The sequence below is a fragment of the Rhodococcus sp. 66b genome, assembly GCF_002076325.1.
Classification (GTDB): Bacteria; Actinomycetota; Actinomycetes; order Mycobacteriales; family Mycobacteriaceae; genus Rhodococcus_F; species Rhodococcus_F erythropolis.
The window spans coordinates 55,280-170,622 of the sequence record NZ_MUZB01000005.1; the positions used below are offsets into that span (position 1 = coordinate 55,280).

The following is a 115,343-nucleotide window of genomic DNA, read 5'->3' on the forward strand; positions in this document are numbered from 1 at the left end:
TTACCCTCCTCGCTCAACGTCCCGAACTTGTCGCAGCCCGGACCGCGCCGACTCTTCTGACGCCCCACGCCGGCGAGTTCGCACGATTCACACCACTCGGCGACGACGGAATCGCGGCCACGCGTGCTCTCGCCGAACGCCTCGGAGTCACGATTCTGCTGAAAGGCCATACGACGGTGATCTCGGATCCCGGCGGTGAGGTCCTGGTCAACGACGCCGGCGGCTCCTGGGCGTCGACCGCAGGCTCGGGTGACATCCTCTCCGGTGTGATCGGCGCGTTGCTGGCGGCGGGTCTGAGCCCTCTCGAAGCCGGGGCCGTCGGGGCGCGGGCTCACGCGTTGGCTGCGAACATCGCCGCTGCCGGCGGTCAGAGCGATGTCGCCGGAGCACCGATTTCGGCTTCGCCGCTGCTGGGAGGTCTGCGCGAGTCGGTGCGTGTGCTTCGCTCTTTTGCCCTTGATTGAGGGTGTTCAAACCCGAACACGTGTCCGATTCTGCGCGGGTGGCAGGATTGTCGCCATGACGCTTGCCCAGGGAAGAGCACCGAAGGAGCCTGCGGAGGGGAAGGCGAGCCGACTCGACGACGCAGTAGGGCCGCAGACGGAGGCAGTCGTGGATCTGGACGCGATCGCGCACAACGTGCGTGTCCTGCGTGAATTTGCCGGTGATGCAGCGTTGATGGCGGTCATCAAGGCGGACGGATACAACCACGGCGCAGTTGCGGTTGCGCGGACGGCACTGTCGGCCGGAGCCCGGGAACTCGGCGTCACCACCATCGCGGAGGCACTGGTCCTTCGCGAGGCAGGCATCACCGCTCCCGTCCTGGCCTGGCTGCACGGCCTCGACGCCGATTTCTCCTCGGCGATCCGGTCCGACGTCGAGATCGGCGTGTCCTCGCCGCGGCACCTGGCTGCTGTCGTCGACGCGGCACGGGTTCTGGGACAACAGGCGACCGTGACGCTCAAGGTGGACACCGGTCTCAATCGCAACGGCGTCTCGAGAACCGAGTGGCCGCAGATGCTCGACGACCTCGCTACTGCCCGGGACGAGGGCACGATCAGGCTGCGCGGAGTGTTTTCCCATCTTGCGCACTCGGACGAACCGCATCATGACGTCATCGACATGCAGAAGCAGCGTTTGATCGAAGCGGTTGCCGACGTCCGCGCTCGCGGATTCGAACCCGAAGTTGTTCATCTTTCCAACTCCGCCGCTACAGTCACCCGTCCTGACCTGCAATTTGACATGGTTCGACCCGGAATCGCGATATATGGATTGTCTCCGGTGCCCGAACTCGGAGATTTCGGTTTACGACCGGCGATGACGCTGCGAGCGAAGGTGATTCTGGTGAAGAAGGTGGCCGCCGGAGAGGGCGTCTCCTACGGGCATCAGTGGGTCGCACCGCACGACACCACTCTTGCGCTGCTTCCCGTCGGCTACGCCGACGGTCTGACTCGTTCACTGAGCGGCAAGTTCGAAGTGCAGTTGGGCGGCAAGCGTCGCCAGGCCGTCGGGCGGATCTGCATGGACCAGGTGTTGGTGGACCTGGGGCCGGACGGCGACGGAGTCCGCGAAGGCGACACCGCGATCTTCTTCGGCAACGGCGATCACGGCGAACCCAACGCGCAGGCCTGGGCCGACGTACTCGACACCATTCACTACGAGGTCGTGACCGGAATACGTGGACGCACTGTGCGTACGTACATCGGGGGAGAGACGTCATGAAGACTGCAGGAAAGATGAGCATTCTCGGTGGCCTGCTCAGCGCTGTGGCGCTCGGCTCGATGGCCGGCGTGAATGCGTTCAAGACCGCGACGCGTCCGGGCCGGGAAATCTACGCGGACGAGGACTTCGACCTCATGACGCGCGACCGCAAGAGCACGGTGCGCACCGAGGACGGCGTCGAGCTGGCAGTTCGCGAAGTGGGACCGGATGACGCTCCGCTGACAGTCGTTTTCGTGCACGGGTACTGCCTGAGTGCGCTGTCCTGGCATTTCCAGCGCCGCCAGCTCGAAGAGCGATGGGGCAACAAGGTTCGCATGGTGTTCTACGACCAGCGCGGACACGGAGATTCAGGTATGCCGCGTTCGAAGAGTTGCACGGTCTCGCAGCTGGGCCGCGACCTCGCGACTGTCGTCGAGGCCAAAGTGCCCAAGGGACCGATAGTTCTCGTCGGCCACTCGATGGGCGGCATGACGGTGCTCGCGCTCGCCGGTCAGCGACCCGAATGGTTCGAGGGCCGAGTCATCGGCGTCGGGCTGGTCGCGACGACGGCGGCAGGGCTGGCCGAGACCGGTCTGACCCGCAATCTGCAGAATCCGATCATCGACGGGTTCCGGTTGGCAGTGCGCACCTCGCCAGGAGTGGTTCAGCACGCCCGGGGCGCTGCGCGAGTACTGATCACGCCGATCCTGCGTGCAGCGTCGTACGGCACCGATGTCAGCCCACGACTGCATGAGCTGTCGGACGGCATGCTCGACCGGACCTCGGTCGTGACCATCGTCAATTTCTTGCGGACGTTGGAACTGCACGACGAGTCCGCGTCCCTCGAGGTGCTCGCGCACACACCGGCAGTCGTGATCTGCGGCGATCAAGACATGATGATTCCGTTCATCAGCTCCAAGCGTCTCGCTGCCGATCTCCCCGAGTCTGAACTCGTGAGAGTTCACGGGGCCGGCCATCTGGTGCAGCTCGAGTTCCCGGCGATCGTGACGGACGCAATCGACAAGCTGGTGCAGCGTGCACAGGTAGAAGAGCGGTCCGATGTCGGCTGAGAACGCCACGGGACTTCCCGAATCCGGACAGATCAGGTTGGAAACGGCCGAGGACACCGAGGCTTTCGGCCGACGCTTGGCGGCGGGACTTGTTGCCGGCGACCTGGTGGTGCTGGACGGGCCACTCGGGGCGGGCAAGACCGCGTTGACGCGCGGAATCGGCGCCGGGCTCGGAGTGCAGGGCCGGGTGACGTCCCCGACGTTTGTCATCGCTCGTGAGCATCGTCCGGGCACCCGCCCCGGCGGCGGAGTTCCCGTCGGCATGATCCACGTCGACGCATACCGGCTGGGAGACAGCGGACCGCATGCGCTCGACGAACTCGATGCCCTCGACCTCGACACCGACCTCACCGATGCAGTGGTGGTGGTCGAATGGGGTGGTGACGTCGTGGAAAGGCTCGTCGAACGACACTTGCGCGTGCAGCTTCATCGGGAACCTGAATCGGATGTGCGGACTGCGAGTTGGTCCTGGACGTCGTGAAACGGCGTTTTGTGTCGCAGACGTCGTGAAACGGCGTTTCGTGTCGCAGACGTCGTGAAACGGCGTTTTGTGTCGCAGACGTCGTGAAACGGCGTTTGGTGTTATGGACGTAGTGACCCTCCCAGGCCGGAAGTAGTTCTTCACGTGCGGGTACCCTGAGAAATCGTGCTTGTTCTCGCAATTGACACCTCCACTCCGGCAGTCACTGCCGGAGTCGTCTCCCTGTCTGCTCCGTCACCGGACGCAGAGTCACCGGGCACCGAGTCGCCTGGCACCGAGTCACCGGGCACAGTGGAGACGCTTGCCGTGCGTGTCACGGTCAATCCTCGTGCGCACGCCGAGGTCTTGACCCCTCACGTCCTCGAATGCCTCGCCGAGGCCGGGCTCACGCCGGCAGAGTTGAACGCCGTCGTCGTGGGTGTCGGGCCGGGGCCGTACACCGGACTGCGTGTCGGCATGGCGACAGGCGCTGCCTTCGGTGATGCACTCGGTGTTCCCGTGTACGGCGTGTGCAGCCTCGACGCCATCGCGGCTGCGGTACCGACAACACAGAGCCTGCTCGTCGTGACTGACGCGAGGCGTCGCGAGATCTACTGGGCGCGCTACGACGGCGGAGTGCGCGTCGAAGGACCGGCTGTGAATTCCGCCGGCGACGTCGATCCTTCGCCTTCGACGCTGATTGCCGGATCTGCTTCGCACGTGGACTTCTTCGATCTGCCCGTCGACCCGGCGGAGACACCCTCACCGGCCGGCTTGGTCACAGTCGCTGCTCGCGAGATTGTGGCCGGATCGGTTCCGGCCCCGCTCGAGCCGCTGTACCTCCGACGCCCGGATGCGAAGACCCTCGCAGAACGTGGCAAGTGAGACCGAGCAGATGAAGTACAGCATCGAGCCGATGAACGTCGATGACGCCGAACGGTGCGGGGAGTTGGAGCGCGCGTTGTTCGCGGGCGACGGACCCTGGAGCGCGCAAGCGTTTGTCTCGGAACTTGCGGGCGCACATAATCATTACTTCGTTGCCAGGGAACCCGACGGTCACATCCTCGGCTACGCCGGAGTCGCGTTGTTGGGCGCGTCGCCGAACATGGAGGCCGAGGTTCACACCATCGGTACCGATCCCTCGGCTCAGCGACTGGGAATCGGCGGCGCGTTGCTCGATGCGCTTCTGACCCTGGCGGATTCACGGCAGTGTCCGGTGTTCCTGGAAGTGCGCACCGACAACGACCCTGCCATCGCGCTGTACCGGCGCGAAGGATTCGAGATCGTCGGAACACGAAAGAAGTACTACCAGCCCAGTGGGGCAGATGCGTACACGATGAGACGGCCCGCCGTGCTCGGTGTCCGCGAAATTGAGGAGCAGCAAGCATGATCGTCATGGGTGTCGAAAGCTCTTGCGACGAAACAGGTGTCGGTATCGTTCGCTGGAACGGTGACGGAACCTGCGACCTGTTGGCCGACGAGGTGGCATCGAGCGTGGATCAGCACGCCAGGTACGGGGGAGTGGTTCCCGAAGTAGCCTCGCGGGCTCACCTCGAGGCGATAGTGCCGACGATGCGCCGTGCCCTTGCTGCCGCCGGTATCGAGAAGCCCGACGCACTTGCCGTCACCATCGGACCCGGCCTGGCCGGTGCGCTACTGGTCGGTGTCGCCGCCGCGAAAGCCTATGCCGCAGCCTGGAACATACCGTTCTATGCGGTCAATCATCTCGGCGGTCACGTCTCGGTTGACACTCTCGAGCACGGTCCGTTGCCCTCGTGCGTCGCATTGCTGGTCTCCGGTGGTCACACGCACCTGCTTCACGTCGAAGATCTGGGCAAGCCCATTGTCGAACTGGGCACGACTGTCGACGACGCCGCCGGTGAGGCCTTCGACAAGGTGGCCAGACTGCTCGGGCTCGGCTTTCCCGGCGGACCGGCACTCGATGCTGCTGCGCAAGAGGGAGATCGGAACGCAATCGCCTTCCCCCGCGGCATGACCGGCCCGCGCGATTCGCGGCACGACTTCTCGTTCTCGGGACTCAAGACGTCCGTCGCCCGCTATGTCGAATCGAAAGAGCGCGCAGGCGAGGCCTTTTCGATCCCGGACATCGCTGCCTCGTTCCAGGAAGCGGTTGCCGACGTCCTGACGATGAAGGCAGTGCGTGCAGCCAAGGACGTCGGGGTCGACACGTTGGTTCTCGGCGGCGGCGCCACGGCCAATTCACGTATCCGTTCACTCGCCGAGCAGCGCTGCGCCGAAGCCGGCATCACGTTGCGCATTCCGAAACCTCGACTGTGCACGGACAACGGCGTGATGATCGCTTCGTTGGCTGCCCACCTGATCGGAAATGGTGCAGGCCCTTCGGAATTGAGTGTTGCCACGGACCCGGGGCTGTCGGTCTCGGTCAGCCAGTTGATGCACTGAGAATCAACCGGCTGGGACCGGTTCCCGATCCGGTGTGGTCGCGGGGCCGGTTTCGGGCGTCGAGGTATTCGGTTCACCGGGTTTTGTCGTCGGATCACCACCGGGGGTGGTGAGTTCGGTTTCGGTGGAACCGGATCCAGGATTTTCCGGCGTCGTCGGGTTTTCGCCGCCGCTCTCACCCGGGCCGAGACCGCCGCCGGGGTTTGCCTCGGTCGGATCGACAGGGGGAGTCGCCTCGGTGTCCGGAAGCGTCGGCCACCACGCCGGTGGATCGGGCAGCGTGATTCCGGGGATGGTCGGCCAATTCGGGGTGGTCGTTGTCGTCGTCGGCGGTGTGGTTGTCGTCGACGTGTCCGGTATCGGCGCCGGCGGAAGCGTGTACTGATGCGTTGTGTACGAGTGAGTGTCGAACGGCTGTGAGTCGAACGGCGTTGTGGGATAGCCGTACTGCGGGAACGTGCTGCCCACTACCGAAGGCAGAGGATCATGCGAGGGGATGATCGTCGATCCGGTGCTCGGCGTCGCTTCGGGGCTCACCGTCGTCGTGGTCGAACCGGTTCCGACAGGAGAGACCGCGGTGTCGTCGGTCGGCACCAATTCCTTTGCGCCGTAGCCGAGTACCAGTCCGCCGACCACGAGCGCACCGATCAAAGCTCCCGAGACCTTGGCGGTGGATCCCGAGCGCTGGTCACTTCCGGAGCCCAGCAAGGGGAAACGAATTGCGGTGATCGAATCTGCCAGGAGTGCAGCACCTTTGGTTGCCGCAGTCTCGGGCTCGACGATCTCGACCAAGGGGAGGTCGACGGCAGCGGCGACGGCGGACCGCACGGCCGGAATGTGTGCGCCACCGCCGATGAGCACAACGGCACCGACCGGCCGCGGTGAGCCGTTCACGACTTCACGGATGAAGGTGACGGCGCGCTCGATATCCGGGGCGATGATGGCTTCGAACTCGTCGCGCGTGATCGCCATTGCGTCGACGGGAAGGTCGATGGTCACCTTGGCGGCGGTGGACAGTTGCTCTTTCGCGACGTGGCACCGGGCAGCAAGAAGCTCCGCGTCGGTGTACCGGCGCAGGTGCCCTGGCGCCTTCTCCGTCACGAAGTCGACCAATGCCCGGTCGATTCCGGCCCCTGCGAGGGCGTCGATACGGTCGGAATGCAGAACCTCACCGGTGTGGTCGACGACGGACACCGTCAGACCCTGATCGCCGACGTCCACCTGAGCTGTCGTGTCGTACCGCTCGGTTTTCCCGGTCTCGGCGAGATACGCGTGTACTGCGGCAGGTTCGGGGATGGCACGGACCTGCTTCGGCGAGCGCGAGAGAGATGACCTGATGCTCGCGAGCTGGTCGTCCGTGCGATAGCTGACACCGATCGAGCGCGGCGCTTCAGATCCGTCCGTTACCTGCGTCGTCATCAGCTTGATGGACGCCCGGACGAGGTCACCGACGTTGGAATTGGCCTGATCCGCCGAGACGAAGCGAGTCTCGGCAGGTACCGCTCCTGGCGCGTTTGTGCTGGTATCGGTGTCGACGAGTGCTGAATAGACACCGGAAGATCCAGTGGAAATTCCCAGTGAACAACTCATCGCGCACCTCCTCACAGTCAATACCGGTCAATGTTCAATCGACCGCCGTTATATGAACGTTACAGAAGGTTCGTGAGGATTGCTCAGTGCTTTTTGTCTCCATGACACCCTTTTCGGACCGAAAGGGTGGTTTTACCTGCGAAATTGTCGATCATTGATTCATGCGGAAAAAAGGCGATTCTCCCCACATCGACCGGGATCGACGACGCGCGCTGATCCGGGGTGCGGTGCTTCGACCCACTCTGACGATGATCGCCTTCGGATGTGCGTACTTCTTCCTGCCGTGGATCGATGTCCACACAGTGGGTGCGATTTTCCTCTTGATCGGTGGAGGGGCAGCGGTGCTTGCCGTGACGACCTGGCAGGTGCGTCGAATTCTGCGTTCCGATGTGCCTTCTCTGCAGGCGGTCGAAGCAGTGGCGGTCGTGATGCCGACCTACTTGCTGTTGGTGTCCATCACTTATTTTTCGGTCGAGCATGCGAGTGCCGGCAGTTTCACCGAACCGCTGTCGCGTATGGCGGCCCTGTACTTTTCGCTGTCGGTGTTCTCGACCGTCGGCTTCGGCGACATCGCTGCACAGACGGACCTTGCCAGGGGACTCGTGAGCCTTCAGATCGTCTGCAATCTGGTGTTGATCGGATTCGGCGTTCGATTTGTGGTTGCCGCAGTGTCGTGGGCGAAAGCGCACCGCTCGCCTTCGAGCGGACCTGAAATCACCTAGGACCCTGCGGCAATCGGAGTCATCGTCCGGTGTGGACCAACAATTCGACGTTCTGGTCGACGCCGGTACCCGTCAACTTCGGGTCGCGGTGGATGTCGTTGAACGACAGTTCGCGGTACAGCGAGGCGAGCCCGGCCGCCGACTTGTCGCTGTACTCGACTGAATTGGGACTTTCCGCTTCGAAGAGCGTCGCAAGCAACGACACCGTTCCGTCGTGATTGTCCGCGATCTCGATGATGCGCCCGAGCTGTGGGTAGTCGATGTGAGAGGCGGTGTTGATCTCCCAGAAGCCCTGCTCGGGGGTCGCGCCGGGCCACGGGGTGATCTTGTTCTCGTGGGTGTGTCCGTTCACCCAGGCAAGTACGTTCGGGAAACGATGCAGCAAGTCCAGAAGCTGTGAACCGCGCAGGCGCGGCTCGAGGACGTTCTCGGGGTCGGGAATGAGATTGTCCATCGTGTCGCTCGTGTGGTGACTGAACAGCACGAAATAGGTGTCACTGCGCGACTCGGTGACGCGAGAGCCCGCGGCGTCGTAGTAGGTGCTGCTGCCGGCGCGCAGGGTGTTCTCGATCCACTGGAACTGAGCGGCGCCCAGCGAACCGTCGACAAGGCCTGCGCGGTTGGTGGAGTCCATGCTGATGCCGACGACGCCCGGTGCGATCTGGAACGAGTAGTAGCCGATACCGGTTTCGCCGGCGTCGGGGGCGAAACCGTGCCCGACAGGGCCGGGGCCGGTGTGCGCGGGATCAAGGTGTGCGGCGATGAACTGCCGGGGTGTGAACGGTGCGCGCGACGGGTCGGGGGTGACCTGGCGCGGCGGCGTCGTGAAGGCGGACAGGATTCCGGGAATCGCACTGGGATCGAACTTGGTGGCGATGTCGATCTGCTTGGCCTGCTCCGGTGAACCGGGCACCTCGAATTTGAGAGATCCCGTGTACATCGCTTCGAGCGGTGGGATGCCGCTGGGCACCGTGCCGGACACCGAATCGTCGTGGTTGCCGAACACGCAGTACCAAGGGGTGTTCAGGCCGGGGCTCGACACGGGAGTGAACGCGGCCCCGAAGAAGTCCGGAATCTCCGGGAAGCCGGCCTTCTTGTACATGTCGAGCATCGGCGATTCAGGGTTCCAGTACAGATCGGCACCCGAGTTCTGCACACCCTCGTAGCGGTCCTTGGCGCCGGTGTTGGCGACGACGGTTCCGCCGTTGAGTGAGGTGAGGAACCAGTCGAGTTCGGCGAATTCCTTGTTGTCCGTGTTGTCGCCGGTGGTGACCACGGCATCGAAGGGGCGCGAGGTGTGCGGGCCGCTCCCGATCGAATTGACGCGTCGGACAAGCGAAATCAACCCGTGCGCCGTCAAGGTCTCCTGGGGGCGGAACGCCGAGCCGGTGATCTGATGGACGTATTCGAAGCGCATGGGGGACTGGGCGTCGACGATGTGGACGTCGGTCAACTGCACGAGTGAGGCGAGCGCGGTGCGTCGGTCCTCGCGTCCTGACTTCGGCTCGGCCAACTCGCTGCGCACGATGTTCGCCCAACCGGGACCGGCAGTGAGCCTGGTGTAGCCGCTGCTGCTGACGGGCGTGGACACGGACTCGAGAGTGGTGCCGGGACCTGACGTCGGAATGGTCGACGCGCCTGCGTATTGCAGGCCCCACGGCTTGCCAAGGCTGACCGCGCCGACGGCGCCGAGTCCGGCGAAGGTCAGAAAACTACGGCGATTGATGTTCGTCACGAAGTGAACAATAGGTGAACGTGGTGGACGGCTGTCCTGTTTCGCTCTGGACGAAGAGAAAAATGCGCCCAGTCCTTGAGGGTTGGCACTCTCACGTATAGAGTGCCAATTGGCGCTGATCGAGTTCCGGCACCCGCGACGACGGGACTGCAGTGACGCGCCGTAAACGGCATACCCAAACAGCTGTCCGAGGATCGCCTCGGACGCACATACCCCAAAGTGGAGGGCTCATCGTGGCGAGCGTCAACATCAAGCCGCTCGAGGACAAGATCCTCGTCCAGGCCAACGAGGCTGAAACGACGACGGCTTCCGGCCTGGTCATTCCTGACACAGCCAAGGAAAAGCCCCAGGAGGGCACCGTCGTTGCAGTCGGCGAAGGCCGCGTCAACGAGCAGGGCAACCGCATCCCGGTCGACGTCAAGGAGGGTGACACGGTCATCTACTCCAAGTACGGCGGAACCGAGATCAAGTACGCCGGCCAGGAATACCTGATCCTGTCGGCACGCGACGTGCTGGCTGTCGTCTCCAAGTAAGACACACGTGATCCGCCCCGGAGTCCACACAGGATCCCGGGGCGGAATGCGTTCACGCCCCGAAGATTCAGGAGCTGACAGAACAGATGTCCAAGCAAATTGCGTTCAACGAGACCGCACGCCGCGCTCTCGAAGCCGGAGTCGACAAGCTTGCCGACGCCGTCAAGGTGACCTTGGGCCCGCGTGGACGCCACGTCGTGCTCGCCAAGGCATTCGGCGGCCCCACCGTCACCAACGACGGTGTGAGCATCGCCCGTGAGATCGAGCTCGAAGATCCCTTCGAGAACCTCGGCGCGCAGCTCGTCAAGAGCGTCGCCACCAAGACCAACGATGTTGCCGGCGACGGCACCACGACCGCGACCGTTCTGGCCCAGGCCATCGTCCGCGGCGGACTCAAGAACATCGCAGCGGGCGCGAACCCGATGGCGCTCGGCGTCGGCATCAACGCCGCAGCCGACAAGGTCGTCGAGGAACTGCTCGCCGCGGCCACCCCGGTCGAGGGCGAGAAGTCGATCGCCCAGGTCGCCACCGTCTCCTCGCGTGACGAAGAGATCGGCAAGCTCGTCGGCGAGGCACTCACCCGTGTCGGAACCGACGGCGTCGTGACGGTCGAGGAATCCTCCACCGTTGCAACCGAGCTCGTTGTCACCGAAGGCGTTCAGTTCGACAAGGGCTACCTCTCGCCCTACTTCGTCACCGACATCGATGCGCAGAAGGCCGTCTACGAAGACGCGTTTATCCTGCTCTTCCGCGAGAAGATCAGCTCACTTCCCGACTTCCTGCCGCTGCTCGAGAAGGTTGCCGAATCCGGCAAGCCGCTCTTGATCATCGCCGAGGACGTCGAGGGTGAAGTTCTCTCCACCCTGGTGGTCAACTCCATCCGCAAGACCATCAAGGCCGTCGCCGTCAAGGCGCCGTTCTTCGGTGATCGTCGCAAGGCATTCCTCGACGACCTCGCAGTCGTCACGGCAGGCACCGTCATCAACACCGACGTCGGCCTCTCCCTGAAGGAAGCCGGCCTCGACCTGCTCGGCAGCGCTCGCCGCGTTGTCGTCACCAAGGACGAGACGGTCATCGTCGACGGTGCCGGCACCGCTGACGACATCGCGACCCGCGTCGCGCAGTTGCGTCGCGAGATCGAGAACACCGATTCGGATTGGGACCGCGAGAAGCTCGAAGAGCGTCTGGCGAAGCTGTCCGGCGGCGTGGCCGTCATCAAGGTCGGCGCAGCCACCGAAACCGATCTCAAGGAACGCAAGTTCCGCGTCGAGGATGCGGTCAACGCAGCCAAGGCAGCAGTTGCCGAGGGCATCGTCCCCGGTGGCGGATCGGCTCTCGTTCAGGCCGGTACGGCTCTGATCGGGAACCTCGGCCTGTCGGGTGACGAGGCCACCGGCGTTGCCGTGGTCCGTGAAGCCCTCAACGCTCCGTTGTTCTGGATCTCCAGCAACGCAGGCATCGACGGATCCGTCGTTGTCAGCAAGGTCGCCGAGATGACCAAGGGCGAAGGCTTCAACGCTGCCACCCTCACCTACGGCAACCTGCTTGCCGACGGCGTCGTCGACCCGGTCAAGGTCACTCGCTCGGCAGTGGTCAACGCCGCTTCCGTCGCGCGCATGATCCTCACGACCGAGAGCGCTGTCGTCGAGAAGCCGACCGAGGCAGTTGCCGACACCGGACACGGTCACAGCCACTAGCTCGCTGCTCGTAGTTTCGACAAAGAAGAGATCCCCCACCGGATTCCGGTGGGGGATCTCTTCTTTCGTCTGGGGATCAGATGAGCGGGATCGTTGCGAACGGCTCGCTGGTGGGCTGCTGCGATCCGCCGGGCGGTTCGACCGTGAACGCCAACTTCGTGTTCGGGCCGATGCCGTCGAGCACCACCTGGGTAGTGGGTTTGACGTCGCTCGGAGCCATCGTCCCCATCGGGATCATCGTGGTGTCGTCGGTGTCGCCCGGCACCAGCCACATCTGGTAGACGGTATCCGGACTCGGGGGAGTCACATCGTTCATCACGAGGACTGCGGCGTCTTCGGAGGGCGAGAACAGCGTCGTGGCACTACCGCCGCCCGGAATGTCACGCGTCGTGGCATGAACGTCGGGTGCTGCCATGATTTCGGATGCGGGGTTCTGCGGCGGCGTGTTGTCGGACAGCGTGCGTCCGATTCCGATGCCGCCGACCAGGATTGCGACTGCGGCGGCCGCCGCAAGTGCCATGGTCCACGGGCGTCGACGGTTACGACGCTCGGCCAGCGAAACCGGGGCGTTGGGAGCCGCGGTCTGTTCTGCGATCGAGGCGAGGACGCTGCTGCGCAGTGACGGCGGGGGCTCGACGGCGTCGACGACGGTCATCGCGGCCATGGTTTCGGAGGTGAGTCGGACCTGGGCGTCGAATTCGGCGCGGGTCGCGGAGTCCGAAGCGGCAAGTCGTCTGTCGACCTCACGGCGCTCGTCGAGGTCCAACGCATCGATCGCGTAGGCGTACGCGTAGTCGATCAGCTCTTCGTCCATCTCACATCACCCCCAAACATCCACGTAGGCGCAGTAGTCCGTCGCGAATTCGCGACTTGATCGTGGGAATCGCCACGCCGAGATCTTCGGCCACCTCGCGGTACGTTCGGCCGCCGTAATAGGCGAGAGTCACCGATTGGCGCTGAGTGTCCGTCAGCGTTTCGAGACAGTCGGTGACAGCACGATGCTCGTCTCTTCGTGTCACTTCGTCGCTGACGACGTCGAACTCGGGAGTGGCATTGGTGGTGTCGTAGAGAGCCTGTCGATCCGAACTCGACTGTTCGGAGCGCACGCGATCCACCGCGCGGCGGTGGGCAAGCGTCAGAAGCCAGGAGAGTGCGGACCCCTTGGCAGGATCGAAGCTGTCGGCCGATTTCCAGGCTTGGAGGTAGACCTCTTGGACCGCTTCCTCGGAGAAGCCTGGATCACGGAGTACACGGAGAACCATGCCGTAGACACGGGAGCTGGTTCGGTCGTAGAACTCGGCAAAGGCGCTCTGGTCGCCACCGGCCACGTTCGCGAGGATCACTGCCAGCTCGCGTGATTCCACGATTCGCGCGGTGCGGGCCGCAGAATTGTCCGTCGGGCATGCGTCGGCCGCATCCGACGCATGGTCTGGCTCGCTCACGAAGAGTTGTCTCGCTTCATCGCGTACAACCGTAGCGTGCATGTCCGGTTCTTTTCTCTTGGCCCGCCGTTGGCCGCTGTGCGCCTTTATTAACCGCGGGGGGTTAATAAAGGCGCACAGCAGGTGGGGACTACTGCGGCATCAGCACCGAATCGATGAGGTAGACGGTGGCGTTTGCGGTCTTGACTCCACCGCAGACGACAGTTGCGTCGTTGACCTTGATGTTGTCACCGGATCCGGTGACGGTGACCGTTCCGCCCTCGGCGGTGGGGTGCGTTCCGTCGATCGCGTCAGGAGCGATCTGGCCGGGAACCACGTGGTAGGTGAGGATCTTGGTCAGCGTGGCGCTGTCCGTCTTGAGGCTGTCGATCGTCGCGGGGTCGATCTTGGCGAATGCCGAGTCGATCGGTGCGAAGACGGTGAACTCGCCGCCGTTGAGAGTGTCGACCAGGTTGACGTCCGGGTTGAGCTGTCCGGAGACTGCCGCGGTCAAGGTGGTGAGCAACGGATTGTTGGATGCCGCTGTGGCAACCGGATCCTGGGCCATTCCGCTGACCGATCCGGCGCCGCTCGGCACTGCGGCTGCATAGTCGGCACAACCGGCACCGACCAGATCAGAAGCAGGCTCCGCCATCGCGCTGCTGGGAGACATGCTCGATCCCATGGCAGAAGACGTCATGGCGGCGCTGGACGTGTCGGTCGACGAATCGTTGTCGTCGGAGGAGCAACCGACGACGCCGAAGACGGCGAAAGAGGCTGCTGCGGTGACTGCCAGAACTCGAGTAGAGGTGTTCATGGGTCTGCCTTCCTGAAGGGATGTGCTGAGGTGCACTGTCAGAAGGCATTCGGAGTCGGTTGTCGACAGGATGGGTCGGAGTCGGAAATTCTTTTCAGGAGCTGGTGTACACAAGCAAAAGCCCCCGAAAACTCTCGGGGGCCTTGTGCACTCGACCTACGTGTATCAGGAAGCTATGCGGGTGGTGCGACGGTGGCGCGCATGTAGTTCACGTTCGGTTTCCGACATTCCTCCCCAGATGCCGTACGGCTCGGCGACGGTCAGCGCGTGGCTGCGGCACTGCATCAGTACCGGGCACTGACGGCACATCTCTTTTGCGCGGGTTTCGCGCTGGGCACGTGCTCTACCGCGTTCGCCATCGGGATGGAAGAACATGGAGGAGTCGACTCCGCGGCACAGACCGTGCATCTGCCAGTCCCAGATGTCTGCGTTGGGGCCTGGAAGGTGATTCGGTGCAGGCATGTTGACTCCTTACTGCAAGCTCGCGTTGATCAACGAGCGGACCAAGTTGCCCGGAGGTTATCCGGGCCTTCTGAATCGTTCACGCTTGCTAACCGTAAGGGTGCTGAGTAAATCGCGTCAATAGGCTCGTTCAGTGGCGATCGGCATATATCGAAATGCGAGAGTTAACGAAGTATATATTTACATTTCGGGTCTCTCATGCGTTGTGCTGCGCCGATGTTGAAATCGGGTCGATCGAGGTGGTGGCAGGCAAGCCTGGCTGCTTGAGATGCGAAACCCACAGATCAGGGATATGTTTGCTGCTGATCGCCCGGCGAAAACACTCAGCCCGCCGGCTCGGTTTGCGTCATTTGTCCGATATTGCGCGGGCAGGGCCGTACTCCATTTCGGGACTTAGTGCCCAAGTTTCAACTAGGACATCTGTCCAATAAGTAATGCGCAGTTAACGTCACGGATATATGCCCGTTAAATATCATTACGAGTACATTCGGCAAATCTCAGTTGAATATCTGATTAACTCCGACAAACTTGCCTTTTCGTCTTCCCGTGCGGCAAACGGCATCGGTCAGGCGCTTGTCTGTTGGCGCTGCTGCGATGATCTACCTGTGTCGACACCTGAGCCCCCTGAATCGCCTTCGTTCACTGAGTCACCTGGCCGTCCCGGGACTCTCGAATCCGCCGCATTCGGTGCGGATCCGGACCTTGACCGTCTCCCGGCGCCGTGCTCTACCCGGGATTGGTGGACAACGGCAGTAATTCTGGGTGGTCAGGGGCACTACGCCAGGGCGCGGGCAGCATTGGATGTCCTCGATCGGCTCACGACGGGGTCCTCGACGCACTCGGATCGAGTTCTTGCCTCTCTCTCTGCCAGCACGAGGGCGTCGTTTCTTCGCCAGAGTGGACGTCATGCACTCGCGTCGACGTGGGACGGGCGCGCACTGGCGATCGTCGGCGGTCTGCCAGTCGATCCAGAGGCTGCCTGTGACGCTCTGACCGGTCTGGCCGCGGACGCCCTCGGCTGTGGCCGGCTCCCGCTCGGCTGGCGCCTGCTGGGGGAGTGTCGGACCCGTCTGGGCGGCGAGGGCGGGCTGTGGCGGCAGGAAATTCGGATCGAATGGGTCTCGGCGGAACTGGCGCTGGCGGGAGGTGACTTCGCGCGCGCCCGCAGACACGCAGAACGCGCCGTCGAATTGTCGGGGAAATCGGAGTCCGTCCGGCACCGCGTGAAGTCGGATCTACTGCGCAGCGCCGCGCTGACCGGAACAGACCCGAGCTCGGCGGTGGAGTCGGCAGCGGAAGTGCTGGCGCGGTGTCAGCAATACGGCCTGCTGCCCCTGGCCTGGGCGTCGTCGCTGCTGATCGAGGGCGTGAGCGGCGGGAGGACCTCGCCGAGTGCCCGTGAGATCGGCGATCTGATTGCGATGCGCGGTGGATCACTCCTACCTTTGTCGTAATCGATCCACCCGAAGTCTCTCGCGAACGATTCCCACAGGGCTGTTTCGATATCGCGACTGCTGGGCGGGCATGCGGAGACCAGCCGGTCCGGATGGTTACTCTTAGAGGGTTCCGCTGAGAGCGGGAGCACACCCGCTCGGGAGGTGCCACTGTAACGCCAGGATTTTCGCTGACGATGACAAATACGAGCGATGAGTTGGACACCGCGGTCGCCGCTGCTGCGCAGGGCGACCGTACAGCTCTAGCTTTGGTTCTGGAGAACATCCGACCGATGGTGGTGCGCTACTGCCGCGGTCGAGTGGGTGCGGCCGAGCGGGGACACCTGTCCGCTGACGACGTCGCGCAGGAAGTGTGTCTGGCCGTGATGACCGCGCTGCCGCGTTATCAAGACCAGGGACGCCCGTTCATGGCCTTTGTGTACGGAATTGCCGCGCACAAGGTTGCGGACGCACATAGAAGTTCCGCCCGTAACAAGTCGGAGCCCGTTTCCGAAGTACCGGATGTAATAGCACTGGATGATGGTCCCGAACAGCGAGCACTCGATTCGGAGTCCAGCAGACAGATGCATGAACTTCTCGGCACACTTCCGGAGAAGCATCGAGAAATCTTGATACTTCGCCTGGTGGTCGGGATGTCGGCCGAGGAAACGGCCGTCGCCGTCGGTAGTACCGCCGGAGCTGTACGAGTCGCTCAGCACAGGGCGATCGCGAAACTGAAAAAAGAAGTAACGAAAGCAGGTGAGAGCTTTGGCTAGAGACGAGGGGCGTGACGCTTCGAATCTCGGTGATCTCGCCGACGACGGTACGCCAGTGGACTTGGCTGCGGTTCGGCGTGACGATGCGCTGATCGAGTCCATTTCGAGTGGCGGGCCGGTAGCAACCGATAGCACCGAACAGTACGAACTTGCGTTGATTCTCTCGCAATGGCGTGACGATGTCGTTGCGACTCCGATGCCCGAGGGTCCGTTGTTGGACGATGTCATCGCTGCAATCACAGCGACGCCGTCCGGCTTCTCCGATCGTCAGCGTTCACGTTCCCGTTCCCGATTGCGTGTGGTCCGCCCGATCGCCGCCGCAGCAGCTGTTGCAGCAGTGGTCTTCGGTGGTGCCACAGCGATGGCGTACGACGCCCAGCCCGGCGATGCCCTCTGGGGCGTCAAGCAGGTCGTCTTCGCCGACGAGGCCAACTCGACGGTCGCGAAGATCGACACGACATCCGAGCTGGAAAAGGCCGAGCGTCTGTTGGCCGCCGGGGACATTCCCGCGGCAAAGATGGTGCTGGACAACGCAGCTCACCGTGCCGATGCGGTCAAGGACTCGCAGGACAAGACGGATCTCGTCGAGCGTTGGGGCAAGTTGATGACGCAGGTCCAGGAGACCACGTCACCCGCAGTACCGCCGTTGACGTCCGATCAGCAATCCTCGCTTGCCACCTCTCCCACGGCGATTCCGGGGACTTCAGTCAATCCGGCCAACCCTCAGTTGTCTGGCGGCGTGACCACAACGACAACGCCCGACCCTGGAATCATGCAAGCGCCTGGTCCAAGCGCGGCGTCGTCTACACCGTCATCGTCGCCCACGACGACTACCACGACCACGACGACCACCACGACAACGACGTCACTGGCCCCGGCCTCGTCGCCGTCGGGTGATTCTTCTTCACCCCCACCCTGAGGTTCCCGCTCTGATCGCATCGTTGCGGTCCAGGTTCATACGAAAGTGGCCGACAAGCAATTGCTTGTCGGCCACTTTCGTTTGAACCTGGTGGGGTTTCGCTCAGCTGTCGAAACCGTCGCCGTGCATCGCCTCGTTCATCGACGCGTCCGCGTATCCACGGCAGTAGTCCCACGTGACATATGCCTCAGGCATCGGGTCGTAGGCAGGCTCGTGGGGGCGGACGGTTCCGTCCACGAGGAGCTGCAGCAGGTTTGCGCGCAGCATGTCCCAGTCGTGGTAGTGATCTTGTTGGCAGTCTTCGCAGCACACTACGAGACCGCGGATGCCGCGGTGAGCGAGGAGCGCCTCGTAGACGGCGAGGTCAGCGAGATCCTCCTCGACCGCTTGGCGTTCGTGGGGGTCGAGTGGTTGACCCGGCTCGATGGCATCGAGAGCCGCGGAGGGGTCAGCTGGGTCGCCGGCGAAGGGATCTGGCGGCAGACCGGGGGGCAGTTGATCACGCACAGCACCACGGTACGCAGGTCAGGGGGGTCAGCGCCACTTGTTACGCGTACCCGCAGCGTGGGTGGGATGGTTCGGACCTTTGAGTGAGCCGATACCATGGTGTGCAACGCCGGGAAAAGGTGCCAGGAATTTCTTTCCGTGCAGGCGCCTTCTATCCGATATCCAGCTTTCGTAATCCGTTTCGAGGCGGCTGCTACAGCGGTCGCCCTGGGCGAATCTAGGTCCATGGAGGGTCCTGACCGCATGAGTAGTTCTGCAGGACATGTACACACCGGAGGAGACGACCCCAACAAGGTCGCAATGCTGGGACTGACTTACGACGACGTGCTGCTGTTGCCTGCTGCGTCCGACGTCATCCCGAGCCAGGTCGACACGTCCAGTCAACTGACCCGCGACATCCGTCTGCGGATTCCGTTGGTCAGTTCTGCGATGGACACCGTCACCGAGTCGCGCATGGCAATTGCGATGGCACGCGCCGGCGGCATGGGTGTTCTGCACCGCAACTCGTCCGTCGAGGTTCAGGCAGGACAGGTCGAGACCGTCAAGCGCTCCGAGGCCGGCATGGTGACCGATCCCGTCACGTGTAAGCCGACCGACACGATGGGTGAGGTCGACGCGAAGTGCGCTCGCTTCCGCATCTCGGGTCTGCCGGTCACCGACGACGCCGGCCAGCTGGTCGGCATCGTCACGAACCGTGACATGCGTTTCGAGGTCGACCAGAATCGTCCGGTCGTCGAGATCATGACCAAGATGCCGCTGATCACCGCTCAGGAAGGCGTCACCGCAGACGTGGCACTGGGCCTTCTTCGTCGGCACAAGATCGAGAAGCTGCCGATCGTCGACGGCAACGGCAAGCTCACCGGCCTGATCACGGTCAAGGACTTCGTCAAGACCGAGCAGCATCCGGACGCTACCAAGGACCGTGACGGTCGACTGCTCGTCGGCGCTGCAGTCGGTGCAGGCGACGACGCTTTCCAGCGTGCGATGGCGCTCACCGATGCCGGTGTGGACGTACTCGTGGTTGACAGTGCGCACGGTCATTCGTCCAACGTTCTCGACATGATCGCCAAGCTCAAGCGTGAACTGGGTGAGCGGGTTCAGATCATCGGTGGCAACGTCGCTACGCGCGCGGGTGCTCTGGCACTGGTCGAAGCTGGTGTCGATGCCGTCAAGGTCGGAGTCGGCCCTGGTTCCATCTGCACCACCCGCGTCATCGCCGGCGTCGGTGCCCCTCAGGTCACGGCCATCCTGGAAGCGGTTGCCGCGTGCAAGCCTCTGGGTGTGCCGGTCATCGCTGACGGTGGGCTCCAGTTCTCCGGTGACATCGCGAAGGCTCTTGCCGCGGGTGCGTCGACGGCCATGCTGGGTTCGCTCCTGGCCGGTACCGCTGAATCGCCCGGCGAACTGATCCTGGTCGGCGGCAAGCAGTTCAAGAGCTACCGCGGAATGGGTTCGCTCGGCGCGATGCAGTCGCGCGGCGAGGCCAAGTCGTACTCCAAGGACCGGTACTTCCAGGACGACGTACTTTCCGAGGACAAGTTGGTTCCGGAAGGCATCGAAGGCCGTGTTCCGTTCCGTGGCCCGCTTTCCCAGGTGACGCACCAGCTCACCGGTGGTCTGCGCGCTGCCATGGGTTACACGGGGTCGGCGACGATCGAGCACCTGCAGAACGCTCAGTTCGTCCAGATCACGGCGGCCGGTTTGAAGGAAAGCCATCCGCACGACATCACGATGACTGTCGAAGCACCCAACTACACCGCTCGTTAGCAACCAGTACACGAGAAAGGGGCGCGCGTGCGCGACCTCGTTGAGATCGGCATGGGTCGAACGGCCCGACGTACCTACGAGTTGGACGATGTGAACATCGTTCCCTCCCGGCGAACCCGTTCGTCGAAGGAGGTGTCGACTGCTTGGCAGCTCGACGCTTACAGGTTCGACATCCCAGTCCTCGCACATCCCACCGACGCGTTGGTCTCGCCGACCTTCGCGATCGAGCTGGGTAAGCGCGGCGGCCTCGGTGTCATCAACGGTGAAGGCCTGTGGGGCCGTCACCCCGATGTCGAGGAGAAGCTCCGGCGTCTCGTCGAGATCGCCGAGAAGGACGGTGGCGTCGACGCAGCCATCCGCTACTTGCAGGAGCTGCACGCGGCACCGCTGCAGGCGGGTCTTCTGGCTGCTGCGGTGGCGCAGGTTCGTGATTCGGGGGTCACCACTGCCGTTCGGGTCAGTCCGCAGAATGCGCGCGCACTGACGCCCGAGCTGATCAAGGCCGGAATCGACCTGCTGGTCGTCCACGGGACGATCATCTCGGCCGAGCACGTCGTGCACACCGAGCAGGAACCGCTGAACCTCAAGACGTTCATCTCGGAACTCGACGTTCCGGTTGTCGCTGGTGGGGTCAGTGACCACCGCACCGCGCTGCACCTGATGCGTACCGGCGCTGCCGGTGTCATCGTCGGGTACGGCTCCACCGAGGGTGCAACCACCACCGGTGAGGTCCTGGGTATCGGCGTTCCGATGGCCACGGCGATTGCCGATGCTGCAGCAGCCAGGCGCGACTACCTCGACGAGACGGGTGGACGCTACGTCCACGTCATCGCCGACGGTGACATCGCAACTTCGGGTGATCTGGCGAAGGCCATCGCCTGCGGTGCCGACGCTGCCGTTCTGGGCACGCCGCTGGCCGTGTCCGCCGAGGCGCCGGGTGGCGGCTGGTACTGGCCGTCCGCTGCGGCTCATCCTTCGGTTCCGCGTGGAGCGCTTCTTCCGGTTTCCTACGGCGAGCGTCCGAGCCTGGATCAGGTCCTGAGCGGTCCTTCGGATGATCCGTACGGTTCTCTGAACTTCGTCGGCGGTCTTCGTCGGTCGATGGCCAAGGCCGGGTACTCCGACCTCAAGGAGTTCCAGAAGGTCGGGCTGACGGTCCGCGCGTAGTTTGTACCTTTCTGTGGCCCCGGTTCTTCGTGAACCGGGGCCACAGTTCGTTGTGCAGGACTTTCTTCCGTTCCTGATACTTGCGGTTACGCTTATGGGGCCCCTTGTGGTGGTAGTCACAAGGGATAGGTGCATACTGGCGGGTAACTACGGTTCACGGTGGAGGTGTCCTGATGGGCAAGCAACGGGCAACGGACTACGACGTACTGATCGTCGGATCCGGGTTCGGCGGAAGCGTGAGCGCGCTTCGTCTCGTGGAGAAGGGCTACAAGGTCGGCGTCATCGAAGCCGGCCGACGGTATGCCGACGAAGATTTCGCGAAGACCAGCTGGGATCTCAAGAAGTTCCTCTGGGCTCCGAAGCTGGGTTGCTTCGGCATTCAGCGCGTGCATCTGCTGCGCGACTGCCTCATCCTCGCAGGCGCAGGCGTCGGCGGCGGGTCGTTGAACTACGCCAATACGCTGTACCAGCCACCGGAGCCGTTCTTCCAGGACAAGCAGTGGGCGCACATCACCGACTGGCGAAGTGAGCTCACCCCGTACTACGAGCAGGCTCAGAAGATGCTCGGCGTCGTGCAGAATCCGCACATGACGCCCGCTGACGAGATCATGAAGTCGGTCGCCGACGACATGGGCGTCGGCGACACGTTCATCCAGACGCCCGTCGGCGTCTACTTCGGTGAGCCGGGCAAGAAGGCGAAGGACCCGTACTTCGGCGGCGTCGGACCCGAGCGCACCGGTTGCATCGAGTGTGGCGAGTGCATGACGGGCTGCCGTCACGGCGCGAAGAACACTCTCCTCAAGAACTACCTGGGCCTTGCCGAGACAGCCGGCGCCGAGATCATTCCGATGACAACCGTGTCCGGACTTCGTGAGGCTCGCGACGGTTCGTGGGACGTGTTCACCGAGCGAACCGGTGCATTCGGACGCAAGAACCGCCGCACCTACACGGCTGCGAACGTAATTCTCGCGGCCGGGACGTGGGGCACTCAGCATCTGCTCTTCGACATGAAGGACACCGGAGCGCTGCCCAAGCTCTCCGACAAGCTCGGCGAGCTGACTCGAACAAACTCCGAATCCATCGTCGGCGCAGGAAAGTACAAGGTCGATCCTGCACTCGACCTGACCCGCGGAGTGGCGATCACGTCGTCGTTCCACCCGAGTAGTGACACCCACATCGAGCCGGTCCGCTACGGCAAGGGTTCCAACGCGATGGGACTGCTGCAGACCTTGATGACGGATGGCGGTGGCTCGACACCGCGGTGGATCAAGTTCCTCGGTGTGGTCGCGAAGAACCCGTACCAGATGCTGCGCATGCTGACTGTCAAGGACTGGAGCGAGCGCACGATCATCGCGTTGGTCATGCAGAACCTCGACAACTCGATCACCACGTACACGAAGAAGGGCCTGTTCGGTCGACGCAAGGTCACCAGCAAGCAGGGCCACGGTCAGCCGAACCCCACGTGGATTCCCGAGGGCAACGAGGCGACGCGTCGAGTTGCCGCGAAGATCGACGGCGTCGCAGGCGGCACGTGGGGCGAGATCTTCAACGTTCCTTTGACCGCCCACTTCCTGGGTGGTTGCGCAATCGCGTCGGATTCCGATCACGGCGTCATCGATCCGTACCACCGCGTGTACGGCTACCCGACGCTCAGCGTCGTCGACGGTGCAGCGGTGTCGGCCAATCTCGGCGTGAATCCGTCGCTGACCATCGCCGCTCAGGCCGAGCGCTCGGCCTCGCTGTGGCCGAACAAGGGGGAGACGGACCTGCGTCCCGCCCAGGGCAGCGGCTACGAGCGTTTGGCTCCGATTGCACCCAAGTCGCCCGTGGTGCCGGCGTCGGCTCCGGCAGCGCTGGTTCTGCCGATCGTGAAGATCACCGGCGGCAAGACGGCTACGGCTGTTCCGGCGGAGCCTGCTGCCGGATAGTTCACCGCGAACCGAAAAGGGGCGTGTCGTCGAGGATTCGACGGCACGCCCCTTTTGCAGTTTCAGATCGTCAGCCCACCTTGTCAGCCGCCCAGCGACCCGAAGAGGGTGCCGAGGTCGAGGCTGCCGGTTCCGCCACCGGGTCCGCCGTCGGTATCACCGGGGACGGTCAGGGTCTGCGGCGCAGAGGCCGAGGACGTGTAGCCCGAACCACCCACGAATTCGGCAGTGACACTGTAGGTCCCGGAGTTGTAGAACGTGGCCGGTACCGTTGCGACACCGTTGACCACGTCGACCGGTCCACCGATGAGGGTGTCACCGACCTTGAACTGGACCTTGCCCGTGGCACCGGCCGGATCGACCGTTGCCTTGAGTGTCACCGGGGTGTTCTTCTGAACAGTTCCGACGGCGTCGAGAACCGTGGACGTCTCGACGTCAGCGGGAGCCGGAGTCGTGACACTGACCGGGAATGCCGGGGCAGCGGACGGCGCGAATCCTGGTGAACCCGTGAACTTCGCGACAACCTTGTGCGTTCCTGTCGAGGTGAAGGTGTACGGAGCGATGGCAACTCCGTCTGTTCCGACCGTGGCAGTCAGCGTTTCGGTGCCGTCGACGATGAAGTCGACGGTGCCGCCGGTGCCCTGCGGATCGACCTTGGCGGTGAGGTTGACGTCCTGACCGACCTTCGCGGTAGACGGCGAAACCGTTGCGGTAGTGGTCACGGCGTCAGGCGGCGCATCGGTCGTGACGGTCACGATCTTGGCCGACGCCGACGTCGACGCCAGGAATCCGGGTGCACCGCTGTAGCTCGCGGTGATGGAGTGCGGTCCGTCCTCGGTGAAGGTCGGGGAGATGCTTGCCGACCCTCCGGTGACCGGTACCGCGTCCCCGAGGGGGTTGTCGCCGTCGAAGAACTGGACGGTTCCACCGTTTGCGCCGCCGCTCACGTTGGCCGACAGAGTGACAGGAGTTCCGTTCTTGGCGTTGGCCGGTCCGACGACAGTGGTGGTGGTTGCCTTGTCCGCCTCGATGATCCGTGTCGTGGCGAGGGGGCCTGCGCCGCTGTTGAGAGGACCGTTCTCAGCGTCACGAGGGGTGCACCGAGTAGGCGCCCAGGCGGTGATGACCAGGGTGGCCTTGGGGAGGAACGTGAGGAAGTTGCGATCGTTGTTCCATGCTCCTGCGCTGCCGCCGGTGCGTACCTTCATCGCGACGTCCCCTGAATCGCCGGCCTTGAGAACTGCCTTGACCTGGGGGAGTTGGAACTGGGTGTAGCCGTCGGCATTGTTGGAGCCGTCGACGTTCTTGCCGGTCGCCTTGACGACTATCCCGCCCTCGGAGTTGATGCTCGAGCTGGGGCTGTTGCCGATGACCTGGTTGTTTCCGGAGAGACGCAGAATGGTTCCGTTGGGATCGACGTTGCCGTTCTCGTTGACACGCAGGATGTTCGGCGCGACACCGCTGAGCCCTGCCGAAGTTCCGGGAACGATGGTGGCTTCCACCAGGGTGGCGTTCGCGGGAACGTCGACGTCGACCTTGATGCGGGAGACGTTCTGGACGGTCGCCCCCGAAGCCGATCCGGGGAAGGCGATGGGACCGGGTTGGATGGTGACCTCGAAGGTCTCACCCGCTCCGACGCTCTCCGGTGCGTCGACGATGACCGAACCGGACTGGGACTGCGTGGTCGGACCGGCGACGGCGGACGGGGTTGCGAGGCAACTCGTTCCGAAAGTTGTTGTCACCGGGGCCGCTGACGCGGGGATTCCCGCGAGGATGACGCCACTGGCGAGTGCCGTGGCGGCGATCGGCGCCGCGATGCGACGTCTGGAGTACACGAACATGGATTCTCCTGAGCTGGGTACGGGAGTGGTGTCCAAAGCTGATGTGGGGGACTAGCTTCCGAAGAGCGGGATGAGGCCGCTGAGCGAACCGGTGTCCACGCTTCCGGTGCCGCCGCCGTCGGTCGGTGCGGTGCCGACCTGTACGACCGTCGGGCCGGAGACGGAGTTCTTCCAGCCGGCGTCGCCGACGAAGTTGGCAGTGAGGCCGAACGTTCCCTCGTCGTCGAAGGTGTGCGTGAGCGTCGCGACGCCGTTGACGACGGCAACGGGGGCGCCGATGGGCGTCGTGCCGGACTTGAACTGGATCATTCCGTTTGCTGTTCCGGGTGCAACGGTGGCCTTGAGTTGCAATGCCTTTCCGACCTGAGCGGAGCCGCTGACAGTCAGGACGGTCGTGGTGTCCGCGCGGGCGGGCTCGGGATCGGTGACGTTCACCGTGAACGACGTGGACGTGGAGCCGATGAATCCGGTTCCGCCGGAGAACTCGGCAACCACGGCTGCGGCACCGGCTGATGCGAAGGTGTGCGGGAGGATCGCGACGCCGTCACCCGTGCCGACGGGTGCGGTACCGATCTCGGCGCCGTCGACCTTGAACGTCACGGTTCCGCTGCTCGGGATGGGGGAGACGGTGGCCGAGAGGTTGGTCGGTTCACCGACGACTGCTGTGAGCGGTTCGACAACGGTGGTGGTGGTTCCCCAGTCCGGGTCACTGACGTCGAGTTGGGTTGCGGTGGACACTGAATCGCCGTAGCCGGACTCGCCGGTGAACACTGCGGTGAAGCTGTGCGTGCCGGAAGCGTCGTAGCTGCGGGTCAGGGAAGCCGTTCCGTCGACCACGGCCACCGGTGCGCCGAGGTTGGTGTCGCCGTCCTTGAACTGCACCGTGCCCACGGCGTTCGCCGGTGTGACGACGGCGCTCACGGTGATGCTGTCACCGACCAATGCGGCGTTCGGAGCCGAGATCGTGGTGGTGGTGTCCGCGGAGACGTCGACGGTCTGGACTCCGGAGGTCGAGCTGTGGAAACCCGCACCGGCGTTGTACGCGGCGGTGATGTCGTGGGCGCCGACGCTGTCGAAGGTGTGGGAGAGGGTGGCGCTACCGCCCGAGACCGGGACGGGTGAGCCGATGTCGTTGCCGCCGTCCTTGAACTGGACGGTGCCGCTCGCGTCGGACGGCGCAACCGTCGCGGTCAGGTCGACCGGCGTGCCGACCTTCGCCGTTGCCGGTGCAACCAGAGTGGTACCGGTGGCGACAGACGGGTCGACGACCTGGACGTTGACGTTGATCGGGTTGAGGCCCTGCTGCGTGCTGAAGGCGTTGACGTCGAAGAGCATGCCGCTGTCGTACGTCCCGAACGCTGTGCCGACAGGGACCGTGTAGGTCGCTTCGAGCGTGACGGGTTGGTTCTTCTTGACGACGAATCCACCGACGAGGAAGGTGCAGCCGCTCGAGCACTTCGCTGAGACTCCGCCATCTGATTCGTTGCTGATCGTCGCCCGGTTGGTCACACCCAGGTAGGTGGCCTTGGCGCTGCCCGGCACGAGGACGAATCCTGCGGGCGGGATGTCACGGATCTTTGCGATCGACCGTTCGATGCCGCTTTCGTTGTGCTTGATCTCGGTCTTGTACGTGACGGTGTCACCCGGGTGAACTGCCGCGTTCCCGATGACACTCTTCGTGAAGATCAGATTGTCGGTCGTGCCGGTGAAGGTGGTCGGCGGGGCTTCGTCAGCGGTGGCCGGCGTGCCGAGGACTAGAAGTCCGGCGGCAGCCGTCACAGCCGCGACAGGTATGGCGAGTCGTCGTATGAATCGACGCACAGGTCCTCCTCGAGGTGAGCGCCGTTCGGCGGCGCCGGCCGTTTGCGATCGTGATCCTGATCACTTGACGGGCGAGATTACCTTTACTGGACGTTTGGTTCAGGCGAATCGGTCAAACGTCCAGAAAATTCACCCTCCGTCCATTTCGGGCTCTGGCCTGCGATGATGTCGCTAATTTGATTGCCGAAGCTAAGGTGCGGGTGATTGGGGCATCGTTGACCTGGACGGTGGTCTAGGTCGCCCCGAGGTCGCCGCGCAGTCCGGAGGGTCGGCCTTTGTAGTGACGTACCTCGCGCTCACTCGGCCGAGGAGCGGGCTGAGTCCATGCATGCGCAGAAGCGCTGGCTGCGGCGATTAGACTGCACCTGTGGCAGATATCGAGCAGCAGAGACCAGTTCTTGTCGTCGACTTCGGAGCGCAGTACGCGCAGTTGATCGCACGGCGAGTTCGCGAAGCCAAGGTCTACTCGGAGGTGATTCCGCACACCACGACCGTCGAGGAGATCGTGGCCAAGAACCCCTTGGCTGTTGTGCTCTCGGGTGGGCCCTCGAGTGTCTACGCAGACGGTGCTCCCAAGCTCGATCCCGCACTTTTTGATCACGACATCCCGGTTTTCGGAATCTGCTACGGATTCCAGGCAATGGCAGGCGCCCTCGGCGGCACCGTTGCCGAGACCGGTACCCGCGAATACGGCCGTACCGACATCGCGGTATCCGGTGGGTTGCTGCACGACGGACTTCCCGCGACGCAGCCGGTGTGGATGAGCCACGGTGACGCCGTCACCGAAGCGCCGTCCGGCTTCGAGGTGACTGCGACCAGCGATGGCGCTCCCGTCGCAGCGTTCGAAGATCGCGCCCGCAAGCTCGCCGGCGTGCAGTACCACCCCGAGGTTCTGCATTCCCCACACGGTCAGCAGGTCCTGAGCCGCTTCCTGCACGAGATCGCCGGTATTCCGGCAGCGTGGACGGCGTCCAACATCGCCGATGCGCTGATCGAGCAGGTTCGCGAGCAGGTCGGCGACGGACACGCCATCTGCGGTCTTTCCGGTGGTGTCGACTCGGCTGTCGCTGCGGCTTTGGTTCAGCGGGCAATCGGCGACCGGTTGACGTGTGTCTTCGTCGATCACGGTTTGATGCGAGCCGGTGAGCGCACGCAGGTCGAGCAGGACTTCGTCGCGGCAACCGGTGCGCGTCTGATCACCGTGGATGCTGCGGACACCTTCATCGGTGAGCTGGCTGGGGTCACCGATCCCGAGACCAAGCGCAAGATCATCGGCCGTGAGTTCATCCGCAGCTTCGAAGGCGCAGTCAGTGATGTTCTGGGCGAGAACGCATCTCACGGTGCAACCGTCGACTTCCTCGTGCAGGGCACCCTGTACCCGGATGTCGTGGAGTCCGGCGGCGGCACGGGAACTGCAAACATCAAGAGCCATCACAATGTCGGCGGGCTGCCGGAAGATCTGCAGTTCAAGTTGGTCGAACCGCTGCGTCTGCTGTTCAAGGACGAGGTCCGTGCAGTGGGCCGCGAACTCGGCCTGCCGGAAGAGATCGTCGGCCGCCAGCCGTTCCCCGGTCCCGGACTCGGTATCCGCATCATCGGTGAGGTCACCCGTGATCGCCTCGAGATCCTGCGTCATGCAGATTCCATTGCGCGCGAAGAGCTTACGTCTGCAGGTTTGGACGGAACGATTTGGCAGTGCCCGGTGGTTCTCCTTGCCGACGTCCGCAGCGTGGGCGTACAGGGTGACGGCCGGACGTACGGTCATCCGATCGTGCTGCGTCCGGTCTCGAGTGAAGACGCAATGACCGCGGACTGGACGCGTCTGCCGTACGAGACCCTCGAGCGCATCTCGACTCGAATCACCAACGAGGTTGCGGACGTGAACCGCGTAGTCCTCGACGTGACGAGCAAGCCGCCGGGAACTATTGAGTGGGAGTAAAAAACAACTGTGCGCCTTTATTAACCCCCCGCGGTTAATAAAGGCGCACAGTAGTTTTACTTGCGGTTGCGCCGATTCGGCAGAATCACCAGCAGTAGTCCCGCCACGACGGCGGCACCGACGAACAGCCAACGGAATTGAATGTTCGCTGCCGGCGCCAGGGAGAACGGCCCGACCAACGCCCACACGCTGACCAGTAGTGCGGCCAGTCCTGCGATCAGCAGAAGTGCCGAGGGGCGCTTGGATTCTCGGGTCTCGTCCTGGTCTGTCGTCTGGTCGTACTCGCTCATGATTGCGTCACCTTCAGGCTGCCGAACGTGGCTTTGGCGTTGATGGTCAGGGTGGGAGAGTCCGGTGTCGCATCGCGGCCCGGGTGTATTCCGCCGTCGAGGCAACCTGATCCGTCACCCATGACGACGGTGCAGCTGTTCTTGACGTTGACGGTTGGTGGCACCATGACGGTGAACTCGCCGAACGACGCCGCGACGTCGATGGTCTTGTCCTCGGTGAACTTGACCCCGTTGAGGTCGAGAGTGAAGCTTCCGAAGGCTCCTGAATACGACGGCTCCAACTCGGAAGCTGTTGCCGGAGTCCATCTTTGCTCACCCGAGGCGTCGAACTCGATCGGGTAGACCAACGAGGCGAGAAGCACGAAACCCACGAGTGGTCCGGTGACGACCAGCAGGCCGTACCCCTTGCGGAAGAATGCCCCGAGGATCAGGCCGAGTGCGATGACGGCGAGTCCGACAGCACCGACTCGGCCGGGAGTGAACCACTCGTTGCCGGTTGCGGCGCCCGCTGCCCCGGTGACTGCGGCGACGATGATTGCGAGTCCGAGGACCGTCAGCGTCCAACGCGAGCGACGCTTACGTGGCGGCAACGGGAGCAGCGGTGTGGCCTTGGCTGCCGGATCCGGAAGATCCCAGGCGAACGGAGCGACACCGAGCGGATCCCAGGACGGCGGCGTGATGGCGGCCTCACCGATCACCTCGGTCGGATTGGTGCTGACCGAAGCGCTCGGGTCCTTCGACAGGTTGATCGTCGGATGAGCGGCCTGAGATTGTGGTGACTGCTGCGGATGGTCGGCCGGTCGTTCCTCGGGCACATAGCTGTCGGGGAGTTTGGTGTACGGCGTGTACACGGGAGGCTGATTGGGTGCGAAGTATCCGGGGGTGAACGGCCCAGGCGTGAATCCGGTGCCTGGATACGCGGTACCTGCGCCGACATAAGGCGACGTGTTCTGCGGCAGTGCGGGCGGGATGGGCGCTCGTTGGTAGAGCAGCCACAGGCCACCGACCATCAGGATCAGCCCGATCAGTCCGGAACCACCCAGACCGACGCCGACGGGGCCGACAGTCGTAGCCGCGATGGCGAGGGCCACCAGCAAGACGATGGTCTTGGTACTGGAATCGGAACTGTGTCCGCGGCCCATCAACGACTGCGCGGGGGACGATCCGTCACCGGCACGAGCAAGTACCAACCAGCCGGCGAGGTAGAGAAGGATGCCTGAGCCACCGAAAATGGTGGACGCGACAAACGCCACGCGTACGAGAACGGGGTCGATGCCGTACCGGTATCCGATTCCGGCGCATACCCCAGCCACGTGACCTTGTGCCGGCAGACGCACGGGGCGGGTCCGCCACAGATCCTGGATCTGTTCTTGGAAAGTCGGATTGTTCATGAATCAATCCTGGCTTCCGAGGCAGCCTCCGCGCATCAGGGCCAACCCTGATCTTTGTGGTGATCGCGGGTGAGTGTGGCGGCCTGATTCAGGGTTGGACCCTGATGTGTGTCCGCGTGGTTCGTGCCAGTATCGACTATGTGCAATATCTGTCAGATCCGCCGTTCGTGAGCGGTCCCGCTCCCGGGTTTGCGGGAGGCCCGCCCGTCAACGGGGTACCGGTGCATCCCGTACCCATGAAGAAGGGCGTGCCCATTCCGGGTGCCGTGCCACTGCGAAAGCTGGAGCGGCGCTCCGGCGGTCGCATCGTCGCCGGAGTTGCGGGCGGTATCGCCGATCATCTCGGTATCGACGTCCTGAAAGTGCGCGTCGCCTTCACGATTCTTGCGGCGATGGCCGGATCCGGCATCGTCATTTACGGCGCCCTGTGGATCTTCACCTCCGCCGGCACGGACACGCAGAAGCCGTCCGCGGCCGAGCGGCAGCGGGCGTACGGCTTGATCGCACTCGGATTGGGCGGCGCAGCCGCGCTGTCCTGGTTGTTCAGCGGCACGGCGGGTTCGGTGCTCGCGCCGTTCTTCGTCGTCGCGATCGGTGCAGCCTTGGTGTGGCGCGAGTTCGACTCCGACGGTCCCCGTACTGTCATCGGCTTGCCGCAGCGGCCTACCGTTCTGACGTGGGCGCGGGTGGTCGGGGGAGCCACCTTGATCATCTTGGGTCTTGGCGTTGTCGTCCTTGCTCAGGTCGACCTCGAAGCACTGCGCTCGTCTCTCTTGGCGGTGGTCGTGACGCTGATCGGTGTCGGTTTGTTGACGGTGCCGCTGTGGCTGCGGATGTGGCGTGCTCTCGGCGCCGAGCGTGCGGCCCGAATTCGCAACGACGAACGTGAAGAGATTGCGTCGCACCTACACGACTCCGTCCTTCAGACGTTGGCTCTGATTCAGAAGCAGTCCGACAACCCACAAGAGGTGGCGCGCCTGGCCCGCGGTCAAGAACGCGAGCTGCGCAAGTGGTTGTTCAGCGGCGGCGACATCGACCACACGAGCCTGACGGAAGGCCTGAAGATCATCGCCGGTGAAGTGGAAGACCAGCACGGTGTCACGGTCCGTCCCGTCACTGTCGGCGACGTACAACTCGAAGGCGAAGGCGTCGAGAACGGCCTGCCCAAGGAAGCGTTCACCGCGCTCCTCGGTGCGACGCGTGAAGCTCTCGTGAACTCGGCAAAGCACTCGGGGGAGAAGGAAATCAATCTGTTCGCCGAGGTCGAGGGTGATCAGGTCAGTGTGTTCGTTCGTGATCGCGGCGTCGGATTCGACGTCGACGCGGTGCCGGAGGATCGCCAGGGGCTGGCCAAGTCGATTCGTGGTCGAATCGAGCGGCGCGGTGGCCGCGTCGTGGTTCGATCCGACATCGGAAAGGGCACCGAGATCCGCGTGCACATGCCGCTCGGTGACTCTGCTCTAAAGTGGGACCAGACTGCTGACCGTGTCGACAACCCCGAGGAACAGCCCCAGTGACTTCGCTTGCGCCGCCCCCGTACCGCGTATTTCTTGTCGACGATCATGCAGTGTTCCGCTCCGGGGTGAGGGCCGAGCTCTCGCGCGAGACGGATATGGATGTCGTCGGTGAGGCCGGCGGCGTCGCGGAGGCAATCGCCGGTATCAACTCGACGAAGCCGCATGTCGTTCTGCTCGATGTCCACATGCCCGACGGTGGTGGAGTGGCAGTTCTGCGCGGAATCGATTCCGGCCCGGTGTGCCTGGCGCTCAGCGTTTCCGATGCCGCCGAAGACGTGATCGCGGTGATCCGCGGCGGTGCGCGCGGGTATGTGACCAAGACGATCTCGGGATCCGAACTTGCCGAGGGCGTACGACGCGTTGCCGGTGGTGACGCGGTGTTCGGGCCGCGCCTGGCAGGTTTCGTGTTGGACTCCTTCACCGGACGCTCCAATGCACCCGAGCCACAACTCGATCCGGAACTCGATTCTCTTACTCCGCGGGAACTCGAAGTGCTCAGATTGCTGGCACGTGGGTACACCTACCGTGAAATTGCCGAGGACCTGGTGATTTCCGTGAAGACGGTCGAGACTCACGCATCGAACGTTCTGCGAAAAACTCAGCAGTCCAATCGCAATGCGCTGACTCGTTGGGCACATCGCCGACAGATCGACTGAATTTCCGCGCACCCTTTCGCGATTGCGAGTGAAGGCGCACCATGGACCGATGACGGAACCACTGGCGCTCGCGTCGAGACGTGGGCGTTGGGTTGTCGCCGCCACCGTTCTCGGCTCGAGCATGGCTCTCCTCGACGGCACCGTCGTCAACATTGCTCTGCCGCACATCGGCGAGGACTTGAATTCCGGTGTCGCCGGGCTGCAGTGGACTCTCAGCGGATACACCTTGGCATTGGCGTCGCTGATACTGCTCGGGGGAGCCCTCGGCGATCGTTGGGGTCGGCGGCGGGTATTCGTGTGGGGGACGGTCTGGTTCGCGGTCGCGTCGTTGCTGTGCGGAATTGCACCTGACATCACATTTCTGGTGATTGCGCGGATCCTGCAGGGAGTGGGAGCTGCGCTCTTGACGCCTGGCAGCCTTGCCATCATTTCCGCGTCACTTCGCGAGGAGGACCGCGGTGCGGCGATCGGCTTGTGGTCGGGCTTGGGTGGTGTCGCCGGCGCTATCGGTCCGCTGTTCGGTGGTTGGCTGGTGGAAGTGGCGGGATGGCGATCGGTGTTCTTGCTCAACATTCCGTTGGCGATCGTCGTGGTGTGGGCAGCGGTGCGCCACGTGCCCGAGAGCCGCGATCCGCATCCGCCCGAGCACCTGGACGTGGTCGGATCTGCCTGCGCAGTAGTCGGTCTCGGGGCGCTGACGTACGGGTTGATCGAAGTCAACCCGATAGTCGGGCTGGTCGGGGTGCTCGCGCTGTGCCTGTTCGTTGTGGTGGAACGTCGATCGCCGAGTGCGTTGGTGCCGCCGTCCCTGTTTCGTTCGCGGATGTTCGTCGCGGCCAATCTGGTGACTCTCGCGGTCTATGCGGCGCTTGGCGGTGTGTTCTTCCTGCTCGTGCTGCAATTGCAGTTGGTCGCGGGGTACTCGCCGGTGGCTGCCGGCGTCGCAACGGTACCGATCACCTTGGCATTGTTGCTGTTGTCTTCGCGCGCGGGCAGTTACGCGCAGACGCACGGACCGCGATTGCCGATGACGGTCGGACCCGCGGTGGCCGCGGTTGGGTTGGTGTTGATGACGCGGATCGGCCCGGATGCGTCGTACCTGACCGTCGTGCTGCCGGGAGTTCTGGTCTTCGGGCTCGGCCTGGCGGTGATGGTGGCGCCGTTGACCGCCGCCGTGCTCGGCTCGGTGCCGGTGGAGCAGTCCGGAATCGCGTCGGGTGTGAACAATGCCGTTGCTCGCACGAGCCAGCTTCTTGCGGTTGCGGCCTTGCCCGCTCTCGTGGGTATCGATGCCGAGAGCCTGGTCGATCCGTCGAGTTTCTCCGACGGTTTCCGGTACGCGATGTACATCTGTGTGGCGCTGCTGTTGATCGGTGCGGCCATCGCCGCGACGCTGATTCGTACTCCGGCAGTCGAGCCTGTTCAGGAAGCGGATTCGGTTGCCTGCAAGCCGCATTGTGATCTGACGGGACCTGCAGTGCAACCGAATCCGATGAGGGACTAGACGCTGATGTCGCGATCTCGGCTGGGCACCAAGGGGATTGCCGCGGCTGGAAATGCCGCGACTATCGCGAAAGCGAGCGGGTAGCCGACCGCGCCGATCAGCGCACCGACCACCGGGCCCACTGCTGACGCGGCAATGAACTGGCCGGTGTTCTGTGCGCCCAACGCCTTTCCTTGCCATTTCGGCCCGGCAGCTTCGGCGACGGATGTGAACGCCAAACCGTTGTCGGCGACGCTGACGGTTGTTGCCAGCAGCAGGATCAGGGCCGGAACGCCCCAAGGCGCTGCGCCGGCTGCTGCCATGGCCAACATGACCGCGGATGCGGAGACGGCAACCAACCTCAGCGGGCCTACTCTGCTTCCGGCGCGATCACTCCAGATGCCGACGACGATGCGGCCGAGCGCACCCACGAACTGGGAGATCCCGATCAGGAGTCCAGCGGGCGCCGCGTCCCAGCCTTGCTCGCTGATCAGCCAGACCAGACCGAACGTCGAGAGGGTGAACTGCGGAAACACCAGGAGTGCCGAGACGACGTGAATGCGCCAGAGGAACCAGTTCGAGCGATAAGGGTTGATCGTTTCGACCGGGATATCTGTGGGCCGTGCCGCCGGGCGCGGGGGATTGACCAATGCGACGGCACAGATCAGGGCGAGGACGCCGTTGAGCGCCACCGACAGTCCGACGGCCGAACCGATTCCTACGTTTGCAGCGAGAGTCGGGATGGTCAACGACGCAATGGTCACGCCCAGTGGCTGTGACATCTGCCTGATGCCCATCGCAAGGCCGCGCCGATCCTTGGGAAACCAGCCGACCACAACACGCCCACTGGCGGCGTTGGTGCTCGCCGCAGCCATTCCGCCCAGTAGAAATGCGATCCCGAGGAGGGCGTAGTTGTCGGTGGTGGTCGCGGCGAGCGCGGCGATCGCCGTCAGCGCGAGCCCGATGGAGATGACCCATTTCTCACCGAATCTGTCGGCCATCGCTCCCCACGCCACCAAGGTGAGAACCATGCCGAAAGTTGGTGCAGCGGCCAGGGTTCCGGCTTGCGTCAACGAGAGACCGTGCTCGGAATGCAGCAGGGGGATCAAAAAGGCGGGGGTGCTGACGAAGACGGTGCCTGCGGCCTGGGCTGCGACGCCGATTCCGAGCATCGTCCACGCCTTCGGGGAGACGGCCGTCTTTTCCAAGCGCGACGCCTGCGTCATGGTGCCCTCCGATTTTTACGCTGTTCGACGATGCCGACGCTACTCGCGTAGTTTCACATGTTGAAACCAGAATCCCACTATTTGGTCAAACTTGGGCGGCCCAGGGTGCGAAGTGCCCACCCCTTTTCGAGCGAACGGTACGACGATCGCCTTGGGTGCGCCGAAAGGTACGTTCGCTCGGGAAGGGGTCAGCGATGGGGCAGGCGAACCGTGAAGATCGTGCGCCCGTCCACCTGGTCGACGCCGATGGTGCCGCCGTGCAAGTGCACGTTTTCGACGGCGAGGGAGAGCCCGAGTCCGCTGCCTTCGCTGCGTCCGCGCGCGGTGTCGACCTTGTAGAACCGCCGAAAAATCGCCTGCCGGTCCTCGGGTGAGATGCCGGGGCCGTGGTCGACGACGGTGATGACGGAGAAACCGGGTTCTGCGCTCAACTCGACGCGAACCGGAGGCGCTCCGTGGCGCAGTGCGTTGCCGACGAGGTTGGCGACGACTATGTCGATTCGACGCGAATCCACTCTGGTGCTGACGTTTTCGGGTGCACGGAGTTCGACGGTTTCTGTCCAACCTCGGCTCTCGAGTGTGCGCTCGGTCAATTCGACGAGGTCGACGTCGTCGAGGACGAGACGCGCCTGTTGTGAGTCGTGGCGCGACATTTCGATCAGATCTTCGACAAGTCGAGTGAGCTTGCCGATCTCACTGCTCACGATGCGCGCTGCAGCGGCGGCGTCCGGCGGAAGATTAGGGATCTCTTCGCGGAGGATTTCGCTTACCGGAACCAATGCCGCCAGCGGCGTTCGAAGCTCGTGGGAGACGTCGGCGACAAATCTTCTCGACTGCTCTTCCGATTCTTCCAGACCTCGGATGACCGCTTCGTTGCGAGCGACCATGTTGTTGAAAGTTGTTGTGACCTGGGCAAGTTCGGCTACTCCGTCTTCGGGGAGCCGGACGCTCAGGTCGCCGTCGGCGGCGCGGGCGGCGGCCTCGTCCAGGCGTTTGAGCGGACGGACCAGCGTCGACGCAATCCAGAGTCCGAGCAGACCGCTCACCAGCACACCCGCCGCGAGGGTGAGACCGACTGCTCGAAGCAGGTCGTCGAACTTGTCCTGCACCCCTACCAGCGGCCGGATGGTGACGGCTTTGACCAGTGTCTCGTTGTCGTAGCCGTCGTCTGCAGTCATGTCCACGACATTGACCGACATTCCCAACATGATGCGCTGGGAGTCGAGTCGCTCGAAGCGGATCAGTTTGGGACTGTCCAAACCCTCTTCGAAGCTGGGTGGGATCGTTGCCGCATCCACTGATCCTTGACGAATGACTTCGCCGTCGACGATCAGAGTCATGTCGGACTGGAAGATCTGGTCGAGGGTGTCAGGTGTCAACCCGTCTACCGGCGGTCCGTTGCTGTACTGCAGTTCGTCGCGAAATTGTACCGTTGCCACGTCCTGAGCGTTGGAATAGATCCATGACCGCGCCATGAACGAGACGACGCCTGCGGTTGCCCCGGCGATGATCACGACGATTGCGATGAACACGAGCACGAGCCTGGTCCGAAGACCGTCGACCCGAAGCCAGGTCGGTCTCATCGGGCCGGGCTGGTGTTGAAGCGATACCCGAACCCGCGCACCGTTTCGATCACGGTCGGTGCGGCTGGGTCGTCCTCGATCTTTCCGCGCAGCCGCTGCACTGCTGCATCGACGATTCGTGAGTCGCCCAGGTATTCCTGGTCCCAGGCTGCGGACAACAACTGCCTGCGGCTGAGAACCTGTCCGGGGTTTTCGGTCAGCGCCAGTATCAGTCGGAGTTCGGTCGGAGTCAGGGTCAGCAGCGTCCCGGCTTTGCGTACCTGCAATGACGACCGATCCAATTCCAGGTCGCCGAACTTCTCTGCGCCCGGCGCCACATCTGAACGCGTCGTTGCGGGCGCCGAGCGCCGCACGACGGCTTTGATCCGAGCATCGAGGACACGCGGACTGGCCGGTTTGACGACGTAGTCGTCGGCACCGGCCTCGAGGCCCGCAACAGTGTCGATGTCGTCGGATCTGGCGGTCAAGATGATGATCGGGATCGAACTGCGCGTACGGATGCGTCGACAGATCTCGTAACCGTCGGCTCCTGGCAGTCCGAGGTCGAGTAGGACGAGGTCGGTGGAGCCGAGGACGTCGTCGAAATCGCCGTTACCGTCGGGGCGATGGCTGACGTTGTGCCCGAGTCGGTTCAGTCCCAACGTGATTGCCTCGGCTACCGCTGGATCGTCTTCTATGAAAAGAATGCTCACCATGCGCTCACCTTGGACTCGCCATGATCAGGGGCCTTCTGCGGTCGGAGGAATCTCGGTCAGCCAAGGGTACAGGGGTCACACTTTCGAGAGCCGTTCGTTGCCTGAGTCCGCCAGTACTGCGTGCCGTGCGACGCTGGTGTTCAACGGAAATGCCGACACGGCGAGGGTGTAGCAGCCGACGAGCAGTAGCGCACCGATCACGTCACTCGGCCGGTGCCATTGCAACACGACTACCGAGATCGCGGTCCCGATGGTGATCAGCGCGCCGTTGACTGCAACGACTGCCCGCCACCTCGAGGGTGTGACGAGCACGATCGCGCAGACCAGAGCAGCGATGGCCGTCAGCGTGCCGCTGGGGAAGGAATTGTGCATCACCAGGCCGTTCAGGTCCGGTCGATCCAACGATTGTTTGAGAACCCAGGCCGTCGTGATGGGACCGAGGGTCACGACGACGACGCGTAGGGCCAGCGCAATCGGGTTGTTGCGCAATGTGATCATGAGTGCCACGAGCACTCCTCCCACTATCAGTATCGGAGTGACGAGGCCGATGAACTCGGTGGAGAACACACTGAGTCCTTCGGAGGTGGCCGCGCCCACCATGAGTTGTTGGTCGACGATCTGACCACCAGTAGTGTTGACTGCCAGTTCGAATTCGACGACTCCGAGGATCAGGAGTGCCAGTGCGGCAATCAGTCTCGCGGGTTTGACTCGAGTCATGATCAGCCTTCCGCTCTCTCGTCCGAAGGGTTGCTCAGTTGGGGCGGGCATTCTCCGCCGGGAGTGGTTGCCAATTCGAAATGCCACATCTCGTTGGCATAGGTCTGACAGAGGCCGTAATCATTGCCGTGCTGGATGAGCCAGTCGTCGGCATCGGTCGGTCCGATGTCGACGGCTTGTCCGCTGACATGCTTCGACAGACTCGGGGAGTGCACCCATTTGGACGCTTCGTTCATGCTGCCGTACTTGACGACGGCTTCGTCGAACAGTCGCTGTTGGTATGCGGCGGACCGCCAACCCGAGGTGACGTGCATGTTCACTCCGGAGGCCTGTGCGTCGGCTGCTGCCGACTGCAGCGCCGCGAGAAGGGCGGAATCGAGACGGGCCAGTGCAGGTACATGGGTATCCTGCACGCTGATGCCGTCCTCGATCTCGCCGCCTGCGGGTCCTGAATCAGGCTGAGTGGCAAGGTAATTACCACTCTTGGGCTTTGCTTCTTCTGTGTACGAGCATGCGCTGAGCGTGAGCGCACCGAGTACGACTGCACCGAGTGCGGCGAGGCGGATTATTCCGCGGTGGCTGGGCATACAACAGAGACTGCTCGGTCAGTGTCACCGTCAGGTGGTCGCCGTTCGTCGACGGTGTCACGGTCTGAAACAGCTCTGTAACAGGACGGAACGGGGCTGGTGAGCGCGCTTTACACGGGGCGCGGGATCGATGCGAAAGTCGACAGTTCGAACCACGAAGGCAAGCTACGACGCAACGCCGTAGGCCCCGAAATGGTGACGTCACCTGACCGTATGGCGTCCGACCAGGTCAGGTTACCGCGCCAGATCTCGGTCATCGGTCGCAAGCCCGCAGAGACCGACACCGCAACGTCGAAACCCGGATCGATATCGCACATGTCCACCTCCCCGGAATTGATGACGAGCCACCAGTTTCGCGAATGTTCACGCACTCCGGAGAAAACGAAGTGCACCACGGTCTTTCCGTCGGGAACCACGGAGTGATCCACGCGTCGATGCATGTCCCACAGCAGCAGTTTCGGATCCAGGTCTTCATCGCCCAGCTCGCCGATCCACCTGGTACCCCAGATTCCGAGAGCTTCGACCACAGGGCGCAGTTCTCGGCCCGCGTCGGTCAATCGGTAACGGACGACGCAGTCGGTTTCTTCTCGCTCCACGATGCCGGCGATCGCGAGTTGGTGCAGCCGCGTGGAGAGCAGAGTCGGTGACATTCGCGGAAGTCCGCGTCGGAGATCGTTGAAATGGTCGCTTCCCATCATCAGTTCGCGCAGGAGAAGCAGCGTCCACCGCTCGTCGAGTAGCTCCATCGCCTTGGCGACGGGGCAGAACTGGTGGTACGAGGACCCCATCATTCGATCGTAGGCCTCTGGAGTGCTCCGGTACAGATTTCGTACTGGAGCGGAGTGAACCGTCGTCGTAGCGTCGAAGTAACGGCATGAATGTTGTCGGGCTCCGAGGTTGTTGGGCTCCGAGTACCAAAAATATTGAAGGAGAACGGTAATGAGTGAATCGACGGAAACGCTCGGGCTGGATCGTGAGCTGAAGGCCAAGCATCGGGCCATGTGGGGTCTCGGTAACTATCCGGCGGTGGCCACGCAGGTCATTGCGGAACTCGGGCCGGTACTGGTCGGCGAGTGCGGTGTGCAGAAGGGTGACCGCGTGCTGGACGTCGCGGCGGGGTCCGGCAATGCCGCCATTCCGGCGGCCGCGCTGGGTGCGCAGGTGATTGCCACTGACCTGGCTCCCGAATTGTTCGTAGCGGGTAAGGAGGCCGCTTCCCTCGCCGGAGTCGAATTGGACTGGCAGGAGGCCGATGCCGAGGCTCTTCCTTTCAGTGACAACGAGTTCGACGTGGTGCTTTCGTGCGTCGGTGTGATGTTCGCACCGCATCATCAGCGCGCCGCGGACGAACTTGTGCGAGTATGCCGACCCGGCGGAAAAATCGGAGTGCTGAGTTGGACTCCGACGGGATTCATCGGCGAGATGTTCAAAACGATGAAGCCGTACGCACCGCCGCCGCCTCCTGGTTCGCAGCCGGCGCCTTTGTGGGGCGATGAGAACCATGTTCGTGATCTGCTCGGCGATGTGGCCTCGAGGAAAGACGTACTTCGTGTGGACACATTCAGCGGGCCGGAAGAGTTCCGTGATTTCTTCAAGAAGAATTACGGGCCGACCATCGCGGTGTACCGGAACATCGCCGGCGATCCCGACCGAACGCAGGCGCTGGACCGCGCTCTGCTCGAGTTGGCGGAAAGGTACGGCAGCGGAAGCGAACCGTTCACGATGGAGTGGGAGTACCTGCTGGTCACCGCGACGCCCGATGGGGGAGGTGCGTGATGACGACGGTCGAGTTCGCGCCACTGAAATCGACGATCACAGGTTCTGTGTTCGGCCCCCGAGATCCGGAGTACGACGACGCCAGATCGATCTGGAACGGGCAGATCGATCATCGTCCGGCGGTGATCGCCAGGTGCCGGTCGGCGTCGGATGTGGCTGTGGCACTTGCATTTGCCAGAGCCCATTCGTTGGAGGTTTCGGTCAGAGGTGGCGGGCATTCCTACCGAGGCACATCGGTGTGTGAAGGCGGAGTGATGATCGATCTCAGTGCGATCAACGTAGTCAGCGTCGCCCCGTCAGCGAAGCGAGCCAGGGTCGGTGGTGGTGCGACGATCGCCGACCTCGACAAGGCGACGCAGGAACACGGGTTGGCGGTGACCGGCGGAGTGATCAGTGATACCGGCGTCGGTGGCCTGACACTCGGTGGTGGCATGGGGTGGTTGACCCGCACGCTCGGCCTGGCGATCGACAATCTGGTGTCGGCAGAGGTGGTGCTCGCCGACGGTTCGATCGTTCGAGCCTCCGAGAACGATCACAGCGACTTGTTCTGGGCACTGCGCGGTGGCGGCGGAAATTTCGGAGTGGTCACCGAGTTCGAGTACCGTCTGAGCGAGATCGGTCCGGAAGTGCATCTGGGACTGTTCTTCTGGGGGATGGAGGACGGACCCGCAGCGCTTCGTCTGTGCCGCGAGGTAGTGCCTGCCCTGCCGAGAAATGCGGGTGCGATGGTTGCCGTCAGTTTGTCCGCGCCGCCGGCGCCGTTTGTCCCGGATCAATTTCACCTACTGCCCGGATACGCGTTGCTGGTAGCCGGTTTCGGATCGGAAGAGGAACACTCGAACGCGATTGCGCCGATTCGAGAGGGCTTGCCGACGCTTTTCGAGTTCGTCACTCCGATCCCGTACGTCGGCTTGCAGTCGATGCTCGACGAATCGGAACCGTGGGGTGCGTACGCCTATGAGAAGGCTTTGGACCTGGTGGATTTCTCCGACGACGTGATCGATGTTCTGACCGAACAAGCGGGCAAGAAATCGTCGCCGATGTCCTTCATGCCGATCTTTCCGCTGCAGGGAGCTTTCACTTCCGTCGGCGAGGACGACACAGCGTTCGGTGGTTCTCGCACACCGCATTACGTGTGCAATATGACGGCGACGGCCACCGATGCCGGGACGCTGGAATTGGATCGATCGTGGGTGCGTGAGACCTGGGAAGCCTTGCGTCCGTTCTCGTCCAACCAAGGCGGGTACGTCAACTTCATGACCGACGTCGACGAGGACCGAGTGCGAGCTTCCTACGGCGCGGGGAAGTACGCGCGGTTGTCCGCAGTCAAGGCGAAGTACGACCCGGACAACGTGTTTCACCTCAATGCAAATATTCTGCCTGCGTGAAGCTTGTGCTCAGACCGTGAACACCAGTCAGGCCGTGAACACCAGGATGACGACGATCAGTGCGGCCAAGACAATGACGGCGACCATGCCGGTCATGGCGAGGGGAGCCCACGCGACTACCTTGTCGCGGGTGCTGGCATCGGTGGGTCCGGTCGGTATCCGCGGCGGCCAGGAGAACATGTCCATCGGACTGGGAACGTTTCGCAGTGGCGTGTTCTGTTGCACTGCAGGAAGTCCGGTGACCGTGGAGCCGGTCAGGCGATTGCGGCGGTGTGGGTCGGCGAGTTGTGTGGTGCGGTGAGCCCAGGCCGGCACGGCGCCCTCGGACGAGTAGACGGGAGCGTCGATCAACTGATCGATCGTGCCGCCGCCGGTCGCGGCTGCGGCGAGCGCGTCGCGTGCCTGAGCCATCGTCGGCCGACGGGTCGGGTCCGGTTCGAGGAGCTGAAGGAGAACATCGGTGAGCGGTCCCGACTTGGTGGGTCGGTAGATCTCGGCCTTGGCGACACGATGCAGTAGGGCGATGGCGTCCGAGTCGATGCCGAAGGGCGGTTGGCCCTCGATCACCGTGTAGAGCGTCGACCCGAGTGAGAAGACGTCGCTGGCCTCGGTGGGGTCGTCGCCGCGGGCAACTTCGGGTGCGAAGTACGCGGGAGTGCCGGTGATGACCTCGTCCTGGGTGTCGGACACGTCGCTCTTTGCGCGGGCGATGCCGAAGTCGCTGATCTTGACGGTGCCGAGGGACTTGCCTCGGTCGGCGATCAGGATGTTGCCGGGTTTGATGTCGCGGTGGACGATGCCGGCGGCGTGCGCTTCGGTGAGTGCCGCAGCGATCTGTGCGCCGATCTGCGCGACTTCGAGTGGTGGCAACGTGTCCGCCAGGTTCATGGCCTGGGCGAGGCTGCGGGCCGGGAAGTACTCCATGACCAGCCAGGGTTCGCCGGACTCGATCGCGACGTCGTACATGGCGATGGAGTGGGGATGGGTGAGCTTTGCGGCGTTCCTGCCCTCGCGCAATGTACGTTCGCGGACCTCTTCGGCCGTTTCGGTGTCGAGGCCTTCCGTACTTGTGACCTGTTTCACCGCGACATCGCGGCTGAGGAGGGTGTCGCGGGCCAGCCAGACGGCGCCCATCCCTCCGTCGCCGATCTTGGAGCGGAGTCGGTACCGCCCCGCCAGCAGGTATTCGGGCCCGATGCCCCTCCCGGTCTGCTCTTGAGCTGTCACATCTCAAGGTTAATGGATTGATGCCACTGTGACGCTCGAGGCTCCTGTGAACTGGGTTTTTGGCTCTGCTTGACGTGTCGGGGGTGACACGGTTTACTGAAAACAGTTCGAAAATATGTTCGAAATTGCTGTTCGTTGGATGCATGTCAGACCCGACTTCCCCGCGGTTTGCCGGCTGGTTATGGATTGCTGCCGAGTGAGTTTTTCCGGTGTTCCGGAGGATGGGGATGACCGAGGTGACCGAGTTGGTAGAGCTGTCGGCAGATGCGGCGGGGTTGTCCCGTCAGGATCGGCTGGCACAGCTCCGCCGACAGATCGCGTCCATTCCCTCGCGAGGCGATACGTCGTTTTCGGGACCGAGTGTTTCCGGGCCCGGTGTTTCTGTGGCCGGTGTTCCTGTGGCTGGTGTTTCCGGGACAAGTGCAGCGGCCTCCGAGAGTGTTGCCGACCGGGACAGGCCGGTCGTGGACCGTGCGCACAAAGCCGGTGTCCTCCCGGTGCCGGAGGGTATCGCCGCATTGTTACCGCAGGGCGGTTTGGTGCGGGGAACCGTGGTGTCCGTCGAGGGTGCAGCGTCCTTGCTTTTGGGATTGGTCGCGTCGGTGACGGCGTCCGGAGGACATGTTGCAGTCATCGGGCAGCCTCGACTGGGATTGCTGGCGGCGTACGAGATGGGTGCGCAACTGGAACGTCTGGCACTCATTCCGGCGCCTGGGCCGGATCCGGTCGAGATCGCCGCCGTGCTGCTCGACGGTATGGATCTGGTGATTCTGGGATTGGCGGGTGCGTCGGTATCCCCGTCGCGTGCTCGGGCGGTGGTCGCACGTGCTCGGAGCAAGGGCTCGACTCTTGTTGTCACCGAAGGTCACTGGGACGGAGCCGAGGTTCGGTTGGACGCTCGGGTTCATGGCTATGGTGGGTTCGGTCAGGGCCGGGAGTTGGGGCGTGGACGGCTCAGTTCCCTGAGCCTCGCGGTTCGTGCTCGGGGGCGCTCGTTCCAGCCCCGGACCACGCGTCTGGACATCTGCAGTGCAGCCGGGCGGGTCGAGTGGGTACCTTCTCGGCCGGTTGAGGATGTGTCGTCACAGGTGGTGTCGGAGCAGGTGATGCCGGAGCAGGTGGTGTCGTCGCAGGTGGTGTCACTGTGAGCAGAGTTCTGGCGTTGTGGTGCCCGGACTGGCCAGCGGTGGCAGCGGCAGCGCTTGCCGATCTTCCGGCCACACATCCCGTCGCGGTCACCTCGGGTAATCGGGTGATCGCATGTTCGGCGACGGCTCGCGCGGAGGGAGTGCGACGAGGCCTGCGCCGACGCGAGTCGCAGGCTCGCTGCCCGGAACTGTATGTGGCGATGGCAGATCCGGAACGCGATGCAAGATTGTTCGAGCCGGTGGCCGCGGCCATCGACGCGGTGGCACCGGGCGTCGAGGTACTCCGTCCTGGTTTGTTGGTGCTCAGCGCGCGTGGTGTCAGTCGGTACTTCGGTTCTGAGGAAGCTGCGGCGGAACGATTGGTGGATCAGGCATCTGCTGCGGGTGTCGAGAGTCAGGTGGGGGTGGCAGATCAGCTGTCCACGGCGGTCATTGCCGCGCGCCGGGCAGCGCTGGTGCCGCCGGGGGAGGGAGCACGGTTTCTGGCGCCGTTACCCATGCCGGAGTTGGCGGCCGAGCCCAGCCTGTCTGCACCGCATCGCGGGGAGTTGGTGGATCTGTTGCGCAGGCTCGGGATCAGAACCATCGGTGCTTTTGCGGATCTACCGGCAGTGGACGTCGCTTCGCGTTTCGGTGCCGATGCGGTGCTCGCGCATCGTGCGGCGCGCGGTGAACCCGAACGGCCACCGTCGGCGCGGACACTTCCGCCGGACCTGGAGGTGGAGCAGCATTACGATCCGTCGATCGAGCGGGTGGATGCCGCAGCGTTTGCCGGGCGCGCCTTGGCGAGTCTCCTGCACGACAAGTTGTCTGCTGCCGCGGTGGCGTGCACCCGTCTGTCGATTTCGGCCAGTACGGGTAACGGTGAAAATCTTTCTCGGACTTGGCGTTGCGCCGAACCTCTGACGCCGGAGGGAACGGCCGATCGAGTGCGATGGCAACTGGATGGCTGGCTCACCGGGCGCAGTGAGACCCGGCCAACCGCAGGCATAGCCGTGTTGCGTCTGGAACCGGTGGAGGTGGTCAGTGCCGGCGCTTTGCAGTTGGGGCTGTGGGGCGGTGTCGGCGACGAGGAGGAGCGAGCCAGGCGAGCATTGGTGCGCGTGCAGGGTCTTCTGGGTGGCGAATCGGTTCAGGTCGGTGTCCTGAGCGGAGGTCGAGGGCCCTTGGAGCGAATTACCTTGTTGCCCTTGGGTGACGAGCGGGTAGCTACCCATGATCCGACAGCCCCGTGGCCGGGCCGTCTGCCACAGCCGTCTCCGGGGTCGATCTTCGTCGACAATCCCAAGGTGTGGCTGGGGGATGTGGCCGGTAACGCCGTGTACGTCACTGAGCGCGGTGTCTTCAGTTCGCAGCCGGGAAGGCTGAAGTGGGGGAGCAAGGAATGGGCAGTGCAGGGGTGGGCCGGGCCCTGGCCGGTTGACGAGCGATGGTGGGACGCTGCCTCGGCACGCACGGCGGCGCGGGCTCAGGTTCTGTTGGAGGAATCGCGTGCGCTGCTGATGATCTGTGAAGGCGGTGGATGGTCGGTGGAGGGTGTGTACGAATGAGCTCGCAGGTATAGCCAGCTGTACCCGCCTGGTCGAGTCGACTGTACGAACAGTAGGGGCGTTGGCACCATCGTCATGCCGTCGCTCGGCTCCTAGCGTTGATGACATTCAAAAAGTAACCGTTGCAATGATTCTCACCGTTGCAACTCTTTACGAGGAGTGTCATGGCAACGGCGGGTCGACCTGAAGTTTCCGGAACCGATCGACTTCACTACGAGCAGACGGAGCTGCACGACGCACAACTTCTGGCGTACGACGAGTCTGGCGAAGGCCGGATCGTGGAGGTGTTCGGCGATATCGCCACAGCCGAGCACATCGTCATCTTCGTGCCGGGCAACGACAACGGATTGGGAAACTACTTCGACGAGAACCGTCCGACAGGACCACGAGCGAGCGGATGGACGCTGGGAAGAATGCTCCGAACGCTCGGACGGAACGACCACGTCGCGGTGATCGTGTGGGTCGGTTATCGGACGCCGTGGGGATTTCTCGAGTCGTTCTCGCGGACACTCGCAGAACGCGGTGCGATCGATCTGGCGCGATTGACACGCATCCTGCCGCATTCGGCGCATGTGACGCTCGTCGGACACAGCTACGGGGCCGTGGTGTGCGGACTCGCCCTCCCGTCGGCGCGAGTAGACGATTGTGTGGTGCTCGGTAGCCCGGGGATGGGGACCAGTTCTCGCGAAGACCTGTGCTTTGCCGGAAATCTCTGGGCCGCGCTGGGGCCGTCGGACTGGATTCGGTATTTCCCACGCGTGAAGATCGGTCGCCTCGGGCACGGCCCGTCTCCAGTTCGGGCGCAGCACGGAGCTGTTGTTTTCGACACCGGTGCCATTCGAGGGCATTGTGGATACTTCGCCGATGCAAGCGAGTCGCTGCGCAACATCGCGAGGATCGGGCTCGGTCGCTACGACGAGGTCACGCGGCCAGGGCAGTTGCCGCCTCGGCTGACAGCTTCAGCAATCCACGAGGACAGGTCTATCCTGGGAACTCGTGAGTGTCGCTAACGTACGAAGTGCCGGCGGGGTCCAGATCAGCTACCGCGATTCCGGCTCGCATCCCAGTGTTGCCGATCTGCCTCCGGTAGTCCTCGTGCACGGGATGGGTGGCGACAGCGGTACCTGGGACAAGTTCGCGCGGACCTTGCGATCACGCAACCGGCGAGTTGTCTCGGTCGATCTTCGCGGCCACGGCCGGAGCGCTCGGGCGTCGTCGTATCTGTTCGACGAGTTCGCCGACGACGTCATGGACGTGTGTGATCATCTCGAACTCGATCAGGTGGATCTCGTCGGCCATTCGCTCGGCGGGCACGCGGCGTCGTTGATCGCGCAGAAACGACCCACCGTGGTGCGGAAGTTGGTCATCGAGGAAGCACCGTTGCCGCTACGCGCAGGTGACGCAGAACAGGTATTCGCGAGGAAATTGCCGAGTGTGCCAGAACTGTGGCATGCAACAACAAGTTTGGTGCGGCATCCGCGAGCTGCGCTGACGTTCGATCGCTCGATGACGCGGTCCGCGCTCGAGCAGTTCCGCCGACCGGATCCGCAGTGGTGGGATCGGTTGCCGCTCATCGAGGCTGACATGTTGTTCCTGCGTGGAGGTCTGGGCGGGATGGTGGATCCCGATCGCCTCGACGCTGTTGCCGCCACCGTCGCGCGCTGCGAATTGGTCTCGTTCCGTACCGGCCACAGTGTCCATCGCGACGGCCATCGCCAATTCGAATCCGTTGTGTTGCCGTTCATTTCCTGAAAGCGCAATACTCGATCAGTTCCGGCAGGAACCCATCCGCTACGCGTGCGGCACCGAATGTACTTCCATGCATACCAACGGCAACGACTGGTCCGCACACGAATACGTCGACGCGGTAGCACGATCCGTTCACGGTGAGACCGTCCGATGGCCGCAGGGACCGAGTATGGATGCGGTGATCGTTCTGCCAGTTCATGCCCGAAACCATCCGGGGAAGAATGCGGTTCTGCTCTGGAATCACGACTTCGGTTGGTCGTGGGGTGTCGAGGAGGCTGACGTGCGAAGGACGATTTCGATTGTCGACCCTCTCGGTATCGGCCGGACACCGGATCCGCTGCGCTGCGCGGATCGAGTCATCGAACTGATCAGCGCCGAGGCAGTTTGCTCGCGCATGTGTAGCGAACACTGATTCGGTCAACTCTGGGGCCACAACGCCTCCGAGAGGACGACGCCCGTGAACCCAGAGAACGTTCCTGCCTCGCACTGTCATTCATTGCCGCGCCGGACGTTCCTCGGTGGCGTCGGTGCTCTTGTCCTCGCCGGAGTGGCAGACGTGGCAACCGGCGCGGCGAGCGCGGCGCCGGCGAAAGCATCGCCCGCCGATCGGTTTCCGCAGAAACCCAACATCGTTGTCATCATCACCGATCAGGAGCGCCGGCCGATGTATTGGCCGCAGGGCTGGGCTGATCAGAATCTGCCCAACCGCAAGAGGATTGCCGATCACGGGCTGACGTTCGACCAGGCTGTGTGCAATACCGCGATGTGCTCGCCCAGTCGTAGTACGTTCTTCACCGGCCTCTTTCCCGCGCAGCACGGGGTCACCAGAACCCTCACCGAAGGCGGCACTGTCTCACCCACCGAGCCACAGTTACAAGTCTCCGAGCAGAACATGGCAAAGCTGCTGGCGTCGGCCGGCTACAACGTTCAGTACCGGGGGAAGTGGCATCTGAGCAAAGGCGTCGAGGGTGGTGATCCGACAAGTGACGATGTAGCGGGATTCGGCTTCGAAGGGTGGATTCCCCCCGACGCGGGTCAGGACACCAATCCTGACCACTTCGGTGGCGGGTGCGCCGACCATGATCGCCGTGTTGCCGAGGAGGCAGTCGATTTCCTCTCCGGATCTGCGGTCGCATCCGGGCAGCCTTGGGCGCTCATCGTCTCGTTCGTGAACCCACACGACGTCCTCGCGTACCCCCAGACCTGGAATGCGATGAACGGAACGTGCGACAACTATGGATCGGACGCGCCAGGCGCCTTCGAGCAGGGGATCGACTTGCCGCCCACTTTCGACGAGATCCTGGCACTCAATCACAAACCGACAGCGCAGGTTCAGTCGGAATTGCTACTCGCAGCCGGGCTCGGGCCGCTGCTCGGGCCTGATCAGGCACGCAACTACATCAACTTCTACGCCTACATGCACAAGGTGGTCGACGAACACATCGGCAGCGTGCTCGACGCGATCGAAGCCACCCCGCAGATGCTCGACGACACGGTGATCGTACGGATGTCCGATCACGGAGAGATGGGGATGAGCCACGGAGGTTTGCGGCAGAAGGTGTTCAACGCCTACGAGGAAACGCTGCGCGTTCCACTGGTCATCAGCAACCCCCTGCTGTTTCCCGAACCCGTTCGCACAGACGCCTTGGCGTCGTTGATCGACGTGATGCCCACTCTCGCCACTCTCGCCCAAGCGTCAGCGCGTGAATCGTGGAACTTCTCGGGTACCGATCTGACACCGGTCATCATCGACGCTGCCGCCTACCCCCACGGTCCCAGCGCGCAGGTTCAGGACACGATTCTGTTCACCTACGACGATCAGAATTGTGCGACGCCCGACGGTCAGAACATCGTCACACAGCCCAATCACATCCGCTGCATCCGGGAGAGCCGGTGGAAGTACACGATGTACTTCGATCCTGCGGGAGTTGCTGCGCCGCAATACGAACTCTACGACTTACAAGCCGACCCCTTGGAACTGAACAATCTAGCCAATCCGCTCAATATCGGCTCGTATCGGCCGGATCTGGCGGCTCAGATGAACGCCAAGCTCTTCGCAGTGATGGAGACCAAGGGCGTTTCTCTGAAGGAATAGATCGAATTTCGCCAAAACTGATTCACGTTTCAGTTCTGCGGGCATGCTGATGGGGCATCTGTCTTCGGTTCGGGAAGAAGGAATGTCATGACTGTCACCTCGCCGGGGCGAGAAGGTTTCAGTACTCTTCGGTCGGGAGGGTTGAACTGGGATTCGTTCCCACTCCGATTGTTCACCAAGGGAAATGCCAAATTCTGGAACCCAACCGACCTCGATTTTTCCCAGGACGCTCGTGACTGGCAGGAGCTGACCAGCGAGCAGCAGCGCAGCGCCACCTTCCTGTGCGCGCAGTTCATTGCCGGTGAAGAAGCCGTCACCGAAGACATTCAACCGTTCATGAAAGCGATGTCGACCGAGGGGCGATTCGGCGACGAGATGTACTTGACGCAGTTCTGTTTCGAGGAAGCCAAGCACACCCAGGTCTTTCGGCTGTGGATGGACGAAGTGGGATTGACCAGCGATCTGCATTCCTACGTCGCTGACAATCCGTACTACCGGCAACTGTTCTACGAGGAGTTGCCTTCGTCGCTACGCATTCTCGAGACGGATCCGAGTCCGGTCAACCAGGTGCGTGCCAGCGTCACGTACAACCACGTCATCGAGGGCAGTCTGGCGTTGACGGGCTACTACGCCTGGCAGAAAGTCTGTGCGACGCGCGGAATCCTGCCTGGCATGCAGCAATTGGTGCGAAAGATCGGTGACGACGAGCGACGGCACATGGCTTGGGGGACGTTCACCTGCCGAAGGCACGTAGCCGCCGACGATCACAACTGGGACGTCGTTCAGCAGCGGATGGGTGAACTCATGCCCATGGCACTCGGAATGATCAACTGGGTCAACGATCAATTCGAGGTGCAGCCGTTCGGTTTGGACAATCAGGAGTTCCTCGAGTACGCCGCAGACCGTGCGCAGCGCCGACTTTCGGCGATCGAGTCCGCGCGCGGGCGCGACGTCGCCGAGATCGACCTCGACTATTCGCCGGAGACCCTCGAGGAAAAGTTCGGGGCGGAAGATGCCGCTGCGATGAGTGAGGCGGCCAAATGACAGCGAATTCTACTGGGGCCAAGCCGAGTTCTGGATGACCTCGACAAAATCGATGTGCCGAAATCCCGGCACAAAATGTTCGAGTACGTCAGCGTTGACCGTCCCGAATGTACTTTCGGGACGGTGCTTGAAGCCTTCGGTGAAAGCCTTCAAGATCTGATTCTTGAAATCCGGGCGCGGGTGAGCCTCGGTGACGGCGTCAATGTCGGCCTGGTCGAGTTCGCTGTATCCGATTCCGAGTACATCGGTCTCCACACCCGCTGTCACCAAGGCGATTTCGGGTTCCAATCGGGAGGGGATCTCGGGCGTCGTGTGCAGAGCGATGCCTTCCCACACTGTGCGGATGTCGGTTTCGTCGATTCCGTAGCCGGTGAGGAATCGCCGCGCTTCGTCGGCGCTGTCCAATTCGAAACGTGACGTACTGTCCCGGAATTTCTCGGTGAGCCCCAGGTCGTGGAACATGGCGCCGACGTAGAGCAATTCGGGGTCTGCCTGCAGACCCAGACGCGCTCCTTGAAGCGATCCGAAGAGGAAGACACGTCGCGAGTGGTGAAACAGTAACTCGGACGCCGTATCTCGTACCAGCTCGGTGGCGTCGGCAGCCATCTTCGAATCGGGGATTTTCACACCGGCAATGATCGTGGTCATCGGTACCTGCTCTGCTCGTCGTTGCTGCGAATTTCTCGGTCTATCCCAGTGTCGGTCGAGCACGCCCGCGGGCGCACCCTGATCTCGGCCATACTGTCCACAGATCAGGACGAAAGGAGAGCGCATCGTGACCGCAGTGCATCGAGTTGCCGTCCTGGTATTCGACGGCGTCAAACTGCTCGACGTCGCAGGTCCGAGTGAGGTGTTCGCGGAAGCCAATCGCGGCGGGGCGAACTACGAGTTGGTGATCTGCTCGGTAGGTGGACACGATGTCGACTCGTCGACCGGGATGCGCATTCCGGTCGACCGTGACGTTGTAGATTCCGGTTCTTTCGACACGTTGCTGGTCATGGGTGGAGACGTGTTCCCGTCGACGCCGGTGAGTCCGGAACTGCGCGAGGCAGCGAGCGATCTGGCGGGGCGTTCGGGCCGGGTTGCCTCGATCTGTACCGGGACATTCATTCTTGCGGCGAGTGGATTGCTCGACGGACGCCGCGCTACGACACATTGGCAACACACGGCAACGCTGGCGCGCGCCTATCCACAGATCACGGTGGTTCCTGACGCCATCTTCATTCAGGATGGCGCGGTGTTCTCGTCTGCGGGTGTGACCGCCGGCATCGACCTCGCGCTCGCATTGCTCGAGCGTGATCATGGTGCAGAAATGGCTCGACGCGTCGCACAACTTCTGGTGGTATTTCTCCAGCGTCCAGGCGGACAGTCACAGTTTTCGCCCTCGCTCAGTGGGCCGCGGCCTCGGGTCCCTGCGCTGCGAGAAGTGGTCGACGCAGTTGCGGCCGATCCGGCGGGGGAGTATTCGGTCGAGCAACTGGCTGCCCTGGCGCACCTGAGCCCGCGTCATCTGACGAGGCTCTTTCGCGAAGAATTAGGGACGACGCCGGCCAAATACGTCGAGTTGATCCGTTTCGACTCTGCGAAGGCGCTCCTCGATGCCGGCCACTCGGTGACCGAAGCCGCGCAGTTGGCGGGATTCGGCAGTTCGGAATCCCTACGACGAGCATTTTCGACTCATCTCGGAATCTCGCCCCAGGTGTACCGGCGTCGGTTTCAAGCGTTCGGCTAGGACTGACTTTCGTGCTTGCCTTGTGGCGGGCTCATGCCCTGCTTGTCGAGCCAGGCAAGGCTGTAATCGGCGATCTCACGCCAACCGTGGTCGATGGTCAGCGAGTGACCTCGGTCGCCGAATACCTTGTATTCGTTGATCGTCGGGGCCTTGGCGTACTTCTTGAACGAGCTGTCCGAACTGGCCTTCGGTACTGTGCGATCCTTACCGCCGCCGATCATCAGGAGGGGGCCGCGGCGGGCGTTGAAATCCACTGCAGCGGGGCTGTGGGGCGCGAAGTTTGCGAGTGCTGCCTCGAACAACGGCCGTCCGGGGGCGGGAATTGCATACTGCTCGAACAGGGCGTCGGACTCGTCCTGGGACACGGCGCTGGCGAAGGACTTGTGGAACGATTTTCTGTTGTGTGAGTAGGCCTTCCGGTAGTTGCCGGGGTTGGACAGGACAGGGAACACGCTTCCAAGCTGAACGAGAGGAAGTTTCAACACACCTTTGGGCTGAGCGGGGTCGATGGCAATTGCCGCGGTCGCCAACTTCTGGCCCAGCAGTTTCTGCGCGATCAAACCTCCGAACGAATGCCCGACCACGATCGGTGGTTCGTCGAGATCAGCGATCACCTTGGCGTAGTGATCCGTCACGTCGTCGATGCCGTGTCCCGCGATGTCCTCCGGGTGTTCGCGCGTCTCACCCACCGTGGACGCATCCCCTGGCCATCCGGGTGCCATCGTGGAGTACCCCTGCGCGTTGAAAACCTGCGCCCAGGGATCCCACGTGGTCGGGTGCATCCAGAGTCCGTGGATGAACAGAACAGTCGGGTTGGACTTGGGCGACATGCGCGCTCCCCGCTATCGGACCGATGATCGATACGGGATGCCCGCTTTTTACGGACTCATTCACCAGTGACCAGATCCTCGACAGAGGTCATTGTCACTCGTCCGTGATCAGGCGGTAAATGACGTATATGGCAAACCATCCCATCGCGACCGATGCGAGAACAAATAGCACTTCGAAGAACATGACCATGTAAATCGCTGCCTCACTGGTTGAAGGAATCGCCCTAGTATCGAACATATCGCAAGTAGTTGTTGCGATATGACGGGGTGTCGCGGTTGGCACAATGAGGCCATGAAGCAAAGGGGCCGAGCGGTCCGAACGGCCGTGATCGAAGCGACTGTGCGAAAGGTTGCTGAACTAGGACCGCAGTCGGTGACGATCGCCGCGATAGCGGTCGAAGCGGACGTTCATCCAACGTCGATCTACCGCCGATGGGCGACGGTCGACTTGCTGGTCGTGGATGCTCTCCGCGAGTTCACGGATGCAGGTTTGGCGATACCTGACACCGGGACACTCTTCGGTGATCTTCGGACTTTTGCTCGGAGTCTCCAAGATTGGCTCGCGACAGACACCGGATTGGCACTGGCCCGTACGGGTGTGATGCCTACCGACGACGCGGAAATCTTGGCTGCGCGCGCACAGTTCTGGCGCGCCCGATTCGATGCGGCAGCGGTCATGATTCACCGTGGAATCGAACGCGGCGAGGTCCCGGACGGTACTGATCCAGATACTGTTCTCGCGGCACTAGCTTCGCCGATCCGGCTGGCAGCGATTTCCCAGAACACCGAGCCTCGTATCGAACTCGACAAACTGGTTGCACTTGTCGTCGGCGTTGATCCAATAGTGAAATGATCGACGGCATGGCACTAACCGGCTCTGCGAAGACGATGGCACTGTGGACCACCGCTTTTGTTGTCTCACAAGCAAACATTGCGCGTTTACTCGGGCCGGTGGCTCCTAAAGTATTGGAAGTGCAGACGGCGTTTTCCGCTCGTCGGTACCTCGAGATCTTGGACTCCATGGATGCGGAGGCCACGGCGCGATTTCGTAGTCACTACTACCCGGACTTCGTACATCCCGCGATCTACGCGATGGCTTTGCGGTCCGCAGGCAAGCGGCTCGGAGAGCGGGTTCCCCTTTCGGCCGCAACTCGGCGTGCGCTTGCCGTAGCGCCGGTGCTGTCGGCGGCGGGCGATTATGTCGAGAACGTGGTCGGCCTCCATTTCCTCGATCATCGCGACAGCATCACCGACTCGAGGGTTCGCGCCGCCTCGACGGTCAGTATTGCCAAATGGGTACTCGCACTCGGAACTTTCGGATATTTGTCGCAGGGTTTTGTCAGAGTATGGGTATCGCGAAAATGAGGAGCACTGATGGCAGTCGAACTCGGTACCGAATACTTCGCTGACGGAGAAGAGTTCCGTCGATGGCTGTGCGAGAACCACGAGGCGGTCCCCGGGCTTTGGCTGAAAATGGCCAAGAAGAACTCGTCACACAGTTCGATCGACTATGACCAAGCGTTGGACGTTGCCTTGTGCTTCGGCTGGATCGACAGCCTCTCCCGGCGAATCGACGACGATTTTTTCGTGCAGAAGTTTTCGCGTCGCACTGCGCGGAGTCCGTGGTCCAAACGCAACGTCGAGATAGTCGCCCGCCTCGACGCTGCGGGACTCCTCGAGCCGTCCGGCATCGCTGAGATAGAGAAGGCCAAGGCCGACGGCCGCTGGGATCGCGCGTACGAGGGAGCAGCCAAGGCCGAGGTCCCGAAGGACTTTCTCGATGCGCTTGCGGAAAACCCGAAGGCTCGCGAGTTCTACGCGACGCTCAATTCCACCAATCGATTCACCATCGCGTACCGACTGCAGGAGGCAAAGCGTCCGGAGACACGCGCCAGGCGGATCGAGAAGTTCGTGAACCAACTCGCGGAGGGCAAGAAGTTCTACTGAGCTGACTGGGACGGCTGATCGACTTTCAACGTGGCTGACACAATAGGGCTCGTGATCGAAGCCGAGACCTGTTCCGCGCTGTCTGCTGTTGACGAACCGTTGGCAGGCAGCGCTGCCGTCGTGCGGGGTTGGGTATGCCTCGAATTCAATGCCGCTTGGGGTCGTGACGTGCTGGACGGTACGGCCTTGGGGGAGGAGCTTGCCGCCGAGCTGAGTCGGCGAGCTGATGCTGCCGACGTACGAATCATGTTCATTCGGCGACCAGGCCGCACCGATCTGTTGACTGATGGACACACGGTCTTGCTCGCGCGCTCCGATCCGAGCGACTCGTGGTGCGAACGGTTGCGCATCGATTCACCGGCTGACCTGCTCGACATCGATTTCGCGCTACTCGACGGCCCTCCACCAGGATTGGGCGAATCGGTGGACGAGCCAGTCGTCTTGGTTTGTGCGCACGGTAAGCGTGACCAATGCTGCGCTGTGTTCGGCAGGCCGATTGCCGCAGCGCTGATGTCGTTCTTCGGACCCCAGGTGTGGGAGTGTTCGCATACTGGCGGGCACCGATTTGCGCCGTCGATGATCCTGCTGCCGAGCGGCAATACGTACGGCCGTCTGTCCGCTGGTGAGAGTGTCACGGCCGTGGAGGTGGCTTCCCGAGATCAGGTCCATTTGCCAGGCCTGCGTGGACGGAGTTGCTGGTCTCCTGCGGGGCAGGCTTCGGAAATTGCCGTACGACAACAAATAAGCTGCGGAATCGACGATTTGGCAATCATCAAGCAGACCAGTGACGGGACATGCGTCGTCGCACATGTGGACGGCCGGCGATGGGCCGTGGAGACGGCAGTCTCCGAACTCGCGCCGCGTCCACCGAGTTGCGGCGCGGCACCCAAACCGGTCAGGCCAGTTGTCGTCACGTCGATTCGAGAACTGTGATTCCCTCGTCGGTTCCATACGATCAGTCTCGATGAATGCGATCACATGGGCCGGCAGGTGGCGCAGAGGATACGGACTCCATCAGATCCACAGTCTGCTGGCGTGACAAGCGGATTCGGGACTTAGGCAGCGGCGGTTCGGGGGAATAGCGGCACCGTTGCAGGTGCGAAGTAGCATCGCAGCTATGACTGTCGATCTGGTTGCACCTGACGAGGCCTTGTGGGCGTCCTGGTTGGAGTCGCGTGACGAGTGGGGCGGACCGCAGGCGGACCAGCCCGGTTCGGCATTGGGAGTTGCGCAACGTCTAGATCTCGATCTTGCCTCCCGGGATGGATTCGGGCAGTGGGTGCAGGAGTTGTTGGCGCAGCCAGAGGCAGTGCCGGGGCCCGACATTGTCCCGGCAACCAACTGGTGGATCGTTCGAGACGGCAGGTATCTCGGCGCTATCCAGTTGCGGCACAGCTTGAATGAGTTCTTGGCCGATGTCGGTGGTCACATCGGCTATGGGGTCAGGCCGTCGGAACGCCGGAAAGGTTTAGCGTCGGCTGCTCTGCGGGAAGTACTCACGTATGCAGGCGACCCGGTGGGGCTCAGTCGCGTCATGATTACCTGCGACGAAACGAACGCGGGTTCACGTAAGGCAATCGAAGGGTGTGGTGGTCTACTCGACAGCGTGCGCCCAGCTGATCAGTTGTCGCGCAACCTCGGTCACACGGGGGATACGCTTCGCTACTGGGCAGTCACGGGCCGGTCAAGCGTCAGTTGACCGATGTCTGACCGTCAACGGGAAGCCACGGTCGCAGGGTAGGCGACACGGGCAGCGATGCTTTCGCTGAGGTCTTGGATTTCTGCGGCGAGGGTATCGCGGCTCTTCGTGTCCGACTCGTGAACGAATGTTGTCGATCCCAGTGTGGCACCGCAGTATTCGATGATGCCGCGCTCGATCTGTGTCTGGAAGGCCTCGTACACACCGTGGCGTTCGAAACTCTCCGCGTCGTCACCCGCGACCGGGATCAGGTGGACCGTGAGTCGGTCCAGTTTCTTCACGAATTCGCTTCCCGGGGTGAACTCGTACGCCCATCCGCTGACGAAGACTCGATCGATCCAACCTTTGAGTAGTGCGGGCATCGACCACCAGTACATCGGAAACACGAGAATCAGATCGTCTGCTCGATCGATTCGGTCCTGCTCGGCTACAACGTCGGCCGGGGGAGTTCCCTTGCCGCGGAACAGGTTCACATCGGCTTTGGAGAATCGGGAATCGAAATTCTCGGCATGTAGGTCCGCGATGTCGACATCGCCGCCCAGGTTGCGGATCGCGTCGGAGGTAGAACGGGCGACATGCTGGGTAAGTGACTGTGCATCGGAGTGGGAGACTACGACGAGTGTGGTCATGAGCGTTCCTTCGGTAGATGGTGCGCTTATGTACTAAGAGTAGGTTACTATTGGTATATAGCGCAAGGAGGTGTCCGATGGCACGAACGAGACTGTCGCGGGCCGACAGGTACGAACAACTCGTGGAGGTGTCGTGGGCACTGGTGCGAGAGGAGGGCGCGGATGCGCTGACCCTCGGCCGGTTGGCTGAACGTGCCGGCGTTGCAAAGCCGGTCGTCTACAGCCATTTCGCCTCCCGCGCTGCGCTGTTGGCGGCCCTCTTCAAGGAATTCGACGATCGTCAGACGGTGATGCTCGGGGAATACCTCGAAGCTGCGGAGGAGTCTGTGAACGGGCGGGCGAATGCCATCGCCGACTCCTATGTCGGATGTTCACTGGCACAGGGGCGTGAACTGACGGGAGTGCTTGCAGCGCTGGAGGGCTCGCCCGAGCTGGAGCAGGTGAAGCGCGAGTCGGAACGCGCCTATTCAGAGCGTTGTCGCGAGGTGCTGGCTCCTTTCAGCGCCGACGGGCTTGGACAACCATCGATGACTGCGATATTCGGTGCTGCAGAGGCCCTCTCGCACGCGGCGGTAGTCGGAGTGCTCTCGCCCGAGGACGCCAAAGGTGAACTTGCCGCGCTGATCGTCGCGGTCGTCGGCAGGCCATCACTGACTGGGTAGTGCGGTGCAGCCGTGATCTCATCGCCTACAGGTGCCCATCCAGTTCGAACCGCTCTCGCACGGAGTCGGATGTCGCCGCCAGGGTGCTGACGAACGCGTCGATGGCGGGAGCGAGCGGAGGTTTCCCGTAGGTCGCGACGGAGACAGTGCGTCGCTCGCGGGGAATGCGGTGTGCGCGGATACCCGGGTTCTGATGTGCATGGAGAGCGAGGGCGGGAAGGGTGCTGACTCCGCTTCCGGAGGCGACCAGCGCTTGGACCGCGACGTAGTCGTCGGTCTCGAACTCGATCCGTGGAACGAACCCAGCTCGATTGCAGGCGGTGAGAAGGTGGGCGCGGCAGCTCGGACAGCCTGCAATCCAGGTCGCACCGGCGTAGTCCGTGATCTCGTTGGCGGCATCTGCATTCCGCGCAGAGGTGATCAGGTACAACGGATCGTCCAGCAACGTCGTTAGGGTGACGTGCTTCAGCCCCACATCCGGGGTATCCGCGTGTGCGAAAACGACAGCTACGTCGACGTCGTTGTTACGAAGCATTGCAAGTGCTTTGGGTGGTTCTGCATCAACGAGGCTGATGGACACGTCGGGGTACTGGGACGTGAACGCTGCCATCGCCTGCGGATTCAAACTCGCCAGGGCTGACGGGAATGCGGCAAGTCGTACCCGCCCCGCCCTCAGTCCCGCGTACGTTTCGACTTCGGCTACGGCAGCGTCGACGTGACCGAGAATTTCCGTGGCGCGCCGAACCAGTACCGCACCGGCATCCGTCAGACGTAGCCCACGACCGGCTCGCTGGAACAGCGGAACTCCGACTTCCGATTCGAGCTGTCGAAGGTGGTGACTGATGGAGGGCTGCGCGTAACCGAGCGAATCGGCGGCGGCTGTCACCGATCCTTCCTGCGCGACAGCGACCAAGACCCTCAGCCGAATTAGATCGAGCATGCCGAAATCATAGAGGATTTCGATGCTTTCGACGAAAACATGTATTAGACCTATGAATCAGTGTTTGACAGGGTGATCCACATGGCACAGGCACCTGATCTCGCGGCAACAACCGGGCTACAACCACCCACATGGGCGGACATTCAGCGTGCAAGTCAGGTTGTCCGACGCCACCTACCGGTCACGCCCCTGATATCGCACCCGACCTTGGGAGCGGGCTCGTGCAGCCAGTTGTTTGTCAAACATGAGAACGTGCAACCCACAGGTGCGTTCAAGGTTCGTGGTGGACTGAACCTGGTGGCTGGACTCGATGAGCCGACGCGGGCCCGAGGCATCATCGGCTACTCGACGGGAAATCATGCTCAGTCCCTGGCGTATGCCGCAGCGTATACGGGCGTGCGGTGCGTAATTGTGATGCCGGCTGGGGCGAATCCGGTCAAGGCTCACGCTGTCCGCATGCTTGGGGCCGACCTCATCGAGCATGGCGCAAACTTCGACGAGGCACGCGCTCACGCAGAGTTCATCAGCGAACGTGACGGCCTGCGTCTCGTCAGCGCCGCCAATGAGCCGGCAATCCTCGCCGGTGTTGCCACGGCGTACGTCGAACTCGTCGAGCAGCAGTCAGATCTGGACGCCGTGGTGGTCCCCGTCGGTGGTGGCAGTGGTGCGGCGGCCGCTTGCCTCGTCGCCAGTGCGCTTGCACCGCACCTGGAGGTGTTCGCGGTGCAGTCGGAGGCCGCACGAGCGGCGCACGACTCGTGGACTTCCGGCACCTGTGTCGAGCGCCCGAACGCCACTCGTGTCGAAGGGCTCGCGACCGGGGCCGGATTCTCATTGACTCAACGTGTCATGCGAGAACGGCTAGGTGGTTTCCTGCTCGTCACGGACGATGACATCACCCTCGCTCAGCGGGCTCTCCTCTTCGACGCACACACATTGAGTGAGGGCGCCGGTGCGGCCGCACTTGCTGCGGTCTACGCACATCCGAACACCTTCGCGGACAAGCGTGTTGCCGTCGTCTGTACGGGCGCCAATGCCTCCGAGAGTGAGATCCGCAGGGTCGTCAGCTAATCGATAACACGATCGGAACCATGTTGCCAGTTTGGTAGGGCGGCACCATTTTTGCATCGGGTATGTGTGTCTGGAACAAGATTTCGCTTCCACGATTGAGCAGAGTGAACAGGGTCGCATCTCGCGACAGCAAGGCCACCGAGGAGGAGACGTGATGCTGCCGACAATCATCGTTCGGGACGGGACTGTGCTCGATGGTAGAGGGAGCCTGCCCAGGAAAGCGGATGTTGCGATCGCGGGTGACACGATCGTGGAAGTCGGAACGATCGGTGCTGTGTCGGGGGCGATCGACATCGATGCTCGCGGTTGCATGGTGGCTCCCGGTTTTGTGAATGTGCTCAGTCATAGCTACCTCACGCTGCAGCAAGACCCGCGAGGATTGTCGGACTTGTATCAGGGGGTCACAACCCAGGTCTTCGGTGAAGGCGTGTCTCTCGGACCGGTCGCGGGTTCGATGACTCCGGCGATGCTCGGATTGGGTGCGATTCCGTCTGGGGTGCAATCACATTGGCCGAGGTTGCACGATTTTCTCGAATCCTTGGAGACGGACGGCGTCGGTTTCAACGTGGCGAGCTTCGTCGGCGCAGCGAATCTGCGCATGGTGGTTGCGGGTGTGGACAATCGCCTGTTGAGCGAACAAGAGTTGGCCGACGCGTGCGCCCTGCTCGACGAGGAGCTTGAAAATGGAGCTCTCGGAGTTGGTTCGGCTCTGATCTATCCACCCGGAAGCTATGCGGATACCGGCGAGTTGCGAGCATTTTCGCGGGTGCTCGCCAGGCATGATGCCGTCCATATCTGCCATCTTCGAAGTGAAGGGCAGAGGTTCCTCGAAAGCATCGAGGAACTGATCGACATCGCTCGAACGACAGGAGCGCGTGCGGAGATTTATCACCTCAAGGTTGCTGGTAAGTCGCACTGGCACAAAATGTCCGATGCCTTGCAATTGGTTGAGTCGGCTCGCGAGGACGGCGTGCGAATCACCGCGGACGTGTATCCGTACGAGGCAGGGAACACGCTGCTCAGTGCCGCGTTGCCACCGGAGTTTCGCTGTCGTGACACGACGGCCGGGCGCACTCAACTGAACTCGACCGGTGTGCGAAACAAGATCCGCGAGAGGATCCATCGTGAGGACGAGGACTGGGAGAATCTCTTCGCTGCGTCCGGAGGGGCCGATGGGGTGGTGATCTTGTCCGAGGTACCGGCACTCGGTATCCGAGCGGGGGAAGCACTGGGGTCTATTGCTCGGAGGATGGGGCATCACGACCCGGTGGACACGCTGCTGGCTGTTCTCGACGCTCTTCCCGCTGCCGAAGCTGCCTATTTCATTGCGTCGGAGGACAACACGCGAATTGCTTTCGAGCGTCCCTGGGTTTCGGTTGGTTCCGATGCCGATACTCAAAGCAAGGAGACCCTTTTCGCGGGGCAACCCGTCCACCCCCGTTCATTCGGAACTTTCGCCCGTATTCTGAGCCGCTACACCCGCGGCACCAGCGGGCAATCAGTCGAGGAATGCATTCGCCGAATGACCAGCCTTCCTGCTGAAAACTTCGGTTTGGCGAAGCGGGGCTACATTGCGCCAGGGGGATACGCCGATCTGGCGATCTTCGACCCCTCGCAGGTAGAGGATCTCGCGACATACGACAACCCGAGGATGTATGCGACCGGAATGCGGCACGTTCTGGTGAATGGGCAACCGGCACTGTCGGACGGGGTGCCGACGGGGAAGCTTGCAGGGCGCGCACTTCGGCGCTCGCGCAACGGGTTCGATGCAGTGAGGTGACGAACTGGCACCGGGGTCAGGTCCAGATCGGCGAAGTGGCCACTGATGGGACGACCCTTCAGTGGCCACTTCGCCGGACCACGTGACAGCCCTCAGAATTTCGCCGGGGTTTGCGGAACGATCATGGCCACCAATGCCGCAGCAGCCGTCGCGCCGACCAGGACTCCGAACGCGGCCATGTACGAGAACTGGTCCACCATCCATCCCATCACGAGGGGGGTGATGAAACCGGCAAGCTGTCCACAACCGTTGATCAAACCCATTCCGGAACCGAGGAATTCGGCGGGCAATGCCCGCAACGGGAGGGCGAAGATCGACATCGAGCACAGTCCGCTGACGCCCATCGCGAGGGTTTGATAGAACGTGAACATCGCGACGGTATCGGTGGTAGTCATCAAGAACAGCAGAATGGCGGAGGTGGCCATGCACGGAACGAGCAGAATGCGCGCGCTGTCGTGGAAGTACTTGTCCACCAGACGTCCACCGACGATGATGGCCAATGCCGTGACGATGAACGGGATCGCCGCGAAGATTCCCGTATCGATCAGCGAGAGCCCCTTTTCGTTGAGGAGGTAGCTCGGCACCCAGGTCAACAACCCATATCCGGCCATGTTGGCCAGGCAGAACAGAAGTGCGAACTTCCAGACCGAAACGGACTTGAATACCGCCGCGCGTGAGTGTTCACTGGCGAGCGGTTGCAGTGCGGCCTCCGGATCTTCCGTGATCTCTGTGTCCAACGGCGCCGGGAGCACCAACCAGACGACTGTGCCGATCACGGCGCCGACTATGGCTACCAGCCAAAATGCGTCCCGCCAACCGACGGACATGAGAACTGGGGCGATGATCAATGGTGCGATGCCGGGGCCCAGGTTGTTTGCACCGATCATGAAGCCCATGGCCGTGGCGCGAGTTTTCGGACGGGTTCGCTCGGCCAGAGCTTTGAACGACGCTGCTGGGAAGAGACCCTGGCTGAGCCCGAACATCGCACGCATGACCATCAGCGAGACGAGCCCCCAGGCGAACCCTGTCAGTGCGGTGAACACCGACCACAGGATCAACGCAACGATCAACAGTGGCCGGGGTCCGAATCGGTCGGCCAGCATGCCGCCGGGGACCTGCCCGAGCATGTAAAAGATGGCGAAGATCGACACGACTCCGCCCAATTGCGTATTACTGAGGGAGAATTCGTCTCCGATCATCGGCAGTGCAAGCCCGATCATCACGCGATCTATCATGTCGATCATCCAGATCGTACTGAGCAGCCCAACAGTCATAGTCGTTGTTCGACGAATTGACTTGTTGTCCAATATGTTTTGTATCGACTTGCCGCCGCTATGCGAGGGTTCCTCAACTGTGGCGCGTTCCGACTTCATCATGCCTCCTGAATTGCGTTGTGCCGCATGGACTGATGAAGTGTGGCAGCGGACACGTTGGCCGCATTGGTCCGTTCGGCCAATAACCGACCGAATGTTTCGTCGGTCAGTACAGCGTCACTTGAGCGGACATTTCGGGTGACGCTGTCACCAGAGCTAGCTGCACAAAGCTTTGTCCACGGTGTCTACGACGTGTTGGGTGGCGGACGCAGTCGAGGGAAGAGCAGTCACCGCAAGGTTCACGGCGCGCCCGTCGTCGGTGATGCCGCCGCGGGTCTCGTAACCGACTATGTCGCCGCCATGGCCCCAGTAGACCCCGCCGCACGAGAGAGTCCTGCTGGTGAGGCCGAGGCCGTACTCGATTCCGGTAGGCCCGCCGACGTGGACGGTGGTACGCATCTGGTCGAGTTGGGCTGCGGGGAGCAGTCGTCCGTCGAGGAGTGCGTGGAGAAACTGGTTGAGGTCCGAGGTGGTGGAGATCAGCTGCCCTGCGGCCCATCCCCACGACGGGTCCATCTCTGTGACGTCACTCAGTGGGCTGTCTGGTGTGGTGCGGTGGTAGCCCCTGGGATGGGGACCCCGGATGGTCATGTCGCCAGGGGATGGGAAGTAGGTGTCGCGCAGGCTGATCGGCGCGAAGATGCGTCGATTCATCTCCTCGGCGAGGGGGCGGCCGGTAACCTTCTGTACGAGTAGGCCGGCCAGAATGTAGTTGGTGTTGCTGTACCCCCAACTCGTTCCGGGCGGTGCGTCGGCGGGGTGTTGGAAGGCTATGTCGAGCAAATCGTGGGGGTCGGCGTAGCGGTATCTGATCTCTTCGTCATTGACGTGTATGCCGTACTCGGGGAGTCCGCTGGTGTGTTGGAGGAGTTGGCGGATGGTGATGTTGTGGCCGTCGATCCCTTCTCCGCGGACGAGTCCGGGTAGGTAGGTCTCGATGGGGGTGTCGAGTTCGATCTTTCCTTCGGCGACCAGTTGCAGGACCACTACTGCGGTGAAGGTTTTGGTGTTGCTGCCGATTCGTATCTGGCCGTTGTGGGGTACCTCTGATCCGGTGGTCAGGTCACCGACTCCTGCGGTGTAGTTGTGGGAGTTGCCGTTTCGGTCTTGGATGCTTGCGAGGGCGGCGGGTAGTCCGTCCTCGCTCACCAGTGCGTCGAGGGAGCGTTGAACCGCGTCGGACTCGGTGGAGGAAGAACCGACGGTATCGGGACTGAGGGCGGATGACGGCGAGCAGGACGCCAGCGTCATGGCACCGAGGGCCATCGCGGTAACGACCGAAAAGGTCCGGTGCCGTTTGCGATCCTGCCGGCGATCTGAGGAAGGGAAGCCCTTTCGAATATTGTTACGCATCAGTAGAACTCCTGAGGATTGGTATGGGTCGGGACATCGTTCGATCGGGAAGAATCGTTGTTCGAAGTCGTGCACGAACATGTTTCCTTCACTCCTCGCACATCGCTGCGTCGACAACTCGCTGTGCTGCTACGAAGGCGTCCTCGCTCGTCGGGATGTGATTGAGGGTGAGAGTCACAGCGCGTCCTGTGTGGTCTCCTATTCGTCGGATCTCATGGTGAGTTCCACATGCAGAGAACAGTATTGACGTGCGTACGCGTCCTCCATGGTGCGAAGTGCAGTCTCTCGGTGGGGCTTGCCGGAGCGTACGAGGTGTAACTGGCTGCACCTCGGAGTGCGCCCTCTCGTGGCCGGCACTGTCGGATTGCCGAGTTATTCCGGAGTAGGCGGCTTTTGGTAATTGACAGGAGAGCCTCAGCGACAAAGGGCGATATCCACCGCGTGTTCGAGGTTTCTACGTGTGGCATCGTCGGCGACTTGCATGGTGACCGCGATGTTCGCTTCGCGTCCGTCGTCGGTAGCGCCCCCGCGTGTCTCGTATCCAGGGAAACTGCCGCCGTGGCTCCAGGACAGGCCGCCGCACGGTAGCGGACGGCTGACCAACCCAAGTCCGTAGCGAGCCTCGGGTCCGAAGGTTTCCTCCGCGGGGACGGTAGTGCGCATCTGGTCGAGTTGGGCTGCGGGGAGCAATCGTCCGTCGAGGAGTGCGTGGAGAAACTGGTTGAGGTCCGAGGTGGTGGAGATCAATTGCCCTGCGGCCCATCCCCACGAGGGGTCTATCTCTGTGATGTCGAGGGGAGGCGCGTCCGATGACTCCCGGTAGTAGCCGCGGGGGTGAAGTTCCGAGATCTTCTCGTCGTATGGTTCAGGAAAGTATGTGTGCTGCAAGTCGATCGGCGCGAAGATTCGCCGGTTCATCTCCTCGGCGAGGGGTTTTTCGGTGATCTTATGTACGAGTAGGCCGGCGAGGACGTAGTTGGTGTTGCTGTACTTCCAACTCGTTCCGGGGGCGAAGTCGGCAGGATGTTCGAGCGCGATGTCGAGAAGTTCGCGGGGGTCGTAATATCGGACTTCGTCTTCCAGGTAGTTGCTGTAGTTGGGGAGTCCGCTGGTGTGTTGGAGGAGTTGGCGGATGGTGATGTTGTGGCCGTCGATCCCTTCTCCGCGGACGAGTCCGGGTAGGTAGGTCTCGATGGGGGTGTCGAGTTCGATCTTTCCTTCGGCGACCAGTTGCAGGACCACTACTGCGGTGAAGGTTTTGGTGTTGCTGCCGATTCGTATCTGGCCGTTGTGGGGTACCTCTGATCCGGTGGTCAGGTCACCGACTCCTGCGGTGTAGTTGTGGGAGTTGCCGTTTCGGTCTTGGATGCTTGCGAGGGCGGCGGGTAGTCCGTCCTCGCTCACCAGTGCGTCGAGTGAGTGTTGAACCGCATCGTGCCGCGCAGCGGCGGTATCGGTGGACGACGAGCACGCACCGAGGGTGACCACGCTGAGAGTCATTGCGACGGAACAGAGGGCGCGGTGCCGCTTCCGGCTTTGTCTTTGGGGTGAGGGAGGTTGGCCCTGTCGACTGTGGCGGCTCATCAGTAGAACTCCTTGGAGAGATTGATCGGTCTGGACACGATCCTGTCTGCTGGAGGATTGGTCGCGCATCGCTCCGACGCGGGAAAACCATCTCCCTCGATCGGGGGAGGCCATCGCCGAGCGGCCCAGTCATACTTGTCGAATCATGATCACAGGACTACGACCGCTGATGCGGGGCTCTACATACTCAGCTGTGCTTTTCGCCTTTTGTGGTGTGTTGGCAAGCCTGCCACTTCTGGTGGTTGCGATGTTGCCTGCTCTCGCGTGGCAATCCGCACCCGAGTTCGTCCGGGTGCTTTCGGTCCTGCTCATATGGGTGACTTTGGTAGGAGCACTCGGCCTGGCGCATCCTGTGCGACGCGCGCTCATCGTTTCTGCCCGCCGACTGCTGCAGGTGTCGCTGCCGAGTCCAGCGCTCGGACACCGTACTCCCAACCTCTCGGACATTGATCGCTGGCGGGCCCCGCTCTGGATTGTCCTGCATGTCATGGTGGGTTGGCTGGCGGCGCTCGCGACCAGCGTCCTTTTCATCATGGGGATTTCGCTCCCGGGGAACTGGCTCGGCGGCACGGCGCGAATCAGTCTGTTCGATACGTCGGTTGACGTGACGGGTGGATGGACCTGGGTCGTGGCGGCCGGCTGCCTCCTGCTTGCGGTAGGAATTTGTGTCCTGGTGGCAACACTGCTGAGATGGCTGGCGCCACGACTGTTGGGGCCGTCCACGGCTGAACGGCTCGCGCTGGCGGAAGAACGTGAACTGCAACTGGCCGAACGTAATCGGGTCGCTCACGAGTTGCACGACTCGATCGGACACACGCTCACCGCCGCCACGATCCAGGCGGCGGTGGCCGGCGAGGTGCTCGCCTCCGATCCTGCCGCCGCGAGGGCCGCCATGCGTAGCATCGAGGAGTCGACACGGGCAGCGCTCGAGGACCTGGACTACGTACTGGGTGTACTTCGCGAGGAGAGGCCTGGGGCTGTACCTTCTCGGACGCTGTCGGACTTGCCTGCGTTAATTGATCGGTTGCGGCATGCGGGGGCGGTTGTGGAGGTGAACCTGTCGGGTGACCTTTCACAGATCCAGGGGACACTCTCTCGCGCGGCGTACCGGATCCTGCAAGAGGGGACGACCAATGCTCTGCGGCACGGGGACAGCGGGCCGATCGAAATCACGGTGGCAGTCGGCTCGGAGTGCGTCGAGCTCAGAGTGGTCAACAGCATCGGGGCAGTGACCGGGGGAAAGGCAGACGTAGTTCGAAGATCAGGGCGCGGCCTGGCAGGTTTGGCCGAGCGCGTGCGACTCTTGAACGGTGAGTTCAAGGCTGGACCGGACGGAGCCCACGGCTGGCGATTGAGTGTTCAGTTGCCGGTACGGGTGGAACGATGACCGAAGCCAATTGGAGTGAGGACGCCTCCAACTCTGCAAGCATGCCAGTCACCCTGCTGATTGCGGATGACGACGACGTTACCCGCAGCGGCCTGCGTATGCTGCTCGCAGCTCAGCCCGGGATTGTGGTCGTCGGCGAGGCATCCGACGGTATCGAAGCAGTGGAGCTTTCGCGGCAACTTCGTCCGGATGTGGTGCTGATGGACGTGCGGATGCCGCTGCGCAACGGAATAGAGGCAACTCGGCACCTCCAGGCCGAGTGCACCGAACCGCCGAAAGTCTTGGTAATCACCACTTTCGAAAACGATGGCTACGTCACGGCCGCACTCAGTGCGGGCGCGAGTGGCTTCGTGCTGAAGCGGCTCCCAGTCCCGCAGATCGCAGCGGCAGTACGTGTGGTGGCGGCGGGCGAAGTGATCCTGTTCCCTGCCGCGCTACGCCGGATGGTTACGCCCCGCCCGTTGGTTTCCGCTGAGGCGTTCCCGAATGCAGCGCTGACAGCAAAGGAGGAAGAGGTATTGCGGTTGATGGCCACCGGGCTGTCCAACTCGGATATTGCTCAGGTTCTGGTTGTGAGCCTGGAGACAGTGAAAACGCATGTCGGGAACGTGCTGGCAAAGCTCGGTGCTCAGAATCGGACGCACGCTGTCGTCATCGCCTACGAGTCTGGTCTGGTGGTCCCGGGGTCGGGCACCGATACGGAACCCTGTGCAACTGGCGGTTGATTGCTTTTGTCAGCGTAACCCGGTGAGGATTCGCCGACTGAACCTACAGATCCGTTCCTCTTGCCAACACGCTCCGAGGTGAAGTCACACCACCGGTCACCAGTGCGTTCCGGGCACGAGTCGGGCGGCGCGTCGGCCGAGTTTGCGGATGCGCGAGCGTGAATGGCGCTGACGCGACGGTGTTGCCGAAACGTCTGACGGAGTTTCTTTGTCTACCTGCCCCTTTGCCGCCGGGGAGTCAGGGAAGGCCTGGTACATCTGGTTGAGAATCCGGTCCTTGGTGTGCGGTGCGAACAAGGTTCCCAGATCACCCAGAGTGCCCAGTGGCACGTCGATGCGCTTGGGGCGTTCGATCAGCGCGCGGATCACCATTGCCGCAGCCTTTTCCGGGCTGGTGATCGGGCCGTTGTTGTATTCGCCGGTCGGAGCGATCATCGGCGTTTCGACCAGCGGCATGTGGATGGTCGTGAAAGTGATTCCGTCCGCCAGGGTTTCGGAGGCAGCTACGTCGGAGAAACCGTCGAGCGCGGCCTTGCTCGCCACGTAGGCCGAGAATCTAGGCGTTGCCGCCTGGACTCCCGCGCTGCTGATGTTCACGATGTGACCGAAGCGGCGAGAACGCATGGTGGGCAACAATGCGAGCACCAATCGCACAGCGCCGAAGTAGTTCACGGCCATTGTTCGTTCGTAGTCGTGGAAACGATCCGTGGAATGGTAAATGCCGCGCCGAATGGATCGGCCGGCGTTGTTGACCAACATGTCCACGTGATCATGTTCTGTCAGAATGCTTTTGATCGTGTGCTGGACCGACTCGTCGTCGGTGATGTCGCAGGGATAACCGAACGCTTTGCCTCCGCTTGATCGAATCTCCTGTACCGCGGCATCGAGTTCGTCGGTGCGGCGTGCGATCAGGAGAACTGTGGCGCCTTTCTGGGCGGCGGCGATGGCAGAGGCCTTGCCGATTCCGGACGAGCCACCGGTGATCAGGACTATCCGCCCGACAAGTGGTCCTTCGGGATGGTTGCGACGTGCGCGATTGGGATCGAGGTTTGCGCGCCAGTACTTCCACAAGACCGTCGAGTAGGAGCCGAACTCGGGGACCGTCAGGCCTGATCCGGCGAGGGCGGCAACGGTTCTCTCGGAGGTGAAGGTCGGCGCCATCGTCATGTTGTCGAGCAACGCTGCAGGCATGCCGATGCGATCGAGGAAGACTTTCCGTGCCGATTCTGCCGAGTCCATCGGCAACGGCGAGACAAAGGGTTTGGCGATCACGCCCGGCAGGCTGAGCGCGGGCCGCGGTGCTCCGGCGGCCTTGGCGAGGCCGGCATAGATTTCGCGTACCGGTTGAGGTTTCGGATTGACGAGATGGAATGCTTCGCCGTCACGGCCGGGCACATGCATCAACTCGACGAGGGCAGCGGCCACATAATCGACCGGCACCACGTTGGTTGCCCCGAGGTTGGGGATCGGGACAGGTAGTGCTGCAGGTAGTTTCGCGAGTAGCGCCAGACCTGGGAACAAGTAATACGGTCCGTCGATCTTGTCCATCTCTCCGGTGACGGAGTTGCCGACCACGGCAGACGGCCGATAAACACGCCAGGTGAGGCCTTCTCGTTCTCGAACGAGCTTCTCGGCCTCGAACTTGGTTCGGTGGTACGGCGTCGGAAAGCCTTGGCCGCAATCGAAATCGGTCTCGCTGAACGTGCCCGGATAGTCGCCTGCGACTGCGACCGATGACACGTGATGAAGGGTGGCTCCCAGTTTCGCAGCAAGTTCGACCACGGAGCGTGTGCCCTCGACATTCGTCGAAGCCTGCTCGTCTCCGGCCGTGATGTCGTAGATCGCGCCGAGGTGAAGGACATGGTCGGCCGGCGGGGGAGAGTCGATGCCCAGCTCGGGCTCGGTCAGATCGCCAACGAGCGGATGCACTCGATCGCCGCCGGGAATTGCCGACACCTGTGCTTCGAGTTTTGCGACAGAACCCGCTCTGACCAGCACGTGGATCTGAGCAGTTTCATCATGCTCGAGCAGGAGCGGTAGTACAGCTCGTCCGAGGAACCCGGTGCCGCCAGTGACGATGTATGTGGCCATGGTCGGTAACTTACTCCAAAGTAAGATCGACGGCTAGAGGGAACCGGACATCAATGCGTCATGACGCCATCCTCGGTGTCGAAGTCGATGCCCGCAGTGATGATTCCGGAAAACAGGAACGCGACGGCAAGTGCAAGAGCGGGGATTGCAAGGATCCATTCGAAAATTGTCATGCTCCAAGTCTGACGAAATCAGCTTCGGAGAACATCGCCCTGCGGAGCGATTTCCCTGATCGGGCAGTCATCCTCGAGGACGACAGCCCGATCAGGGAAATCCACTAGTGCGTGATCAGTGGCCCGAAATCAGTGGCCGATGCCGACCTTCGCGTGAACTTTTTTCATCCAGGCCGGAGCCCACCAGTTCGCTTCGCCCATCAACTTCACCAGCGAGGGCACGAGCAACATGCGGATGATGGTCGCGTCGACGATCAGCGCGACGATCATGCCGACGCCCAGGAACTTCATCACCGACAACCCGGACATCGCGAATGCCCCCGTCACCACGATCAGGAGTAGGGCGGCGGCCGTCACGATTCGGCCGGTGCGTTCGGTTCCGAACTTGACTGCTTCCTCCGTCGTCGCTCCCGCGTTCTTGGCCTCGACCATCCGGGACATCAGGAAAACCTCGTAGTCCGTGGACAATCCGAACACCACCGCCAGGATGAGCACGACGAACGTCGCCTCCAGCGGAGTTTGACTGACCCCGAGGAGTTCGACGCCGTGACCGTCCTGGAAGACGAAGGTGAGGACACCGAAGGTGGTCGCGAGGCTCAGCGCGGCCATCAGTACCGCCTTGATGGGCAGGACCACCGAACCGAACGCGAGGAACAACAGGATCAAGGTCGATCCGACCATGATGAGGATCATCACCGGCAACCAGTGCAGGACGGCGTTGTTGCCGTCGTCGACCATGGCTTGACCGCCACCGACAAGCAGCACTGTTCCGTCAGGAGCGGAGATCGCGCGCAGATCTGTCACTGCGGTGCTCTGTGATTGGGGTGTAGAGCCCTCGCTGTAGAGAGCCTGAACCGCGATGAGTTGATTGGTGCTCGCGACGACGGTCGCCTGACCGATGCCCTCGACCTGACCGGCGGACTCGGCGATCGCTGCACCTTCGGCCGGGGTGAGAGTGTTCCCGTCCTCGGCCTGAAGGATCATCGTCGCGCCGTTGCCGGTCTGCGGGAAGTCGTTGACCAACGTGTCCATTGCGACGCGAGCGGGGTCGTTGTCCGGGAGTGCGGTGTACGAGAGTTCTCCCAAACGGGCACCGAGCAGCGGCGAGGCCATCACGAGCAGCACGGCCACGATCGTCACCGAGACCGCGACCGGACGCTTCATCACCCACGTGACGACGCGGCCCCAGAACTTGCGCGAGCGTTCCTCGCCGCGTTGCGCCGCATCCTTGCGCCACGTCAGGGCGTTGATGCGATGCCCCAGAATGGCAAGCAGCGCAGGCACAGCGGTCAGCGACAGAACTGCCGCGCTCAGTACTGCTGCGATCGCACCGAAACCCAAAGACCGGATGACGGCCTGCGGGAAAACGAGCATGCCGCTGAACGCGCAGATCAGCAGCAGACCCGAGAACATGACGGTGCGACCCGCGGTCAGAGCTGTCCGCTGCGCAGCCGCTCCCGGGTCCGAGCCCGAATTCAGTTCTTCACGGAACCGACCGACCACGAACAGTCCGTAGTCGATTGCAAGTCCCAACCCGAGAAGAGAAGCGACGTTGATCGAGAACGAGGACACATCGGTGATCAGCGTGAGGACTCGCAGAACCGCCAAGGCGCTCAAGACACTGAGTACACCCACGAACACCGGAACCGCCGCAGCGACGACGCCGCCGAAGATGAAGACCAGCAGCACCAGAGTGATCGGAATGGCGATGGCTTCGGCGACCACCAGGTCTTTCTCCAGCTTGGTGTTGAACGCGACGCCGACAACGGTATTACCCGCGAATTGTGCCTCGGCACCTTCAACTTCGAGCTTCGGCAAGAGATCGGCGAAAGTAGCAGGTGTGACGCCCGAGTCCGGTGCCAACGTGATCGCAACGGCCGCCATGGATCCGTCGTTCGAGAGCAGACTAGCCTTGGCCGCGGCGTCCGTTCCCCAATACGACTTCACCGACGCGGTCGGCACTTCCGTTTTGAACTGGTCGACGGCGACCGTCACTGCCGGCCCGATGTCGTCGAGGGTCTTACCGTCTGTGGGTGAGTAGATCGCGATGATGTCCGGGGTCTGCGGTCCGAGATTGTCTTCGATGATGTCCGCAACCTTCGCGGAGTCGCTGCCCGGATCGATGAAGCCGCCCTGGCTGAGCTTGCCGAACACTCCGAGTCCCCACACCCCACTGATGAGAACTATCAGAACCGCGAGGCTCAGTACCCACCATTTCCGGGCGACGACGGTTTGGGCCCAGCGTGTCATGTATCAACTCCGGTGTGTGGGGGCGTCTGGCCAGATCGACTGTAGTGGGCGTTTGGTCTTGAATCGGAAACGTCATGCATACTGCTCGAAGCACTTGCAAGCCACGTGTGTGGGGGAAGCCGGTCCGAATCCGGCGCTGACCCGCAACGGTAGGTCGATTCTCGGTAGTCACCGAGCGTCGGCAAGCCCGATTACCCACCGCGCGGTGTGCGACATCCATTCGTCGTGGTCTACGAAAAGGAAGTCCAGCAGGAGCTCTGGCCGAGTATCAGTGTGCGGGCGGAGTTGTCTGTCGGATTCTCATTCGTGGCTCAGAGCCCTTACGAGGTCCCCGTGTCACTTCAGTTCTCCCCGTCCCGCGCCGCCGCTGTTCTCATCGCGGTCGCCTTTGTTTCGGCAGGTTGTTCCAAAGGCCAGGAATCAGAGTCCGCGTCTGCTGCGGAATCCTTCGCACAGGCTGTGTCCGTGACCAACTGCGATCGAGAGATGACCTTCGACTCGCCGCCGCAGCGCATCGTGTCTTTGAACGGGCATGTCACCGAGGCGCTCATCGAAATCGGTGCGGGTGACCGGATCGTCGGTCGGGCGTACAGCGACAACCCGCCAACTGCGGAGACCGCCGATGTATTCAACAAGATTCCCAGCCTCTCCGATACGTTCCCCAGCATGGAGCAGGTCCTCGACGTCGATCCGGACTTCGTGGTCGGAGGAATGACCAGTGCCTTCAACGAGAAGCAAGGCCGTTCCCGAGACGCTTTCGGCGAGCGCGGAATCAACACCTTCCTCTTCTCGGAATACTGTGGCACCGGTTTCCCCGACATCGGATTGCTCGAGAACGACTACACGCAACTCGGTCGAGTCCTGGGCGTCGAAGATTCCGCCCGCGAGGTCGCAGAGGAGATCAGCGATGGTCTCGATTCCGTCCGCGCTTCGGTCGGAGACGCGGCGCCGGTACCGACCTTCTTCTACGACAGTGGTGACCAGGTTCCGACGACTATCGGCGGAGTCGGCGTCGGTCAATTGGTCGCGGAATACTCCGGCGTCTCGAACATCTTCGCCGAAGGGACAAAGCCCTACATCGACGCATCGTGGGAAGCTGTTGCCGAGCGTGCACCCCAGGCGATCGTGGTCATCGACTACGGAGACAAGACCGCCGAGCAGAAGATCGACTTCCTCCGCGCCCAGCCGTTGATGGCGACCACCCCTGCTGTGCAGCAGAACCGGTTCGTCGTGGTTCCTCTCGCGGACCTGTTCGAGAGTTCACGGTTGGTGCGTTCGGCACAGACCATCGCGACGGCCTTCCATCCGGGCGCTGACGCGGCGAAGTGACCCGCACGCGTTACGGGTACGGCGCCCTACTTGTCGGCTTGGCGGTCGCCTTGGCGATCGTCCTGGGGTTGGCCGTCTCCTTGGGATCGGTTCGCATTCCCGTCGGTGACGTCTGGGCGATAGTCGGAGCCCGTTTGGCGCCAGGGACTTTCGAAACGTGGTGGACCGCGGCGCGGGAGTCGATCGTGATCGACTCCCGCCTGCCACGTGCACTCACGGCTGCGGTCGTGGGTGCTTCCTTGGCGATGTCGGGTGCTGTTGCTCAGGCTGTCACACGGAATCCTCTTGCCGACCCGTATCTGCTCGGAGTTTCGTCGGGTGCGGGATTCATGGTGGTGCTCGTGTCGGTGCTGGGTTTCGGCGCCGGCCTCCTCGGGGTTTTCACGATTCCGGTCGCAGCATTCGTCGGGGCGATGATCCCGTTGTTTCTCGCACTGCTGATCGGCGGCCGGTATCCGCAGCCGACCGCGATCATTTTGGTGGGTGTAGCGCTCGCCCAGATATTCTCGGCGCTCATCACCTTTTGCATCCTGGTGTTGGCCGATGATCGGCACGTGACGTCGGTGATGCACTGGATTGCCGGCGGATTCGGTGATGCGCGATGGTCGACGCTGATCTTCCCGACGATCACACTGGTCGTCGTCGGCACAGCCCTTCTGTTCAGTTCGCGGTGGATGGACGTCTTGCAGACCGGTGACGACGGGGCTGCTGCCCTCGGTATGAACGTCCGACGGTTCCGAGTGTTGTCCTTGCTTGCGGTCTCCGTACTGGCGGGCGCGGCAGTCAGCGTTGCCGGTGGAATCGGATTCATCGGCCTCCTGATCCCACATCTGGCCGGTTTCATCGTCGGCACCAGAGCAATTCGACTGCTCCCTGCTGCAGCCCTTCTGGGCGCCGTCGCGATGGTTGCCGCGGATACCGCTGCGCGCTCGGTGGCACAATCCACCGAAGTTCCGGTCGGAGTGATCACCGCCCTCGTGGGTGCACCGATCTTCGTCTGGATGCTCTACCGGCAGTATCGGAGGCTCGAACAGTGACGCAGACCAGAACAGTGACACAGGCCAGAACAGTGACACTCCCGAAGGACGCCGAAGCCGCGCCTCTGCTCGAACTCGTCGAGACCCGGGCGCGGCTTGGCAACCGCGAAGTCCTGCGCGGCATCACTTTCGCGGTGACGTCCGGCGAAATATTGGGCTTGGTCGGACCCAACGGCAGTGGCAAGACGACGGCGCTGCGCTGCTGCTACAACGCTTTGACTCCGACAGGTGGCGCAGTTCTGATCGATCAAGCCGACTCGACGACGCTCTCGCGTAAGGACATCGCCAAAACCATCTCGGCGAGCGTCCAGGAACCTACTGTCTCGGCAGGACTTTCGGTTCGTGAATCGATCGCGCTCGGACGAACTCCGCACCGTAGCTGGTTGGACCGAAACACTGAGCGAGATACCGCCATCGTGGACCGGTGCATCGAGCAGGTTGGTCTGGTCGAGCTTGCCGGACGCGACGTGTCCACCCTGTCGGGTGGTGAGCGGCAACGTGTCTCGATAGCGCGCGCATTGGCTCAGGAGCCCAAGGTTCTGTTGTTGGACGAGCCGACCAATCATCTCGATCTTCGTCACCAGTTGATTGTGATGGAATTGCTCGCCGAACTTGCGTCGGCGGGGCTCGCGGTTGTGGTCACGATGCACGATCTACGGTTGGCAGTCGAGTACTGCGACAACCTTGCCGTGCTCACCGAAGGTGAACTCCGCGCGTGTGGGTCTACGGTCGAGGTGTTGGACGAGCCGTTGTTGGCCGAGGTTTTCGGCATCAAGGCGCGAGTCGAACGCGGAGTACGTCCGCGGATGGAGATATTGGGGCTGGCATGACGGAATCGGTAGCCGGGATCTACGCCCGTATGGCATTAGCGGTGCCGTTCTTCGACAACCTGAGCGCGTATCCGGATACGGTGCCCGCGGTGTTGATGACCGACCCCCAGTGGTTGGCAGCACGTGTCGCCGATACGGCCGAGCGATGGGGGAGTTCGGACAACCGAGTGAACGGCACGTTGTGGTGGTACTCGGCCAGTTCCACGCTGACTGGCATTCCGATCGGAACCGGAATGGTGACCGGGTTCGCGGCCGATCCATCGTTGGACGGTGGGCGGATCTTCTTGCGTGACAACGGCTATCTGGGAGGGTTTGCTGCCGGGTCGGTCATTCCGATCTCGCGGAGTGTGGCGGAGTTGGGCCACGCGATGTTCCGCTCACTCAGTCCCGTGATCGAGGTACTCGCCGAGGTGTCCGGCGTTCGGCAGCAGGCGCTGTGGGCGATCGCGACGGACTCCATCGCCAATCGCAGCCTCGACGCCGCCGGTAGCGCGAGGGAGCGCGGAAGTGCATTTGCTGCCGGCCTGATCGATGTTCTCCGCGGTGAGAACCCGGGCATTCCGGTTCCGCGTTTCGTCGATGTCGACCGCAATGAAAGTGTTGTTCGCGTTTCTAATCCGTTGACACCGGTGGCATCCGGGCGACGCAGATTCACGCAGCGCGCGTCGTGCTGCCTGATTTACGAGGTGCCCGGTGAAGGTAAGTGCACCAGTTGCCCGAAGCGCGCACCCGAAGATCGGGTGCGCGCCTTGGCTGCTCTGGTGTGACTGGACCCAGGCCTTTACCGGGTCGGGTGTTGTCAGGTCAGTGAGCTGCGACCTTGGAACGGTCGAGTCCCAGCGCATCGGTCATCGTGAAGAACAGATCGGTCTGGTCCGTGAGGCCGCTGACATTGGCCGCGTGCGGGCCGAAAGCTGCTACGCGCAACTGAGTTCCGGTATGCCCTTCGGATTCGACGGCCGGATCTTCGGACGTTCCGTAGCTGATCGTCATCTCCGAGCCGTCCTTCGTGGTCAGCTTGCGGGTCAGACCGGGGTAGACGATTTCCTGGGCGCGCTCGACCGGGATGTTCTGGTCCTTGGCGATGGTGGCGATGTCGTCTGCGCTGACGTTGGTGACGATCTGGCTGGTGTGAGCGTGGTCGGCTGTGACGATGACCAGGGTTTCTCCGTCGGTCTTCGCAAATTCGAGTGCCTTCTGCACAGCTTCGTCGAGGTCGACGGTTTCACCGATCTGACCGCACGCGTTGGCTGCGTGATCTTGCTTGTCGATCGAGGCACCTTCGACTTGGAGGAAGAATCCGTTGTCGTTGACCTTCAGCAGATCGATCGCCTTCTGCGTCATGTCCGCGAGCTTCGGTACGTCGGAGGTTCGCTTGGGATTGTCGACGCAGGTTTCGGCGGGCTGCAGGTAACCGTCGCGGGTGGCGACAGAGCCTTCCCAGCGGACGGGCATGTTGCCGTCGGCGAACAGTCCGAGCACGGGTGCGTCCTGATCGGCCTTGCCGACCTCGTTCATCTCGGCGGCATTCTTCACCAGCTGGTAGCCACGAGCGGCAGCTTGCTCGTTGAGGGTCTTGCCCTGCCAGTCACCGGCTTTCGCGGTTTCGGCGAAGGACTTGGCGCCGCCGGCAAAGGTGACGTCGGCGCGGGTGTCGAGGAGCTGTTCGCTGATCGATCCCTTGCCGCCGTTCTCGATGGCGTTCTCCGGGCAGGACTTGGACGTCGCCTCGGGTCCGTAGCACTTGCGGCCGCTCACGTGCGCGACCTGCACTGCGGGGGTGGCGTCCTGCACCTCGGCGGTGGAGACGTTGCCGGTGGCCTTGCCGTTCGCCTTGGCGATCTCGAGGACGGTCGACTGGGCCTGCCCCTTGATGTCGACCGAAATCGCGCCGTTGTAGGTCTTGGTGCCGGTGGACCATGCCGATCCACTGGCAGCGGAGTCGGTGACGTAGTCGGGCTTGCCGTCCTTGGTCAGTGCGTAGTGCGTGTACTGGCCGGTGATCGGCAGGGCGTCGAGGCCGGCGAAGCTGCCAGCAGCACCCTCGGCGTAGTTGCGCGCGGCGGTGATCTCCGAGTCGCCCATGCCGTCCCCGATCAGGAGGATGACGTTCTTCGCGCCGGAAGCGTTGACGGCGTCACGCACTGCGGCCGACTGATCACCGTCGATGCGGCGAGCACCACCGTTCGAGGACAGTTCGCCGGTCGCGGCGCGATCGACGGTCGTGCCGTTGGAGCCTGTTGCCTCGTCGGCACTGCTGCTGCAGCCGGCAGCGGCCAGAACGGCGACGGCGCCGGCGACGGCCGTCAACCTACGTGTGTTGCGCGAGAACGACATACGAGTAGTACTCCTGGAAACAGTATGGATGGAGATTATGAACGCCGCTAATGATCTGGGGCCAAAGTGAACGGAGTGCAGACATGCGTACATCTGAATGTGACTAGACGGTGAGGGTTGAGATTCGCTCTGTTGACTGCGGGTGAGTGACCTGTCAGACTGAATCTGCATCGAACATCAGTTCGATGCATGTGGTGCGTCTTCCCTTTCGGCATCCTCGAGCAGTCGGTCGTCCCGTGACGGCCGGCTCGATCAGGTGCGAGGTCAGTGTGGGTTGGGGAAATGGGCCGCCGACGTGGTCCGAGATGGAACGGGTGCTGTCCGGACGGCCAGGCCGCGTGGAACACGAGGATTTGTTCCCGGGCGACGGAAGTGACAGTCCCGCCTGGTCACGAAAGCGCGGCGAGTATCACGCAGGCGAACTCACTCGTGGCACCGGCGTGGTTCCTTACGCAGAACTGCACGCTCACTCGGCCTTCAGCTTCCTCGACGGCGCATCACCGCCGGAAGAACTGGTCGAGGAAGCTGTGCGTCTCGGGCTCGAGGCGATTGCCGTCACCGATCACGACGGGTTCTACGGCGTGGTGAGGTTTGCGGAGGCTGCGCGTGAATGGGGAATGCGGACCGTGTTCGGGGCCGAGTTGTCGCTCGATTCGGTACCCAGAACTGGGACGGCAGATCCCGGTGGAACGCATCTTCTGGTACTTGCCCGTGGGCAGGAAGGATATCGCCGTCTTTCGCGGGAGATAGCCGCCGCACATCTGGCGGGCGGTGAGAAGGGCAAACTGCAGTACAACTACGACGCGCTGACCGAAGCCGCCGGTGGGCACTGGCAGATCCTGACCGGGTGCCGCAAAGGTCATGTGCGGCAAGCCTTGACGTCGGGTGGTCGCGAAGCCGCGGCGGAGGCCTTGCAGGATCTGGTCGAGCGTTTCGGGGCGGAGCGAGTGTCGGTGGAGCTCACTCATCATGGGTTGGCGGAGGACGACGAGCGCAATGCCGTTCTTGCAGAACTGGCGAGAGAACGTGGACTACGTACGGTGGCGACCACCGCCGCACACTTCGCCGCTCCTCCGCGTCGACGCCTCGCCATGGCAATGGCAGCTGTGCGGGCGCGTCAAAGCTTGGATGAGGCAGCTGGATGGTTGGCTCCGACCGGCGGAGCACACCTGCGGTCCGGCGCGGAGATGGCGACGCTGTTCTCGCTCTATCCCGAGGCTGTCAGTGGTGCCGCCGATCTTGGTCGTGAGTGCGCTTTCGATCTCAAGCTCATCGCGCCCAAATTGCCACCGTTCGACGTTCCTGCCGGGCATACCGAGGCGTCGTGGTTGCGTGAGCTGACCATGGTCGGGGCGCTGGAACGCTACGGACCCCCGGAAGGTGCACCGAAGGCATACAAACAGCTCGAACATGAACTTGCCATCATCGAGGGATTGAACTTTCCCGGATACTTCCTGGTCGTGCATGACATCGTGTCGTTCTGCAAGAACAACGACATCCTCTGTCAGGGAAGGGGTTCCGCTGCGAACTCTGCGGTGTGTTACGCGATCGGCATCACCAACGTCGATCCGGTTCGCAACAAATTGCTGTTCGAGCGGTTTCTTGCGCCCGAGCGCGACGGCCCACCGGATATCGACGTGGACATCGAGTCGGATCGCCGGGAAGAGGCGATCCAGCACGTGTACGCGAAATACGGGCGTACGTATGCCGCGCAGGTAGCCAATGTCATCACCTATCGAGGAAAGTCGTCGGTGCGGGACATGGCCCGCGCGCTTGGCTTTTCGCAGGGCCAGCAAGATGCGTGGAGTAAGCAGGTCGGCCGGTGGGGTGGTATCGACAAGAATGCGGATACCGATATTCCGCGTCCGGTACTCGAACTGGCGGCGCAGATCGAAGGCTATCCACGGCACCTCGGTATCCACTCCGGCGGAATGGTCATCTGTGATCGTCCCATCGCCGACGTTTGCCCGGTGGAGTGGGCGCGGATGGCCAATCGCAGTGTCCTGCAGTGGGACAAGGACGATTGTGCTGCCGCTGGGTTGGTCAAGTTCGATCTACTCGGGCTCGGCATGCTCTCGGCTTTGCATTACATGATGGATCTGGTGGCCGAACACAAAGGCATCACAGTCGATTTGGCGCAACTCGATCTGTCGGAAACAGCGGTGTACGAGATGTTGCAGCGGGCAGATTCGGTAGGGGTGTTCCAAGTGGAATCACGTGCGCAGATGGCGACACTGCCGCGTCTGAAGCCTCGAAATTTCTACGACCTGGTGGTCGAAGTCGCGCTCATCCGTCCCGGGCCGATTCAAGGCGGATCAGTCCATCCGTACATCCGCCGGCGCAACAAACTCGAACCTGTGTCCTATGACCATCCGTCGCTCGAGAAGGCACTCGAACGCACATTGGGGGTTCCGTTGTTTCAGGAACAGTTGATGCAGATGGCCGTCGACGTTGCGGGTTTCACGCCGTCCGAGGCCGATCAATTGCGTCGGGCAATGGGATCGAAACGTTCCACCGAGAAGATGGAGCAACTGCGAGCGAGGCTGTACCAGGGCATGCGAGACCTACATGGCATCGGCGACGAGGTTGCCGACCGAATCTACGAAAAGCTGTACGCATTCGCTAATTTCGGTTTTCCGGAAAGTCATTCACAGAGTTTTGCCGCACTGGTCTTCTACTCCTCGTGGTTCAAGCTTCATCACCCCGCCGCGTTCTGTGCCGGGCTTCTGCGAGCGCAGCCGATGGGTTTCTACTCACCACAGTCCCTGGTCGCCGATGCGCGCCGGCACGGAGTGCAGGTACACGGTGCAGACATCAATGTCAGCCTCGCGCATGCCACCGTCGAGGCAGGTGGATTCGAGGTTCGGCTGGGACTGGGGGAAGTGCGCAACATCGGCGATGCGCTCGCCGAGAAAATTGTCGAACAGCGCGACCTCGGTGGACCGTTCACGTCGTTTCTCGATCTGACCGGTCGGGTGGAACTGACTACCGCGCAAGCTGAATCGTTGGCGACTGCCGGCGCGCTTGCCAGCTTCGGCATCTCGCGTAGAGAAGCGCTGTGGGCTGCGGGCGCTGCGGCAGGGGAGCGTCCGGACCGCTTGCCCGGTATCGGTGCGTCGGTCACAGCTCCCACCCTTCCCGGCATGAGCGACGTCGAATTGGCGGCAGCGGATGTCTGGGCGACAGGAGTATCTCCCGACACGTATCCGACACAGTTTCTTCGCCCACAGCTCGACGCGCTCGGCGTGGTGCCGGCTTCGAGGCTGCTCGACATCCCGGACGGCGACCGTGTGCTGGTAGGGGGAGCGGTCACACACCGGCAGCGTCCGGCCACAGCTGCGGGCGTCACGTTCATCAACCTCGAAGACGAAACCGGCATGGTCAATGTCGTGTGTTCGGTGGGGTTGTGGGCAAAGTACCGAAAACTGGCAAATACGGCGCCGGCGTTGCTTATTCGAGGAAAGGTGCAAAATGCGGAAGGCGCTGTCACCGTCGTGGCAGACCGGATGCAGCTGATGGATCTGCGAGTCACAGCCAAGTCGCGAGACTTTCGCTAATGCCCGATTCTGCTCGGAGTTTTGTGCCGAGAGGACAAATGTGGAGCTCAACTCTGACCTCCGAGCATATGGCGCGGGTCACAATCCCTACCTAGGGTTGTCGCTTGAGCGGCCATCGAATCGCCTGGCACCGCCACGACCAGTGGCCTCGCTGGTGAATATTGTCGCCTTCCAAACATGCTGAATCCAAAGCACTTCGAGTTGAAGAGGAACTCCATGAGCACAGCGATTCTCGTCGCACACGTACACCCTGCCGATCCGTCTTCGGAGGACGCGTTCAACCGCTGGTACGACGACGTGCATATTCCGCAGGTCGTCGAACGAGTGCCTGGAGTTGTCTCCGCCTCCCGATTCTTCCTGGCGGATGTGCAGTTGCTGCCCGAGGATGCATTGCCCGCGCGCCGCTACCTGAGCATCTATCAACTCGACACGGAAGATCTCGCGGGCACGGCGCAGGCGTTGGGAAGTGCTTTGGGCGACGGGACTCTCGACATGTCCGAGGCCATCGCGACTACCGGCGACACCGGACCCGAATTGCTTTTCTACGTCCCGACCGAGAACTGAAGGGGAACGCTGACATGTCCGATCTTCTCGCGAACAAAGTTGCAATTGTCACCGGCGCAGGTGCCGGAATCGGCGCCGCCATTGCCCGGGCATTCGGGGCGGAGGGCGCGAGCGTCGTAGTCTCCGACATCAACGGTGACGCAGCACAGGCAGTGGCGGACTCGATCGACGGAGCTATCGCTGTCACCACTGATGTCACCGACGAACAGCAGGTCAAGGATCTCGTCGCCAGGGCGGTCGAAGAGTTCGGCGGACTGAACGTCGTAGTACCCAACGCCGGCATCGCCACCACGACTCCGCTGATCGAGACCTCGTTCGAGGACTGGCGGAAAGTCATGTCGGTCAACCTCGATGGAGTGTTCTTGACCGTCCGTCATTCGCTACCCGCGCTCGTCGCATCCGGAGGCGGTTCGATCGTGAACATCTCGTCGATCTCGTCGACCACCGGGTCGCCCTTGATCGGTAGCTATGCCGCCGCCAAAGCAGCAGTTCGCAATCTCACCGAAACCCTGTCAGCCGAACTTCGCTTCCACGGAATCCGAGCCAATGCCCTGCTACCCGGATTCATCGACACAGACCTGGTCAAGAGTCACCAACAGGATTTCGAGAACGCACTCGGCCTCGAGTCCGGCGGCTTCGACGACCTGATGGTCACGAAGCAAACCCGCTACGGCCGGACCGAGGAAGTCGCCGCCGCCGCAGTGTTCTTTGCGAGCGACCAGTCGTCGTGGTGCAACGGCAGCAGCCTGGTGCTCGACGGAGGGTTCACCGCTTCTCTCCTCTGAGCAGCGGAACCCTTTCCGAACGTCACCCGAAATCGTCAATCGTGCGAGGATCCACACCATGACCAACCGCGCTGTATACGTACTTCCGCCTGGAGGGTTGAACAACCTCGAATCGAGGACGATCGAGACGCCAGGCCCAGGTGCGGGTGAGGTGACGATCGCGATCCGCGCGAATTCGCTCAACCACCACGACTACCTCGTGGCGACCGGCGAGATACCGACCGACGGCCCTCGCATTCTCTTGTCCGACGCAGCGGGCGAGGTAGTTGCCGTCGGCGACGGCGTCACACAGTTCGGGGTCGGGGACCGTGTGATGAGCACCTATCTGCCGCATTGGCGCAGCGGTGCACCGGATTTCGACGGATTCGGAAATTCACCCGGTGACGGCGTCGACGGGTTCGCCCGTGACACCGTCACCGTGCCGGTATCGGCAGTGACGTCGATGCCGCGAAACTACACGTACGAAGAAGCCGCTACCTTGCCCACTGCGGGCTTGTCCGCGTGGCGTGCATTGTTTGCCGGCGTCCCGATCATCCCAGGTTCGTCGGTGTTGATTCCCGGGACCAGCACGGTAGCGCTGTTTGCCGTCCAGCTTGCCAAAGCTGCTGGAGCTCAGGTGATCGCAACCTCGTCGGCTCCCGACAAGATGGCTCGATTGACCGAGCTAGGTGCCGATCACGTGGTCAACTACCGTGAGCGCCCGGACTGGGGATCGGAAGCGATGCGGCTCAGCGGCGGGATCGACCTTGTGCTCGACGTGGGCGGGCCGTCCACCCTCGGTCAATCTCTGGCGGCAGTCCGACCAGGCGGCCGGATCTGCGCGCTGGGCATCATGAACGGCCCGTCGTCGTCGATCGACCTGACTTCGCTACTGACCAAACAGGTCACCATCGAAGGTGTTCTGGTGGGCAGTCGTGCACATCAGGAGGAGATGGTTGCAGGGCTGGAGAGCCTCGCGCTTCGTCCCGTCATCGATTCGTCGTACCGTCTGGACGATCTTGCCGAGGCGTTCGAGCAGCAGAAATCCGGGCAGGCCTACGGCAAGATCGTCATCACAAACCCTTGATCGCTTGCCGGTCCCAATGGGGATCGGTGAGGATTTCCGCCGAGTCGCCGACAAACGCACGTCCGGCAGTCTGGTCGCCGCTGAGGGCGAACCTCAGCCACGCGGTCAGGTAACCCCGGAATCCTTCGCCGTCGGCGGCCCAATTGTGGCCGACGCCAAGTAATCTGCCCCGGACCGCCGGTGCTGCGGTTTTGTCGAAGTACTCAGCTTGTGGATCGGCGGTGGAGACCGGATCGTCGGAGCCGGTCATGAAGAACGTCGGCCCGGTCAACTTCGCGACGTCGATGACATCGACAGGTCGCGAAGCCCACCACGGGTCCGGCAGGTCGAGCACCGCAGTGGCGGTGATCAGATTCGCCGACTGCGTTGCAGCGTTGATCGCGCCGCCTGCCCCCTGGGAGTGCCCGACCGAGGCGATGTTGTCGGTATCGATCCTCTGGTGAAAAATGCTCTCAGCGTTGGTGTTCTGATCGACGAGGTACTGAGCGGCGCCCAAGATTTCAGTACCGTCGCCGGTCACACTGCTGTCGGCCACCACAACAACAAAACCCCACGACGCAAAGTGTCGGAGGAGGGCCTCGTACTCTTCGAACGTCGCGTAGCTGCCGTTGCCGAACGTGATGACGGGATGCCGCTTGCCATCAGCGGACAAGTCGGCTGGGTAGAACAATTGGTATCCGGGAACCGAATCGGCCGCCACCTCGTGCGCACCCTGGGCTGCGTACAGATCGCTGATCGACTCCGATGCGATGGATTCGGTAGTCGCGGCTTCGGGAGCGGCCGGAACCCCCGCACTGGCGTGTGTGACGGCGCCCGATAGTGCCAGAACAAAAGATGCGGTCACGACGGCGATCGAATGTGTGGTCCGAGAAGGCATGGGTACAAGTATGTCTTGTACCCATGCGATCAGTCAGGCCGAGACGCGCGTGGGCTGCTCTTCGCCGACCCGGCCGCGGATGAAGAAGATGGCAACTACGCCGAAGGCGACCAGCACGACAGTGAGCAGTGTGGCGATCGTGGTGGCTCCGCTGGCACCCGTCGTCACCGAGGTGTCGAGCCCGCCGGTCGAGAGAATGGTGGTGGGGTCGGTGAGGCCGTGCAACACGATTGCGGCCCAGATCGTGCCCGTCACGCGCATGGTCAAGTACATGCACATTCCGAATCCGAAGGTGTAGACGACGGTGGCAAGGACTGTTGCCAGTTCCATTCCCGCGATGAAGTTCACCGTGTGCATGAGTGCGAACAGTAGGGACGACACAACAGCGACGAAGCGTTCTCGGTGGCCGGCATCACGAAGCATCTTCACTGCAATACCTCGGGTGACCAATTCCTCTGCGAGACCGACACATACACCGAGGGCGATCAACGAGACGATTTCGCCGGCCGACCACGCGCTCCAGTCGGTTCCGGCCAGGTGGGCAGCGATGGCGGCAACGACGATAATCGGCCCGATCCACATCCAGCCGCGTCCGCGTACCGGTTGAGGACCGAAGATACTGCTGAGCCAGCCGACCTTGACCGTGAAGATCAGCAACGCAACTGCACCGATCGCGATGGGCAACATGACGCCGAAGATGATGCTCGAGGCACTCGAGACCACGTTGTCCGTGTCGATCTGGTCGGCGAAAACACGCGAGATCACCTGCCCGGCGGCAAGGTAGAAGACCAAATAGGCAACGATGAGAAGGAGCAACTTCCACAAAGTGGGTCGACTCCAAAAACCCGACTTTTCGGGAACAGTATTGGTCATTGTCAGATCGTAAAGGCAACCACACGAAATCACGCGGTACCGTCTATTCGGACAGCAGCGAACACGAAGGCAGGACGCAGAAGACATGTTGGAAGTCGACTTGAATGCACTGGACACGGCATTGGCGGCAGGTGAGCCGCTGATCGACGTCCGTGAGCCCGACGAGTTCGCTCAGGTCCGAGTTCCCGGTGCGGCGCTCATTCCGCTCAGCGAATTCGTCTCTCGCGTCGGTGAAATTCCGGACGCGGAAACGGTGTACATCATCTGCGCCGTCGGTGGCCGTAGCCTGCAGGCCGCGGAGTATCTGCAGGCCCGTGGCATCAATGCCGTTTCGGTGGCCGGTGGAACAATGGCGTGGTACCAGTCGGGGCGCCAGGTCGAGACCGGAGCCTAAGACACAACTGATGGGGGCAGTTCCCGTTTCGGGAGCCGCCCCCACCGGTCACTTTCGCCAGAACAGGTGATGCGTCACGCCGCTCGGGCTCGGCACGATTTCGAGGTTGAAGCGGTCGCGCAACTCATCAGGTGTCTCCCACAGGCGTAGACCGGATCCGAATTCGATCGGGCAGACAGCGATGTGCATCGTGTCGACCAGATCGGCGTCGAGGAATTCACGGATAGTGCTGACCCCGCCGCCGAGTCGAACGTCCTTGCCCTGCGCTGCCTCACGTGCCTGCTCGAGGGCCGTCGCCGGGGCAGCGTTGACGAAGTGGAATGTCGTGTCCGATAGCGTGAACGACGGCCGCACGTGGTGGGTCAAGACAAAAACCGGGGTGTGGAACGGTGGCTCGTCGCCCCACCACCCCTGCCACTCGAGATTCTCCCAAGGGCCGCGGTATGGTGCGAATTTGTTGCGGCCCATGATTTCGGCACCGATGTTGTTGGAGAAGTCCCGCGTGAAATAGTCGTCGATGCCTCGGCTGCCGCCGGGATCGGTGCGATTGGGCCAGCTCGCTGTAGCTCCCGCCCACGCAAACATTTCACCGTGGTCCAGGCCGAACGGGCTCTCGAAGCTTTGGTCCGGACCGCAGGCTATTCCGTCACTGGAAACGCTGAAATTCTGTACTCGTAATAACTGACTCACCATGTACTCCCGCTCTCGACAATGGTCTACGTGAGTACAGACCGTACGGCGAGGCAAAACTCATCGGTGCCAATTCATGCAGCCGCGGGAAGAGCTCCACTGCGGATCGATCGGACGGTCCGCACCGCGACGGTTGCCCAGATGGGGATCAGCACGGTCAGCAGGGCAAGTGCGATTCCCAGAATCAGTGTCGAACCGGTGGCGACTCCGAAGGCATTCGCTCCGACTGCACATGCTCCGATGGGGAAGGTGAAGCTCCACCAACCGAGCGAGAAGTCCAAGCCGCGGCGCAGTGCGTGGATGGTCACGGTGGTGACGGTGACAAATGCGATGACGCCGATGATTCCGACGACGGTTCCGTATGCGATTCCGAATTCGTGCAGGGTGTCGGCGTGCTCGGTACTGAGTGCATGCCGTGAGGCGGCGGCCAACAGGTTGGATGCTGCGATCGACTGTCCGATCACGCCCAACGGAATCCACAGCGAGGGAATGGCATTGAACGGGATCACGTCGACGCCGGCCGAGCGGTTGCGTGCGAACTGCCTCGCGACGGCTATCAGAATGCCGATAGCGGCGGTCAGTGCCAGAGCGAACAGGATGTAGCAGAAGATCAGTACCGCGATGCGCGGAGCGCCTTCGGGCATGTGGGTGCTGACCGCTGCGCCGGTGGTGGCCGAGACCATCGGTGGTACGACGGGCATCAGCCAGAACGGCATTGCCGTCGCCATCCCAGCATCTCGAACGAGACGAATCATCATCACGACGTAGGTGACCAGGCCGAGTGCCGTGCCGAGTATCCACAGAGTCAGCGAGACGGTGATCGCCACGTCGTGGCCGAGGAAGTCCGGCCCGGTGATGCCGGTTGCCGATCCCACGGTCAGCAGGGCCATGGCGACGGCTCCGTAGAACGGGAACATCGCGGGACTGTGCAGGTAGGCGAGGGCCTGACATCGATGTTGTGACCAATGGGTGGCAAATGCGCCGATCAAGGCGCACAGTACGAGAACCGCCAGAACCCAGAAGATTTCCGAGACCAGCTTCAAGCCTTCGATCTCCGGTTCGAGCGAAGCTGCGGCCACCGAGACGATTCCCGTTCCCATCGCTGCCGCGAACCAGTTCGGGGTGATGTGGGCGAAGGTGGGACTCGTTGTGGTGGTCATGTATTTCACTGTCGTCTCATCCGGTTCGTACCGGTAGGCCGGTTGTCCTTGAATGCCCACAATCTCGCCTTGTGGGTCTAATCTTGGTCTATGTCGTTGTCTCCTCGGGTGCCGGAACTCAGTGCCCTCGACGTCCTGCTTTCCGTAGGGCGTCTAGGCAGCATGGGCGCTGCCGGCCGGGAGCACGGACTCAGTCAGCAAGCGGTCAGCGCCCGGGTGCGTTCGGTCGAACGGCAGCTCGGAATCAAGGTTTTCGATCGAGCGGCGACCGGTGTTCGTCCCACCGCCGAGGGCGGTCTGATTCTCGAGTGGGCAAGTCACATCCTCGTCAGTGCCGAGGAAATGGCATCGGGAGTTGCCGCACTTCGCGGTGAACGCGACGCTGCCGTCACAGTTGCCGCCAGCATGACCATCGCCGAGTATCTGGTTCCCGGATGGACGGTCGCGATGCGGCACAAGTTCCCCAACGTCGTGGCGTCGGTGAGCTTGCACAATTCCTCGGATGTCTCTGCTCAAGTGCAGGCAGGCCAGGCCGATATCGGATTCGTCGAAGGTCCGGATGTGCCGTCGGCGCTCGCGTCGTGCGAGGTGGCGCGTGATCACCTCGTCGTGGTTGTGCCGCCGGGACACGACTGGGCCAATGGTGTGCCTGTTCCGGTTGCGGACCTCGCACGCACGCCGCTGATTCAGCGCGAGTCAGGGTCAGGGACGCGTCTGACGCTCGAGAATGCTGTTCCCGATTGTGTGCCGCCTTTGCTCGAGCTCACCTCGTGCACCGCAGTCAAGGCTGCGGTGGTGGCAGGCAACGCGCCCGCCGTTCTGTCGTCGTTGGCCGTTGCTGCCGACCTGACGGACGGCCGACTGGTCGCGGTCAACGTCGACGGCTTGCGGATGCCGAGGCGACTCCAAGCCGTCTGGGATCCCGATCGCGGATTGCGCGGTGCGGCAAGAGATTTCCTCGACATAGCGCTCGGCTCCAACACCGCTGTTCATTCGCGTTGACGGCTGCGGCTGACGGGAACGGCTGCTATCGGACGGTGTCGATTCCCGCGAGGATGAGATCGATGCCTGCCAGAAACTGTTCTCGGTCGTCGTGGTCGCGCAATTGCGCCGTCACCTGATTGAGGAACGGGTACTTCGCGGAATCGAGTTCTTCCCACCGCTGCGCGACGGTGGCGAGGAAGGCGGACCGATCTGTCTCGCGGGGGAGGAGGCGGGCGCCCGCGGCATACTGTCCGGCGAGGCCGAGCACGTAGTTCAGGAGTGCGGACGCACAATCGAACTGTGCCGGTTGGGGAACGCCGAGTGCTTGGAGTTGCCCTCCCAGACTTTCGAAGATCTGCATCACCGCTGATTGCCACGGCTCGCGAGAGAGTTGGGTGCCGACCCACGGGTGCGCGTCGATCGCGTCGAACACACCGAGAGTGATGATCCGGATCGCCTCACGTGGGGTTGCGCTTTCGGTTCCTTCGGTGGTCACGCGGGCGATGACGTCGTCGGTCGCCGCGGCGAGCAGTTCGCTCTTGTTGGCGACGTGCCAGTAAATCGCCCCGCTTCCTGTTGCCAGGCGTGCGGAGAGTGCGCGAAATGTCAGCGCAGTTTCGCCCTCGTCGTCGAGGATCTCGATCGCAGCCTCGACGATTCGCTCCTTCGAGAGCGCGTCCGTACGTCGTTCGGTCCGCTGATTCCTGGTCGCCATGCGCACCATCTTGACATATCTGGAACGCCGTTCCAAGATGGTCACTGGAACGACGTTCCAATCGAAGCCTGAAAGGAAACAAACATGAGCAACTCGATAACGATCATCGGGGCGGGTCTCGGCGGTCTGACCCTCGCGCGCGTCCTCCACGTTCACGGAATTCCGTCGAAGATCTACGAGGCGGAACCGTCGGCAGAAGCTCGCACGCAGGGCGGCCAACTCGACATCCATGAACACAACGGTCAGGCGGCGCTCGACGCTGCCGGCCTCATCGACGAGTTCCGCGCGATCATCCACGAGGGCGGTGCCGCGTCGCGCGTACTCGACCAACATGCCGCTGTACTCCTCGACGAACCCGACGACGGCACGGGAGCGCGTCCTGAAGTGCTGCGCGGAGACCTCCGGCGGATCCTGCTCGAATCCCTTCCGGACGGCACGATCGAATGGGGACGCAAGGTCGACAGTGTCCGCTCGCTCGGCTCACGGAACACCGCCGACGAGCGCGCTGACGGCCGACACGAACTGACCTTCGCCGACGGTTCGACGGTGACTACCGACCTCCTCGTCGGCGCCGATGGTGCCTGGTCGAAGATCCGCCCGTTGCTCTCCGATGCGAAGCCCGAATACGTCGGCACGACGTTCGTCGAGACGTATCTGTACGACGTCGACGAGAAGCATTCGGCTGCAGCCGAGGCAGTCGGTGACGGGGCGATGTACGCGCCCGCACCAGGAAAAGCGATCGCCGCGCATCGAGAGGCGGGAGATATCGTGCACACCTACGTCCAGTTGAACCGTACGGCGGAGTGGTTTGCCGGTATCGATTTCACCGACGCCGCTGCTGCGACAGCGCGGGTCGCGGCCGAGTTCGATGGTTGGGCAACGGAACTCACTGAGCTGATCACAGACGGCGAAACCGCTCCGATTCCGCGCGCGATCCATGCTCTTCCCGACGAGCACCGATGGGATCGCGTGCCTGGGGTGACGCTCCTCGGTGACGCGGCACATCTGATGGCGCCGTCCGGTGAGGGTGCGAACTTGGCCATGTTCGACGGCGCCGAACTGGGAAGGGCGATCGCCGCGCACCCGGACGACATCGAAGCGGCACTGAGCGGCTACGAGGAAGCGATGTTCGTGCGCAGTGCATCCGAGGCCGCTGACTCGCACGTGATCCTTGATCTCTGCCTCGGTGAAGGCGCACCGTATTCACTGGTCGACTTCTTCACCGGCGCTGCTTCCGTATCCGGATAATGGGCAGTGCTGTGGCACGACGGTTACGCGGTCGATGTCGAAGAGATAGCCGAACATCCCGAATACCGGGGAGCGACCGTCGTCGACCTTGCCCGAGAAATTGCCCGCGGCAGGCGACTGACGCCTGCCGTACTGGGGCTCGCACGGAGCGCGTCCTTCGATCCGCAGGACGTCAAAAAGGTCTGGCACTACATCGCTCGATTCGGCGGCAGGGCCTAGAACTGGGCATTCGCGTATCGCTGCCCGTCGACGACCGCCGGTTCCGGGACCGCACATCGGTCTGAAGGGCGCGGTGAGGAAAGAGTGATTGATACGCAACATCGAGCATGAACTCCCGAAACAACTGCATCCGAAGATAGAAGTCGACCTTGATCCTCGGTCGAAGGGATGCATGAATCGATGGGCGCTCAACTCACCACCACCAGTGTCGACACACTCTGCGCGTACTGCGGGGTCGGCTGTGGTCTTGTCCTCGACATCATCACCGATCCGGAGACGGGACGCCGGAAGGCTGCGAAGTCTTCCGGTCTGAAAACACATCCCACCAACTTCGGGCGTCTGTGCACCAAAGGGACCACGACCGCAGACATGCTCGCAGGTCCGGGGCGAATGGACTCTGCATATCGCCGTCCGCACCGAGGGGATGCGATCGAAGCCGCGGACATGGACGCCGTCATCACTGACACCGCCCAGCGTCTACGGGCAATCATCGACGAGCACGGCCCCGACGCATTTGCGTTGTACGTGTCCGGGCAGATGTCTCTCGAAGCCCAGTACTTGTCGAACAAGCTGGCCAAGGGATTCATCGGGACCAATCAGATCGAATCGAACTCCCGGTTGTGCATGGCGAGTGCCGGCACCGGCTACAAACAGTCTCTCGGGGCCGACGGACCGCCCGGTTCCTATCAGGACTTCGAACACGCCGACGTGTTCTTCGTGACCGGCGCGAACATGGCGGACTGCCATCCGATCCTCTTTCTGCGGATGCAGGAGCGGATCAAGGCAGGCGCGAAGTTGATCGTCGTCGACCCTCGACGCAGTGCCACCGCCGACAAGGCGAACTTGTTCCTGCAGATCGCTCCCGGCACCGATCTCGCGCTACTCAACGGACTACTCCACCTGCTCGTGGTGAACGGCCACACCGACCCTGACTTCATCGCCGACTTCACCGAAGGCTGGGAGGTGATGCCCAGTTTCCTCGCGGAGTACACCCCGGAGAAGGTCAGTGAGATCACCGGTATCCCCGAGGCCGACATCCGCACTGCAGCGCAGTGGATCGGTGAGGCTGCAAACTGGATGAGCTGTTGGACAATGGGTTTGAACCAGAGCACCCATGGCACGTGGAACACCAACGCCATCTGCAACCTTCACCTTGCGACCGGTGCGATCTGCAAGCCCGGCAGCGGTCCGTTCTCGCTGACCGGGCAGCCGAACGCCATGGGTGGGCGTGAAATGGGCTACATGGGTCCAGGTTTGCCCGGCCAGCGTGCAGTGATGGTCGACGCCGATCGCGAATTCGTAGAGGAGAGGTGGGGGATCCCGCAAGGCTCGCTGCGCACCGACATCGGCGGTGGCACCATCGACATGTTCTCCCGCATGGCGGCGGGTGACATCAAGGCATGCTGGATCATCTGCACCAATCCCGTTGCAACGGTAGCCAACCGAAAGACCGTCATCGACGGCTTGGAGAAGGCTGACCTCGTCATCACCCAGGATGCGTTCCTGGGCACCGAGACCAACGAATACGCCGATGTTCTGCTGCCCGCGTCACTGTGGACAGAGTCCGACGGAGTGATGATCAATTCCGAACGCAACCTGACGCTCTTCCAGCAGGCGTTGGATCCGGTCGGGCAGGCGCTGCCTGATTGGCAGATCATCGCCCGGATCGCCTGCGAGATGGGGTATGTCGAGGCGTTCACCTACACCTGTGCCGAAGAGGTGTTCGAAGAGATCAAGCAGTTCTGGAATCCGAAGACCGGCTACGACTTACGCGGCGTCACCTACGAGCGCCTCCGCAAGACATCAATCCAGTGGCCGTGCCCGCCAGACAGTGATCAGGACCGTCATCCCATCCGATACGTCAATGACGGTGTCAGTCAAAGGCTCCTGATCCGCGAGGACGGCAGCACTCCGCGGCTCGCATTTCCCACCGCCACTGGCCGTGCGATGTTCTTCGCACGGCCGCACATGCTTCCCGCCGAAATGCCCGACGACGACTATCCATTCCTGCTCAACACCGGTCGTCTCGCGCACCAGTGGCACACCATGACCAAGACCGGCAAGGTCGCCAAGCTGAACAAACTCAACCCAGGTCCCTTCGTCGAGATCCATCCCGACGACGCCGCCAGGCTCGGCGTCGTCGACCAGGATTCGATCGAGGTTGCCTCACGCCGCGGTCGCGCTGTGCTTCCGGCCGTCATCACCGACCGAGTGCGTCCGGGGAACTGCTTTGCCCCATTTCACTGGAACGACGCCTTCGGCGAATATCTGTCCATCAACGCCGTCACCAACGACGCCATCGATCCAGCCTCGCAGCAACCGGAGTTCAAAGCCTGTGCTGTCACTATGACGAAGGTCGCCGTGAACACACCTGAAACAGTGCTCGCCGAGGCGCCGCTGGTGGCTTCCGCGCCAGCTGATCGGGCTTTGTCGCGAACCGATGTCCTCGCGGATGTCATCGGTCAAACAGGAACACCTGCAGTGGTATTCGATGCGCTCCAGCAGAGCTACCTGGCCGGTCTTCTCGCCGCGTTGCGTGCGGACGCCGATCGCACTGCCGGGGTCCCGACGTTGCCGTCGACGGCGCCGTTCGATGCCGAAAAGCGGATGTGGGTCGACGGGGTATTGGCCGGCCTGTACTCGCGAACCTCGCTCCCTGACACCGACGGGCCCGCGTTGTCCTCGGCTCCGGGCATTGCGACAGAACGCGCGCCGATCGTGGTGCTCTGGGCATCGCAGACCGGAAACGCGGAAGAATTTGCCGCCGCCTGCGCTGCTCGCCTTGGGGAAGTTGGCTTGCCCGTGGTGATGCATGCAATGGACGAGTTCCCGGCCGCCGACCTGGCGGCCACCCGAGAGGTCCTGTTGATCACCAGTACCTCCGGTGACGGCGAATCCCCGGACAACGGCAGCGGTTTTTGGGATGCGTTGGCTGCTGACACGGCGCCCCGCATGGCCGAGACACGGTATGCAGTCATCGCTTTCGGTGACTCGAACTATGACGACTTCTGTGGGCATGGACGAAAGCTTGACGCCCGCCTTGCTGAACTGGGGGCCAGTCGTATCGTCGATCGCGCCGACTGCGAGCCCGATTTCGAGGACACCGCTGCTGGTTGGCTGGACTCTGTCACGGCTGAACTTCAGCGCTCGGCGGCTGGTGAGACGGCCGACGTCGTCGTTGCAAAGAAGAATTCTGGGACAACCGTTGCGGCCACGCCGATTTCACCGGCGATGTCGGCGCCGCTGCAGTACAACAAGAAGGCGCCGCTGACCACAGCCTTGACGCGCAATGTCGTGCTCAACCGGCCAGGCTCTTCCAAAGACGTGCGGCAGTTGGGCTTTCACCTTCCGGACGACACGGTCAGTTACGAAGCTGGCGACGCTCTCGGAGTCTGGCCCCGAAACAGCTCTCCGTTTGTCGACGAGTGGCTCACCCTCACCGGCCTCGACGGTGAGGAGGTCGTCGAACTGGGGCAGTACGGCGATATGACCCTGCGTGCCGCGCTCACCGAACGCCTGGAGATCACTCGAATCTCGAGCGAGATGATTCGGTTCGTGCATCAACGAACTCGCGACGCGGACCTCGCCGAGTTGATGAAGCCGGAGAACATCTCCACGCTCAAAGACTGGTCGTGGGGACGACAGTCCGTCGACGTACTTGCGCAGTCACCCGTTCGTGCCTCGACGGACGAATGGCTCTCCCTCCTCAAACCGCTTCAGCCGCGGCTGTATTCGATATCTTCCAGTCCGAAGGAGAACCCACGCGAAGTGCAGCTGACGGTGTCCGCGGTGCGCTACAACGTCGCGGGTGTCCCACGGCGTGGGGTGTGCTCGACCTACCTCGCAGACCACGCCCACGATGATGACATCGGCATCTTCGTGCAGAAGTCGACCCATTTCCGGCCACCGTCCGATCCCGAAACCCCGATGATCATGGTCGGTCCGGGAACCGGCATCGCGCCGTTCCGTGCTTTCCTGCATGAGCGTCGGGCATTGGGGCACACGGGCCCGAACTGGCTGTTCTTCGGGGAACAGCACGCCGCGACCGACTTCTACTACCGCGAAGAAATCGAAGAATTGCGGAAAGACGGATTCCTCACCGAACTCGACCTCGCATTTTCCCGGGATCAAGCCGACAAGGTCTACGTGCAGGACCGGATGCGTGAGCGCGGTGCGCTGCTGTGGGAGTGGTTGCAGAAGGGCGCCCACTTCTACGTCTGCGGCGATGCCAACCGGATGGCCAAGGACGTCGACAGTGCCCTCAACGGGGTGGTCGCTCAACACGGAAAACTGGCACCTCGTAGTGCGGAGGCGTACGTGAAGGCACTCTCGGCCGAGAAGCGGTACGTCCGAGACGTCTACTGACGTCGATCAGACGGCGCCCTTGAACCCGTGCTGACGCCACGCCTCGTACGTCACGAGGGCGGCAGCGTTGGACAGGTTGAGGGACCGGCGTCCGGGAAGCATCGGGATACGCAGGCGCTCGGTGATGTGTTCGTCCGCCAATACCTCTTCGGACAGTCCGGTGGGCTCGGGCCCGAACAGCAGGACGTCGCCGGGTTGGTAGGCGATATCGGCATAGGACGTGGTCGCGTGCGCGGTGAAGGCGAACACGCGCGCGGGCGTGACGGCTTCCCACGCCGCAGCAAGGTTCTCGTGGACCGTGACAGTCGCCAGATCGTGGTAATCCAAGCCTGCGCGCTTGAGTTTCGGCTCCGACAAGTCGAACCCGAGAGGCCCGACCAGGTGGAGTTCGCAACCGGTGCCCGCGACCATGCGGATCGCGTTTCCGGTGTTGGGTGGGATGCGGGGCTCGTGGAACATCACTCGGAACACTCGAGGAACTGTACCGGGCGTCGTATCGGTGCCCGCGTCCGTGAGAAGACCGGTCGGGAAGTGTGGGCGAATTGGTAACAAACCGGCCAGTCCGTGCGAATCTATTTCCGGCACTCTTCGCAGAACGGACATTTTGATGAACCCTCCCGCCGGTTGGAACCCCGACCCCTTCGACCCCACGATCGACCGTTACTGGGACGGTCAGCAGTGGACTGCACAGACACGGCCCAAGGGCGTCGACGCACCCACTCAAGCCTTCGGCACTCCCACCCAGGTCTTCGGTGCTCCCGGTTCGCCGGTGCCGGACGCAAACGCCGAGGAAGGCAAGACGCGGCGTAAGTGGCCGTGGATCGCCGGCGCAGCAGTCGTGGGGCTGGTTGCCATCGCCGCGGCGACGGGCGCGGGCAAGTCGGAAGAATCAACGACGCCTGCTGTGACCTCTTCTACGACAGCGGCGGCGACGACAACCAAAAGCACGGTCCCGTCGACGACGAAGACCACGACTTCGTCCCTCTTGCCGACGACGACAACGATCGTGCCGCCACCAACGACGACAACCGTGGCAATCGTGCCGCTGGTTCCGCAGGTGCCGGAGACCACGACTACGCCGTACGTTCCGCCCGCGCCGGCGTACACGCCGCCGAAGACAACGGAACCCGCCTACGTTCCCCCGAAACCGTCGGGAGGAACGGTGAATCCGGGATCATTCTGCTCGTCACCTGGAGCTACAGGCGTGACAAAGAAGGGCACTCCCATGGTGTGTGGGATTGGTAGCGACGGACGAGATCGCTGGGTGTCGGCCGGCTGATTGTCCGCCGCCATCAGGGGCGCTGAAGCGGTGTCGGTGCGGCGGGGCAGTATGGACGGCATGCTCCCCGAAGAATCCGACGACGTCGTCGGCGAAGACTATTCAGACGCGCGGCTGGCCGGGCAGAAGTGGCGTCAGCGCACTTTTACCAATTGCAATTTCCGAGATGCCGACCTCACCGGACTCACGACGGAGTCGGTGGTGTTCACGGATTGTGATTTCACCGGCACCGATCTGGGGGAGTCCGTGCACACGGGAACGGCGTTTCGCTCCTGCAATTTTGCTCGGACCAGCCTGTGGCACAGCACGTTCCGAAACTGCAGTCTGCTCGGGTCGACGTTCGACGGTTGCCGTATCCGGCCGTTGACGCTCGACGAAGTCGACTTCTCGTTGACCTCACTCGGTGGGGCGGACCTGAGGAAGATCGACTTCACCTCATGCCGATTCCGTGAAGCGAACCTGGTTCGGGCCGACATGCGGGGCGCGGTGCTGGCGTCGGCGGATCTGTCCGGTGCTCGTACGGGTGGACTCAAACTCGAAGGTGCAGATCTGCGCGGTGCGCGGATCGATCCGAGCCTGTGGACGTCCGCATCCGTCGGAAACGCGCAGATCGAGTTGATGCAGGCGGTGGCTTATGCGTCTGCGCACGGTCTTGTCGTCGACATGAAGTAGAGGCGCCTAGCTCTCCACGCGCTCCTCGAGGCGCACTGTCACCATCTCGCCGGTCTCCTTGCCGATGGCTTTGCGAAGATCGGCTTTGACCGGCAGCTTGTGGTTGCCGTCTCCCAGCGCCATGAACGAACTCTGGAACGGATGTCCGTCGATCGTCCCGCGTACCTTGACCAGGCCGCGGGTGCCGAAGAACTCGGCGGACTCCGGCCAGATCACGTAGGTCCACCCACCCTTGGCGTCACTCTTCTGCAAGGTGGCCGTGAATTCCTTGTCCAGCAACATGATGACTGTCCCTTCGGGTCGTACCTTGTGATCAGCGGATGAATTCCCGTGCGAGCAGATCCATCAGCAGTCCGTCCTTCCACACACCATGGCGATCTCGCGAGTACTCGCGCATCACCCCGACGTCTTTGAACCCCACTGATCGGTAGCAAGCGATGGCGACGGAGTTGTCGACTTCCGGGTCGATGACCAGACGGTGGAATGCGAGGTCGTCGATCAGGTGGGCACACAGCACGCGAATCGATTCGCGACCGAACCCTTGGCTGTGAAAGTCGGGATCGAGGAACAAGTCGAGCCCGGCGTGGCGGAAGTCGGGGTTGTCCTCCGCCTCATACCACTGGATGAAGCCGATCAGGTGGTCGCCGTAGAAGATGCTGTAACGCGTGGTGCCGGCCTCCGGCGCTGCAGGCCAGTCGTCGTCGGGATTTTGCCACCACTGCACGACGTCCGGGTGCAGGTGAATTGCCCGCAGACGGGCGTGATGATCGGGCGCGACGGGGGAGAGGAGCACCCTCGGGCCGCGTAGTTCCGGAGCCGTTGTCACTCATCGACCCTAACCTGGAACAATGGTCGCCGTGACTGCAACGATCCTCGACGGCAAAGCTACCCGTGACGAAATCTTCGAAGACCTGAAGGTGCGGGTGAGCGCTCTGAAGGCAGAGGGCATCACACCCGGCTTGGGCACCATCCTGGTGGGCGACGACCCGGGATCCGCGGCTTACGTGCGCGGCAAGCACAACGACTGCGCCAAGGTCGGTATCAATTCTTTGCGACGCGACCTGCCTGCCGACATCACGCAGGAACAGCTCAACGCGACGATCGACGAGCTCAATGCCAATCCCGAGTGCACCGGCTACATCGTGCAGTTGCCGCTCCCCAAGCACCTCGACGAGAACGCGGCCCTCGAGCGTATCGACCCCGACAAGGATGCCGACGGCTTGCATCCGGTCAACCTCGGTCGCCTGGTGTTGGGCAAGGAAGCCCCGCTGCCGTGCACCCCACGTGGAATCCTCCACCTTCTGCGTCGCTACGAGGTCCCGATTGCCGGTGCACACGTGGTGGTTGTGGGACGCGGCGTCACGGTCGGTCGTCCGATCGGATTGCTGCTGACGCGTCGTAGCGAGAACGCGACGGTCACGCTCTGCCACACCGGTACCCGCGATCTCGCGGCCGAGGTTCGCCGCGCCGACATCATCGTCGCTGCCGCCGGCGTGCCCGGCCTCATCACCGCAGACATGGTCAAGCCCGGGGCAGCGGTCCTCGACGTCGGCGTCAGTCGCACCGACGACGGCCTGCGCGGCGACGTGGCAGCCGACGTGAACGAGGTCGCCGGCTTCGTCTCACCCAATCCCGGTGGTGTCGGACCGCTGACCCGCGCGTTCCTGATCACCAACGTGGTCGAGCGCGCCGAGCGGGTTCTGGCCGGAGTCTGAGTCCGATGTCCTCACTGGTCGGCCTCGCGAAGAAGAATCTGCCCATGCTCGCGGTCCTCGCCGTGATCGCGGCGGCCGTGGTTCTCGTGCTGGCCGACCGGTGGCGTCGCGGCGCCCTCGTCTTCGGTGTTGCCGTCATCATCGGAGCTGCCGCTCGGTGGTTCGTTCCCGAGAATCGTGTGGGGTTGCTCGCGGTGCGTGGAAGGGTCTTCGACACTGCGGCGATGGGTGTGATGGGTGTGTTGATCGCGACGCTCGCCCTGACCATCGATCCGCTCGGCACCGACTGAGAAGATCAGTCTCCGTAGAACGAGCGAATGTCGATATCACTCAAGGGGATCCACTCCGGTGAATCTGTGGATGTCGACTTCTTTCCAGCCTTGACCGGTGCACTTCGCAGCGTCACCGCAAGTGCAGGTTCCTCGTCGATTCGCCCGGCCAGGGCGTAGATCGCGGCGAGATGGTGAACGCACGGCGAGCGTCGACCTGAGCAGTCGCAGCTGGCAGTGCACTCCGAAAGATCAACGGCTACTGCGATATTTCGAGCCTGCAGTTCGGTGACGATGCTGTCCGGCAGTTCGCCGGTGGAGACGGATCTGTTGGCCTTTCCCGCCGAACGGAGAAGGCTCTTCACTGCGGCGATTTCGGATTTGGTCCAGAGCGGGACAGAAATTGTCACCGACGAGGTTTTTGCTTTGGTGCTCACCTCCGCGACGACGGTCCCCGATGAGACCACGGTGAACTCCACGGAACCGTTGCGTGCGAGGGTACGAGCCGTCGGCAGGGACGGGTTCGGACCGGATGCCGCGGTCCGCTCCACTGTGCGCAGCCATGCTCGACCCCAAGCGGTGACACCGAATTCGTTGGCCATCAGATGATCACCGCGCCGTCGAGTTCGAGGAGTTCACGCAGTTCGGTGTCGGGTAGATCAGCCAGGGCGGCCTCGACGTTCCCGGAAACAGCATCGGCCACAGCTCGTTTGGACTCGTGCATCGCTGCGATGTGATCCTCGACGGTACCGCCCGTCACCAAGGTGTGGACGTTGACGGTGCGCTTCTGGCCGATGCGGTGTGCCCGGTCGGTTGCTTGATCCTCGACGGCTGGGTTCCACCACCGGTCGTAGTGCACGACGTGACTTGCGCGCGTGAGGTTGAGGCCGAAGCCGGCGGCGCGCAAGCTCAGAATCAGAACCGGTGGTGAATCCGTGTCGTTCTGGAATGCGTCGACCATCGCGTCGCGCTTGTCGGTGTTCAGGCCGCCGTGAAGGAACGGGATTGCGCCGATTCCCAACTCGGAGCCCAGGTGCCGCGAGAGCATCTCGCCCATCGTCCGGTACTGCGTGAATATCAGCGCGCGATCGCCGTCGTCGACGATCTCGGCGATCATTTCCGTTGCGCGGTCGAGCTTTCCGGATCTTCCGTAGAGGTCATCCGTATCGCCGGTGACCTGCGCCGGATGATTGCATACCTGCTTGAGGGTGGTCAGCAGTGCAAGGATATTGCCGCGCCGGGCAATTCCCGTACCCAAACCGGTGTCGAAAGCATCTGCAACTGCAGACCGATAGATGCGCGCCTGTTCCGACGTCAGAGTGCACGAGACGGTGGAAAATTGCTTGGGCGGAAGATCCTTGGCCACTGTGTCTTTGGTTCTGCGCAGAATGAACGGATCGATGACCGCGGCAAGCCTGGTCGCCGCGGTGGCCGATCGACCGGATTCGATCGGTACGGCAAAGCGTTGACGAAACCGTGCGCGAGTTCCGAGGACTTCGGGATTGGCGACGCGAAAGAGCGACCACAATTCTTCGAGGCGGTTCTCCACCGGCGTGCCGGTCATCGCTACCTTGACGTCGGCCGACAACTGCATTGCTGCTTTCGCTGCCAGCGAAGAGGGGTTCTTGATCTGTTGTGCCTCGTCGAAGACCACTGAACTCCAATGGATCGGGGCCAATTGTGCTGCGTCGGAACGCAAGACGCTGTAGCTGGTCAGAACCGTGGTGCCGGCAGGAACACGAGTGGGAAGTGTGCGAGCAGTCCCGTGATGAACGTGTAGTGGCAGATGCGGAGCGAATCGCTCGATCTCGCGGCGCCAGTTTCCTATCACCGAGGTGGGACACACAACCAGGTGCGGACCGTCGTCGGCGCGGATCGCGATCATCGAAATCGCTTGCAGTGTCTTGCCCAAACCCATCTCGTCGGCGAGGATTCCACCGCCCGAACCCGACAGTGCAGTCAGCCAGGCAACTCCGTGCACTTGATACGGGCGCAATGTCGCCTGAATCTTTGCTCGGCGAAGACTCTCGATGGCCGCGCGCGCTTCCGTGAACAATTGCACCGTCGACCGGGCGCTTCTGATTCTCGTGTCGTCGCGCTCGATCGCGGCATGCGCTGCAGTCGGAATGTCATGTGCGCCGGTGTCGATGACGCGCTTCCATGCGAGCAACGACGGTCCGAGGTCGTCGCGACGTGCATCGAGGGTGTGCAAGGCGTCGATCGCGGTGGCGAGGTCGAGCAGTTGCGCTTCGACATCGGTCGCTGTGATCGACTCGTCGACCGGGATCGCCAGCCGGCAGATGCCCGGCGATCCCGTCGGCATCCCCAGCGCCGACAGACGCGCTGCCGGATCTGTGTCACCCCAGAACGCGAAGGACATGTGCTCGGGAATGTACGTAGCCTGCAGGCGCGTCGAGCATGGCTGATTCACGTTCGCCGATGCTAGCCGCGCCGGCTCAGGGACGCCAATGAAAATGTCGGGAAAACCTGCAGATCAGCTGTGGTTTTCCCGACATTGACGGATCCTGAAATTGTGCCTCTGTGCCGGATCAGCGGGCCGTGCGTGCGAACTCCATCGTTCGGCGAAGCAGTCCGGCGACAGCGTCCGCCTCCGTCAGGAAGCCGTCATGGCCGTCTCTGGACTTGAGAATCTCGAGGCCAGTGCACGTCGAAATGCCGTCCGCGATCTCCTCCTGCAAACGAAGGGGATACAGCCGATCCGAGTCCACGCCGCCCACGACGACCGGCGCCGTGATCGATGCCAACGCCGCTACAACGCCGCCGCGTCCACGACCGATGTCGTGCCGGTTCATGGCCTCGGTCAGGAGGACGTACGTGCTCGGGTCGAAGCGGTCGACCAGCTTGTCTGCCTGATGTTCCAGGTAACTCTGGACGGCGTATCGTCCACCGTTCCAAGGATTTTCGTCGTTCTGAGCGGAGTTCTCGAAGCGCGCATCCAGTTCGGACTCGGTGCGGTACGTCAGGTGCGCGATGCGACGGGCGATGCCGAGTCCGGCGCGAGGTACCCGCCCCGTTCCGTGGTAGTCACCGCCCTGCCAATCCGGATCGGAGACGATGGCAGCGATCTGCGTCGTCTGGGTGCCGATCTGATCTGCGGTGGCCCGTGAACCGGTTGCGAGAACCAACGCGGAGCGAATGCTGTCCGGGTAGGTAACTGCCCATTCGAGGGTGCGCATGCCGCCCATGGATCCGCCGACTACCGAGGCCAACTGGTCTATCCCGAGGAGATCGACGAGCTTCTTCTCCGCCGCGATCTGATCCCGGATGGAGATCTCCGGGAACCTGCTGCCCCACGGCTTGCCGTCGTCGGCCAGCGAACTGGGACCGGTCGTGCCGCGACAACCACCGAGGACATTGGTTGCGATGACGCACCATTCGCCGGTGTCGATCGGTTCGCCGGCGCCGACCATCCCGTTCCACCAACCGGGGGAGGGCTGATTTGCGGAGATCGGTCCGGTGACGTGTGAGTCTCCGGTCAGTGCGTGCTCGACGAGTACGACGTTGTCGCGGTTCGGGGACAGCTCACCCCACCGCTGAACGGCGAGCGAAACCGAGGGGAGTACCGCGCCGCTCTCGAGTTCCAGGGCGCCGATGTCGACGAACCCCACCTGGCCGTCGGGCGGGGGAAGGAGGTCGATCCTGGGCTCCAATTCGTTCACGGTCACGAGTTTGCCACCGCAGCCAGGCCGACGGTGATATCGGCGATGATGTCGTCGATTCCTTCGATACCGACCGCGAGGCGAACGAGTCCGGGTGTGACACCGGAGGCGAGCTGCTCTTCGGGGGTGAGCTGCGAGTGTGTCGTCGAGGCGGGGTGGATGACGAGTGAGCGAACGTCGCCGATGTTGGCGACGTGGCTGTGCAGCGTCAGAGCGTTGACGAACGTCTTGCCCGCATCGATACCTCCGGGCAGCTCGAAGGTGACGATGGCGCCGGTTCCCTTGGGCGTCAGCTGCTTTCCGCGTTCGAACCATGGCGAGGAGGGGAGTCCCGCGTAGGAAACGGAGGCCACCTCGCCGTGGCCGTCGAGGAATTCGGCGACCTTCTGTGCATTGGACACGTGACGCTCGATGCGCAGGCTCAAGGTTTCGATGCCCTGCGCGATGAGGAACGCGTTGAACGGCGCCACGGCGGAGCCGAGATCGCGCAGCAGTTGGACGCGCGCCTTGAGTGCAAACGCCGGCGCGCCGAGGTCTGCGAAGGTGACGCCGTGGTAGCTGGGATCAGGCGTCGTGAAGTTCGTGTGGCGACCCTGCGTCCAATCGAAGGTGCCGCCGTCGACGATCACGCCGGCGATCGCGGTGCCGTGTCCGCCAAGGTATTTGGTGGCCGAGTGAACGACGATGTCGGCGCCGTGTTCGAGTGGGCGGAGCAGGTACGGCGTCGCGACTGTGTTGTCCACGATCAACGGAAGACCGTTCTCGTGGGCCAGCGACGAGATGCCGGGCAGGTCGAGGATGTGGTTCTTGGGATTAGCGATCGTCTCGCCGTAGAACGCCTTCGTGTTCGGGCGAATGGCTTCGCGCCACTGCTCGAGATCGTCGGGATCCTCGACGAAGGTGACTTCGATGCCCAGCTTGCGAAGGGTGTAATGCAAGAGGTTGTACGTGCCGCCGTACAGGTACGGGCTCGAGACGATGTGGTCGCCGGCTTCGGCAATGTTGAGGATCGCGATGGTTTCGGCAGCCTGACCCGAGGAGAGGAGGAGTGCGGCGACTCCGCCTTCGAGGGCGGCGATGCGCTGCTCGACGGCGTCCTGTGTGGGATTCATGATCCGCGTGTAGATGTTGCCAGGCTCGGCGAGGCCGAACAGTGCCGCAGCGTGATCGGTGCTGTCGAAAACGTAGCTGGTGGTCTGGTAGATCGGCAGAGCGCGCGCATTGGTGGCGGTGTCCGCTGTCTGCCCGGCGTGCACCTGCTTGGTCTCGAACGACCAGTTCGCGGTCGGATCAGAAGTTGCTGCGCCGTCGGCTGTGTTGTCGGTCATGATTTGTTCACTCCAGTGGTCTGACGGATAGATGTCGGACGGGGGCGAAGGATCGCCGCCCCGTGCTGGGGTCTATCTACAAGTGCGACACATACTGAGTTACCTCCGTGGGGCTCGGCCCGGTCTGGGGTCCGTCCCTGTCGGACCCGCGCTTGTCACCCGAATTGCGGTGGAACTGCGTGAGCAGATCCACGTCGGGAAACCTGGTCATCACCCGGGGCACCCCACCGCGGTTGGAGGGTTGCCGTCCAGCGAGCCGGGGCTTGACGCTGGCACTCATGACCAAGTCGGATTCTACCGGGAAGTGAGCGCAGTCCTGACGCGGGGCGAATTGTGAGCCGCAACCGCACACGAGACAGAGCGACGCAGCCCACTAGCAGGCAAAAGTTACTCGCGAGTAGAGACCGATGGGTGGACCTGCCGGTTGCGGCCTCACGGGTTAGCAGTACGCTTGTCTTGTTTGGGACTCATCTCCCGAGATCAGTCCACACCGTCTAGGTTTGATAATCGAACCGTTCGCGGACCCACTCACAAAGTGTGACCGCAACCGTGTAACCAGGGAAACTTCCTAGGAGGACGCGAAGCACCCATGTCCAAAATCAAGGTTGAGGGCACCGTCGTCGAACTCGACGGCGATGAGATGACGCGCATTATCTGGCAGTTCATCAAAGACAAGTTGATCCATCCGTATCTCGATGTGAACCTCGAGTACTACGACCTCGGTATCGAGTACCGCGACGAGACCGACGACCAGGTCACCATCGACGCAGCGCACGCGATCCAGAAGCACGGCGTCGGCGTCAAATGCGCCACGATCACGCCGGACGAGGCACGTGTCGAGGAATTCGGTCTCAAGAAGATGTGGCGTTCCCCGAACGGAACGATCCGCAACATTCTCGGCGGCACGATCTTCCGCGCACCGATCATCATCTCCAACGTTCCGCGACTCGTTCCGGGCTGGACCAAGCCGATCATCATCGGCCGTCACGCATTCGGCGACCAGTACCGCGCCACAGACTTCAAGGTCCCCGGCCCCGGCAAGGTGATGATCACCTACACGCCTGAGGACGGCAGCGCACCGATCGAGCACGAACTGGTCAACTTCCCCGAAGAGGGCGGCGTCGTCCAGGGGCAGTACAACTTCACCACGTCCATCCGTGACTTCGCTCGCGCGTCGCTCACCTACGGACTGCAGCAGAACTACCCGGTGTACCTGTCCACCAAGAACACCATTCTCAAGGCGTACGACGGTGCCTTCAAGGACATCTTCCAGCACGTCTACGAGACCGAGTTCAAGGCTGAGTTCGATGCCGCAGGTCTGACCTACGAGCACCGCCTCATCGACGACATGGTCGCTTCCGCACTCAAGTGGGAGGGTGGATACGTCTGGGCATGCAAGAACTACGACGGCGACGTCCAGTCCGACACCGTGGCCCAGGGCTTCGGCTCGCTCGGCCTCATGACGTCGGTTCTGCTGACACCGGACGGAAGGACCTGTGAGGCAGAGGCTGCTCACGGCACCGTGACGCGTCACTACCGTCAGCACCAGCAGGGCAAGCCCACCTCGACCAACCCGATCGCGTCCATCTTTGCGTGGACCCGCGGACTCGAGCATCGTGGCAAGCTCGACAGCACCCCTGAGGTCATCGGCTTCGCGCAGGCGCTCGAAGACGTTGTCATCAAGACCGTCGAAAGCGGCCAGATGACCAAGGACCTCTCGATGCTGGTCGGCGGCGATCAGGGCTACCTGACCACCGAGGAGTTCCTCGGCGCACTCGACGTGAACCTGCAGAAGGCCATGGCCGCGAAGTAGATTCACTGTTTCACCTTCTGATGGGACGTCCGGGAAACCGGGCGTCCCATTTGTGTTCGCGGTCTCACGTGAGTGAACTCACCCGCTCTCACTTGGAAGTTCAACCAGGTGTGAGACCACAATTGATCAGTGACTTCGTCTACCCTCTCCCGTTCTGACACCTCGACACCCGGGGTTCGTTCCGCCAGAGGTCCAGCGATGCTCGCTCTTGCCCTCGGCGGTTTCGGTATCGGCACAACCGAGTTCGTCGCCATGGGATTGCTCCCGGAAATGGCATCCGGGCTCGGCGTCTCGGAACCCATCGCTGGTCACGTGATCTCGGCGTACGCGCTCGGGGTTGTCGTCGGTGCTCCGCTGATCGCTGCTCTCACCGCACGGGTACCGCGCCGCACCCTGTTGATCGCACTCATGGTCGCATTCACCGTCGGCAATGCCGCTTCGGTCTTTGCGCCCTCGTACACGACGCTGATGATGGCTCGATTCGTCGCCGGATTGCCGCACGGCGCGTACTTCGGAGTCGCCGCACTGGTCGCCGCTCATTTGGCCGAACCAGGTAAACGCGCGAAGGCCGTGGCGATGGTGATGATGGGTCTGTCCGTGGCCAATGTGATCGGGGTGCCGGTCGCGGCCTGGATCGGCCAGGCACTCGGCTGGCGCAGCGCCTTCGCCTTGGTCGCCGTGATCGGGGTGGCAACCGTTGCTTCGCTGTTCGTCTGGATTCCGCGGTTGGACGGTATGCCGGTGACGAATCCGATCACCGAACTCGGGGCGCTGGGCCGCGTTCAGGTGTGGATGACCCTGATCGTGGGAATGGTCGGATTCGGCGGGATGTTTGCCGTCTACACCTACATCAGTACGACGCTCACCGACGTATCCGGTCTCGGTGCTTCGTTCATTCCTCTGGCGCTCATGCTGTACGGACTGGGCATGGTCGCCGGCAACTTCGTCGGTGGATACCTCGCGGATCGCGCACTGATGAAGGGTTTGTTCCTGTCGATGGGATCCCTCGTGGTGATCCTCGCGGTCTTCGTGATCGCCGTGCGCAATCCGTACACGGCGCTTGTCTTCGTCTTCCTCATCGGGCTTGCCGGGTCCTCGATGGTTCCTGGCCTTCAAACACGGTTGATGGATGTCGCCGAGGACGCTCAGACCTTGGCGGCGTCTCTCAATCACGCCGCGCTGAACATCGCCAATGCCTTCGGAGCGTGGATCGGCGGCGTCGTCATCGCGGCCGGTTACGGGTACACCGCACCGGCAGCGGTTGGGTCGTTGCTGGCCGTCGCGGGTCTCGTCGTGCTGGCGGTTGCGGTGATTCTGCAGCGTAGGGCCGTGCGCTGACCTGGGCGCCCATCCGCGTCGGTGGAATCGGCTACGGTGCTTGCCGTGCCACAAACTGCTGACTCCCACATTCTTGCGCCCCACACCATCACGTCCGTGAACGTCAACGGCGTTCGAGCAGCTGCCCGCAAGGGCATGCTCGACTGGCTGGAGAAGACGTCGGCGGATTTCATCTGCCTTCAGGAAACGCGTGCGTCGGACGATCAGCTTCGCGAGACTCTCGAACCAGCGCTCGGCAACGGATGGTTCCTCGTCTCCGCCGAGCCGTCCGCGAAGGGACGCAACGGAGTCGCTGTGCTTTCACGCACGGAACCCGACGCGGTGCGGATCGGTCACGGGGACGACGAGTTTCTCGACGCCGGTCGATACATCGAAGCCGACTTCGCGGATCTGACCGTCGCGAGCCTGTACCTGCCCTCCGGTGAGGCGCTCACGCCGAAGCAGGAGGAGAAGGAGCGGTTCATGGCGTCCTTCGCAGTTCACCTCGCCTCCACCGCTGCGGCGGCCGAGGCTGCCGATCGTCACGTGGTGGTCAGCGGCGATTGGAACATCGCGCACACCGAACTCGACCTCAAGAACTGGAAGACCAACAAGAAGTCTTCGGGATTCCTCCCCGAGGAGCGCGCCTGGATGGATCTGCTGTTCGCCGAAGATTCCGCGTGGGTCGATGTCTTCCGCACCCTCCATCCGGGTGTCGACGGTCCGTACTCGTGGTGGTCGTACCGCGGCAAGGCATTCGACAACGATTCGGGTTGGCGTATCGACTACCAGGTTGCCACCCGCGGATACGCCGAGCGGGCCAAGGTTGCCATCGTGGAACGCGCTGAGTCCTACGACCTCCGTTGGTCGGATCACGCGCCTGTCACCGTCTCGTACCGGTAGGAGCGCTCGTGCCTGAAGGACTGAAAATGCCGAGCGCAAAGACGCGCAACGCCATCATCACCGTCGTGGTGGCGGTGGTGGCGCTCGTACTGGCGGTAACCCTTTCTTCACGTGACTCCGACAGTTCGGCGTCGTCGGTTGCGAAGTCCTCGAGTGCCCAGTCCTCGACTGTTCAAGCCAAGCCGGGTGCTACCACCAAGGCCGCGCCGTCGAGTTCCGCGCCGTCGAGTTCCGTGCCCTCGAGCTCCGCGCCCTCCAGCTCCGCCGTCAAGACAACGCAGCAGACGAACAGCGATGCGCCGACGCGCGTTCTCGCCACGCTCGTGGAGATCGACGCCGGGCGGTGGCCGGATTCCGCCAATGCGCCGGGCACCAAGGGCGGCATCACCTTCCGCAACAGCGAAGGGCGTCTGCCCGCTGTCGGTGCCGGTGGCGGACGTGTCGTCTATCAGGAATGGGACGTCAACGCGAAGAAAAACGGCCAAGGTCGTGATGCCGAGCGAATCGTCACCGGTAACGACGGTTCGGCGTGGTACACCCTCGATCACTACGACACGTTTGTGAGGATTCGCTGATGTCGGACTCGTCTACGGTCAGCGTGGCGCAGTGGCTGGATCCGTCTTCGGATGTGGCTTCGGTGGCCCTGCAGAGCGACCCGGCCGTTGCGGATGATCTTGCACGTGAACTTCGTGGCGAGAATTTTGTCGTTCGGGTGGTTCGCGGAGAGAACATGCGAACAACGGCGCAGGTCTTCGACGAGTTCGCGGCAGCCTTCCAGTTTCCGTCCCACTTCGGGCGCAACAAAGACGCTTTCGACGATGTCATGCGCGATCTCGACGACGTACTCGGACTCGGCGCCGGATATGTAGTTGTGATCCGAGGTGCGGGTTCTCTACTGTCCGAGCAACAGGATCAGTTGGAGTGGTTCCGCGAAACGATGGACTTCTACACCGAAGAATGGGAACCCGTCGTTTTCCGGACCGTCTACCAGTTCGGTGCGGAGGACCTCACCGCCCACGGTGAAGACCTCGTCGAACTCGACTACCCGGGCACCACGCCACTGCACTGATTTCCACTCGTGAAAAGATCGGAACCATGTCGACCCCTGCAGAACAGAAGCCCACCGCAAAGCCTCGCGTGCTTTCCGGAATCCAGCCGACGTCGGATTCTTTCCACCTCGGCAACTACCTGGGTGCGCTGCAGCAGTGGGTTCCGTTGCAGGACGATTTCGACGCTTTCTACTTCATTCCGGATCTTCACGCCATCACGGTGACGCAGGACCCGAAGGAATTGCGTCGTCGCACCAAGGTTGCGGTGGCTCAGCTCCTTGCGGTGGGGATCGATCCGGATCGGGCGACGCTGTTCGTACAGAGTCAGGTTCCCGAGCACGCACAGTTGGCGTGGGTCCTGAACTGCATCACCGGTTTCGGTGAAGCCAGCCGTATGACGCAGTTCAAGGACAAGTCCGCCAAGCAAGGCAGCGACAACGCCAGTGTCGGTTTGTTCACGTATCCGGTTCTGATGGCCGCGGACATCCTTCTGTACCGCCCGCAGCGAGTTCCGGTGGGTGAGGATCAGCGTCAGCACCTCGAACTCGCACGCGATCTGGCCGGCCGGTTCAACACCCGCTACGGCAAGGCGTTCGTTGTTCCCGAGCCGCAGATCATCAAGGGCACGGCAAAGATCTACGACCTGCAGGATCCGACCGCCAAGATGAGCAAGTCCGCCGCCAGTGCGGCCGGACTGATCAATCTGCTCGACGATCCGAAGGTGTCGGCAAAGAAGATCAAGTCGGCCGTCACCGACAACGAGCGCGAGATTCGTTTCGACCCGCAGGCCAAGCCGGGCGTCAGCAACCTGCTCACCATTCAGTCGGCTCTCTCGGGAGTGCCGATCGAGACTCTGGTGGCCGGTTACGAGGGCAAGGGGTACGGCGACCTCAAGACCGATACCGCTGACGTGCTGACCGAGTTCGTCACCCCACTCAAGGCGAAGGTCGACGGTTACCTTGCCGACGAGGCAGAGCTGGATCGCATCATCGCGGCTGGAGCGCACCGCGCCCGTGAGGTGTCTTCACGCACTCTCGCCGCTGTCTATGACAAGGTCGGATTCCTGGCACCGAAGGGCTGACTTACGCGAATTCGGACTCACGACGCCTGACCGAACATGAGGGGGACGGCAATGGCTGACACGGACGACGACGCACCGAGCTTTCTCGAGAAGCAACGAGCAGCGCGACCCTGGCTCGATCATCTGGTTCGCGCCGCAGGACGTTTCCAAGAGCAAAAGGGCGATTACTACGCTGCGGGAATCACGTACTTCAGTGTTCTCGCATTGATTCCGATCATGATGGTCGCGTTTGCAGTGGCCGGTTTCGTATTGGCCGGGCATCCCGAGTACCTGGAGTCGATTCAGGAGCAGATCACCAAGAGCATTCCGGGCAGCTTGGGTGACACCATCAACACGCTGATCGATTCGGCTATCGACTCGCGCGCGAGCGTCGGAATCTTCGGTCTCCTGGGTGCCGCGTACGCGGGTCTCGGTTGGATGGCAAATGTTCGCGACGCGCTGACGGCGATGTGGGAGAGCAAGCGCGAGCCGAAGGGTTTCGTTCGTACCAAACTCGGTGACGCAGGGGCCCTCATCGGTCTGGCTCTCGCCATGGTCGTCTCACTGGGAATGTCGGCGCTGAGCAGCGGGCCGGTTGCGACTCAGATCGTGAAATGGCTCAACCTCGAGAACATCACCGGTGTCGGCGTGGGGCTCAGAGTCGTTTCACTGTTGCTCTCACTCCTGGCGACGTGGGCGGTGTTCCTGTGGGTGATTGCCCGGCTACCGCGCGAGCCTGTCACGCTGCGCAGCGCCGCGCAGGCAGCGCTTATCGCCGCGGTCGTGTTCGAAATCTTCAAGCAGGTAGGTGCGATCTACCTCGCGGCCGTCACCAGTGGCCCGGCGGGCGTGGCATTCGGCCCGATCATCGGTTTGCTCGTGTTCGTGTTCACTGCGTCGAGGATGCTGCTGTTCTGCACGGCGTGGGCGGCGACGACAAAGGAAAGTATGGCTCTCGCCTTCGTTCCGCCGCCGGATCCGGCCGTGATCTCGCCGCGAATCGTTGTCAGTGACGGAGCTTCACCGTCTCGCGTGGCTGCGTTGATCGCCACGGGTGCGGTTGCCGGCCTGGGTCTTTCGGGCTTCATGCGCCGTCGGCCGCGCTAGCGCCTTCGACGGTTCAGGGCAACGGCTCCCGCCACCAGCGCGATCACCACAACTCCGCCGACAGCACCGATGAGGATGCGGTCAGTGGTGTCCGACTCGGTGTCGGTAGCGGTGGGTGCTGCCGAAATCGAGCCTGGTGCAGCGGCAGACGGTGTGCGAGTGACATCGGGCGTGGCATCGTCGGTCGATCGGTCCGTCAACGAGCCGACGGTTGTGCTCGCGGGGAGTGCATATCCGTAGTCGAGTAGACGGGCAGCCTGCTCCCACGGACGGATCGGCTTGGCTTCGCCGCCCATCAATGTCACCAGTAGTTTCCGGCCGTTGCGCTCCGCAGCACCGACGTACGTGTGGCGGGCGTCGTCGGTGAAGCCGGTCTTGCCGCCCAATGCGCCGTCGTAGTTGTAGAGCAACTGATTGTCGTTCGCGAGAGTGAATCCGGGGCGGTCCTGATCGTCAGGAATCGTCGGATCTTTGGGGAAGCCGGGAAACTCGACGGTTTCGGTATGGATCAGTCCGGCAAACGTCGGATTCTGGAGGGCTGTATGGAAGATTACGGCCAGGTCGTACGGTGAGCTGCTCATCCCTGGGCCGTCGAGTCCGGATGGAGTTGCCGTGCGGGTGTCGAGGGCGCCGAGTTCGGCCGCGAGCGCGTTCATTTTCGACACGGCTGCAGCGTCACCGCCGAGTTGGCGGGCAAGAGCGTGCGCGGCATCGTTTCCCGACGCCATGACCAGACCCTGCATCAGTTGCCGGTTGGTGTACTTGCCGCCCTTGCCGATGCCGACAGCGCTACCTTCAGCGTCCGCGTCTTCGGCAGTTGCGGTGATTTCGGTGTCGAGATCGAGTTCGTCGAGCGCGACGAGAGCCAACAGCATCTTGATGGTGCTGGCCGGTCGGTAGCGACCGTGCGGATCTTTCGCGGCGAGGACCTCACCGGTTTCGGCGTCCGCGAGTACCCATCCGGATGCCGCGATGTCGGCCGGGAGCGGGGGAGCGCCGTCAGGAAGTACGACGCCACACTCGCCGAGCTTGTCTCCACCGACAGGGCTTTCCGGAATCGGGACAGCAGTCGGGGCCGTGGATCCGGGCGCGGGTGCTTCGGAGAGATCGATCGCCGGCGCCGGGCTACTCGTGAACGGGCAGTTGTCGGTGTTGGGTGTTGTGAACGGTGCCTCGGTGGTGGTGGTGGGCGGCGGCGGGGCCGGTTGGGCGCCGGCCACTCCCGAGGTCCCTACGACACCGGTAAACGCAATGCTCCCTGAGAGCACTGTTCCGGCCACTGCCACTGCACACTTTCGACGCCACATCATCGATATACGAGGGTATGCGAACGTGAGGGAACGTCCGAATCGCCACGCAAGCAGAGGGATCGAAAACAGGCGATTCGGTTTGTACATCGGTCATAGTGGACGATCGCCGCTGATGAGTTCCACCACCACGCAGAGTCTGTAACAGTGGGGTAGTCGACTACTCGAATGGCGCACACGCACTGACGACAGGGGATCGGTATGGGCAAGATCGTGGTGACAGAATTCGTGTCTTTGGACATGGTCATGGAAGCGCCCGGTGGCGAACCGGGCTATGCGCACACTGGATGGGTCTTTCCGTACCAGGAGGGCGATCAGATGAAGTTCAAACTCGACGAAACCCTCGCCGCGGACGTGCTTCTACTCGGTCGACGGACCTACGAGAGCTTCGCCGGTGCCTGGCCTGAGCGCGAAGACGACCAAGGCTTTGCGGACAAGATGAACGAGATGCCCAAGTACGTCGTCACGAGTTCGACGGAGCCGCTCGAATGGAACAACTCGACGGCGCTCGACGGTCCCATCGAGGAATCCGTTCCGAAGTTGAAGGAACAGATCGACGGCGAAATCCTGGTCGCGGGAAGTCGGACGCTCGTCCACGCGTTGTTGCTGGCCGGTCTGGTCGACGAGCTACGGCTGATGGTCTTCCCGGTCATTCTCGGGTCCGGCGGGAGAGTGTTCCCCGAATCGGCCGACAAGATCGACCTCGAGTTGAAGGACGATCGTCGGTACGAATCCGGAGTTCAGGTGCTGACGTACCACCCCACGGTCGCGTAGACCTCTCGAAAACATCTGTGGCCGAGCCTCTTCGAGAGTCTCGGCCACAGATGTCTTGCGGCTAACTGTTTTCGGGGAAGCCGAGGTTGATGCCGCCGTGGCTGGGGTCGAGCCAGCGACTGGTGACGGCTTTACCTCGCGTGAAGAAATGAACACCTTCTGTCCCGTGAGCGTGGGTGTCACCGAAGAGGCTGTTCTTCCAGCCGCCGAAGCTGTAGTAGGCCATGGGAACCGGGATGGGGACGTTGATGCCGATCATGCCGACCTCCACCTCGTTCTGGAAGCGTCGGGCAGCGCCGCCGTCGTTGGTGAAGATGGCGGTGCCGTTTCCGTACGGGTTGTTGTTGATCAGTTCGAGGGCTTGGTCGTAGGTATCGACGCGCACGACGGAGAGAACAGGCCCGAAGATTTCGTCGGTGTAGATCGACATGTCGGTGGTGACGTGGTCGATGAGGGTGGGTCCAAGCCAGAAGCCGTCCGGTCCACCATCGGCCTGGACTGTACGTCCGTCGACCACGATGGTGGCGCCGTCCTTCTCGCCTGCATCGACGTATGAGGCGACCTTGTCGCGGTGGGCCTTGGTGACGAGCGGACCCATGTCGGAGTTCTTGGTGCCGTCACCGGTGACGAGGGGAGTGGTCCGCTCGACGATCTTGGCGACCAGTTCGTCGGCGATGTCGCCGACTGCGACCAGGGCGGAGATCGCCATGCATCGTTCGCCCGCGGAGCCGAATCCCGCGTTGACGATTGCGTCGGCGGCGAGGTCGAGGTCGGCGTCCGGCAGAACGATGGCGTGGTTCTTGGCGCCGCCGAGTGCTTGCACGCGTTTGCCGTTGGCGGTGCCGGTGGCATAGACGTACTGGGCGATGGGGGTGGATCCGACAAACGAAATCGCTTTGACTGCTTTGTTTTCCAGAAGTTCGTCGACGGCGAGCTTGTCACCTTGGAGGACGTTGAAGACG

At 62.6% G+C, this 115,343-nt stretch carries 108 protein-coding genes and 2 riboswitches (2 of these 110 running past the window's edge); of the genes, 65 read left to right on the top strand and 43 right to left on the bottom strand.

Going from position 1 to position 115,343, the window contains the following annotated elements; all coding sequences use genetic code 11:
• The 7 genes from B0E55_RS10520 to tsaD form a co-directional block, all read left to right on the top strand.
• Positions 1-464 carry the final stretch of an NAD(P)H-hydrate dehydratase gene (locus B0E55_RS10520; RefSeq protein WP_080909676.1) on the top strand. 970 nt of this gene lie to the left of the window's left edge, so 464 of the gene's 1,434 nt are visible here — the last part of the coding sequence; its start codon lies beyond the left edge, outside the window; its stop codon occupies positions 462-464.
• A 55-nt stretch (positions 465-519) separates the two neighbouring features.
• A complete protein-coding gene (alr, locus tag B0E55_RS10525; RefSeq protein ID WP_019747575.1) occupies positions 520-1,722 on the top strand; it encodes an alanine racemase in 1,203 nt (400 codons plus the stop codon).
• Entirely contained in the window at positions 1,719-2,771 is a 1,053-nt protein-coding gene (locus B0E55_RS10530) for an alpha/beta fold hydrolase (protein ID WP_003940782.1), read from the top strand. The genes alr and B0E55_RS10530 overlap by 4 nt, the downstream gene beginning before the upstream one ends.
• Positions 2,761-3,252: a tRNA (adenosine(37)-N6)-threonylcarbamoyltransferase complex ATPase subunit type 1 TsaE gene (gene tsaE / locus B0E55_RS10535; RefSeq protein WP_080909677.1), complete on the top strand. Its 492-nt coding sequence runs from the start codon at positions 2,761-2,763 to the stop codon at positions 3,250-3,252. Before B0E55_RS10530 ends, tsaE begins: the two co-directional genes overlap by 11 nt.
• Positions 3,253-3,417: 165 nt before the next feature.
• Positions 3,418-4,116: a tRNA (adenosine(37)-N6)-threonylcarbamoyltransferase complex dimerization subunit type 1 TsaB gene (gene tsaB / locus B0E55_RS10540; RefSeq protein WP_080909678.1), complete on the top strand. Its 699-nt coding sequence runs from the start codon at positions 3,418-3,420 to the stop codon at positions 4,114-4,116.
• 10 nt (positions 4,117-4,126) lie between these two features.
• Positions 4,127-4,621, top strand: a complete 495-nt coding sequence (gene rimI, locus B0E55_RS10545) for a ribosomal protein S18-alanine N-acetyltransferase (protein ID WP_060938861.1) — start codon at positions 4,127-4,129, stop codon at positions 4,619-4,621.
• Positions 4,618-5,655 (top strand): tRNA (adenosine(37)-N6)-threonylcarbamoyltransferase complex transferase subunit TsaD, encoded by a 1,038-nt coding sequence (tsaD, locus tag B0E55_RS10550; RefSeq protein WP_046378262.1) that lies wholly within the window; start codon positions 4,618-4,620, stop codon positions 5,653-5,655. The genes rimI and tsaD overlap by 4 nt, the downstream gene beginning before the upstream one ends.
• A 3-nt stretch (positions 5,656-5,658) precedes the next feature.
• Here tsaD and B0E55_RS10555 read toward each other — a convergent pair whose 3' ends face one another.
• Entirely contained in the window at positions 5,659-7,245 is a 1,587-nt protein-coding gene (locus B0E55_RS10555; RefSeq protein WP_046378263.1) for an Hsp70 family protein, read from the bottom strand.
• Positions 7,246-7,406: 161 nt separating this feature from the next.
• Between B0E55_RS10555 and B0E55_RS10560 the strand changes: the two genes are divergently transcribed.
• Positions 7,407-7,967, top strand: a complete 561-nt coding sequence (locus B0E55_RS10560) for a potassium channel family protein (protein WP_020906930.1) — start codon at positions 7,407-7,409, stop codon at positions 7,965-7,967.
• Between the two features lie 19 nt (positions 7,968-7,986).
• On the opposite strand, the gene B0E55_RS10565 is transcribed toward B0E55_RS10560, so the two are convergent.
• On the bottom strand, positions 7,987-9,702 hold the full coding sequence (locus B0E55_RS10565) for a TIGR03767 family metallophosphoesterase (protein ID WP_019747582.1): 1,716 nt from the start codon (positions 9,700-9,702) through the stop codon (positions 7,987-7,989).
• Between the two features lie 233 nt (positions 9,703-9,935).
• Here B0E55_RS10565 and groES point away from each other — a divergent pair, with 233 nt between their 5' ends.
• A complete protein-coding gene (groES, locus tag B0E55_RS10570) occupies positions 9,936-10,235 on the top strand; it encodes a co-chaperone GroES (protein ID WP_003940763.1) in 300 nt (99 codons plus the stop codon).
• Between the two features lie 86 nt (positions 10,236-10,321).
• Positions 10,322-11,932, top strand: a complete 1,611-nt coding sequence (gene groL, locus B0E55_RS10575) for a chaperonin GroEL (RefSeq protein WP_080909679.1) — start codon at positions 10,322-10,324, stop codon at positions 11,930-11,932.
• A 76-nt stretch (positions 11,933-12,008) separates the two neighbouring features.
• Here groL and B0E55_RS10580 read toward each other — a convergent pair whose 3' ends face one another.
• From B0E55_RS10580 to B0E55_RS10595, 4 genes are all read right to left on the bottom strand, one after another.
• A complete protein-coding gene (locus B0E55_RS10580; RefSeq protein ID WP_019747584.1) occupies positions 12,009-12,746 on the bottom strand; it encodes an anti-sigma factor in 738 nt (245 codons plus the stop codon).
• 1 nt (position 12,747) lies between these two features.
• On the bottom strand, positions 12,748-13,416 hold the full coding sequence (locus B0E55_RS10585; RefSeq protein WP_019747585.1) for a sigma-70 family RNA polymerase sigma factor: 669 nt from the start codon (positions 13,414-13,416) through the stop codon (positions 12,748-12,750).
• Positions 13,417-13,504: 88 nt separating this feature from the next.
• The gene (locus tag B0E55_RS10590) at positions 13,505-14,170 is read right to left on the bottom strand and encodes a fasciclin domain-containing protein (RefSeq protein WP_007728616.1); all 666 of its coding nucleotides are present in this window, start codon (positions 14,168-14,170) and stop codon (positions 13,505-13,507) included.
• 165 nt (positions 14,171-14,335) lie between these two features.
• A complete protein-coding gene (locus B0E55_RS10595) occupies positions 14,336-14,632 on the bottom strand; it encodes a WhiB family transcriptional regulator (RefSeq protein ID WP_003940939.1) in 297 nt (98 codons plus the stop codon).
• Positions 14,633-15,387: 755 nt separating this feature from the next.
• On the opposite strand from B0E55_RS10595, the gene B0E55_RS10600 reads away from it, so the two are divergent.
• From B0E55_RS10600 to B0E55_RS10610, 3 genes are all read left to right on the top strand, one after another.
• Complete coding sequence (locus tag B0E55_RS10600) at positions 15,388-16,086, top strand: hypothetical protein (RefSeq protein ID WP_029537856.1); 699 nt, start codon at positions 15,388-15,390, stop codon at positions 16,084-16,086.
• Positions 16,087-16,262: 176 nt separating this feature from the next.
• Positions 16,263-16,841 (top strand): sigma-70 family RNA polymerase sigma factor, encoded by a 579-nt coding sequence (locus tag B0E55_RS10605; RefSeq protein WP_003940953.1) that lies wholly within the window; start codon positions 16,263-16,265, stop codon positions 16,839-16,841.
• Positions 16,825-17,760 (top strand): anti-sigma-D factor RsdA, encoded by a 936-nt coding sequence (locus B0E55_RS10610; protein ID WP_223257858.1) that lies wholly within the window; start codon positions 16,825-16,827, stop codon positions 17,758-17,760. Before B0E55_RS10605 ends, B0E55_RS10610 begins: the two co-directional genes overlap by 17 nt.
• Positions 17,761-17,862: 102 nt before the next feature.
• Here B0E55_RS10610 and B0E55_RS10615 read toward each other — a convergent pair whose 3' ends face one another.
• Positions 17,863-18,267: a DUF5319 domain-containing protein gene (locus B0E55_RS10615; protein ID WP_003940777.1), complete on the bottom strand. Its 405-nt coding sequence runs from the start codon at positions 18,265-18,267 to the stop codon at positions 17,863-17,865.
• A 243-nt stretch (positions 18,268-18,510) separates the two neighbouring features.
• Between B0E55_RS10615 and guaB the strand changes: the two genes are divergently transcribed.
• From guaB to B0E55_RS10630, 3 genes are all read left to right on the top strand, one after another.
• On the top strand, positions 18,511-20,034 hold the full coding sequence (gene guaB, locus B0E55_RS10620) for an IMP dehydrogenase (protein ID WP_020723641.1): 1,524 nt from the start codon (positions 18,511-18,513) through the stop codon (positions 20,032-20,034).
• A gap of 27 nt (positions 20,035-20,061) precedes the next feature.
• Positions 20,062-21,201: a GuaB3 family IMP dehydrogenase-related protein gene (locus B0E55_RS10625; RefSeq protein ID WP_003940976.1), complete on the top strand. Its 1,140-nt coding sequence runs from the start codon at positions 20,062-20,064 to the stop codon at positions 21,199-21,201.
• 173 nt (positions 21,202-21,374) lie between these two features.
• Complete coding sequence (locus B0E55_RS10630) at positions 21,375-23,129, top strand: GMC oxidoreductase (protein WP_020906934.1); 1,755 nt, start codon at positions 21,375-21,377, stop codon at positions 23,127-23,129.
• 83 nt (positions 23,130-23,212) lie between these two features.
• On the opposite strand, the gene B0E55_RS10635 is transcribed toward B0E55_RS10630, so the two are convergent.
• Complete coding sequence (locus tag B0E55_RS10635) at positions 23,213-24,970, bottom strand: Ig-like domain-containing protein (protein ID WP_020969070.1); 1,758 nt, start codon at positions 24,968-24,970, stop codon at positions 23,213-23,215.
• Positions 24,971-25,021: 51 nt separating this feature from the next.
• Positions 25,022-26,791, bottom strand: a complete 1,770-nt coding sequence (locus B0E55_RS10640; protein WP_020969071.1) for an Ig-like domain-containing protein — start codon at positions 26,789-26,791, stop codon at positions 25,022-25,024.
• A gap of 367 nt (positions 26,792-27,158) precedes the next feature.
• Here B0E55_RS10640 and guaA point away from each other — a divergent pair, with 367 nt between their 5' ends.
• Positions 27,159-28,730, top strand: a complete 1,572-nt coding sequence (gene guaA / locus B0E55_RS10645; RefSeq protein ID WP_019747593.1) for a glutamine-hydrolyzing GMP synthase — start codon at positions 27,159-27,161, stop codon at positions 28,728-28,730.
• 56 nt (positions 28,731-28,786) lie between these two features.
• Here the strand turns inward: guaA and B0E55_RS10650 are convergent, their stop codons facing one another.
• Positions 28,787-29,020, bottom strand: coding sequence for a hypothetical protein (locus B0E55_RS10650; protein WP_080909680.1), 234 nt, complete (start codon positions 29,018-29,020; stop codon positions 28,787-28,789).
• Entirely contained in the window at positions 29,017-30,411 is a 1,395-nt protein-coding gene (locus tag B0E55_RS10655; RefSeq protein ID WP_021343593.1) for a PspC domain-containing protein, read from the bottom strand. The genes B0E55_RS10650 and B0E55_RS10655 overlap by 4 nt, the downstream gene beginning before the upstream one ends.
• A gap of 236 nt (positions 30,412-30,647) precedes the next feature.
• Here B0E55_RS10655 and B0E55_RS10660 point away from each other — a divergent pair, with 236 nt between their 5' ends.
• The 3 genes from B0E55_RS10660 to B0E55_RS10670 are packed head-to-tail and all read left to right on the top strand — an operon-like array spanning position 30,648 to position 34,088.
• Positions 30,648-31,928 (top strand): ATP-binding protein, encoded by a 1,281-nt coding sequence (locus B0E55_RS10660; RefSeq protein ID WP_037134353.1) that lies wholly within the window; start codon positions 30,648-30,650, stop codon positions 31,926-31,928.
• Complete coding sequence (locus tag B0E55_RS10665) at positions 31,925-32,584, top strand: response regulator (protein WP_020969075.1); 660 nt, start codon at positions 31,925-31,927, stop codon at positions 32,582-32,584. Before B0E55_RS10660 ends, B0E55_RS10665 begins: the two co-directional genes overlap by 4 nt.
• A gap of 49 nt (positions 32,585-32,633) precedes the next feature.
• Positions 32,634-34,088: an MFS transporter gene (locus B0E55_RS10670; protein WP_029254936.1), complete on the top strand. Its 1,455-nt coding sequence runs from the start codon at positions 32,634-32,636 to the stop codon at positions 34,086-34,088.
• On the opposite strand, the gene B0E55_RS10675 is transcribed toward B0E55_RS10670, so the two are convergent.
• The 6 genes from B0E55_RS10675 to B0E55_RS10700 form a co-directional block, all read right to left on the bottom strand.
• A complete protein-coding gene (locus tag B0E55_RS10675; protein WP_020906942.1) occupies positions 34,085-35,293 on the bottom strand; it encodes an MFS transporter in 1,209 nt (402 codons plus the stop codon). The two genes, B0E55_RS10670 and B0E55_RS10675, sit on opposite strands and share 4 nt — an antisense overlap.
• 188 nt (positions 35,294-35,481) lie before the next feature.
• A complete protein-coding gene (locus B0E55_RS10680; RefSeq protein ID WP_080909681.1) occupies positions 35,482-36,876 on the bottom strand; it encodes a sensor histidine kinase in 1,395 nt (464 codons plus the stop codon).
• Complete coding sequence (locus B0E55_RS10685) at positions 36,873-37,571, bottom strand: response regulator transcription factor (protein ID WP_020906944.1); 699 nt, start codon at positions 37,569-37,571, stop codon at positions 36,873-36,875. Before B0E55_RS10685 ends, B0E55_RS10680 begins: the two co-directional genes overlap by 4 nt.
• 75 nt (positions 37,572-37,646) lie before the next feature.
• On the bottom strand, positions 37,647-38,288 hold the full coding sequence (locus tag B0E55_RS10690; RefSeq protein WP_019747602.1) for a phosphatase PAP2 family protein: 642 nt from the start codon (positions 38,286-38,288) through the stop codon (positions 37,647-37,649).
• A 2-nt stretch (positions 38,289-38,290) separates the two neighbouring features.
• Positions 38,291-38,875, bottom strand: coding sequence for a M15 family metallopeptidase (locus tag B0E55_RS10695; protein ID WP_019747603.1), 585 nt, complete (start codon positions 38,873-38,875; stop codon positions 38,291-38,293).
• A 110-nt stretch (positions 38,876-38,985) separates the two neighbouring features.
• Positions 38,986-39,663, bottom strand: a complete 678-nt coding sequence (locus B0E55_RS10700; protein ID WP_080909682.1) for a winged helix-turn-helix transcriptional regulator — start codon at positions 39,661-39,663, stop codon at positions 38,986-38,988.
• A 151-nt stretch (positions 39,664-39,814) separates the two neighbouring features.
• Between B0E55_RS10700 and B0E55_RS10705 the strand changes: the two genes are divergently transcribed.
• Together B0E55_RS10705 and B0E55_RS10710 are read left to right on the top strand one after the other, a co-directional pair.
• Positions 39,815-40,651 (top strand): class I SAM-dependent methyltransferase, encoded by an 837-nt coding sequence (locus tag B0E55_RS10705; RefSeq protein ID WP_080909683.1) that lies wholly within the window; start codon positions 39,815-39,817, stop codon positions 40,649-40,651.
• Positions 40,651-42,039, top strand: a complete 1,389-nt coding sequence (locus tag B0E55_RS10710) for an FAD-binding oxidoreductase (RefSeq protein WP_198538409.1) — start codon at positions 40,651-40,653, stop codon at positions 42,037-42,039. The genes B0E55_RS10705 and B0E55_RS10710 overlap by 1 nt, the downstream gene beginning before the upstream one ends.
• Before the next feature lie 27 nt (positions 42,040-42,066).
• Here B0E55_RS10710 and B0E55_RS10715 read toward each other — a convergent pair whose 3' ends face one another.
• Complete coding sequence (locus B0E55_RS10715) at positions 42,067-43,266, bottom strand: serine/threonine-protein kinase (RefSeq protein WP_019747607.1); 1,200 nt, start codon at positions 43,264-43,266, stop codon at positions 42,067-42,069.
• A 227-nt stretch (positions 43,267-43,493) separates the two neighbouring features.
• Between B0E55_RS10715 and B0E55_RS10720 the strand changes: the two genes are divergently transcribed.
• From B0E55_RS10720 to B0E55_RS10750, 7 genes are all read left to right on the top strand, one after another.
• The gene (locus tag B0E55_RS10720) at positions 43,494-44,414 is read left to right on the top strand and encodes a hypothetical protein (protein WP_021343602.1); all 921 of its coding nucleotides are present in this window, start codon (positions 43,494-43,496) and stop codon (positions 44,412-44,414) included.
• The gene (locus B0E55_RS10725; protein WP_029254945.1) at positions 44,411-45,964 is read left to right on the top strand and encodes a DNA polymerase Y family protein; all 1,554 of its coding nucleotides are present in this window, start codon (positions 44,411-44,413) and stop codon (positions 45,962-45,964) included. Before B0E55_RS10720 ends, B0E55_RS10725 begins: the two co-directional genes overlap by 4 nt.
• Positions 45,965-46,128: 164 nt before the next feature.
• Positions 46,129-46,974: an alpha/beta hydrolase gene (locus tag B0E55_RS10730; protein WP_080909685.1), complete on the top strand. Its 846-nt coding sequence runs from the start codon at positions 46,129-46,131 to the stop codon at positions 46,972-46,974.
• Positions 46,961-47,716, top strand: coding sequence for an alpha/beta fold hydrolase (locus B0E55_RS10735; protein WP_019747611.1), 756 nt, complete (start codon positions 46,961-46,963; stop codon positions 47,714-47,716). The genes B0E55_RS10730 and B0E55_RS10735 overlap by 14 nt, the downstream gene beginning before the upstream one ends.
• Before the next feature lie 67 nt (positions 47,717-47,783).
• The gene (locus B0E55_RS10740; RefSeq protein ID WP_020906953.1) at positions 47,784-48,125 is read left to right on the top strand and encodes a DUF6292 family protein; all 342 of its coding nucleotides are present in this window, start codon (positions 47,784-47,786) and stop codon (positions 48,123-48,125) included.
• Positions 48,126-48,170: 45 nt separating this feature from the next.
• Positions 48,171-49,808 (top strand): sulfatase-like hydrolase/transferase, encoded by a 1,638-nt coding sequence (locus B0E55_RS10745; RefSeq protein ID WP_080909686.1) that lies wholly within the window; start codon positions 48,171-48,173, stop codon positions 49,806-49,808.
• 87 nt (positions 49,809-49,895) lie between these two features.
• The gene (locus B0E55_RS10750; protein ID WP_019747614.1) at positions 49,896-50,852 is read left to right on the top strand and encodes a R2-like ligand-binding oxidase; all 957 of its coding nucleotides are present in this window, start codon (positions 49,896-49,898) and stop codon (positions 50,850-50,852) included.
• Positions 50,853-50,861: 9 nt separating this feature from the next.
• Here the strand turns inward: B0E55_RS10750 and B0E55_RS10755 are convergent, their stop codons facing one another.
• Positions 50,862-51,500, bottom strand: coding sequence for an HD domain-containing protein (locus B0E55_RS10755; RefSeq protein WP_080909687.1), 639 nt, complete (start codon positions 51,498-51,500; stop codon positions 50,862-50,864).
• A 127-nt stretch (positions 51,501-51,627) separates the two neighbouring features.
• Between B0E55_RS10755 and B0E55_RS10760 the strand changes: the two genes are divergently transcribed.
• On the top strand, positions 51,628-52,584 hold the full coding sequence (locus B0E55_RS10760; protein WP_024487375.1) for a GlxA family transcriptional regulator: 957 nt from the start codon (positions 51,628-51,630) through the stop codon (positions 52,582-52,584).
• Here the strand turns inward: B0E55_RS10760 and B0E55_RS10765 are convergent.
• Positions 52,581-53,414, bottom strand: a complete 834-nt coding sequence (locus B0E55_RS10765) for an alpha/beta hydrolase (RefSeq protein ID WP_019747617.1) — start codon at positions 53,412-53,414, stop codon at positions 52,581-52,583. The two genes, B0E55_RS10760 and B0E55_RS10765, sit on opposite strands and share 4 nt — an antisense overlap.
• A 292-nt stretch (positions 53,415-53,706) precedes the next feature.
• On the opposite strand from B0E55_RS10765, the gene B0E55_RS10770 reads away from it, so the two are divergent.
• From B0E55_RS10770 to B0E55_RS10790, 5 genes are all read left to right on the top strand, one after another.
• Positions 53,707-54,267, top strand: coding sequence for a TetR-like C-terminal domain-containing protein (locus tag B0E55_RS10770; RefSeq protein WP_070386976.1), 561 nt, complete (start codon positions 53,707-53,709; stop codon positions 54,265-54,267).
• Between the two features lie 8 nt (positions 54,268-54,275).
• On the top strand, positions 54,276-54,779 hold the full coding sequence (locus B0E55_RS10775; RefSeq protein ID WP_070796262.1) for a hypothetical protein: 504 nt from the start codon (positions 54,276-54,278) through the stop codon (positions 54,777-54,779).
• A gap of 9 nt (positions 54,780-54,788) precedes the next feature.
• Positions 54,789-55,361, top strand: a complete 573-nt coding sequence (locus B0E55_RS10780; protein WP_080909688.1) for a YdeI/OmpD-associated family protein — start codon at positions 54,789-54,791, stop codon at positions 55,359-55,361.
• A gap of 30 nt (positions 55,362-55,391) precedes the next feature.
• A complete protein-coding gene (locus B0E55_RS10785; protein ID WP_443216807.1) occupies positions 55,392-56,294 on the top strand; it encodes a sucrase ferredoxin in 903 nt (300 codons plus the stop codon).
• Positions 56,295-56,478: 184 nt separating this feature from the next.
• Positions 56,479-57,060, top strand: a complete 582-nt coding sequence (locus B0E55_RS10790) for a GNAT family N-acetyltransferase (RefSeq protein ID WP_080909689.1) — start codon at positions 56,479-56,481, stop codon at positions 57,058-57,060.
• 14 nt (positions 57,061-57,074) lie between these two features.
• Here the strand turns inward: B0E55_RS10790 and B0E55_RS10795 are convergent, their stop codons facing one another.
• Positions 57,075-57,689 carry an NAD(P)H-dependent oxidoreductase gene (locus B0E55_RS10795; RefSeq protein WP_080909690.1) on the bottom strand — a complete coding sequence of 205 codons (615 nt, stop codon included), beginning with the start codon at positions 57,687-57,689 and terminating at the stop codon, positions 57,075-57,077.
• A gap of 77 nt (positions 57,690-57,766) precedes the next feature.
• On the opposite strand from B0E55_RS10795, the gene B0E55_RS10800 reads away from it, so the two are divergent.
• Positions 57,767-58,351 (top strand): TetR/AcrR family transcriptional regulator, encoded by a 585-nt coding sequence (locus tag B0E55_RS10800; protein WP_060938824.1) that lies wholly within the window; start codon positions 57,767-57,769, stop codon positions 58,349-58,351.
• 25 nt (positions 58,352-58,376) lie between these two features.
• Here the strand turns inward: B0E55_RS10800 and B0E55_RS10805 are convergent, their stop codons facing one another.
• Positions 58,377-59,291: a LysR family transcriptional regulator gene (locus B0E55_RS10805; RefSeq protein ID WP_080909691.1), complete on the bottom strand. Its 915-nt coding sequence runs from the start codon at positions 59,289-59,291 to the stop codon at positions 58,377-58,379.
• Positions 59,292-59,372: 81 nt separating this feature from the next.
• On the opposite strand from B0E55_RS10805, the gene B0E55_RS10810 reads away from it, so the two are divergent.
• Complete coding sequence (locus B0E55_RS10810) at positions 59,373-60,362, top strand: threonine ammonia-lyase (RefSeq protein WP_080909692.1); 990 nt, start codon at positions 59,373-59,375, stop codon at positions 60,360-60,362.
• 154 nt (positions 60,363-60,516) lie between these two features.
• Entirely contained in the window at positions 60,517-62,142 is a 1,626-nt protein-coding gene (locus B0E55_RS10815; protein WP_080909693.1) for an N-acyl-D-amino-acid deacylase family protein, read from the top strand.
• A 92-nt stretch (positions 62,143-62,234) separates the two neighbouring features.
• On the opposite strand, the gene B0E55_RS10820 is transcribed toward B0E55_RS10815, so the two are convergent.
• The 3 genes from B0E55_RS10820 to B0E55_RS10830 form a co-directional block, all read right to left on the bottom strand.
• Positions 62,235-63,386 (bottom strand): MFS transporter, encoded by a 1,152-nt coding sequence (locus B0E55_RS10820; RefSeq protein ID WP_230544065.1) that lies wholly within the window; start codon positions 63,384-63,386, stop codon positions 62,235-62,237.
• Positions 63,387-63,671: 285 nt separating this feature from the next.
• Positions 63,672-64,868, bottom strand: a complete 1,197-nt coding sequence (locus B0E55_RS10825) for a serine hydrolase domain-containing protein (RefSeq protein WP_241896048.1) — start codon at positions 64,866-64,868, stop codon at positions 63,672-63,674.
• A gap of 414 nt (positions 64,869-65,282) precedes the next feature.
• Positions 65,283-66,368 carry a serine hydrolase domain-containing protein gene (locus B0E55_RS10830; RefSeq protein ID WP_241896049.1) on the bottom strand — a complete coding sequence of 362 codons (1,086 nt, stop codon included), beginning with the start codon at positions 66,366-66,368 and terminating at the stop codon, positions 65,283-65,285.
• A 229-nt stretch (positions 66,369-66,597) separates the two neighbouring features.
• Here B0E55_RS10830 and B0E55_RS10835 point away from each other — a divergent pair, with 229 nt between their 5' ends.
• A complete protein-coding gene (locus B0E55_RS10835) occupies positions 66,598-67,839 on the top strand; it encodes a sensor histidine kinase (protein WP_241896050.1) in 1,242 nt (413 codons plus the stop codon).
• Positions 67,836-68,564 carry a response regulator transcription factor gene (locus B0E55_RS10840; protein ID WP_020969102.1) on the top strand — a complete coding sequence of 243 codons (729 nt, stop codon included), beginning with the start codon at positions 67,836-67,838 and terminating at the stop codon, positions 68,562-68,564. Before B0E55_RS10835 ends, B0E55_RS10840 begins: the two co-directional genes overlap by 4 nt.
• Before the next feature lie 96 nt (positions 68,565-68,660).
• Here B0E55_RS10840 and B0E55_RS10845 read toward each other — a convergent pair whose 3' ends face one another.
• From B0E55_RS10845 to B0E55_RS10850, 3 genes are all read right to left on the bottom strand, one after another.
• Positions 68,661-70,655, bottom strand: coding sequence for an SDR family oxidoreductase (locus tag B0E55_RS10845; RefSeq protein WP_069145844.1), 1,995 nt, complete (start codon positions 70,653-70,655; stop codon positions 68,661-68,663).
• A gap of 50 nt (positions 70,656-70,705) precedes the next feature.
• On the bottom strand, positions 70,706-70,828 hold the full coding sequence (locus tag B0E55_RS32445; RefSeq protein WP_019747629.1) for a hypothetical protein: 123 nt from the start codon (positions 70,826-70,828) through the stop codon (positions 70,706-70,708).
• A 129-nt stretch (positions 70,829-70,957) separates the two neighbouring features.
• The gene (locus tag B0E55_RS10850) at positions 70,958-73,078 is read right to left on the bottom strand and encodes an MMPL family transporter (protein ID WP_080909694.1); all 2,121 of its coding nucleotides are present in this window, start codon (positions 73,076-73,078) and stop codon (positions 70,958-70,960) included.
• Between the two features lie 69 nt (positions 73,079-73,147).
• A riboswitch (cobalamin riboswitch) is annotated at positions 73,148-73,295 on the top strand.
• A gap of 116 nt (positions 73,296-73,411) precedes the next feature.
• Between B0E55_RS10850 and B0E55_RS10855 the strand changes: the two genes are divergently transcribed.
• From B0E55_RS10855 to B0E55_RS10870, 4 genes are read left to right on the top strand one after another with little or no spacing between them, the layout of a single operon-like run.
• Positions 73,412-74,407, top strand: a complete 996-nt coding sequence (locus B0E55_RS10855) for an ABC transporter substrate-binding protein (protein ID WP_029537874.1) — start codon at positions 73,412-73,414, stop codon at positions 74,405-74,407.
• Positions 74,404-75,444 carry a FecCD family ABC transporter permease gene (locus tag B0E55_RS10860; protein ID WP_020969106.1) on the top strand — a complete coding sequence of 347 codons (1,041 nt, stop codon included), beginning with the start codon at positions 74,404-74,406 and terminating at the stop codon, positions 75,442-75,444. The genes B0E55_RS10855 and B0E55_RS10860 overlap by 4 nt, the downstream gene beginning before the upstream one ends.
• A complete protein-coding gene (locus B0E55_RS10865) occupies positions 75,441-76,274 on the top strand; it encodes an ABC transporter ATP-binding protein (protein WP_080909695.1) in 834 nt (277 codons plus the stop codon). Before B0E55_RS10860 ends, B0E55_RS10865 begins: the two co-directional genes overlap by 4 nt.
• Complete coding sequence (locus B0E55_RS10870; protein ID WP_080909696.1) at positions 76,271-77,041, top strand: (2Fe-2S)-binding protein; 771 nt, start codon at positions 76,271-76,273, stop codon at positions 77,039-77,041. Before B0E55_RS10865 ends, B0E55_RS10870 begins: the two co-directional genes overlap by 4 nt.
• A 37-nt stretch (positions 77,042-77,078) precedes the next feature.
• On the opposite strand, the gene phoA is transcribed toward B0E55_RS10870, so the two are convergent.
• Positions 77,079-78,611, bottom strand: a complete 1,533-nt coding sequence (phoA, locus tag B0E55_RS10875; RefSeq protein WP_019747635.1) for an alkaline phosphatase — start codon at positions 78,609-78,611, stop codon at positions 77,079-77,081.
• Between the two features lie 269 nt (positions 78,612-78,880).
• Here phoA and B0E55_RS10880 point away from each other — a divergent pair, with 269 nt between their 5' ends.
• From B0E55_RS10880 to B0E55_RS10895, 4 genes are all read left to right on the top strand, one after another.
• On the top strand, positions 78,881-82,168 hold the full coding sequence (locus tag B0E55_RS10880) for an error-prone DNA polymerase (RefSeq protein ID WP_070386977.1): 3,288 nt from the start codon (positions 78,881-78,883) through the stop codon (positions 82,166-82,168).
• 216 nt (positions 82,169-82,384) lie between these two features.
• Entirely contained in the window at positions 82,385-82,732 is a 348-nt protein-coding gene (locus B0E55_RS10885; RefSeq protein WP_007727425.1) for a hypothetical protein, read from the top strand.
• A gap of 14 nt (positions 82,733-82,746) precedes the next feature.
• Positions 82,747-83,517 (top strand): glucose 1-dehydrogenase, encoded by a 771-nt coding sequence (locus B0E55_RS10890; RefSeq protein WP_020906972.1) that lies wholly within the window; start codon positions 82,747-82,749, stop codon positions 83,515-83,517.
• 58 nt (positions 83,518-83,575) lie between these two features.
• Positions 83,576-84,583, top strand: a complete 1,008-nt coding sequence (locus B0E55_RS10895; protein WP_020906973.1) for a zinc-dependent alcohol dehydrogenase family protein — start codon at positions 83,576-83,578, stop codon at positions 84,581-84,583.
• Here B0E55_RS10895 and B0E55_RS10900 read toward each other — a convergent pair.
• Positions 84,570-85,460, bottom strand: coding sequence for a poly(ethylene terephthalate) hydrolase family protein (locus tag B0E55_RS10900; RefSeq protein ID WP_080909697.1), 891 nt, complete (start codon positions 85,458-85,460; stop codon positions 84,570-84,572). The genes B0E55_RS10895 and B0E55_RS10900 overlap by 14 nt on opposite strands.
• Positions 85,461-85,493: 33 nt before the next feature.
• Positions 85,494-86,333: a CPBP family intramembrane glutamic endopeptidase gene (locus B0E55_RS10905; protein ID WP_031330946.1), complete on the bottom strand. Its 840-nt coding sequence runs from the start codon at positions 86,331-86,333 to the stop codon at positions 85,494-85,496.
• A gap of 85 nt (positions 86,334-86,418) precedes the next feature.
• Between B0E55_RS10905 and B0E55_RS10910 the strand changes: the two genes are divergently transcribed.
• Entirely contained in the window at positions 86,419-86,727 is a 309-nt protein-coding gene (locus B0E55_RS10910) for a rhodanese-like domain-containing protein (protein ID WP_019747641.1), read from the top strand.
• Positions 86,728-86,775: 48 nt separating this feature from the next.
• Here B0E55_RS10910 and B0E55_RS10915 read toward each other — a convergent pair whose 3' ends face one another.
• Both B0E55_RS10915 and B0E55_RS10920 read right to left on the bottom strand, forming a co-directional pair.
• Positions 86,776-87,417 carry a dihydrofolate reductase family protein gene (locus tag B0E55_RS10915; RefSeq protein WP_080909781.1) on the bottom strand — a complete coding sequence of 214 codons (642 nt, stop codon included), beginning with the start codon at positions 87,415-87,417 and terminating at the stop codon, positions 86,776-86,778.
• 74 nt (positions 87,418-87,491) lie between these two features.
• A complete protein-coding gene (locus tag B0E55_RS10920) occupies positions 87,492-88,577 on the bottom strand; it encodes a TDT family transporter (RefSeq protein ID WP_044480105.1) in 1,086 nt (361 codons plus the stop codon).
• A gap of 90 nt (positions 88,578-88,667) precedes the next feature.
• Here B0E55_RS10920 and B0E55_RS10925 point away from each other — a divergent pair, with 90 nt between their 5' ends.
• Positions 88,668-89,579 (top strand): LysR family transcriptional regulator, encoded by a 912-nt coding sequence (locus tag B0E55_RS10925; protein WP_019747644.1) that lies wholly within the window; start codon positions 88,668-88,670, stop codon positions 89,577-89,579.
• A gap of 25 nt (positions 89,580-89,604) precedes the next feature.
• Here the strand turns inward: B0E55_RS10925 and B0E55_RS10930 are convergent, their stop codons facing one another.
• A complete protein-coding gene (locus tag B0E55_RS10930) occupies positions 89,605-90,285 on the bottom strand; it encodes a TetR/AcrR family transcriptional regulator (RefSeq protein ID WP_031330947.1) in 681 nt (226 codons plus the stop codon).
• A 75-nt stretch (positions 90,286-90,360) separates the two neighbouring features.
• Between B0E55_RS10930 and B0E55_RS10935 the strand changes: the two genes are divergently transcribed.
• The 3 genes from B0E55_RS10935 to B0E55_RS10945 all read left to right on the top strand — a co-directional run bounded on the left by B0E55_RS10935 (position 90,361) and on the right by B0E55_RS10945 (position 96,108).
• Positions 90,361-91,524 carry an FAD-dependent oxidoreductase gene (locus tag B0E55_RS10935; RefSeq protein ID WP_080909698.1) on the top strand — a complete coding sequence of 388 codons (1,164 nt, stop codon included), beginning with the start codon at positions 90,361-90,363 and terminating at the stop codon, positions 91,522-91,524.
• A 6-nt stretch (positions 91,525-91,530) separates the two neighbouring features.
• On the top strand, positions 91,531-91,743 hold the full coding sequence (locus B0E55_RS10940) for a hypothetical protein (protein ID WP_080909699.1): 213 nt from the start codon (positions 91,531-91,533) through the stop codon (positions 91,741-91,743).
• Positions 91,744-91,923: 180 nt separating this feature from the next.
• A complete protein-coding gene (locus B0E55_RS10945; RefSeq protein WP_080909782.1) occupies positions 91,924-96,108 on the top strand; it encodes a bifunctional nitrate reductase/sulfite reductase flavoprotein subunit alpha in 4,185 nt (1,394 codons plus the stop codon).
• A gap of 6 nt (positions 96,109-96,114) precedes the next feature.
• Here the strand turns inward: B0E55_RS10945 and B0E55_RS10950 are convergent, their stop codons facing one another.
• The gene (locus B0E55_RS10950) at positions 96,115-96,579 is read right to left on the bottom strand and encodes a tRNA (cytidine(34)-2'-O)-methyltransferase (protein WP_019747649.1); all 465 of its coding nucleotides are present in this window, start codon (positions 96,577-96,579) and stop codon (positions 96,115-96,117) included.
• Between the two features lie 136 nt (positions 96,580-96,715).
• Here B0E55_RS10950 and B0E55_RS10955 point away from each other — a divergent pair, with 136 nt between their 5' ends.
• The gene (locus B0E55_RS10955; protein WP_241896051.1) at positions 96,716-97,387 is read left to right on the top strand and encodes a DUF2510 domain-containing protein; all 672 of its coding nucleotides are present in this window, start codon (positions 96,716-96,718) and stop codon (positions 97,385-97,387) included.
• 51 nt (positions 97,388-97,438) lie between these two features.
• Positions 97,439-98,059 carry a pentapeptide repeat-containing protein gene (locus B0E55_RS10960; protein WP_003940770.1) on the top strand — a complete coding sequence of 207 codons (621 nt, stop codon included), beginning with the start codon at positions 97,439-97,441 and terminating at the stop codon, positions 98,057-98,059.
• Between the two features lie 6 nt (positions 98,060-98,065).
• Here the strand turns inward: B0E55_RS10960 and B0E55_RS10965 are convergent, their stop codons facing one another.
• Positions 98,066-98,341: a DUF1905 domain-containing protein gene (locus B0E55_RS10965; protein WP_020969121.1), complete on the bottom strand. Its 276-nt coding sequence runs from the start codon at positions 98,339-98,341 to the stop codon at positions 98,066-98,068.
• Between the two features lie 31 nt (positions 98,342-98,372).
• Positions 98,373-98,852, bottom strand: coding sequence for a GNAT family N-acetyltransferase (locus B0E55_RS10970; protein ID WP_019747653.1), 480 nt, complete (start codon positions 98,850-98,852; stop codon positions 98,373-98,375).
• Positions 98,853-98,916: 64 nt separating this feature from the next.
• On the opposite strand from B0E55_RS10970, the gene B0E55_RS10975 reads away from it, so the two are divergent.
• Positions 98,917-99,774 carry a bifunctional methylenetetrahydrofolate dehydrogenase/methenyltetrahydrofolate cyclohydrolase gene (locus tag B0E55_RS10975; RefSeq protein WP_007727401.1) on the top strand — a complete coding sequence of 286 codons (858 nt, stop codon included), beginning with the start codon at positions 98,917-98,919 and terminating at the stop codon, positions 99,772-99,774.
• A gap of 5 nt (positions 99,775-99,779) precedes the next feature.
• Positions 99,780-100,064 (top strand): DUF3017 domain-containing protein, encoded by a 285-nt coding sequence (locus B0E55_RS10980; RefSeq protein WP_003940740.1) that lies wholly within the window; start codon positions 99,780-99,782, stop codon positions 100,062-100,064.
• Between the two features lie 5 nt (positions 100,065-100,069).
• Here the strand turns inward: B0E55_RS10980 and B0E55_RS10985 are convergent, their stop codons facing one another.
• The 4 genes from B0E55_RS10985 to B0E55_RS11000 all read right to left on the bottom strand — a co-directional run bounded on the left by B0E55_RS10985 (position 100,070) and on the right by B0E55_RS11000 (position 105,051).
• A complete protein-coding gene (locus B0E55_RS10985; protein WP_020969123.1) occupies positions 100,070-100,645 on the bottom strand; it encodes an SWIM zinc finger family protein in 576 nt (191 codons plus the stop codon).
• The gene (locus B0E55_RS10990) at positions 100,645-102,474 is read right to left on the bottom strand and encodes a DEAD/DEAH box helicase (protein ID WP_241896052.1); all 1,830 of its coding nucleotides are present in this window, start codon (positions 102,472-102,474) and stop codon (positions 100,645-100,647) included. The genes B0E55_RS10985 and B0E55_RS10990 overlap by 1 nt, the downstream gene beginning before the upstream one ends.
• A gap of 118 nt (positions 102,475-102,592) precedes the next feature.
• Entirely contained in the window at positions 102,593-103,729 is a 1,137-nt protein-coding gene (metX, locus tag B0E55_RS10995) for a homoserine O-acetyltransferase MetX (protein WP_080909701.1), read from the bottom strand.
• The gene (locus B0E55_RS11000) at positions 103,726-105,051 is read right to left on the bottom strand and encodes a bifunctional o-acetylhomoserine/o-acetylserine sulfhydrylase (RefSeq protein ID WP_080909702.1); all 1,326 of its coding nucleotides are present in this window, start codon (positions 105,049-105,051) and stop codon (positions 103,726-103,728) included. Before B0E55_RS11000 ends, metX begins: the two co-directional genes overlap by 4 nt.
• 143 nt (positions 105,052-105,194) lie before the next feature.
• Positions 105,195-105,335, bottom strand: a riboswitch (SAM riboswitch).
• Between the two features lie 305 nt (positions 105,336-105,640).
• Here B0E55_RS11000 and B0E55_RS11005 point away from each other — a divergent pair.
• From B0E55_RS11005 to yhjD, 7 genes are all read left to right on the top strand, one after another.
• Entirely contained in the window at positions 105,641-106,864 is a 1,224-nt protein-coding gene (locus tag B0E55_RS11005) for an NADP-dependent isocitrate dehydrogenase (protein ID WP_019747659.1), read from the top strand.
• A gap of 129 nt (positions 106,865-106,993) precedes the next feature.
• Entirely contained in the window at positions 106,994-108,202 is a 1,209-nt protein-coding gene (locus tag B0E55_RS11010; RefSeq protein WP_021332495.1) for an MFS transporter, read from the top strand.
• A gap of 36 nt (positions 108,203-108,238) precedes the next feature.
• Entirely contained in the window at positions 108,239-109,084 is an 846-nt protein-coding gene (locus B0E55_RS11015) for an exodeoxyribonuclease III (protein ID WP_080909703.1), read from the top strand.
• A 26-nt stretch (positions 109,085-109,110) separates the two neighbouring features.
• The gene (locus tag B0E55_RS11020) at positions 109,111-109,659 is read left to right on the top strand and encodes a ribonuclease domain-containing protein (protein WP_080909704.1); all 549 of its coding nucleotides are present in this window, start codon (positions 109,111-109,113) and stop codon (positions 109,657-109,659) included.
• Positions 109,659-110,153: a barstar family protein gene (locus B0E55_RS11025; protein ID WP_046378292.1), complete on the top strand. Its 495-nt coding sequence runs from the start codon at positions 109,659-109,661 to the stop codon at positions 110,151-110,153. Before B0E55_RS11020 ends, B0E55_RS11025 begins: the two co-directional genes overlap by 1 nt.
• Positions 110,154-110,179: 26 nt before the next feature.
• Positions 110,180-111,214 (top strand): tryptophan--tRNA ligase, encoded by a 1,035-nt coding sequence (trpS, locus tag B0E55_RS11030; protein WP_003941025.1) that lies wholly within the window; start codon positions 110,180-110,182, stop codon positions 111,212-111,214.
• A 51-nt stretch (positions 111,215-111,265) separates the two neighbouring features.
• Positions 111,266-112,300 (top strand): inner membrane protein YhjD, encoded by a 1,035-nt coding sequence (gene yhjD, locus B0E55_RS11035; RefSeq protein WP_020969131.1) that lies wholly within the window; start codon positions 111,266-111,268, stop codon positions 112,298-112,300.
• On the opposite strand, the gene B0E55_RS11040 is transcribed toward yhjD, so the two are convergent.
• Entirely contained in the window at positions 112,297-113,610 is a 1,314-nt protein-coding gene (locus B0E55_RS11040; protein WP_019747665.1) for a D-alanyl-D-alanine carboxypeptidase family protein, read from the bottom strand. The two genes, yhjD and B0E55_RS11040, sit on opposite strands and share 4 nt — an antisense overlap.
• 198 nt (positions 113,611-113,808) lie before the next feature.
• On the opposite strand from B0E55_RS11040, the gene B0E55_RS11045 reads away from it, so the two are divergent.
• A complete protein-coding gene (locus B0E55_RS11045) occupies positions 113,809-114,381 on the top strand; it encodes a dihydrofolate reductase family protein (RefSeq protein WP_019747666.1) in 573 nt (190 codons plus the stop codon).
• Positions 114,382-114,442: 61 nt separating this feature from the next.
• Here the strand turns inward: B0E55_RS11045 and B0E55_RS11050 are convergent, their stop codons facing one another.
• A protein-coding gene (locus tag B0E55_RS11050; RefSeq protein WP_080909705.1) for a CoA-acylating methylmalonate-semialdehyde dehydrogenase crosses the window boundary here: on the bottom strand, positions 114,443-115,343 show its 3' portion. The gene runs 605 nt beyond the window's last position; 901 of the gene's 1,506 nt are visible here — the last part of the coding sequence; its start codon lies beyond the right edge, outside the window; its stop codon occupies positions 114,443-114,445.

Coding starts and splice junctions, on each gene's coding strand:
- B0E55_RS10595 (WP_003940939.1), bottom strand. CDS start 14,632: ATGCCTGCACCGAATCACCTTCCAGGCCCCAACGCAGACATCTGGGAC.
- B0E55_RS11045 (WP_019747666.1), top strand. CDS start 113,809: ATGGGCAAGATCGTGGTGACAGAATTCGTGTCTTTGGACATGGTCATG.
- B0E55_RS10750 (WP_019747614.1), top strand. CDS start 49,896: ATGACTGTCACCTCGCCGGGGCGAGAAGGTTTCAGTACTCTTCGGTCG.
- B0E55_RS10650 (WP_080909680.1), bottom strand. CDS start 29,020: ATGAGCGAGTACGACCAGACGACAGACCAGGACGAGACCCGAGAATCC.
- B0E55_RS11020 (WP_080909704.1), top strand. CDS start 109,111: ATGCCGAGCGCAAAGACGCGCAACGCCATCATCACCGTCGTGGTGGCG.
- B0E55_RS10835 (WP_241896050.1), top strand. CDS start 66,598: ATGATCACAGGACTACGACCGCTGATGCGGGGCTCTACATACTCAGCT.
- B0E55_RS10890 (WP_020906972.1), top strand. CDS start 82,747: ATGTCCGATCTTCTCGCGAACAAAGTTGCAATTGTCACCGGCGCAGGT.
- B0E55_RS10820 (WP_230544065.1), bottom strand. CDS start 63,386: ATGATCGACATGATAGATCGCGTGATGATCGGGCTTGCACTGCCGATG.
- trpS (WP_003941025.1), top strand. CDS start 110,180: ATGTCGACCCCTGCAGAACAGAAGCCCACCGCAAAGCCTCGCGTGCTT.
- B0E55_RS10700 (WP_080909682.1), bottom strand. CDS start 39,663: ATGGGGTCCTCGTACCACCAGTTCTGCCCCGTCGCCAAGGCGATGGAG.
- B0E55_RS10810 (WP_080909692.1), top strand. CDS start 59,373: ATGGCACAGGCACCTGATCTCGCGGCAACAACCGGGCTACAACCACCC.
- B0E55_RS10825 (WP_241896048.1), bottom strand. CDS start 64,868: ATGCGTAACAATATTCGAAAGGGCTTCCCTTCCTCAGATCGCCGGCAG.
- B0E55_RS10895 (WP_020906973.1), top strand. CDS start 83,576: ATGACCAACCGCGCTGTATACGTACTTCCGCCTGGAGGGTTGAACAAC.
- B0E55_RS10530 (WP_003940782.1), top strand. CDS start 1,719: ATGAAGACTGCAGGAAAGATGAGCATTCTCGGTGGCCTGCTCAGCGCT.
- B0E55_RS10960 (WP_003940770.1), top strand. CDS start 97,439: ATGGACGGCATGCTCCCCGAAGAATCCGACGACGTCGTCGGCGAAGAC.
- B0E55_RS10830 (WP_241896049.1), bottom strand. CDS start 66,368: ATGACTCTCAGCGTGGTCACCCTCGGTGCGTGCTCGTCGTCCACCGAT.
- B0E55_RS10755 (WP_080909687.1), bottom strand. CDS start 51,500: ATGACCACGATCATTGCCGGTGTGAAAATCCCCGATTCGAAGATGGCT.
- guaB (WP_020723641.1), top strand. CDS start 18,511: ATGAGTAGTTCTGCAGGACATGTACACACCGGAGGAGACGACCCCAAC.
- B0E55_RS10585 (WP_019747585.1), bottom strand. CDS start 13,416: ATGCACGCTACGGTTGTACGCGATGAAGCGAGACAACTCTTCGTGAGC.
- B0E55_RS10695 (WP_019747603.1), bottom strand. CDS start 38,875: ATGCCCAGCCACCGCGGAATAATCCGCCTCGCCGCACTCGGTGCAGTC.
- B0E55_RS10885 (WP_007727425.1), top strand. CDS start 82,385: ATGAGCACAGCGATTCTCGTCGCACACGTACACCCTGCCGATCCGTCT.
- tsaD (WP_046378262.1), top strand. CDS start 4,618: ATGATCGTCATGGGTGTCGAAAGCTCTTGCGACGAAACAGGTGTCGGT.
- B0E55_RS10770 (WP_070386976.1), top strand. CDS start 53,707: ATGAAGCAAAGGGGCCGAGCGGTCCGAACGGCCGTGATCGAAGCGACT.
- tsaE (WP_080909677.1), top strand. CDS start 2,761: ATGTCGGCTGAGAACGCCACGGGACTTCCCGAATCCGGACAGATCAGG.
- B0E55_RS10710 (WP_198538409.1), top strand. CDS start 40,651: ATGACGACGGTCGAGTTCGCGCCACTGAAATCGACGATCACAGGTTCT.
- B0E55_RS10955 (WP_241896051.1), top strand. CDS start 96,716: ATGAACCCTCCCGCCGGTTGGAACCCCGACCCCTTCGACCCCACGATC.
- B0E55_RS10790 (WP_080909689.1), top strand. CDS start 56,479: ATGACTGTCGATCTGGTTGCACCTGACGAGGCCTTGTGGGCGTCCTGG.
- B0E55_RS10965 (WP_020969121.1), bottom strand. CDS start 98,341: ATGTTGCTGGACAAGGAATTCACGGCCACCTTGCAGAAGAGTGACGCC.
- B0E55_RS10740 (WP_020906953.1), top strand. CDS start 47,784: ATGCATACCAACGGCAACGACTGGTCCGCACACGAATACGTCGACGCG.
- B0E55_RS10555 (WP_046378263.1), bottom strand. CDS start 7,245: ATGAGTTGTTCACTGGGAATTTCCACTGGATCTTCCGGTGTCTATTCA.
- B0E55_RS10800 (WP_060938824.1), top strand. CDS start 57,767: ATGGCACGAACGAGACTGTCGCGGGCCGACAGGTACGAACAACTCGTG.
- B0E55_RS10730 (WP_080909685.1), top strand. CDS start 46,129: ATGGCAACGGCGGGTCGACCTGAAGTTTCCGGAACCGATCGACTTCAC.
- B0E55_RS10900 (WP_080909697.1), bottom strand. CDS start 85,460: ATGCCTTCTCGGACCACACATTCGATCGCCGTCGTGACCGCATCTTTT.
- B0E55_RS11005 (WP_019747659.1), top strand. CDS start 105,641: ATGTCCAAAATCAAGGTTGAGGGCACCGTCGTCGAACTCGACGGCGAT.
- groL (WP_080909679.1), top strand. CDS start 10,322: ATGTCCAAGCAAATTGCGTTCAACGAGACCGCACGCCGCGCTCTCGAA.
- B0E55_RS10660 (WP_037134353.1), top strand. CDS start 30,648: ATGAAGAAGGGCGTGCCCATTCCGGGTGCCGTGCCACTGCGAAAGCTG.
- B0E55_RS10780 (WP_080909688.1), top strand. CDS start 54,789: ATGGCAGTCGAACTCGGTACCGAATACTTCGCTGACGGAGAAGAGTTC.
- B0E55_RS10920 (WP_044480105.1), bottom strand. CDS start 88,577: ATGACCACCACAACGAGTCCCACCTTCGCCCACATCACCCCGAACTGG.
- B0E55_RS10590 (WP_007728616.1), bottom strand. CDS start 14,170: ATGAACACCTCTACTCGAGTTCTGGCAGTCACCGCAGCAGCCTCTTTC.
- B0E55_RS11000 (WP_080909702.1), bottom strand. CDS start 105,051: ATGACCGACAACACAGCCGACGGCGCAGCAACTTCTGATCCGACCGCG.
- B0E55_RS10905 (WP_031330946.1), bottom strand. CDS start 86,333: ATGACCAATACTGTTCCCGAAAAGTCGGGTTTTTGGAGTCGACCCACT.
- B0E55_RS10930 (WP_031330947.1), bottom strand. CDS start 90,285: ATGGTGCGCATGGCGACCAGGAATCAGCGGACCGAACGACGTACGGAC.
- B0E55_RS10685 (WP_020906944.1), bottom strand. CDS start 37,571: ATGGTGAGCATTCTTTTCATAGAAGACGATCCAGCGGTAGCCGAGGCA.
- B0E55_RS10765 (WP_019747617.1), bottom strand. CDS start 53,414: ATGTCGCCCAAGTCCAACCCGACTGTTCTGTTCATCCACGGACTCTGG.
- B0E55_RS10945 (WP_080909782.1), top strand. CDS start 91,924: ATGGGCGCTCAACTCACCACCACCAGTGTCGACACACTCTGCGCGTAC.
- B0E55_RS10840 (WP_020969102.1), top strand. CDS start 67,836: ATGACCGAAGCCAATTGGAGTGAGGACGCCTCCAACTCTGCAAGCATG.
- B0E55_RS10580 (WP_019747584.1), bottom strand. CDS start 12,746: ATGGACGAAGAGCTGATCGACTACGCGTACGCCTACGCGATCGATGCG.
- B0E55_RS10845 (WP_069145844.1), bottom strand. CDS start 70,655: ATGGCCACATACATCGTCACTGGCGGCACCGGGTTCCTCGGACGAGCT.
- B0E55_RS10980 (WP_003940740.1), top strand. CDS start 99,780: ATGTCCTCACTGGTCGGCCTCGCGAAGAAGAATCTGCCCATGCTCGCG.
- B0E55_RS10630 (WP_020906934.1), top strand. CDS start 21,375: ATGGGCAAGCAACGGGCAACGGACTACGACGTACTGATCGTCGGATCC.
- B0E55_RS10795 (WP_080909690.1), bottom strand. CDS start 57,689: ATGACCACACTCGTCGTAGTCTCCCACTCCGATGCACAGTCACTTACC.
- B0E55_RS10720 (WP_021343602.1), top strand. CDS start 43,494: ATGACCGAGGTGACCGAGTTGGTAGAGCTGTCGGCAGATGCGGCGGGG.
- B0E55_RS10655 (WP_021343593.1), bottom strand. CDS start 30,411: ATGAACAATCCGACTTTCCAAGAACAGATCCAGGATCTGTGGCGGACC.
- B0E55_RS10925 (WP_019747644.1), top strand. CDS start 88,668: ATGTCGTTGTCTCCTCGGGTGCCGGAACTCAGTGCCCTCGACGTCCTG.
- B0E55_RS10670 (WP_029254936.1), top strand. CDS start 32,634: ATGACGGAACCACTGGCGCTCGCGTCGAGACGTGGGCGTTGGGTTGTC.
- B0E55_RS10815 (WP_080909693.1), top strand. CDS start 60,517: ATGCTGCCGACAATCATCGTTCGGGACGGGACTGTGCTCGATGGTAGA.
- B0E55_RS10635 (WP_020969070.1), bottom strand. CDS start 24,970: ATGTTCGTGTACTCCAGACGTCGCATCGCGGCGCCGATCGCCGCCACG.
- yhjD (WP_020969131.1), top strand. CDS start 111,266: ATGGCTGACACGGACGACGACGCACCGAGCTTTCTCGAGAAGCAACGA.
- B0E55_RS10985 (WP_020969123.1), bottom strand. CDS start 100,645: ATGGCCAACGAATTCGGTGTCACCGCTTGGGGTCGAGCATGGCTGCGC.
- B0E55_RS32445 (WP_019747629.1), bottom strand. CDS start 70,828: ATGACAATTTTCGAATGGATCCTTGCAATCCCCGCTCTTGCACTTGCC.
- B0E55_RS10805 (WP_080909691.1), bottom strand. CDS start 59,291: ATGCTCGATCTAATTCGGCTGAGGGTCTTGGTCGCTGTCGCGCAGGAA.
- B0E55_RS11025 (WP_046378292.1), top strand. CDS start 109,659: ATGTCGGACTCGTCTACGGTCAGCGTGGCGCAGTGGCTGGATCCGTCT.
- phoA (WP_019747635.1), bottom strand. CDS start 78,611: ATGTCGTTCTCGCGCAACACACGTAGGTTGACGGCCGTCGCCGGCGCC.
- rimI (WP_060938861.1), top strand. CDS start 4,127: ATGAAGTACAGCATCGAGCCGATGAACGTCGATGACGCCGAACGGTGC.
- B0E55_RS10910 (WP_019747641.1), top strand. CDS start 86,419: ATGTTGGAAGTCGACTTGAATGCACTGGACACGGCATTGGCGGCAGGT.
- B0E55_RS10605 (WP_003940953.1), top strand. CDS start 16,263: ATGACAAATACGAGCGATGAGTTGGACACCGCGGTCGCCGCTGCTGCG.
- B0E55_RS10705 (WP_080909683.1), top strand. CDS start 39,815: ATGAGTGAATCGACGGAAACGCTCGGGCTGGATCGTGAGCTGAAGGCC.
- B0E55_RS11040 (WP_019747665.1), bottom strand. CDS start 113,610: ATGATGTGGCGTCGAAAGTGTGCAGTGGCAGTGGCCGGAACAGTGCTC.
- B0E55_RS10850 (WP_080909694.1), bottom strand. CDS start 73,078: ATGACACGCTGGGCCCAAACCGTCGTCGCCCGGAAATGGTGGGTACTG.
- B0E55_RS10870 (WP_080909696.1), top strand. CDS start 76,271: ATGACGGAATCGGTAGCCGGGATCTACGCCCGTATGGCATTAGCGGTG.
- B0E55_RS10690 (WP_019747602.1), bottom strand. CDS start 38,288: ATGACTCGAGTCAAACCCGCGAGACTGATTGCCGCACTGGCACTCCTG.
- alr (WP_019747575.1), top strand. CDS start 520: ATGACGCTTGCCCAGGGAAGAGCACCGAAGGAGCCTGCGGAGGGGAAG.
- B0E55_RS10935 (WP_080909698.1), top strand. CDS start 90,361: ATGAGCAACTCGATAACGATCATCGGGGCGGGTCTCGGCGGTCTGACC.
- B0E55_RS10775 (WP_070796262.1), top strand. CDS start 54,276: ATGGCACTAACCGGCTCTGCGAAGACGATGGCACTGTGGACCACCGCT.
- B0E55_RS10680 (WP_080909681.1), bottom strand. CDS start 36,876: ATGAGACCGACCTGGCTTCGGGTCGACGGTCTTCGGACCAGGCTCGTG.
- B0E55_RS10560 (WP_020906930.1), top strand. CDS start 7,407: ATGCGGAAAAAAGGCGATTCTCCCCACATCGACCGGGATCGACGACGC.
- B0E55_RS10675 (WP_020906942.1), bottom strand. CDS start 35,293: ATGACGCAGGCGTCGCGCTTGGAAAAGACGGCCGTCTCCCCGAAGGCG.